The organism is Rhodococcus sp. OS5, assembly GCF_056837585.1.
On record NZ_CM166368.1, the window covers coordinates 5,333,166 to 5,447,905 of the forward strand.

Below are 114,740 nucleotides of genomic sequence, written 5' to 3' on the forward strand. Positions count from 1 at the left end.
GCACTCCATCCACGCGCAGCGATACTGCATCGAAGACTTGACTTACCGACAGCGCTGCGGTGATGTCGGGCGCCGCGGCAACCGTGGGCGTCCCCACTGAGCCGTTGCGCAGTTCGTATGCACCGGTGAGGTAGAAGTTCCGCCAGGTGCCGTTCTCGGCGCCGTACCCGAGTTGCTCGAAGGTATCGGCCTGCAGATTCTTGGCCTCGACGTTGTCCGGTTCAGCGAAGACCACGTAGTTCACCACCTGCGCAACCCAGCGAAAGTCGCCGCGCTCGTACGATTCCCGAGCTTTCCGTAACACTTCTGCTGATCCGCCCATGAACTCCACGTGACGCTTGGCCGATTCGACGGGTGGATGCTCCCACAGATGCGCAGGGTTACCGTCGAACCAACCCATGTATCGCTGGTAGATGGCTTTGACGTTGTGACTGACGGAACCGTAGTACCCGTGCGTGTGCCACGCTTGCGCCAATGCAGTTGGCAGCTCGATCGATTCGGCGATCTCGAGACCGGTCCACCCCTGATTGATTCGACGAAGTGTCTGATCGTGAAGGTACCCGTAGAGGTCGCGCTGCAATGACAGGAACTCGGTGAGCCGTTCGGTCCCCCACGTCGGCCAGTGGTGGGACGCAAACAGAACGTCGGATCGTGAGGCGTAACGATTGATCGATTCCGTCAGGTACGCAGACCAGACGTGAGGATCTCGTACCAGGGCACCGCGAAGCGTGAGCAGGTTGTGGAGAGTATGAGTTGCGTTCTCCGCCATACACAGTGCGCGCAAATCCGGGAAGTAGAAGTTCATCTCGGACGGGGCCTCGGTTCCGGGCGTCATCTGGAATTCGATCCGAACGCCGTCGATCGTCTCCGTGTGACCTGTCTTCGAGATCGACACCGTCGGCGAAATGAGCGTCGGTGTGCCGGTTGAGGTGGTCTGCCCCAACCCGGCTCCGACGCTACCTCGGGGACCTCGGGGTAAGGCCGCTCCGTACATGTAGGCCGCACGTCGAGCCATTGCCGTTCCCGCATAGACGTTTTCCTCGACCGCGTGCTCCACGAGCCCGGTGGGTGCGACGATCACGCATCGCCCGGCGGCGACGTCGTCGTCGGTGGTCACACCTTTGACCCCGCCGAAGTGGTCGATGTGCGAATGCGTGTAGATCACCGCGACTACAGGTCGATCACCACGGTGTTCCCGGTACAGCGCGAGCCCGGCGGCAGCGGTTTCCCGGGAGATCAGTGGATCGATGACGATGATTCCGGTGTCTCCCTCGATCAACGTCATGTTCGACAGATCAAGTCCGCGAATCTGATAGATCGAATCCGTCACCGCAAAGAGTCCCTGCTTGGCGACCAACTTCGACTGACGCCACAAGCTCGGATTGACCGTTGGCGGGCAGTCCTCGTCAAGGAACGCGTAGGAATCGTTGTTCCACAGGACTTTCCCGTCCGAATCGGCAACCAGCCCCGGTTCGAGCGCGGCGACGAAACCCCGCTTCGCCTCGGTGAAGTCGGCGTCGTCGGAGAACGGTAGAGTCTCGGCGACTCGGGCGTTCGCGGCTTCGATTGCGGCCGATGCCGCACGTGGGTCGATCATAAGTCAGCCTTTCACGCCGAATTGCGGCAATGCGCATTGCCGCAATCGAGGAGAACAGCAGGGCTAGCTCAGCAACTGCGCCTTTGCCGCCGCGAACTCGGCATCGGTCAACACGCCGGACTGATGAAGCTGTCCCAACTCCTGCAGCTTGGAGACCAGATCGTCCGCGCCTGAAGGGGGAACGGACTGCACGGGGGCGACCTGCTGCTGCGGCGGCGGCTGTTGCTGCTGGTACTCCTGCTGATATTCCTGCTGCTGCTCGCTGGCCTTTCGTTGACTCCGTCGATCCATGGCGTTGGACGTCGCCTTTGCGGTTCCAGCCACTACCGCCGTGCGCGCCACCGTGCCGAGCAACCCCGGCCGCCCTCTGCGTCCACCTCGAAAAACCATGCCGAACTCCTTGGGTAATTGTCGCTACTGAAATGCTGCTTCGACCGCTGCGACGACTACCTCGCGCGGTATCTGAACGTGAAGGACTACGTCGCCGCCGCCACCGCGAACCGTCGACGCGAGCTCACGCGCCCACGTCTGCTCGTAGACGATGACTGCGGCGGACGTTCCTGGTTCGAGTGACTCACGGACCACGTCCAGGTCCTCGTCACTGATCAATGCCTTGGCTTCGATGGACAGAATCGCCAGTCCGATGTCGGTGAGATCTTCGTCGACGTCGATCTGCGACACCTGTCCGTCCGCGTCCTTGGCGATGTACACGAGGTCGAGCAGAGTGACAAAACCTCGTTCCACCACGTTCTGCAGCGCGGCGACAGCTTCAGGATCCACAGTTGAACCTGGGAATGCCAGCACCACGAGCTCGACCGGTCCGATGTTCATTGCGTCGTTCATCCATCAAGCCTGGTGGCTCGGACGCTTGGGAACCTCACCCGCAGGGGATGAATTACCCGATGCGATCGAGTTATTTGTTGCGACGAATGACTTCGCGAATCGGCCGTACGTGTACGCCTTCTGCTGCGAGGGCTCGCCGGGCTTTGCCTCGGGTGACGAGCACACCGACGATACCGAGAATCCAAACCGGATATTGCACCATCCAGGCGACACGGAATCCGTCGAACGTGTACCCGCCCATGTGTCCGAGGATGACGCCCATCACTTGAATCACGATGAGGGAAGCGAGGAATCCCCCGATGTTGACCATGCCTTGCGCGGTGCCCATCGCCGAACTCGGGTTCGACGTACGCGCGTAGTCGAAGCCGATCACCGAACCCGGTCCACCCACCGAGATGACGACCACCAGGATCGTCAACAACCAAAGCGGAGACGGTTCGCTTCGTGAAAGCACGATCGTCCACATGAGCGCGCTGGCCACCATGATGGTGAGAACCAACCACGATCGACGCATGGGATAGCGACCGGTGAGAATACCGAGGATCGGGCCGGCCACGATTGCCGAGATGACTGACAGCGTCAGCAGCGAGCCGACCGTCGTGGAGTCGAGGCCTTGAGCCGATTTCAGGTACGGCACACCCCACAGCAGCGCGAACGTCGTGATCGAGAACTGAGTCCCCATGTGGCTGAAGAACCCGAGTCGGGTGCCGGGCCGCATCCACACCGTCTTGATCTGTCGCCCGATCTCCTTGGCGCCGGCCGGCACGGCGACCACGTCGGCACCGGGAGGCGCGTCGCGGATGACACTCAACGCCAGCGCAAACGCCAACAGTCCGACAGCGGCAGCGCTGCCGTAGGCAAAAGTCCAGCCCGGTCCGGACAACAGCAACATGAACGGAAGCGCAGACATCACCTGGCCCAGCTGACCGAGGATGCCCGTGAACTGCGAGACCAACGGCACCTGCCGGGGCGGGAACCACTGCGGTACCAACCGCAACACCGAGATGAAGGTGAGTGCATCCCCGGCACCGACGGCAATACGTGCACCGATCGCGACGGGCAGCGATTCGGTGAAGGCGAGAGCCAACTGCGCGGACATCATGATGAACGCACCGACTGCGATCATGATCCGCGAACCGTAGCGGTCGAGGAGGACTCCCGCCGGAATCTGCATGCCGGCGTACACGACGATCTGCAGCACGACGAAGCTCGACAGAACGCTGGGCGAGATCGAGAACCGATCAGCAGCAGACAGACCCGAGACGCCGAACGAAGTGCGGTGAAGCACGGCGATCACGTAGGCAAAAACACCGACACCCCAGACCGACCACACTTTTTTCATCGGGTCTGTATGTTACTCCTGTCTTTCGCAAGGCTCAGGACATGATTATTCGCGGCCCTGAGACACCCAATTCAGATCGGCCGAACGGAAGCCTTCGGTGATCGCGGCGAGGGAGTCGAGGCGAGCGATCTGGTCTTCGCTCAAAACGATGTCCAACGCTCCGGCGTTTTCGGTGACTCGTGCAGCGAACCGAGTGCCGGGAATCGAAACGGAAGGCAACCCGTACTGGCGGCCCTTGGCATCGAGCCATGCCAGGGAAACCTGTGCAGGCGTCGCGCCGAGCTCCTCACCGACGGCGCGGACCACGTCGAGAACCTTCTGATTGGCGGGAAGTGCGGAGTCCGAGAAGCGGGGGAAGCGTCGGCGTAGGTCGTTGTCACTGAGCGTCGCCGCATCGAACGATCCCGCCAAGAAGCCTCGGCCCACAGGTGAAAAGGGCACGAACCCGACTCCGAGTTCCGCCGCGGTGGGTACTACCTTGTTCTCGACGTCACGGCTCCAGATGCTCCATTCCGACTGGATCGCCGCGATCGGATGTACCCCGTACGCACGACGCAGTTCATCGCCGGTCGCCTCGGACAGTCCGATGTTGCGGACCTTGCCCGCCTTCACCTGCTCCGCGATCGCGCCGACGGTGTCTTCGATCGGCACGTTCGGGTCGACCCGGTGCAAGTAGTAGAGGTCGACATGATCGACGCCGAGTCGTCCCAGAGACTCGTCGAGTGCCCGCGGCACGTAAGCCGGGTCTCCGTTGATCCCGCGCTGACCGTTGGCGATGTTGCCGACCAGACCGAACTTGGTCGCCAACTGCACTTCGTCCCGGCGGTCTTTGAGAAGCTCTCCCACCGCACGCTCACTCGAGCCCTCGCCGTACACGTTGGCGGTGTCGATGAACGTGATCCCGATGTCCACCGCATGGTGCAGCGTGGCGAGCGCCTCGGCCGGATCCACCGGGCCGTAGACCGGGGCGACGGACATCGCGCCGTATCCCTGGGCGCTGACAGTGAGACCTTCGGCCAGAGTGACGGTGGGGACGGTCATGAAAACTCCTCGATTCGACTGAGCGACAACCCCGACAGTCTTCACCGAATCGAAGCCTCACGCACCGATTAACGTCACGCTGATCGGGTTACCCTCGAGTGATGGCATTCGATTGGCTCGAACTCGTACTCACCGCCCACCGCGAATTCGGTTCACGACTCGCTGCGGTCGAGGACTGGAACGCACCCACGCCCGACTCCGACTGGCACGTTGAACACCTCGTCCGCCACGTCATCGAGGAGCAGCAGTGGGTACCGCCGCTCCTGGCCGGACTGACGGTCGGCGAGGCGACACCGGACATCGTTCCCGTCGGGGACGACCTGTGGACCGAATGGCAGAAGTACTCCGATGCCGCAATCAAAGCGTGGAAATCGACGGACCTCAGTGCCCACGTTCACCTCTCGTACGGCACGGTGAAGGTGGAACCCTATCTGCGCCAGCAGACCTCGGACGTCACGATCCACACCTGGGACCTCGCGCGAGCGGTCGGAGCAGACGAGCGACTCGATCCAGACCTCGTCGAGGCCGTCTGGTCCGACCTCGACGGGCAGCGCGACATGCTCGCCGAGAGCGGACTCTTCTCCGATCCCGTCGACCTCCCGGACGATGCGTCGTTGCAGGACAAGCTGATTGCCCTGACCGGTCGCGATCCTCGTTAGACGTTCAGCGACACACCCGTCGTGCGGGCGACGCCGTCCCAGCCGCCGGCAGGTGCACCGAGGCCGAGCAGAGCCGCAACCGTCGGCGCGACGTCGATCGTGCGAGCCTGCGTGTCGATCTTCCGTCCACCGTCCAGAGCGGGATGTCCGCCGCTGAGGAAGAACGGAATGGGCAGTGTCACGAAGTGGCCGTGGTTGCCGGGAATCGGGTTGGACAGTGGAGTCGGATCACTGAACCGCCAGCCCTGAGCGCAAAACGCAACGACGTCACCGGCATTGGTGCCGAGATCGAATTCGGCGGGGAGGTGGCTGGATTCGACGCCGTCCACACCATCCACGATCTGCTGAATCCGGCTGACGGCTTCCGCCCGTTCGCCATCGGGTCCGACGAAGTAGATCAGGTCTGCGCCACCGTTCTGGGCGATTCGAATCTTGCCTGCCAGCAACGGGTCCGCGTTCAGCGGTCGATCCAAGCCGATGAGCCGCGCGGGCTCCGACCAGTCCATCGAGTGGTCGGCCAACACGATCAGAATGCTCCGATTCCAGCGACCCGTGTCATGAAGGAAGTCGACGAAACGGCGAACCTGGTTGTCGGTGTTCTGAAGTGCAGCCGTGCGAGCGATCCGGATGGACGGACCGGACAGATCCAGGTGCCCGACCCGATCGACGTCACCGAGGTTGGTGAACGAGAGCCGCGGCGAGTTCCCGCCGACGATACGGATCAAGGCGTCGATCGTGAAGTTGTCCGGCGCATGCTCGGTACCGGGAACGAGCGGCTGCGGATCCCACACCAATGAGGCGCGGTCACCGAACAACCCGTGCAGGTAGTGCTTGGACAGCACACTCGCAGTGGTCAATCCGAGTTCGGTGCGTACCCGATCCAGAACCGTCGATGCCTGCAGGTCGGAAGGCCGATCGAGGTCCCGCTTCTTGTCGATGGCCGGATCGTAGACGGAGTTGGCGGGTACACCCGAACGCGCCGGCAGCACTCCCGTCATCATCGCCGTGTGGTTCGGCAGCGTCTCTGCGATCGTGATGGCACTGGCGTCCGGGTAGTGGATACCGCCGGCCGCAAGCCCGGTCAGCGTCGGGGTGAGCTCCGATCGCAGCTCGTCCGGCCGCATGCCGTCTACGACTATGACATGCACGTCCAGGTCTGGGATTCCGGCGCTGGTGGGAACACTCGCGCGAGCGGGCGTTCCGAGCAATGCCGTTCCGGCGACAACACTTCCACCGATCAGAACGCTACGACGCGAAACTTCGATACTCACTGGTCGACTCCTGGTCGGTACGAGGCCTGATCGAGGGCGGCCGAGGTGGGTGAGACTCTACTGCCCGCGCCTGCCGGCAGACGGTAGCTCACGGCGTAGTGCGCATTGCTCTGCGGATTGGTGAGATCGTCGACGTAGTACCAGTCCATCTGAGTACCTTCGCGGGCAATTTCGAATACGCCGTAGCCGTGCGAATCCAGTTCGACGTACCGCACGTGGCGGTTCACGGCCTTGAATGCTTCTTCTGCCGCAACGGTTACCGTGCGCGGTGGCACTTTCAGCATGTCGTCGATATTGGGCGACGTCACCGACGGGACGACGAACTCGGCGCCGACGGTCGGCCCACCCGGATAGTTGGCGGCGTTGGTCGGTAGGTCGCAGGCCCATGACGTGTGGATGTCACCGGTGATGAAGACGGTGTTGTCCACACCGTTCGAGGTGATCGCGTCGAAAAGCCTGGTGCGGTCGGCGGTGTACCCGTCCCACTGATCCGTGTTGTACGGGACACCGGCCTGCGGCACACCCACCAGTTCGGTCAACGCCGCGGTGGTCGCCGGTTCCAGCGGCGGGAACACGCAGGGCGTAATCATGACCGGATTGCCGACGACCTTCCACTGCGTCGGGGAGGTGACGATTCCGTTGGTCAACCAATCCATCTGTGCGCGTCCGGTAATGGTGCGCGACGGATCGTCGACCTGCTTCATGGTCGGTTGCTCGTCGCGGTAAGTACGCAGATCGAGCATCGAGATCTCGGCCAGATTCCCGAAGCGGAACCGACGATACAGCTGAACGCTCGAACCACTACCCGACGGGCGGACGGGCATCCACTCGAAATATGCCTTGGCCGAGTTGGCCTTTCGATCTGCCCAGTCACCTTCGACACCGGGAGTGTGGTTTTCGGCGCCGTCCCGGTACGCGTTGTCGGCCGATTCGTGATCGTCCCACGTGGTGATGAACGGGAGCTTCAGGTGCAGAGCTGCCAGATCCGGGTCTGTCTTGTACTGCGCGTGCCGAATTCGGTAGTCGGCCAGCGAAATGATCTCGTGGGCCGGCTCGTGAAGGCGAACGGATCCGTTTCTCGCGCCGTACTCCCCCTGCCCGTACTCGTAGATGTAGTCACCGAGGTGGATGATCGCGTCGAGGTCTTCGCGGAATGCGAGGTGACGATAGGCACCGAAATACCCCGCCTCCCAATTGGAGCAGGACACCACGCCGAAGCGGAGACGATCGAGATCTGCCGAGTTCGACGGAGCCGTACGGGTGCGGCCCACCGGAGAAACAGCCGAACCCGCAGTGAATCGGTACCAGTACGTCGTCGACGAATCGAGTCCGGTGACGTCGACCTTCGCGGTGTGATCGGAATCCGCCGAAGCAGCAACACTTCCGGACGCAACGACGCTCGCGAACCCCTCATCGGTCGCGACCTGCCAGTTGAGAGTCACCGCCGGCCCGACGCCGGAACCGGGCGTCGCGTCTGCCGTCGGGGTGATGCGGGTCCAGATGATCACCGCATCCGGCAACGGGTCACCGGATGCCACGCCGTGCGCGAAGCCCGGGCTGCCACCCGGAACCTCGGCACCGGCGTGACTCGCCGAAGCGACACCGAGACCTACTGCGCCGGCGAGGGCCGCCGATCCCTGCAGCAGGCCACGTCTGGATATTCGATCGAAGGCATTCGTGTGCACGCTAGGAGTGAACCCGCACCTGAACGGGCGTTCAAGAGAGCTTCGGGATGTTCACCCAGGCTTCGCCTGCGCTTCTCTGGAAGTTTGATCGAGTCGATCCCGATTACAACCGGTAATCGAGGGCCGAGCCTCGAACCACACCGACCTTGACTCCGATGTAACCGCCGAGTGCACCCCCGGCCGCGATCAGGATCCAGAACGCCGGCGGAAGCAGAGCCTCGGACCCGTCGACCTCGGAGAACGCGGAATAGCCTGCGATCAACGCGCCGAACAGGATGGGCAGTATCAGCAGAGCGGCAAAGAAAGTCACCCACACCGATACGACGAGTCTATTCACGACGGACGGCGTTTGTCGGCAAGTCGAGTCGCTCGTCTGCCGGAAACACACCCCGCTGACGCCTATGCTTGGAAAATGACCGAACCCGACATCAAGCCCAGAAGTCGTGACGTCACCGACGGACTCGAAAAGACCGCAGCGCGCGGCATGTTGCGTGCAGTAGGAATGGGCGACGACGACTGGGTCAAGTCGCAGATCGGCGTCGCCTCGTCCTGGAACGAAATCACGCCATGCAACCTGTCCCTCGATCGCCTGGCCAAGGCCGTCAAGGAGGGCGTACGGGAAGCCGGCGGGTTCCCTCTCGAATTCGGCACTATCTCCGTCTCCGACGGCATTTCGATGGGGCACGAGGGCATGCACTTCTCCCTCGTCTCCCGTGAAGTGATCGCGGACAGCGTCGAGACCGTCATGCAGGCCGAGCGTCTCGACGGATCGGTCCTTCTCGCCGGCTGCGACAAGTCGTTGCCCGGCATGATGATGGCGGCGGCCCGCCTCGACCTCGCCAGCGTGTTCCTCTACGCCGGCTCCACCCTCCCCGGCGTCGCCAAACTTTCCGACGGCAGTGAGCGGGAAGTCACCGTCATCGACGCGTTCGAGGCGGTTGGCGCCTGCTCGCGTGGGCTGATGAGCCGCGCCGACGTCGACACCATCGAACGGGCGATCTGCCCGGGCGAAGGCGCGTGCGGCGGCATGTACACGGCAAACACGATGGCCAGCGCCGCCGAGGCCATGGGAATGTCGCTGCCCGGCAGCGCTTCACCGCCCGCACCGGATCGTCGCCGCGACGGCTTCGCCCGCGAGAGCGGCAAAGCCGTTGTCGAGCTCCTGCGTCGAGGCATCACCGCCAGGGACATCCTCACCAAGGAAGCATTCGAGAACGCCATTGCAGTCGTCATGGCATTCGGCGGATCCACCAATGCGGTGCTCCATCTCCTCGCGATCGCGCACGAAGCGTACGTCCCGCTGACGCTCGACGACTTCGCTCGCGTCGGCGCGAAGGTCCCGCACCTCGCCGACGTCAAGCCTTTCGGAAAGCACGTCATGACGGACGTCGACCGTATCGGCGGCGTCCCCGTGATCATGAAGGCATTGCTCGACGCGGGACTCATGCACGGAGATTGCCTGACCGTCACCGGTAAGACCGTGGCGGAGAATCTCGCGCACATCACCCCGCCCGATCCGGACGGCAAGGTCCTGCGGGCGATGAACAAGCCCATTCACCCCACCGGAGGCATCACGATCTTGAAGGGGTCACTCGCGCCCGGCGGCGCGGTGGTCAAGTCGGCAGGATTCGAGTCTGATGTATTCGTCGGCACTGCACGGGTTTTCGAACGCGAGCGCGCCGCGATGGATGCTCTCGAGGACGGCACCATCACCGGCGGTGACGTTGTCGTCATCCGCTACGAAGGCCCGAAGGGTGGTCCCGGCATGCGCGAGATGCTGGCCATCACGGGCGCGATCAAGGGCGCGGGTCTCGGCAAGGACGTCCTGCTGCTGACGGACGGACGATTCTCGGGCGGCACCACCGGCCTGTGTGTCGGACACGTTGCGCCCGAGGCCGTCGACGGCGGTCCCATCGCGTTCGTTCGCGACGGCGATCAGATCCGGCTCGACGTGGGTACCGGACAACTCGAATTGTTGGTCGACGACTCCGAATTGGAAGCCCGCAAGAAGGGCTGGGAGCCGTTGCCGCCTCGCTACACACGTGGTGTGTTGGCCAAGTACTCCAAGCTCGTGGGATCAGCCTCGGGTGGAGCAGTGTGCGGCTGATCCCAGCCCGCCGCTAGATCGGCCGGTACCCGGCGCCGACACCTCCGTGGGCATTGATCGTGTCCACGATGGAGGTCATGTTGGTGCCGAGTTCCGGCCCCAGGCACGGCACCCAGAGGTAGGCGTTGACCATCGCGACCAGCGTCGTCCCGACCGTGACCGGGGCTCCCGAATCACCGTGGTCGACGCAGATCTGAGTCCAGGTGGATGCGTCGGCGCTCAGGTCTCCCCAGACGACGCCGCAGGTCGTGCCCGTCGTACGGCCTTCCTTGCAGGCTGTAGCCGGGAAGCTGGCTGGAGCGCCGATCGAGGTGATGGTTGCCGCGCCCACCGTTCGAACTGGTGTGACCTTGCCCGGATCGAACTGGATGACCCCGTAGTCCAGGTCCGGGTTCGACTCGACGAACGTGCCGACCACGCCTGCGTCCTCGTTGCTTTCCGGGATCACGAACGATCCAGGACCACCGCAGTGACCTGCGGTGATACCTACGAGTCTGCCGCCGTTGTCGTGACCGATAGTGGTCAACGTACAGACCAGCTGATTGTCGATGATGATGCCCGAACCACCACCCATGGGCGTGGGTGCAGCAACCGCATTGCTGCTGACGATGAACCCGAGTCCGAGTGCCAAGACCAACGCTGCCAGAGCCGAAACAATTCGCTGCAACATCACAATCTCTCCGCCGGTAATCTCCCCGCTGCAAAAAACGCATACCCCGGAAAGTGCGGACCTACGCAGCGTTTCTAGTCGGTAGCTCCGAGCGCTTCGAGCATCTTGCGTGCCTCCTCGAGCTGACGACTCAACTCGTCGACTCGCGCTGCAGCCATGTCCCGTGCAGCGACGATGATGGACTCGACAGCCTCGATTGCGGTGGGCTCACCCAACTCGCGGACAGCTCGCTCGACCGCATCGGGTGCGACCGGAACTGCTTTGCCCGGACGCTTGGCGCCCTGTGTGACCGTCACGCTCCAGTCGTTGTCCGCGCCGGCATGGATGGTGACGCTGATACCGGCCGGCAGTTTCTTCGCACGCTTGACGGCCGGACGAGGTGTCGCGGCAGGGGCAGCAGTGGCAGTCGGTACCGGAGCGGGTGCAGGCTGCGCACGCGGCTTCGGTCGAACAGGCTCTACGAGTGGCTCCATCAGGGGCTCGGACTCCACAACTGGTTTGGGCCGTGGCGCCGGTTTGGCCGGTGCCGCGGAGACGCGGTTTATGCGCAATTCCTCTGCCTCGAAAGGCAATTCGTCGTTGACGCCTTTGGGGCGGATCATCACGGTGTTGCCGTCCACCGACACGACTTTCGCCGAGGTACCGGCTTCGATCCCCAGGCTGGGAGTCGCCTCGCGCAGATAGACGGTGGCGCGCTTGCCTTCGGCGACAGCCGTGGCGAGCGCTGCCAGATTGTCCGCAGTGAGGTGATCCGGCGTTGATGCGGCAGCGCCGGAACGTCTACGGGGTGGCATGCGCAGGTCCTTTCAGAAGTATCTCGTGCATTTCGGTATCGACAGTGCTTTTCTCGGGGCAACTCTTGCACAAGCCACCGACGTGTTGACTCTCACCGCCCGCCTGAGCCCGAGGATCCGTAGACGGTTCGGCCAATTCAGTACTGTTCTCGGGGCACCGCGTGGAAGATGGTGGACAGAAATTCGTTGCGGCAATAAGGAGCACGGTGAGCAGTTCGGAGTCAGAGTGGATCGACGAGGTCACCGAACCCGCCCCTGCTGAATCTCACGTTGCCGAACCTCACACTGCTGATCCGGTCGACGTCGATGCTCATCTGCTCAGCCGGATTCAAGCCGACATCGAGGAGTCCCTCCTCGGCGGACCGCGCTGCTTCACGCAATCGCAGATCGCGGAATTCGCCGGTGTGACACGCGAGCGTGCCGATCGTTTGTGGGTCGCGATGGGCTTTGCCGTCGACGAGGATCCAGACGCCGTCATGTTCACCCAGCAAGACGCCAACGCCCTCAAGACGATCATCGACATGGTCAATCGAGGAGTCATCTCGCAGAGCAGTGAGGTGGCTGCCGCCCGTTCACTGGGGCAGTCGATGTCGAGGTTGGCTGAGTGGCAGGTCTCGCTGATCAGCACACACATCATCGACCAGCTCGCCGACTCGGCAGATCACGAGCCCGAAGCGATCCGGAAGATCGTTCTGCGCCTCGGCGCCGAGATCATTCCCGCTGTCGAATCTCTGCAGACGTACGTATGGAAGCGTCACGTCGCGTCGTCGACGGGCCGCAACGTGGGAAACCCGGGCGAAGAAGTAGCGAGTCGTGTTCTGGTTGTGGGTTTCGCCGACATCGTCGGGTACACCTCGCTGACCCGCGGCCTCGACTCCGCCGAACTCAACGATCTGCTCGAGCGGTTCGAGTCCGCGTCCACCGAAATCATCGGTCGCAACTACGGCTGGGTGGTCAAGACCGTCGGTGACGAGGTCATGTTTGCCGCTGAAAGTCCCCACCACGCCGCCGAGATCGCTTTGCAGATCCAGCAGGCGGTCCTCGCCGATCACGACGATCCGCAGCTTCGGGTGGGTCTGGCCATGGGGCCGACGTTGGTTCGCTTCGGAGATCTCTACGGTTCGGTGGTCAACAAGGCCGCGCGTCTCACCAGCTCTGCTCGTCCCGGCACTGTGCTGATCGACTCCGAGCTGGCCACCCAGCTCGGCTCGGACGCCAATTTCAAACTGCGACACCTTCGTCCGCGACGAGTGCGCGGCATCGACAGGCTCGAGCAGTACGTGCTACGCCGCAATCTGGAGCCGTGAGCTCTCAGCTCGACACTCCGCGTGCAGCCAGAAAGTCGTCCACGATCTGCTCACACGCAGCCTCCCCGAGAGGCGTCAGCGTGGCCAGCTTGGTGAGCACCAAAGGTCCGACCAACTGAGCAAGTGCGACGTCGTAGTCGTACTCCCCCAACGCGTCGATCGCGTCCGGCGAGCGCAGGATCCGATCGAACGCGTGTCGGTACTGCTCGAAAACCGTCTGGCGCAGCGATCGCAATTCGGGCTTGTCCGTGGACAGGGCATCGACGCTCGAATAACCCTTCAGTTCCGGCCCCAAGCCGAGCCAGCACATCGCCGTCACCTGGATCGGTGCGCTTTCGATGGCCTTGGCCTGACTGGTCAACAACTCGAGCAACTGCGCGCGGAGATCGCCTTCACCGGACATCTCCGGCACCGGCGGCAGTAGACGTGCAAATGCCGCGGCGAGTAACTCCGTGCCGCTGTCGAAATGGCGGTACAGCGTCGCACGCGCGACGTTGGCCAACTTGGTGACGGCATCGATCGTCACGGCGTCGACGCCGCCTTCTGCCAGCAGCGTGGTCGCTGCGTCGAGCAACCTGGACCTGGAACGCTGTTTGCGCGGGTCCTCGTCGTTTCCCTGCTGTTCGATTCCCTGCTTGTCGATTCCCACCGTCACAACTTCAGTTATACCCACTTGGGGGTTGTGGAACTGCTGTTCTTGTAACGATACTGATGGTCTTGTTTCTATCGGGAGGTTTCGTGAGTAGCGATACGACGCTCGAACAGTCCACGTGGACCATCCGACAGATCTGGATGCTGACGGTCGCGTGCTGCGCCGTCGCGCTGGTCGTCGCAGCGATGGCCGCTCTCAACACGGCCCTTCCCGACTTGGCCCGCGATACCGGTGCAACACAGAGCCAGCTCACGTGGATCGTGGACGGGTACACGCTCACGCTGGCTTGTCTCTTGTTGCCGGCGGGCGCACTCGGCGATCGATACGGTCGACGAGAACTGCTCATGTTCGGACTACTCGTTTTTGCTGCTGGCTCGTCGATTCCGGTCTTCGCGGACGAACCGTCGTGGGTCATCGTCTCCCGCGTGATATCCGGCGTCGGCGCCGCATTTGTCATGCCGGCGACGCTGTCTCTACTCACTGCAGGTTTCCCGCCGGCGCAGCGTGCCCGCGCCGTCGGAGTCTGGTCCGGCGTCGCAGGGTCCGGTGCAATCGCCGGACTCGTCGTCTCCGGGCTACTCCTCGAAAAATGGTCCTGGCATTCGATTTTCGTCAGCCTGGCCGTCGTCTCGGTCCTCATCCTCGTGGTGTCGTTCACGATCGTGACGTCGAAGGACACGGAGGCAACTCCACTCGATCTACCTGGTACAGCGCTGATCGCCGGCTCGATCGGACTGTTCGTCCTGGGGATGATCGAGGCGCCGGCCCGTGGTTGGCTCGATCCGGTAGTTCTCGCGTTGCTGGTCGGCGGAATTGCCATGACAGCAATCTTCAGCTGGGTCGAATTACGCACTCGCCACCCACTTCTGGACGTCAGACTGTTTGCCAATCGTGCATTCGGCAGCGGCGCAGCGTCACTGACCCTGCAATTCCTGGCGACTTTCGGCTTGTTCTTCCTGATCGTGCAGTATCTGCAACTGGTGCTCGACTACTCCCCCCTGCAATCGGCGCTCGCCCTCATGCCGATCGCCGTGCCGGTGATGGCCCTGTCCGTGGTTGCGCCCCTGCTGATTCCGCGTATCGGTCTACGCGCCCTCACCGCAACCGGTGTCGCCTTCCTCGGAACCGGAATTGCACTCCTGACGCGCTTGGATGCCAGTTCGACCTATGCCGAAGTCTGTGTTCCCTTGGTAGTGGCCGCTATTGGATTGGGTTTGTCGACAACCCCCGCCACTGCTGCCATCGTCTCCAACGCACCGGACTCCAAACAGGGGGTTGCCTCAGCAGTCAACGACGCAACCCGTGAGATCGGCTCCGCCATCGGCGTTGCACTGGCGGGAAGTATCCTCGCCGCCGGCTACGGAAATTACGTCCAGCCCGCGGTCGACTTGCTACCCGAACCGGCCAAGGAGCCGGTATCCGGTTCTCTGGCCGCCGCTCTCCACGTCGCCGAAGCAGCCGGGCCGCAGGGTGCCCAGTTGGCCGAATTCGCCCGTGAAGCCTTCATCAAAGGCATGGATCAAGGAGCACTCACGCTCGCTGCGATCATGTGGGTATCCGCGATCGTTCTGGGATTCTGGGCTCCGGGTCGTCAGCGAGACTGACCGCCTCGTCGGTACGCCGGGGCCTTGGTCGTCTGCTCCGACTGCAGAGTCTGCAGGAGGGGCATCGACCGGAGCGGCACCACAACCGAGAGAACCATGACGCTGGTCGACCGGGTGGCTATCCCCGACCGATTCAGTTCGAGCAGCGTCGCTTGCAAATCCTCGTGCGACGCAGCGGCAATCCGGCACAGCACGTCGCCGGAGCCGGTGGTGGCAAAGGCTTCGAGCACACCGGGGATTGCCTCGAGTTCCGCGGTGACGGTGTCGAGCGCCCCCTGGGCGATCTGCAAAGTCACGAATGCTTGTACTCCGAAACCCGCTGCAGCCAAATTGATGTGCGGCGCGTATCCGGCGATGACGCCCGCATCTTCCATCCTTTTCAATCTCGCCTGCACTGTCGCCCGCGCAACCTTGACCTGACGCGAAAGCTCCAACGCACCGGCTCTCGGGTGCTTGTTCATCGCGTCCAACAGAGCCAGATCCACTGCGTCGAGATTCACGTCCGCTCCACTCGTCGTTCAACTATGCAAATTGCCTACAAAACAGTGCCACCATCTTTGCATTCCGGCGCTGTGTCTACTTTCAACTACCTCCGTTGACTACCCAACCTCTGAAGGACTTATCTGTTTGTACTGGCAGTGCCGAACATAACTCGAGCACCGCGCTGTGTACATCGCACTCAGAGGGGACTCACCATGACCGTCGAACAGACTCTCACCGACGACGAACAGTTGGCCGGCCTGGATCTGGAGCAATTACGCCAGCTGGTCGGACTGGTCGAGTACGACAGCGATCACGATCCCTTCCCGGTGAGTGGTTGGGACGGCCTCGAATGGATCGTCGGAAACGCCACGCAGACTTCACATTTCTTCCAGTCCGCATTCGGCATGGAATTGGTGGCCTATTCAGGCCCGTCGACGGGAAACCGCGACCACCACGCGTTTGTACTCAAGAGCGGTGCCGTGCGCTTTGTCGTCAAAGGTGCTGTGGATCCGACAAGCGAGTTGATCGCGCATCACAGCCGTCATGGCGACGGCATCCGCGACATCGCGCTCAGCGTCCCTGACGTGGACAAGTGCATCGCGCACGCCATCACCCAAGGTGCGACGGTGTTGAGCGAACCGCACGACGTCACCGACGAGCACGGCACCGTTCGCCTGGCCAGCATCGCGACGTACGGCGAGACTCGGCACACCCTCGTCGACCGTTCCCGCTACACCGGCCCTTACCTTCCCGGATACGTCGAACGGACGTCGTCGTACCGCAAGCGTGACGGCGCGCCCGAGCGCATCTTCCAGGCCCTCGACCACGTCGTCGGCAACGTCGAACTCGGCAAGATGGACCAGTGGGTCGACTTCTACAACCGGGTCATGGGATTCACCAACATGGCCGAGTTCGTGGGCGGCGACATAGCCACCGACTACTCCGCGCTGATGAGCAAGGTCGTCTCGAGCGGCAATCACCGAGTCAAGTTCCCACTCAACGAACCTGCCATCGCGAAGAAGCGGTCACAGATCGACGAGTACCTCGAGTTCTACCAAGGTCCCGGCGCTCAGCATCTCGCACTTGCGACCAACGACATCCTCGGAGCAGTCGATGCTCTGGTCGACGAAGGAATCGAGTTTCTCTCTACTCCGGCTTCGTATTACGAGGATCCCGAATTGCGCGCGCGTATCGGAGAGGTTCGAGTTCCGATCGAGGAATTGCAGAAGCGAGGCATCCTCGTCGACCGCGACGAGGACGGCTATCTTCTTCAGATCTTCACCAAGCCGATCGGAGATCGTCCCACCGTGTTCTTCGAGATCATCGAACGCCACGGCTCACTGGGATTCGGACTGGGAAACTTCAAAGCCCTGTTCGAAGCGATCGAGCGTGAGCAGGCCGCGCGGGGCAACTTCTGAGGTAGGTCAGCTGTTTTCGGTCCACGCCCAGACCACCGCGGGTCGCCCGGTGGCACTGACCCGGACTCGTTCGTCCGTACGTTCCAGCCCTGGCAACGCTTTGAGCGTCCGGTTCAAATTGCCCGGGTCCGGACGCACACCGGAAAGCTCCTCCGCCACGGCCAGCGCGTACGACGCCGGAAACGACGGACCCAGTAGTGCCCGCGTGAATGCCTGATCTCGCCACAACAGGGTGTCAGCAAGGATCGGGCGGGTATCGGCGACTATCCGATTGTGGTCGAACGCAAGGTCCCCCGGGTTGTCCCAGCTCACCCATTCGGCCGAACCCGGCACCTCGTCCGACGAGATCACTGCCCACATCGTCACCGAGAGCGTCGGACCGCGGGGGTCGCGATTGGGTTCGTCGAACACGGTCAATTGACCGCTGACGAGGATCTTCTCGTCGGGAATTCCGAGCTTGGTGGTCACGGCTCGCCTGGCGGCGTCCTGCAACCGCTCACCGGCGCCCAGCAGTACACCGGGCAGCGCCAACTGCCCGGTGTACGGCTCCGCTTGCCGCGGAGTGACGGCAAATCGCAACATCCCGGGTTCCGGATTGCCGAACCGGAGCGCGATGACATCGATCGAGACAAGTGACTGGTCCACACCGTCCATCATGCAGGCACTGGGCATCGCATCTGACGATCGACCCGGTCGGCACCGTTCGCGGTCAGCACTACCGGCGCACCCATTTCCTCGCTCAGATACCGGGCGAAATCCTCCGGGTCGGCCGGAAGTTCCTTCGGCACGATCCCTACGGCTTTCAGGGAATCTGTCAGCGCCTGCTGGTGATCGAGATCCTTCCACTCTCCGACGGGAACGAACGGCAATCCTTCGTACGCGTGCACCCCGTGGATCGGGATGCCTGCAGCCCGCGCGCGATCCATCGCATCGAGATGAGTAAGCGCCAAACCGTCGACGCCACCGCTCACCTCGATTGCGTAGTGCAACAACAACTCGTCGAAGTGGCCCGTCCGGAATCCGCCTTGATACTCACCCGTCCCGTTGTGCAACTCGGGCAACACCTTCGCCAACTCCGGATCCTCCGTCGGGAAGGGCCCAGCTCCGTGTCGTGTCATGTAGGTGCGGGTGACGCCGAGTACGTAACTGTCCCGGCCCAACTCGTCGATCATTGCTCGCGCGTTGGACGGCTCGACCGTCGACCACGTGGTGTGTGGGTGAAACCCCCGCCACTCGTCGAGAAGGACACCTTGTGCCCCCTCGAATACCAGACGACCACCGGCACCCAACGCGCCCAGCGCATCCGGGTCGGCGATGTCCACGACGGCACCGAATTCCGCGTACATGTCGACCATGTCGTCGATCGGCGGAAAACCGTGGCGACTCTCCGCGATCAACGGTCCGTAGAATGTGACCAACGCCGACAACTTACGACGCAAGGAGTCAGGTCGCCGGCAGTCTCCCACCGTAGGCGCATTCGCAACTTCGAGCGCGTACGCCGCGGTCTCACCGATCCCCTTGCCACACGAGCCGTGTCGGTTACCGCCGCGAGCATCCTCACGGGCCCTGTTGGCGGCCACGTGAATCGGCGTCGTCAACAATGCGCGCGCGTCGATCCGTATCAAATCGAACGGATTTCGAACTCCGAGCGCTTCCAGAGCACGCGCCTCCCGGGCGAGCGCGATGGGCTCGACCAACACGAATCTCGAGAGAAACGTCGGGACGCCGGACAGCGTTCCCGAACCGAACTGCGAAAACGTGTGGTGGCGCTCGCCGACCGTCACGTTGTGCGCTGCCTGTGCCCCACCGTTGAAGCGGACCACTGCGGCCACACCCAAATCGGCTTGGTCGGAGCAAAGCCAATCGACGGTTGCTCCCTTCCCCGCATCTCCGAACCCGAGGTCTACGACGACGATATCGCGGTCTTCGAACGGCTCCATCATGCTCTCCTTCTATGCGAAATCAACATCGTCCGTATCGGTTCCGAGATCGTGGGGCAACCCGGCCACCGTCGCGGTGCTGCGCCCTGGAATTAGAGCGAGAGCCTTGCCGACGGTCTCGGCTTCAGCTTTTGAACCGATGTCGCAGAGATCCGCCAGTCCGTCACGCAGGTCGATGCGGTCCTCGCCGATTCCGACCGTCAGCGCGATCAGTTCGCACACCGCAGCGGGGTCGTCGAGTTTGACGAAGCGTTCACCGAGCAACTTCTTCCAGTGATCCGCGATTTCCGGATCGTTGAAGTACGACGACTGATCTGGCAGAACGAAGTAAACATTCCATCTTTCTTCGAGTTCACGGTAGATCGACGAGACCGATACGTCCTGACGTACCTTGTCGCCGATCACCGAACGGATGTGACGAGCCGAGAGCCGCGGCTTGTTCAGCTCGTCGCCGATGATGAAGAGGTAGCCTTTCCTTCCGCGCTTCTCCCAGGCATCCGTACTGCTGTGGCGCGCCATGAAATATGCTGCCAATTCATAGCTTTCCGACTTCTGTCCACCACCGTTGCCCTCGAGGAAGATCGTCCGAAGCTGCTCGTCCATCGCGTTACCCGACTCGAACTGGCCGACTTGTAGTGGCACCTGATCGGAATCGGCGTCGCCGATACCACCGAACAGAATCTGCGGATCATCCGCGTATCCCTTGCGTTGCAGCAGCCCGTGCAGCTTTCCGAGCTTGTCCTGCATGATTCGAGGAACAGCGCCCATCGAGCCGGTGACATCGAAAAGCACTGCTATCGGGAGAGAATCGGGGTGCCCGGCCGAGTCTCGGCATTCACGCTTGTCGACGCCGAAGGGGTCGAGGGTCGGGTCCGCTTTCCAACTGCTTCGCGGACGCGACCGAAGCGAATCGGTGTAACCGAAATCGTCGACACCGCGTGCGGCACGAAAAGTCTTGCCCGCCAAATAGGTGTTGTCGTCCCAGTTTCCGTAGCCCATGACAATCACTGTCCTTTCGTGGATGGAACGGCGAACGGACGAAATGTCCGCTGGCCATAGAGAAGATCGAGGAGTTCGTCGAACTCACCCAGTAGGTCGACCGCGTCGGGACGCAATCTCGGGTTGTCCTGCATGCAGCCGTCGGCGAACACCTTCATCCGTTCGTGGGTCTGCTCGCCCAGCATTCGGAGCATCAAATGATGAGCCATGTAGACGTCCCAGGCCGGAGACGCTCCTTCGCCGAGTTCCGGTGGGTACGAATCACGATCGGAACCGATCGTCGCCACCGGGCGGCTGCCCGTACGGGTGCCAAAGGACCAGCCGACCAGCACCACCCCGTGCCGATCAGGCTCGATCAGCACGTTCTCCGCGGTAATCGCGGTGTGCACCCAACCAGTCGCATGCGCTGCTGCCAGAGCCCGAAGTAGCCGTCGGTGCATCCACGCCCAGTCCCGTGGATCGAGGCCACCCGGATACGCCTCACGGACGTCGGCGAGACTCACAAAACCTTCGGTCAGATCGTCCAGCACATCGATCTGACGTCTCGTGCCGCTGCCCACATGGGTGATTCGATCGATCAATCGCGGGAAGTACGAGACTGCCCAACCGGCTTCGCACGAATTCTCGATGTCCGTCAGCACATTCCCTTCGGCCTCGATCATCGAGTTCGCCCGAGGGTTTCGCGGAATCTTCAGTACGACACCGGCATCGGACCGGTACAGGTTAGCGACCGAGCCGCGCGCTACCAGTCCACTCAACATGTACTCGCCCCGCTCGCCGACATAAACGGGTCGAGAATCTGCCGGCTCGAACTCCGCTGTCCAACTGCGGTAAAGCTCGTTCAATCGAGATGTTGCGGCCGAGTATCGCACCCGATCTTCGGGCTTCGCCCGGTCCGGATGAATGGCTGAGGCGAGCCGATGAAAACGACGCTTTGCAGCGCGGCGGGAGTCGAGATCACTGGGGACTCCCCCGAACACATCAGCCGAAACCTTGGCCGTCTCGACCGTTTCGAGTGCAGTGTGCGTCGTTTTCATGGTTTTAGTCTAAGCGACTAAAACGAAAGCGGCAAGAATGCGTATTCATCCGAGTACATGCGCATCACATCAGGACACAGCAATCACCTGTCGGCACCGAGGGCTGAAACAGCTTTGCGTAGCTCGATCACTGCCGGACTGCTGTCGCCCTCACGGGTACACAGATCGATCGAACATTGCTCGATATCGGAAATGCGCACGAAACTGATATCCGAGCGGGTGTAGTACTCGGCAATGGTTGCTGCCGTTATCACCACCGCCCGACCGTTGGCGACAACCTCGAGCGCTTCGTCCATCGTGCGGACAGAGGGACCGTACCGGACGGGTACACCACTGGGGCGCGGGTCCACCGACCACCATTTCACCCATTCGGGTGGCGCACCGTCACTCGAAACCTGCACAGTCCCATCTATTTCAGAAATCTCGATGCTCGTACGGCCCGCCAGTTGGTGTCCTCGAGGCAGGGCCACCACCCGCGGTTCGACGCCGATCCGTTCGAGCACCACACCGTCGAGCACCGGCAGTGGAGGGCGCACGAAGGCGGCATCGACGGTCGCGCTCGCCACCGCGGAAACCTGTTGGGACCAGTCCAATTGGACCAGCTCCACCTCCGCATGCAACGAATCGATCACCGCACGTCCCAAACTTCCGGCCGCCCCGTTGATGAATCCGATCCGCAACCGCCTGGCCCGCCGACGCTCGAGTGCGTCGAGTCCGTTCATCGCGCGGACGGCGAACTCGAGAGCGGGCCGTGCATCCGCGACGAACACCTCACCCGCGGCGGTGAGCACCACCGGGTGCGAACTGCGATCGATCAACTCGACTCCCACCTGCTCCTCGAGTCGACGAATCTGCTGACTGAGAGCAGGCGCCGTGACGAACAACCGGTCTGCCGCTCGTCCGAAGTGCCCTTCCGCCACGACGACGAGCAACGAGGACACCAACCGCAGATTCAGATCTTCACCTCTTCTCGCCTTTTTCATTACCGTCCATTCGGTTGTCTTAGGCCGCCGTTCGCCAGCAAAGTGATGACCATCACGGTATCTGAACAGCGGAGTTAAGCAAACCGGCAATTGTCGAACGAAGTTCTACATGTACAGCGAATGCCACGTCAGGTCACAGTTGTCGCAGATCCGGACAGCCCGCCGAATCCGCGAAACCAGGAGATGTGATGAGCAAGTACGAGCACGAATTCGTCCACATGATGGATGGCGTCGAAAAGCAATTGGAAACCATCGACAATCCGCGGCACCAGAAGATCCTCCGAAACTACCGGCGCCACGCATTGCTCGAGGTCTCCGGTCGTTACAAGGAAATCCTCTCGCCCGACATGACCGTCGAAGAACCCGTCTACCGGTTGTTCGAAGACGGGCAGTCGATTGTCCTCGACGGCATGGACGCCGTCACCAACTTCTACCAGTCACTCGCCGAGACGGACACCCTTGTCATGTGGACCGGACAGTCCGACTTCGCGGTCTCCGACAGCGGATTCTCGGGTGAGACTCTCTTCAGTCAATTCGTCCCAGGATCGATTCTGGGAGACGGGGTGTTCGGCGCGGTGCACGAATCGGGTGGATCCACCCCCGCAGCCCCCGAACAGTCGTCGGACATCGACCCCGACGGTTGGTATCTCGTGCGTCGGACCTTGGCATTTGTCTGGCCGTACGACGAGCAGGGGCGACTCATCGGTGAGCATGTCTACGAAGATTCTGCTTCGAAAGTCGTGACCAAGGTGGACCCGAGCGAGGTCATCACTGCGGCGCGCGCAGCCGAACTGCTTGCCCCACTGCTCGAAACGCACCTGCCGTGAGCGCGCCCGTAGCCATTGTCACCGGCGCAGCTGCCGGGTTGGGCGCCGCTATTGCCGAGCGCCTTGCGGAGGACTTCGGCACCCTGCTTCTCCTCGACATCGAAGAGGCCGCACTCGCCGACACCGCAGCACGCCTGGAAAGCCTTGGCGTAGCAGTCCACACGGCACGATGCGATGTTCGACGTGAAGGTGACGTCAAGAACGCCTTCGACGTGGCTGCATCGGCCGGAAGCCCGACTGCACTCGTCAACGGCGCCGGAATCGGCGTCTTCACTCCGTTCCTCGAGATCACCGAAGACCAGTGGGACAACACCTTTGCGGTGAACACCAAGGGCAGCTTCCTGATGTGCCGCGAATTCGTGAGCAGAACCGAGGGTCCGGCAGCGATCGTCAACATCGCGTCGATCGGTGCCCGCTTGGGCGGTGACATGCTCGCGCACTACGGACCATCGAAGGCCGCCGTGATCGAGATGAGTCACAGCGTCGCCCGGATCGGTGCGACTCGAGGACTTCGCTCGAATACGGTCATGCCCGGCCTGATCCTCACCGACATGTGGCTTCGAACCATCAAGGAACTGCGTCGACGCGATCCCTCGCTCACAGATGTTTCCGATGCTGACGTCTTCGATTCTTTTGTCGCACAGATGGTTCCGATGGGTCGAGCTCAGACGCCCGGAGACATCGCCGAGATGGTCGCCTTCTTGCTCAGTGACAAGGCTCGCAACGTCACCGGCCAGACGATTGCCGTCGACGGCGGCGCCGTGATGACCTGATCGGGTCGATGGCGGTCAGCCCCAGCGCGACTGGCCGCCGTCGAGCGGGATCGTGGCACCCGTGAGGTACCCGGCGTCTTCGCTGACGAGGAAGACGACGGCACGACCGATGTCGGTCTCGGGGTCTCCGACGCGTCCCAGCGGAATACCTGCGACAAATGCCGCTGCCTCTTCGGGATTCTTTTCCATCCACCACTGCAACGCGGGAGTCTTGGCGTGCGGGGCAACATTGAGAACGCGAATGTTGTCCTTGCCCCATTCGCAGGCGGCAGCGCGGGTCAACGAGCGCATGCCTTCTTTGATGGAACCGTAAGCGCCGTAGTTACTGGCATCCCAGCGCACCGCCGCCGAGGTGACCATGTTGATGATGACGCCACCGCCACGACTGTTCATGTGGGGGTACGACGCCTGCATCATGCGCAGGGTGGCGAGCGGCCCCGTCGCGAAGGAACGCTCGAAGTCTTCGTCGAGCACGCTCAAGAGCGGGCCGGGCTTGCAGTCGTTGGCGTTGTTGACCAGGATGTCGATTCCGCCGAACAGTTCGACGGTACGGTCCACGGCGTCGGTGATGTCGTCCTTCTTGCTGACGTCGCAGACCACCGCCTCACCGCGCGCACCGATGTCAGCCAGTAGTCCGCACGTGGTGTGCAACTTGGATTCGGTGCGGCCGGCAACGGCGATCACGGCGCCCTCTTTGGCCAAGGCCAGGGCAATCCCCTGCCCGATTCCCTGACCCGCACCGGTGATGAGTGCAACTTTGCCTTCGAGCTTGCCCATGTGACTACTCCAATGTCCGTCGACGCAGAGGTCCCTTTTGCGGGAGGGACCGGTCGATTCTGGTGACTGCCGCTGTTTGTCGTCTACACTCGACCTACAAAACAACCAAGCACTTGCTTGACCCTAAGTTGTGCGACCACGTCGCGTCAATCACATTGGGCGGCAATTCAGCTCGGCACCGCACCAGGAAGGCTCCACCGTGACACTGCCCAACCCCGTCGATTTCAGCGGACGCTCGGTGATCGTCACCGGCGGCACCAAAGGCATCGGCTACGTCATCGCCGAAACCTTTCTCGCCGCGGGTGCGAACGTGCTGGTCTGTGGCCGTAACGAGCCCGAAAACCTACCCACCGCCGACGGTCGTAGCGCAGCCTTTCGCGCCACGGACGTCCGCGATCCCGCCGACGCCGCAGCCCTCGTCCAGGATGCCGTCGAGCGCTTCGGCCGTCTGGACGTCCTGGTCAACAACGCCGGCGGCTCCCCCGACGCCGACGCTGCGACGGTGTCACCCCGCTTCGTCGAGAAGATCGTGGCCCTGAACCTGTTGGCACCCTTCAACGTTGCCCAGGCCGCAAATGCAGTAATGCAGACTCAGGACGACGGCGGCGCCATCATCAACATCGGCAGTGTCTCGGCGATCGACCCGCAGCCCGGAACCGCGGCGTACAGCGCAGCCAAGGCAGGCCTCCTCGTTCTGACCAAGGCATTGGCCCTCGAATGGGCGCCGAAGGTCCGGATCAACCACATCACCACCGGCCTGATCCGTACCGAGGCTGCCGCCGAGGTCTACGGCGCCGACGGCGGCGCTGCGGTCACCAGGACCATTCCGATGGAGCGCATGGCCGTGCCGGCCGATATCGCCAACTCCTGCCTGTTCCTGGCGAGCCCGCTCTCCTCGTACGTGAACGGCGCCGACATCGCCGTTCACGGCGGCGGTGAGTACCCGGCTCGCTACATGGCGACCCACCAGGATTGAAACAAATACGAAGCAGCCCCTGAGCGGATTCGCTCGGGGGCTGCTTCTTCGTGTGAACAACTGCGGGGCGCGACGAGGGGTCAAGCACCCCGCAGTTGAGTCTGGAGGGACTAGCGAGCGGAGAAGCTCACTCGTGCACCGGAAATCGCTACCTGATCACCCTTGGTGACCTGGAAGGCCAGGTCGTCGGGAGTTCCCCACGCAACGATGGACGGCGCTTCACCCGGATGGATTGCCGCAGCGAATCGACCCTCGAGGCTCACAAGGTCCGCCGGATGCACTCCGGCGACCCGGGCAAGCTCGAGCGTGCTCGCGGCCAACGTGCACAGGCCGTGCATGATCGGACGCGGCTGGTTGATCCGCGCCGCAGCCTCGGGATCGATGTGGATGTGGTGCTTGTCGCCCAGGAGCCGGTACATCGCCGTCTGGTTCTCCGCTGTGGTCAACACACCGGTCAACAAAGGCTCGCCGGTCGGCTCCGCCGGACGTGAGGGTCCACGTTCTCCGCCGAATCCACCGGCACCGGGGGCAAAAAGTGACCAGGTCGCGACGAAGTATTCGCACTCCACCTTCACTTCGAACACGGCCGCTGCGCCCTTGTCCCACACCTCGCCGACCGAAGCCTTCAAGGTCACGTCACCGCTACGCGGAAGCGGAGCAAGCACTTTCAGCTCTTGCGAGCCGTGCAGTGCCGTCGAGGTGTCGAAGGCGCCCGCCGAACCCAGAGCGTCGGGAGCCCACTGCGCCAGCGTCAGAGCAAAGGTCGGCAGTACCCGAAGCTGATCCTCGAAGACGAGGTCCAGCTCGGTCGCCTTGGCGCCCACGGCAAGTGCGTACAGGATCGCGTCGCGCTCGGTGTACGACACGGTGCGGGTCCCGAGATCGGCTCCACGCCAATCGCCGGCGGTCTTCGCAGCTTCCGAAGTTGTCACTGTCTTTTCCTCTCTCAAACAGCGCCGAGAACGAGACCGCTGGTGGGTACTGCTGTTCCGGCTGTGACCAATACGTTTTCGACGCCCTCGGGCTGGTTGGTCGACGTGCCTCGCACCAGTCGCACACCTTCGGCAATTCCGTTGACACCGTGCAGGTACGCCTCGCCGACCTGACCACCGTGAGTGTTGGACGGCAGGCGTCCACCGATCTCGAGGTTGCCTTCGCGGATGAAGTCCTTTGCTTCGCCTGGCTTGCAGAAGCCCAGTTCTTCGAGCTGGGGAAGCACCAACGGAGTGAAGTGGTCGTACAGGATCGCGGCGTTGATGTCGTCCGGTGTCAGGCCGCTCTGGCCGTACAGCTGACGAGCAACCAGGCCCATCTCCGGGATACCGGAGATGTCGGGCCGGTAGTAGCTGGTCATCATGTGCTGATCCTTGCTACTGCCCTGAGCGGCGCCCTTGATGACGACGGGCTTGTTGGCCAGATCCTTTGCGCGCTCGGCAGAGACGATGACCAATGCCTGGCCGCCGTCGGTTTCCTGGCAGCAGTCGAGCAGGTGCAGCGGCTCGGCGATCCAGCGCGAGTTCTGATGGTCCTCGAGCGTGATCGGACGCTCGTAGAACCAAGCAGCCGGGTTGTTGGCGGCATGCTTGCGCGCCACCACTGCAACTCGTCCGAAGTCCTCACTCGTCGCACCGTACTGGTGCATGTAGCGGCGGGCGAACATGGCGACCCACTGAGCGGGAGTCGACAATCCCTGAGGAGTCATCCACGCATACGCGGCGCGGTCAGCCGTGCTGTCCATCGGTCGATCGTGTTGGCCCAGGCCGTAGCGCACACCGGAGCGCTCGTTGAAGGCGCGGTAGCAGACCACGACGTCGGCAACACCCGTCGCAACTGCCATGGCTGCCTGCTGCACGGTGGCACACGCAGCGCCGCCGCCGTAGTGAATGCGCGAGAAGAACTTCAGCTCGCCGAGACCACAGTTGCGAGCCACGATCGCTTCGCCGTTCGTCTCCGACGTGTAGGTGGACAGACCGTCGACCTCGGACGGATCGATACCGGCGTCAGCGAGTGCCGCGACGATGGCCTCACACGCCAACTGCAGTTCGGTGCGGCCGGAGTTCTTGGAGAACTCGGTGGATCCGATGCCGACGATGGCGGCGGCTCCCGAGAGTGGGCTGATCGCCATCAGGGCCTCTCCTCTTCCTTGAAAGCGACTGCGACGGTGCCGGATGCATGGTTGCCGAGGCTGTTTGCACCCTGCACCTTGACCACGACCACTCCGTCTTCCTTGGACACGACCTCACCGGTCATCGTCATGGTGTCACCCGGGTAGTTGGGCGCCCCGAGACGAATGGCGATGCGGCGCAGGGTCGATGCAGATCCGGCCCAGTCCGTGACGTATCGACCGACAAGACCGTTGCTCGTGAGGATGTTCATGAAGACATCCTTCGAGCCACGCTCCTGGGCCAGGCTCGGATCGTGGTGCACGTCCTGAAAATCGCGAGTGGCGATTGCCGTGGCGACGATCAACGTGCGGGTCAGCGGGATCGCCAACTCGGGCAATGCCTCTCCGACAACGACGTCTGCGTAACTGCGACCGGCAAGTACGGTCATGCGAGCACCTCCACACCGGATGCGAGCTGCGCACCCAGACGCGCCAGATCGGAGCTGGAACCACCGAGGGTGGCAGCAATCTGCTTGCCCCACAACAGGTGACGGTGAACCGGGTAGTCGGTGTCGACGCCCATGCCGCCGTGAACATGCGTGGTGCGATGCACGACGCGCTGTCCGCCGTCGGTAGCCCACCACTTGGCGACCAGTACCGAGGTGCCGAGATCCAGTCCCTCGGAGATGCGCCAGGCGGCCTGCCACAGTGTCACGCGCATCGCTTCGAGATCGATGTAGCAGTCAGCGAGTTGATGATTGACGGCCTGGAAGGTCGCCAGCGGACGGCCGAACTGCTTGCGGCCGTTCAGGTACGTGACGGCCTGCGCGACTGCACCCGAGCCGACGCCCCATTGGATTGCGGCCAATGCCAGCTGAACGCGGTCGATCAGCCACGGAACCGTGGTGCCGTCAGCCGCACCGATCAGCTGCGCGGGGGCACAGGCAAAGGTGACGTTGGCACAGATCTCCCAACTGGTGGACTGCGTCTGTTCGAGCGTCACTCCCTCGGCACTCAGGTCGACCAGCAGCAGTGCCGTACCAGTGGAAGCGGTTGCCGAAACGAGAGCAAGGTTCGCGACGTGAGTCATCGGCACTACTGCCTTCTCACCCGTCACGGTCCAGTTGCCGTCGGCGTCCTGCTCAGCCGTGGTCAGTGGGTCGCCGCCCGTGTACGGACCGAACTCTTCGAGACCGACGGTCAGGAATCGACTGCCGTCGGCAACTCCCGGAAGGAGTTCGGCGCGAAGGGAATCAGAGCCGAATTTGTTGACAGCCAATGCTGCAAGGGTCGTTTCCCAGATCGGCACGGCCGCAACGTGACGTCCCTGCTGTTCGAGCAGTGCGTACAGCTCGGACAAGCCGAGGCCACCGCCGCCGAACTCCTCCGGCAGGGCGATACCGAGCAACCCGGTGCTCGCGAGCTCACGCCACAGTTCACGGTCGACGCGCTCGGCGGAGAGTTCGATCTCCTTGGTGCGCTCGATCGTTGCCTTGCTGGTGAAGACCTCGTCGGCCAGTGCGCGAATTGCTTCCTGCTCTTCGCTGAAATTGAAGTCCATCAGTGCTCCTCGCGTACGGCCGGCCGGAACGCGGGAAGCGTCAGATCCGGGTCGGCGTCGATCCAGTCAAGTTCCACGGGCATGTCGACCACGACATCTTCGGGCGCGATACCCACCATGTTGGCGATCAATCGGGTTCCCTCTTCGAGTTCGATTACCGCAACGATGAGCGGGTAGTCGAACGCGTCGATCTTGGGGTGATGATTGACCACGAAGCTGTACACCGTGCCACGCCCCGACGCGTTGATCGTGTCCCACTCGAGCGACTGGCACTCGCCGCACATCGGGCCGGTGGGATGACGCAACGTCTTGCAGGACGTGCAGCGCTGGATCACCAGACGGTGCTCCTTGGCCGCTTCGAACCAGAAAGCGTTGTCCGCGTTGAGAGCCGGACGCGGACGCAGTGCACGAGGAGCTTCGGGCGCAGCAGATTCCTGAGGTTTGAACCGCAGCGTCCGCCACCGCTGGGTGCCGACAACCTGATCGTCACCGTTGCGGTAGGTCTTGAGCGTCGTGACGAAGTGTCCGACACCGAGGCCGGTCTTCTTCTCCGGCGAAATCGACTCGATGACCTCGGTGTAGTTAACGCGATCGCCTGGGCGCAGTTCGGCGAAGAACTCCTGATCGGAATCGGTGGCCACGACAGAGCTGTAGCCGGCTGCGTCGAGGGTGGCGATCAGACCGGTCCACACCTGCGACGGGTCGTTGCCCGCCATCTTGTCGGTAAAGGTCCGCATGATCCAGACCTGAAGCATCTGAGCGGGAGCGACGACGCCGTCACGACCGGTGGCGCGGGCAGCGTCGTCGTCGAGGTAGACGGGGTTGGTATCGCCCATGGTCTCGGCCCAATGCCGGATCATGGGGATGTTGACCTCGTCTGGCCCCCAGGTGGTGGGAACAAGCGTCTGGCCTACAAAAGCGTCGAGTTGCGCCGAAATGTCGCTCACTTGACCCTCTTTTCGCGAACGAGTCCCAAGCCGATGGTGCCGACCATGTCCCGCAGAACTTCGTTGACGCCGCCGCCGAAGGTGTTCACGACACCCTGACGCGAGATCTGCTCGATCTGACCGGCAAGCAGAGCGCCCGGAGACTCGGGGCGGATGCGACCGGCGGAGCCGAGAATTCCGAGCAGGGTGCGGTAGACGTCGACGTGAGTCTCGGTCCCGTACGTCTTGGTGGCACCGGCGTCGGCTCCGGAGAGCGTGTCCTGTGCGACGGCTGCCGTCATCTTCCAATTCAGCAGTCGCATGGCCTCGAGCTTGGCGTGTGTGCGAGCGAAGTCCTGTTGCACCCACGGGATGTCGATGGCGCCGTTTTCCTTGGCCCAGTCCAGGACCAGGTTCCACAGACCGTACGTGCGACCACCGATGGCCGCCAGGCCGATTCGCTCGTGGTTGAGCTGAGCCGTGATGAGCTGCCAGCCGCCGTTGACCTCGCCCACAACGTCCTTCGACGGAACTCGAATGCCGGAGTAGTACGTGGACGTCACCATCAAACCGCCGACGGTGTTGATCGGTGACCACTCGAAGCCTGCATCCTCGGTGGGGACGATCAGGATCGAGATTCCCTTGTGCTTGGGGGCATCCGCGTCGGTGCGGCAGGCCAGCCACACGTAGTCGGCAGTGTTGGCGCCACTGGTGAAGATCTTGTTGCCGTCGACGATCCACTCGTCACCGTCGAGAACCGCACGAGTCTTGAGTGACGCAAGGTCGGTGCCGGCCTCGGGCTCGGTGTACCCGATTGCGAAGACGATGTCGCCGGCCAGGATGCCGGGCAGGAAACGTTCCTTCTGTTCTTCGGTGCCGTACTTCATCAACGTCGGTCCGACGGTATTGACCGTCACGAAGGGAAACGGCAGACCTGCGCGCTGAACCTCGTCGAAGAACACGAACTGCTCTTCGATGGAGCGTCCCTGTCCACCGAATTCCTTGGGCCAGCCGATACCGAGCCAACCGTCCTTGCCCAGCAACTTCACGATCTCGCGGAAGTACTCGCCACCCACACCTTGCTCGCCGGCCGCGCGACGCTTCTCTTCCGGCAGCAGCGCCGCGAAGTACGCGCGCAACTCCTTGCGGAGCTCCTGCTGCTCGGGCGATTCCCTCAGATCCATCGCTGTTTCTCCTATGGCATTCATGGCTGGCAACTCTTGGCCTGGACGCTAACCAGATGCCCAGGTGGGCGCTGTGAGTGTCTCGATGAGCGGGAAGCCGAAACATGAGCGGCGTCACATAGGGTGAGATATGCGCATGGACTCCTCGGATCGCGTCGCTCTCACCGACTTGGCCGCCAGGTACGCACAGGCCGTCGACCGCCGAAACACCACTGCACTTGCGGCTCTCTTCACTGACGACGTGGCATTCGTCTTGCCGCCGGCACTGAACGGAACGGGTGCGCCGACGGAGATACGTGGGAACTCCGTCGTCAGCAGTTCGGTGGTCGATGCCGTCTCACATCTGCACTCGACCCGGCACATCGTCGAGCAGCAGATCCTCGACCTCGACGGCCCCACCACCGCACACGGTGAGGCTTACTGCTCCGCTCACCACATCTATCCGCGGGGCGAGGGCCACCGGGACAACCGGATCGAGATCCGTTACCAGGACAGCTTCCAAAAGGTCGACGGCACCTGGCTGTTCTCGCGTCGTGAATTGGTCGTCGATTTCGCCGAGGACGTTCCGGTCATCCTGCTCGGACAATAGGTACATGAAAAAATCGCGGTGATTCTGTATCTCCTCACGGGAGGTTTACCGGGCTAGCGTTCAGCAACTGTCACGCCATCTCGGCGTGCGTTCGGCTATGTCTTGGAGATTCACATGTCACGCTCGCGCACCAGAAGATTCCTCGCTGCCTTCGCAGTGGCCGCCGTCGCAGTCGGAACCGTAGCCGCGTGCTCGAGCGACAACTCCTCCGACGAGAACGCACCTCTTCGCATCGTCGCTTCTTCGGTTCCGCACGCCGAGATCCTGAAGTTCGTCGAAGAAAAGGGCCTGCTCGGTGACACCAAGATCGAGGTCAGCGAGATCACCGGCGATCTCGACGCCAACGAGGTGCTCGAAGCCGGAGACACCGATGCCAACTTCTTCCAGCACGTGCCGTACCAGGAATCGTGGTCGAAGGAAAAGGGTGTCGACGACCTGGTCGCCGTGGCGAAGGTCCACGTCGAGCCCCTCGGTGCATATTCCAAGAAGGTCACCAACGTGGCCGACCTGCGCCAGGGCGCAACGGTCGCTTTGTCCAACAACGTGACGAACTTCGCCCGTGGGCTGTACCTGCTGCAGCAGGCCGGTTTGATCAAGCTCGATCAGCAGTTGGGCGCCCCCGGCACCGACATCACGCAGATCAGCGAGAAGAACATCATCGACAACCCCAAGGGACTCACGTTCACCCAGGTCGATCCCCCGCAGCTGCCGCGCACGCTCGACGACGGAAATGTCGATCTCGCAATCATCAACGGCAACTACGCAATCGAAGGTGGCCTCAACCCGGCCAAGGACGCCCTGGTGCTCGAGAAGGCCGAGGGCAACCCGTACGCCAATGTCCTGACCGTACGCACCTCGCTCGAAAACGATGCGCGAGTACAGAAGTTGGCCGAGGCATTGACGTCCGCCGACGTCGCGACGTTCATCGAGCAGACCTATCAGGGCTCGGTCATTCCGGCCAGCGCTACCTGATCGAGACCCGTCATGGTCTTCTCGATCGAATCGGTCTCCAAGGAATACCGCAGCGGCACACAAGTTCTGCATGCACTCGATTCCGTATCCCTGAAAATCGAAGACGGCGAAATCTTCGGCATCATCGGCAAGAGCGGCGCCGGCAAGTCGACTTTGCTGCGCTGCCTCAATCTGCTCGAACGCCCGACTAGTGGCCGAATTCTGTTGGGCGACACCGATCTGACCGCGCTGAGTCCAGCGCAACTGCGCGACACACGCAAGCGGATCGGGGTCGTGTTCCAGCATTTCAACCTGCTGCATTCCCGTTCGGTCGCCGCCAACATCGCCTTCCCCCTCGAAGTGGCGGGATACTCGCGGGCAGATCGACGTGCCCGCGTCGACGAGCTGATCGAGTTGGTGGGCTTGGAAGACCGACGTGACGCCTTCCCCTCGCAACTGTCCGGCGGCCAGAAACAACGCGTCGGCATCGCGAGAGCCTTGGCGGCTTCACCCGACGTCCTCCTGTGCGACGAGGCCACGAGCGCCCTCGACTCGGACACAACCGATTCGATCCTCGACCTGCTCGCCGATCTCAATCGACGACTCGGTGTGACCATTGTTCTGATCACCCACGAACTCAACGTGGTTCGACGGATCTGCCATCGCGCTGCGCTGATCGATCAGGGCCGCATCGTCGACGAGGGAACGCTCACCGAACTGGTCGCAGACCCGGACTCACCCCTCGGAGAGGCGCTACTGCCGACCGGAACGGTACGAACGTCCACGACCGGAATTCCGGCGCTCCTCACCTTTGTCGATTCACTGTCCACCTCACCCGTGATTTCCCAACTCTCACGAGATCTCGACGTCGACGTCACCGTGATCTCCGGCGGTATCGAGGACATCGGATCCCATCAGGTCGGTCGCCTTCGCGTGGAGTTCGCTTCACACACGGGACTCGTCAGCAACGAAGAGACAAGAAAGTCTGTCGAAGAACATCTTTCGCAGCGCGGAGTGAAGGTGACGTTCTCATGAACAAGACGTCCTGGCAGGATTCCCTGGGCGAAGCATGGGAAGCCCTACTCGACACGCTCTACATGGTCGGTGTCTCGTTCGTGCTCACCGTGATCATCGGTATCGCTCTCGGTGTTCTGTTGCACGCGAGCGCCCCCGACGGAATCCGTCCCAACCGCGTCCTCAATTCGGTTCTGGGCACCGTGGTGAACATCGGCCGTTCGCTGCCGTTCGTCATCTTGTTGGTGCTCCTCATCCCGGCAACGAGGGCGATCGTCGGAACAGCGCTCGGCGCCACGGCAGCGATCGTCCCGCTGACCATCGGTTCGGTGCCCTTCTTTGCGCGCGTCGTCGAGAACGCCTTGCGTGAAGTCGATTCCGGACGCGTCGAGGCAGCGCGGTCCATGGGCGCCACCGACAAAGACATCATCACCAAGGTGCTACTGCCCGAATCCGTACCGGGATTGGTAGCAGGAGCAACCCTGACGGCGGTGATGCTGATCGGCTTCTCGGCCATGGCAGGTGCCATCGGCGCCGGTGGACTCGGCGACTTCGCAATCAAGTACGGCTACCAACGATTCAACACACCGGTGCTGTTCGTCGCAGTCGTGATCTTGATCGTGCTGGTGCAGGCAATCCAGTCGACCGGCGATCTCGTGGTTCGTTCAATGGCGCACAAGCGGTAACTGATCAGCTCGAGACCATCGCGATCGCTGTTCGCAGTCCGCGCCGCTTACCCGTCTGCGGATCGACGCCGAACACTTCCTTGATTCCGCCTCGGATGCGGAACTTCAACTCCGAGTGCGTCTCCGGAGCGTCGTCCTGGGAAGCCGAGAGAAACCTGTTGGGCAGCGACAACTTCCAGATGGTGCGCAGAGTCAATCCGTACTGCTTCCACAGCGGCCCGGTCGTGTACGGGAGGTCGTACTTGTCACACAGGTCGCGCAACGGCACCGCGATTTCCGAGTACCGATTGCTCGGCAGATCCGGGAAGCAGTGATGCTCGATCTGGTAGCAGAGGTTGCCGCTCATGAAGGCCATGACGGGACCGGCATGAAAGTTGGCAGAGCCCAGCATCTGTCGTAGGTACCACTGAGCGCGCGATTCGTTCTCGAATTCCTCGAGCGTGAACTTCTCGGCACCGTCGGGAAAGTGCCCGCAGAAGATGACGGCGTAACTCCAGTAGTTTCGGATGAGGTTCGCAACGACGTTCGCCGTCAACGTGGTCTTCCACGCGGGGCCGGTCAGGGCGGGGAACAGGATGTAATCCTTCGCCACCTGACGCGCGATCTTCTTACCGACGTCCTTGGCCATCTCCGATTTCTCGGACCACTTCACCTCACCCTTGCGGAGTTTGTCCGTTTCGAGGTGATGCAGTGCCACTCCCCACTCGAAGAGGGTCGCGAGCACAAAATTCGTGATCGGTTGAAAGAGGTAGTCGGCGTGCCACTTTTGATCGCGCGTGACGCGCATGATTCCGTAGCCCACGTCGTTGTCCAGTCCGACGATGTTGGTGAACTTGTGATGGGTGAAGTTGTGCGAGTGCTTCCATCCCGAGGACGGGCAGGTGTTGTCCCACTCCCAGTTGCTCGAGTGAATCTCGGGATCGTTCATCCAGTCCCACTGGCCGTGGATGATGTTGTGGCCGAGTTCCATGTTCTCGATGATCTTGCCGACCCCCAGGAGCGCAGTCCCCAGAATCCAGGCAGGCTTCTTCTTGCTGGCGAACAAGACGATGCGGCCGGCCACCATCAGAGAGCGCTGAAACGCGATCGTCCGCTGGATGTATCGAGCGTCGTGCGCGCCGCGCTTCTCCTCGATGTCGAGCCGAATGGCATCCAGCTCGCGCCCGAGTGCCTCGACGTCTTCCTCGGTCAGATGGGCATATTCCTTGATGTCGGTGATCGCCACAGTGTTTCTCCGTATCGGTTTTCTCCGTGCCGCAGGACTGGTCCGTCGGGCGGTACCCCTGGGAGCCGGTGCGGAAACGTCAGCCCCGATATTCATGTGCGTCTTCACGCAATCTATGCCAAAGTCGATATACGTGAGCCCCGAAAACAAGATCACCATCCGCACCGCTACCGAGAGCGACTGGCCGGCTCTCCAACTACTCGACTCGGTGGGGTTCGGTTTTCACCCGTCTCCCGCGGTCAGCGAACTGACGAAGGCGCTCTACAAGCCCGAGGACATCATCCTCGCCGTCGACGGTGACCTACCCGTCGGCGTGGCCATCGAAATCGACATGGAATTCACCGTGCCCGGCGGACGCCAACTCCCCACGCGCGGAATCACCTGGGTATCCGTCGCCCCGACTCACCGTCGACGTGGTGTCCTACGCTCGATGTTCACTGCACTTCACGCCCACATCGAGTCGACCGGAGCACCACTTGCGGCCCTGACGGCCAGCGAGGCCGGCATCTACAACCGCTTCGGATACGGCCCGGCCACCTTCAGCGAAGGCATCACCCTCGATCGCCGCTTCGCGCGATTCCGCCCCGAGGTGCCCGACAACGGTGGCGTGTCCATCGTCGACATCAAAGCTGCCTCGACGCTTCTTCCCGAGATCTACGACCGCTGGCGGCTGCAGACACCCGGCGCTCAGGTCCGTCCGCAACCACTCTGGGACCACATGTTCGCCGACCCGTCGGAGGATCGTGACGGCGCCTCCGGACTGTTCTTTCTGACACACGCGGACGGATACATCGCTTACCGGCACACGAGCGAGGGCCGCGACAGCATCGCCCGGATCGACGAGTTCGTGACGATCACCGAAGATGCGCACGCGGCGCTGTGGCGCACGATCTGCGGCCTCGACCTCGTCACCCGGATCGAGACACGCCAGCATCCTGCCGATCCTCTCCGGCTGATGCTGACGGACTACCGTCTTGCCCGGACGACGACGCGCTCCGATCGACTGTGGCTGCGCATCATGGACGTTCCCGCGGCTCTCGAGGCTCGTGAATATGCTGCTGACCTGGACACAGTCGTCAAGGTCGAAGATCCGTTCCTGAAGGCCGGCGGAACCTTCGCACTTCAGGTCAAGGGCGGCAAGGCCACCTGTACGGCCACTGACGCGGTGCCTGCGATCACGATGCCCTCTGATGTCCTGAGCAGCTTGTACCTGGGCGAGCACCAGGCCAAGACCTTCGCGGCGGCGCACCGACTCCACGCGTCCGATCCGCAGGAGATCCTGAATTTCGACTTCGCTTTCAACGCGCAGAAGCCCGCAATTCTCGGGTACGGATTCTGATGATCTTGCCGACACGGGCATCGACGATTTGTGCCCTCGGTCGTATTCAGGGTTAGCCTCGAACAATGGCGTTTGTCGAAAAGATGGTCAATAGGCTTCCTGAGCGGGTTCTCGTGCGCGTCCTGCCGCACGCAGAAATGCTCAAGTTCCTGGTGGTCGGCGGCATCGCCTTCATCGTCACCACGGTGCTGTTCTTCGGCATCAAGTGGACGGTTCTGCCTCAGCACCCGGTGACGGCCAACATCCTTGCGGTCCTGATCGCGACGGTTCTGTCCTACGTCCTCAACCGCGAATGGTCGTTTGCGCAGCGCGGTGGTCGACAGCGCCATCACGAGGCCGCTCTGTTCTTCATCGTCGCGGGTATCGGTTTGGCCATCAACCAGGTACCACTCTGGACCTCCCGGTACGTGTTCCATCTGCGTCAACCCGAGGTGTCGGTGTTGATGGAAAACTTCGCGGACTTCATCAGCGGATCGATCATCGGGACCCTGCTGGCGACGGCCTTCCGCTGGTGGGCCATGCGTCGGTACGTCTTCCCCGAAGAAGCCACCGACAGCCAGGTCGTTCTCGACATCGAAGCGACTCCCGGCACCAAGACGCCGACAACCGACGCCACCGCCCTCGACTGACTCCCGGATCGACGCACCCGATCGCTCGCGCTTCGATCAGAGTTCGTCGATTGCGATCAACCCGTCCTGCAGCGCCCGCGCAAGCAGTGCCATCTTTGTCGGCGCGATGCTCCTGAACGGGCTGGCCCATCCCTGATCATCATCGGCGACAAGCACTCCAGCCTGCAGTTTTCCCGCTCTGCACAACACGGTCACGACACAGTGATCACTGGTGCGTAGCCTCCGATTTCCAATTGGATTCGGAGGACCCATGGCTACTTGCAAAACTCGAGTTCTTGCGCTGTCGGCGGCAGGACTCATGCTCGTACTCGGCGCATGCAGCAAGGCCGAGTCGGCGAAAACGCCGACCGACCTCGACGTGACATCAGCGTCCGCCGGACACTACTCACTGGTCTGGGAACACGGCGGCTCGGAAAAGGTGCGTGTATTCGCCGCCACCGACCCGAAAAACCCAGCCGCAGAAGGAAAGGAAATTGGCACGGTCGACGGCTTCTCCACTGAGGTCGACGGCCTCGACCCACTGTCACGCTGGTACTTCGAGGTCATAGACGAGGACGGCACTTCCACCATCGCGTCAACCCGCCACGTGACGCTGCAGGGCGCAGCCAACGTGCGTGATGTCGGCGGATACGAGACAGCCGACGGCCGATCAGTCAAGTGGGGCCTGGTTTTTCGTGGCGACCGCTTGAGCGATCTGACTGCTGACGATCAACAAACGATCGAGAACGCAGGCATCCGGACCGTTGTCGATTTCCGAGGTGACAGCGAGATCGCCAAGGACGGAGCAGACAAGGTTCCCGCGAACGTGAAAGTGGTCAACACGGCAGTCCTGGATGCCGGCACTCAGGCTCTTGCCACAGCGATTACGAGTGCCCTGAAATCTGGTGACCCTGCAATCGTGGAGCAGGTGCTCGGGGGCGGTGAAGCCGTCCGGATCAGCGACACCGGCGCCGTCGACCAACTGTCCAAGCCTGACGGAATGGCTGGGTATTCCCAAGCCCTACGGACCATCGCCGATTCCGAGTCCGCAGTCGCGTACCACTGCACGGCAGGCAAAGACCGCACTGGACTGATGACAGCTCTACTTCTCGGCATTCTGGGTGTTCCTGACAAGACCATCGTCGACGACTTCGTCCTGTCGAACACCTACAACAAAGCCAAGAACGAACAGACCTACACGTTTCTGTCTTCGAAAGGAATCGATGTCGATCTGTTGAAACCGTTGATGGAGCAGCGTCCCAGCCAGATTCAGCCAGTACTCGACAAGATTCGCGACCAGTTCGGTGGGTGGGAGAAGTTTTCGCAGGACGTGCTGAAACTTGACGCCGACACTATCGCAAAGCTCCGGAGCAAATTGCTGACCAAGCAATAACTGATCGACGTTCCGACAGCAATGACCGGCAGCCGCTCCGATGGCTGCCGGTCACGCCCGCACTCCTAGTTACTCAGCCCCAGCCGCTTCGAGCATTCGGCCATTTCGTCGATGATCAGTTCCAGCGACGTGCCACGACGACTGGCGGACAGCACGATTCGATCGGCTCCCAACCCGCGTGCCCACTCGAGTTTCGCTTCGTCGAGCCTGGGCAGTGTCGCACCGAGTACCAGCGAGACGTCGGCAGGATCTCGATCTGCCTTCACCGCAGCAGCTTTCATCGCTGCTACGGCCTTGTCGAGATCTTCACCGGCCAGTCCCAGCGGCTGGAAACCGTCACCCAATCGGCCTGCTCGCCGAGCAGCAGCGAGACTGTGTCCACCGATGTAGAGCGGAACTCCGGATTCGCGGTGCGGCTTCGGCCAGCTGTATGCACCCTTGAACGAGAAGTAATCGCCGTCGAAATCGACCGCTTCCTTGCCCGCCCAGAGTGAACGCATCACCGCGATGGCCTCATCGGCTACCTTGCCGCGGCGCTCGAAGTCACCGCCGCACGCCTCGATCTCTTCCTTCATCCACCCCAGGCCGAGGCAGATGCGCAATCGCCCACCGGAAAGGCGATCGAGCGTCGCCAATCGTTTGGCGAGCACTACCGGATTGTGATTGGGCAGTACCAGAACTCCAGTGGACAAGCCCAAAGTGGTTGTGGCACCCGCCACGAACGAAAGCAGTTCGAGCGGATCCGGGATGTCGCAGTCATCGGGAAGATGCGATTTTCCGGTCGGAGAATAGGGGTACTCGCTCTCGGTGTCGGCGATGACCACCGAGTGCTCCACTGCCGAGATCTCGTCGAAACCCAGCGACTCGGCCGCACGGGCGAATTGCAGAATCCAATCAGGGTCTCCGCTTCGACCCAGTTCGACCGGAACGACCACGCCGAGCTTCATACCGTTTCCTCCAGTGTCGCCATCAATTTCGGACCATCCACGACGCGACCGAGGTACCGGTCCGCATCGGGATCTGTTGCAAGCCACACCGCCGCTGCAGCGGGTACGGATGCCGGTGTGGCCGCAAATCCGGCGTCCACGATTGCGTCCGCGCCACCACGGGCTTTCCCTGATTCCGTGATGACAAATCCCGGACTCAGGTTGAACGCTTTGATTCCGGCGTCTCGGTACTCGGAGTTGATCGCTCCGGCAATACGTCCGAACGACGCCTTCGACGCGGCGTACGACAGACCCCAACCACCCTCGCCGGGAGGCGCAGGCGGATCCATGGTCGCCGAGCCCGATGCCAGATTGACCACTACGCCGTTGCCGCTCTTGATCATCGACGGGAGTATCACCTGGACCAGAGCGAGTTGGTGCAGATAATTCCCGATCGCCATCGCCTGAGCGTCGTCGATCTCGATGTCGAGCACCCGGTCCATGTTTCCGACCGTCTGCGCATAGGCGTTGTTCACCAGCACGTCGACGCGTCCCCACTCGGCCAGCACCCGTTCACCGGCGCCGCGGACGGATGCCAGATCGAGCAGGTTCATCGGAACGGCCAATGCGCGCACACCGAAGGACTCGATCTCGGCAACCGTCGTCTCCAGGCTGCCGGGCACCGGAATCACTTGCTCGCCTTGCCTCGTTCGCGGGGCTGCCCGCCCCTCTCCTTCACCAACGGTGCGAGCAGTGATTGCAACGTCGAATCCGGCGCGCGCGAATGCCAGCGCGCACTCTCGGCCGATCCCCCGGGAAGCGCCGGTCACCAGCGCAACTTCACTCACAGGAACCGCGTGCGGCCGTGCGTCTCGAACTCCTTCTCCAGGTTCACCACGTCAGCTTCGGTCATCAACGTGTATTCGGGAGTGCCTCGGCCCACCCAGTGGAACACTGGTTCGTCGGTCCGCCAGCGATCGGCTTGAAGTTCACGTTTGAGTACCTTGTTGGAGCCCGTGACGGGCAGGTCGGTCGAAACGCGAACAAATCGTGGCGCTGCCTTGGTACCCAGATCCGCCTGCGCGGCAAGGTAGTCGGCGAACTCGACCGGATCGAAATCGGCGAGATCGGCGACCTCGATCGCAGCCATGACCTGATCACCCGAACGCGGATCCGGTACCGCGAAGACACCCGTGGCAATCACTTTGGGGTGCCGACGCAGGATGTGCTCGATCATCAAAGCCGAGGTGTTCTCACCGTCGACGCGGATCCAGTCGCCCTTGCGTCCCGCGAAATAGATGAAGCCGGCCTCGTCGACGTAGCCGAGATCGCCTGTCCAGTACCAACCGTGGCGAATCTTCTCGGCGATCGCGTCTTCGTTCTTGTAGTACCCCTCGAACTTCTTCGATCCGGCCTTGTCGACCATCTCGCCGATGGATTCGTCGGGGTTCAGCACGTGACCGTGCTCGTCGAGAATTGCGCGGGGTCGCTCTTCGCGCGTATCGGGATCGACGATGACGATGTTCTCGCTCGCGGGACGGCCCAGCGCTCCGGCAGGTTGGTTCGGATCGAGCACTACTGAACCGGCACCTTCACTCGAACCGTATCCCTCGAAAAGTTGTGCACCGAAACGACGGATGAACTCTGCCTTGTCCCCCGGCGACGCCTCGGTCCCGAAGCCGTGGGTGAGGGTGTTCTCGATGTCGTCGGGCAGTTCCGGCGTCGCCATGAGATACCCCAAGGCCTTACCGACGTAGGTGAAATACGTTGCGCCGTAGAACCGAATGTCCGGCATGAATCCCGAGGCCGTGAACTTACGAACGAGGCAGACCGTAGCTCCCTGCGAAAGGGCCGGCGCCCACAGAGCCATCAACGCGTTGCCGTGGAAGAGCGGCATGCAGCAGTAGCAGACGTCGTCGCGGTCGATGTCGTACTTGGCGCAGTTCGCGTAGGCCAACCGCGTCAGACGCCCCTGGCTGCACCGCACTGCCTTGGACATTCCGGTGGTGCCCGAGGTGAAGAGAAGCAAGAACAGCGTCGACGCGTCGACACCGAGGTCGATCTGAGGCGACTCGACGTGATGTGCTGCAATCCTGTCCGGGTACGACGCGTCGTCGACCAGGACGAAACGATCTTCGGTCAGCCCGAGGTCCAGGCCGGCAAGCTTCTCGTAGCCTGCTTTGTCGGTGACGATCAGCTGGCAGTCGACGTACCGGACCTCAGCCTCGAGTTCAGCTCCACGCCTGGTCGGATTGATGCCGACGATCGTGGCCCCGGTCAGGGCCGCGCCGCCGAGCCAGAACAGGAACTCCGGATCGTTCTCGAGAAGAACTCCGATGTGAAACGGTCCGGGCGCGCGAAGCGACTTCGCCAGCGAGCCGCGCGCTGCGCTCTCGCGCACCACCTCGTCCCAGCTCCAGTCCTGCGTCCGCGTCCGCAGACCCAGGTGCTGATCACCGAGACGGTCGATCAACATCTGCGCGACGTCCTCGCGCTGAGGAGCTGCAAGAGCTGCATTCGAAGATGCTTCGGTGGCGGTGTTCGTCATCGTGTCCTGTGTCCTAGTCGATATCGGAATGTCGATTACTCCAACTGCGATACGACTCGAACGTATCGACGCCTCAGAGCCGGAACCGTCCCAGTCTCGCTCAGTGGTAACCGCCGCCACAGATATGATTTTCTCGTGAGATTTTGTGACGTGAAAAGCGCCACAATACGAAAGGCCATTCCATGACTGCCCCCGCAGATCCGCAGTTGCTTCTGGACCAGGCGGTCTCACGCCTCACCGGTCCAGGTGGGCCATTCGAGATCGTCGAAGAAGAGGTTCTCGGCACCGTCATGCCTGTGATGAAGAACCGCGGTCACGCCATCGGTGAACTCATCTCGGCATCTCGCGCCTGGGGCGACGGCGACTATCTCGTCACCAGCGATCGTCGAATCTCGTTCACCGAGCATGCCGATTCCGTTGCCGCGCTGGCAACTGCTCTGCGGGACAAGTACGGAGTCCGCAAGGGCGACCGTGTGGGCATCCTCGCTGCCAACACTCCCGAATGGGTCATGACGTTCTTCGCGACGCAGGCGCTCGGCGCGATCGCTGTCGGACTCAACGGTTGGTGGGTTCCACGCGAGGTCACCCACGGGATCGAGCTCTCACGTCCGAAGGTTCTGGTCGTGGATGCCAAGCGCGGCGCCGCCCTCCCCGAACTGCCGGCAGACATCACGGTCCTCACCATGGAAGAGGATCTGCCCGCGCTCATCGCGGAGTATGCAGGCTCCGACGTGCCGAGCACCGACATCGACGAGGACGACCCCGCCGTCATCCTGTTCACCAGTGGTACCAGCGGCCGCCCCAAGGGCGCACTCCATTCGCACCGCAACGTGATGGCCGTCGTCGACTACCACAAGTACAGCGACGCGATCGGCGCCGCATTCACCGGCCGTGAGTACGACGCTTCCAAGCCGAGCCCACTGCGTTATCTACTCACCTCCCCGCTCTTCCACATCGCCAGCCTTCACAATCTGGTGGTTCCCCGTCTCGCGACGGGCAGTGCCGTCATCCTGACCGAGGGCGGATTCGACGTCGACAAGGTGCTCGGGTTGGTCGAACGCGAGCGTGTCACCAACTGGGGTGCTGTCCCCACGATGGCATCGCGGCTACTCGAGCACGGCAACATCGCCAAGTACGACGTCTCTTCGCTGACTGCATTCTCGCTGGCATCCGCGCCGTCGTCGCCCGCGTTCAAAGAACGCCTCAAGGAGCAGGTGCCGTTCGCACGCAATGCTCTGGTCGACAGCTACGGCCTCACCGAATGCAGCACCGCCATTGCGGTCGCCGTCGGCGCCGAACTCGAAGAGTTCCCAGGCACTCTCGGGCGTCCGATCATCACCGTCTCGATGGAGATTCGCGATCCCTTCGGCGAATGGCTGCCGGACGGCATCGAAGGTGAAGTGTGCGTACGCAGCCCCTTCGTCATGCTCGGATACTGGGAGAACGACGAGGCGACCGAGTCGGCAATTGCCCCCGGACGCTGGCTCCGCACCGGCGATTTCGGCGTCATCGAGAACGGGCGTCTCCGTCTCACCGGTCGCCGTTCCGACCTGATCCTGCGCGGCGGCGAGAACGTCTACCCCACCGAGATCGAGCAGACGCTCGACGAACACCCCGACGTGATCGAGTGCGCTGTCATCGGCATGCCGCACCCCGACCTCGGCCAGGAAGTGTCCGCCGTGGTCGTCCTGCGTCCCGGAGCCGCCACAACGGAGGCGGAGCTGCGTGATTACGCCGCCGAGCGACTGTCCTACTTCAAGGTGCCGTCGAAGTGGCGCATCACCAGCGATCTGTTGCCTCGCAATGCAACCGGCAAGATGGTTCGGCGCGAGATCACCGTATGACTACGGAGCTGTCACGGATCGTCGCCGAGTCGGCGATCCGTGACCTGCTCTGCGAGTACACGCATCTGATCGATCAGGGCCGATTGCGTGAAGTCGCTGCATTGTTCGCCTCGTCCGACTACGGGCAGTGCGGGCCGGACGGGGTTGCCATCACGCTCATTTCGTCCGACGCCGACGCAGTGTTCGCAGCCTGCAGCGGCTTTATTCGAATGTACGGTGATCCGCCGGTTCCACGAACCAAACATCTGCTGACCAACACGCGAATCGCAGTCGACGGTGAATCAGCGACGGCACTCTCGTACGTCACGGTCATCCAAGGTACCGAAGATCTTGCCCTGCAACCTATTCTGGCGGGGCGCTACTTCGATCGCTTCACCTGCGTCGACGGGTCGTGGCAGTTCAGCTCGAGACTCTTCTGTCTGGACAACATGGGCGAGATGTCCGCGCATGCCAAGCGGGCACTGTAGAGGAACGACGACTGTGGAAATCGGCGTCAACATCTTGGGCCTCGAGGCCCTGTTCGACGGCAAGATTCGCCCGGTTCTGGACTTCGCCGCGCGTGCTGACCGTGCCGGGATCGATCTGATCTGCACCGGCGATCATCTCGGGTTCAATGCCGAAGCACACGCTCAGCGGGTAGCCGAACACAACTTCTTGTTCCCGTTGGATCACCCTTGGTACGAACCGATTTCACTTCTTTCCTCGATCGCCGCAGTGACCGAACGCGCTCGCCTCGGAGTATCGGTTCTGATCGCCACTGTTCGCCCAGCCGCCCTGCTTGCCAAACAGGTTGCAACTCTCGACTCATTGTCCGAAGGTCGAGCCGTCATGGGTTTCGGCGTCGGTTGGCAAGAAGCCGAATACACCGCTACCAACATGCCTTTCGACGCGCGATTCGGGCGCATGGAGGAGGCTGTCGCAGCGTGTCGCGAACTGTGGACCAATGCTCCGGCCACCTTCAAGGGACGCGACTTCGCCTTCGAGAACTACCACAGCCTCCCGCTGTCGATCCAAAATCGCGTACCGGTGCTCTTCGGTTTCGGACCAAGCCGGCGGAACTTCGACCGCATAGCACGCGTCGCCGACGGTTGGACCGTGAACCCGACCGACCTGGGAACGTTCACCGACAGTGTCACATTGCTGCGCAACACGTTCGAAGCCCACGACCGCGAGCCGGATACCGCACGTGTGCAAGTGTCTGCGGCGCCGGTTCGGCGCGACAATCGGTCCGTCGACCTCTCGGCAACCGCTGACAAGGTCCTGGACTGGTCCGACCGCGGCGCGTCTGCCGTGGTGCTTCGGCCTGCCGTATTCGATTGCGCTGCCGAAGAACTACCGGAATTACTCGACTGGATGACCAGCATCAAGGAGGCATGACATGGACCGGGCACTGCAGGATCTCATCGACAAGCAGGCAATTCGTGAGGTGGTTCTGACGTACTGCCGCGGCATCGATCGCCTCGACTTCGATCTCGTCCGCAGCGCCTACCACCCGGACGCGATCGACCATCACACCGGATTCGACGGCACCATCGACGAGTACATCGCCTGGGCCACAACAAAACTCTCCGCGATCGGCGGCACGATGCACCACATCGGCAACCACCTGGTCGAACTGCACGGCGACCACGCGATCAGCGAGGCGTATTCGATGTCCACACACTGGGGCGGGCCCGAAGACATCGGAATGATCAACTTCACCAGTGGTGCGCGGTTCATCGACCACATGGAGCGGCGCGACGGCCGTTGGGCGATCAAGGAGAGATGGGCCGTACGCGAGTGGACTCGCTCGGACGAGGGCCGCTTCGTCAACCCCGAAGGGCCTGGTCCGCGTGGGCGTCGAGATGCCTCGGATCCGCTCACCGCACTACGACTAACCCTTGAGATGCACTGAAATTCAGGAAACCGACTATTCCGACTGATTCAAGAATTCGACGCCATTCGAACGCATATTCGAATAAGATCGATGCATGGTCAACCCCACGATAGAGCTCTTCGGTATCTCAGCACAGCTGACCGGTACCGAAACTGATTGTGCGCTGGTTGATCTCATGACCGATCTGCATGCATGCGAGGCGATGCTGGTCGAACGCAAGCTCGCTGTGATTGCCGAGTTCTTTTCGCGGCGAAGCTCGGAGCATGTCGCCAGTGGTGCGTGGTCGTCGACCGCACACGAGTTGGCGGAGTCGGAAGTCGGTGCGTCACTGACGATGGGTCGCGCGGCTGCCGGCAAGCTGATCGGGTTGGGGTTCTCGTTAAGGACTCGTCTGCATCGCACTCGAGCGGCGATGGCGCGTGGCGAGTTGGATCTGTACCGAGTTGGTTTGATCGATTCCGCGACCGCGAACGTGAAAGACGAATTGATCGACGAGGTGGAACGACTACTGCTCGAGCAGGTTCTCGCCCCACCAGCAGCAGGCGGAACGGGCTTGACGGGAAGACGACTGACAGCGGCGATCGATCGGATCGTGGCGATGGTGGACCCGGAAGGTATGCGAGAACGCCGACGCCGTGCTCTCACCGATCGCTTCGTCGGGGTCAGCGCTGCCGAGGACGGGATGGCAAAGATCTTGGGAAGCGTTCCGGCAGAGCAGGCTCGGGCATTCAACGGCCGACTACGCGAGTTGGCAGTGTCGGTATGCCGAAACGACTCTCGAACGTACGAGCAGCGACGAGCCGACGCGCTCTTCGAGTTGACCAACGGATCACAATTCTTGCCGTGCAACTGTGGCCGAGCTGATTGCCCGCAGGATCGTAGCGGTGGTGTTGTCGTTCGTCGGCCCGTGGTTCACGTCGTGATGACTGATTCCACTCTGCACGGTGGCGGCGAGCCCGCCCACCTCGACGGGTACGGGGTGATCAGCGCTGAGCATGCTCGCGATATCGCCCGTGACGCCGTAATTCGAAACGTCCGAGCACCTGCTGATGACGTCGCAGAGCCGGTGCCTGCTTCGGCGCGCGTCTACCGACCGGGCGCCGTTCTCGATACCTGGTTACGGATCATCGCGGGCAGCTGCCAATGGCTGCATTGTGATGTCCCGGCCTGGAATTCCGATCTGGACCACAATGAACCGTTCCATCACGGCGACCCCGAATGCGGCGGTAAAACGATCGCGTCGAATATGAGTGCGTTCTGCCGCAACCATCATCGCCTCAAGCATTCCGACCGGTGGCGGTTCGCGTCGAACGAGGATCGGACCATGTCGCTGACGTCGCCGACCGGGCATTGTTACCGAACGCGACCCGCAGGACTGATGGCTGGATCGCACGAACCGACACCGCCCCAGGGCGGTCGAAATCGGCGGACCCAGGCGGAGAACAAAGCTGCCCGTATCCAGAGTGAACGCAATCGCCAGCGCCGACGGATACAGAAACGAGCAGAGGAGCACGTTCAATACAAGCGGCGGAAATCACCGCGAGCCCGCCGAGAACCCATCGACTACGGGGACGACCCGCCACCGTTCTGAGATACCGAGCGGTGTCGAGGCGCGCCGACGGGTCGCTGGGTCAGTCTGACGTCGGCTTGGTGCCGTCTTCTGGTGCCGGATCGTCGTCGGCAAGCGGATCTATGGTGTCGACACCTTCGAGGACGGTCAGCTCTTCTTCCGCCTCGGCGAGGAGCCCTTTGGCTTCAGCTTCGACCTTCTTCACCCAATCGGACATCCCGAGCCTTTTCTCTTCCGAAGCGAGTTCCCGCTGTAACTGAACTCAGACTACGTCGCCGGCGACGAATTTCGCCGTCCCCTCGGGTCAGTACTCATGACCGAGTAATCATGATTCACGACGGACGGAGCACGCATGCCCGGACAGTTGGAAGGCAAAACCGCACTGATCACCGGGGCCGCCCGAGGTCAGGGCAGGAGCCACGCCGTGCGATTGGCGCAGGAGGGCGCGAACATCATTGCGCTCGACATCTGCCGTCAGATCGAATCGGTGGCCTACCCGATGGGAACCGCCGACGATTTGCGGCAGACAACAGCAGCGGTCGAGAACCTGGGACGAAGTATCGTCGCGCGAGAAGTGGATGTTCGCGATCTGTCCGCACTGCGAACTGCGGTATCCGAAGGAATTGCGGAGCTGGGCAGCGTCGACATCGTCCTGGCCAACGCCGGTATCGGCATGATGTCCCCGGATATCGACGATGCTCGCGCCTTCCGCGACCAGATGGAGGTCAACCTATTCGGCGTCTGGAATACCGTCCAGGCCGCAGTGCCCGCGATGATCGAACAAGGTACAGGTGGCGCAATAGTCCTTACCGGATCAACTCTGGGACTTGTCGGTCGTGGAGGTGACGGCACCGGCGGATCCGACGGCTACTGCGCGAGTAAACACGCCATCGTGGGGCTTGGGCGCACGTGGTCGCACTGGCTTGCTCCCCACAATATTCGTGTCAACTCCGTGCACCCGACTGGCGCGAATACACCGATGGTCGTCAACGATGCGGTCGCGAAGCTGTTTGCGGACTCCCCGACATCGAGCGGAGCCGACGTGGGCAACCTCTTGAATGTCGAGTTGATCGAAGCTGCCGACGTCAGCAACGCGATAGCCTGGCTGGTTTCGGATCAGGCTCGATACGTCACAGGTATCGCGTTGCCGGTCGACGCCGGGTTCACGGCCAAATAGATGCCGGATACACCGGCCGAGTCGCCGTCGATCAGTCGACGGTCGGCGCCCACTGCACGCCGTTGATGTGCCCACCACCGTCGACGAAGAGGGTGTTGCCGGTGACGTAACGGCTGTCGTCACTTGCCAGGAAGGCCGCAACGGGGCCGATGTCGTCGAGGGGATCGCCGATCCGCCCCATCGGGTTCTGTGCGGCCATCACTGCCACGTTCTCCGGATTGGCTTCGGCGACACGCTTATACGCCGCACTCTGCGCACCGGGACAGATGACGTTGCAGTTCACCTGCTTGGGAGCCCACTCGCGGGCAGCAGTGCGAGTCAGGGTTCGCAATGCTTCCTTCGCCGCGTTGTACTGCACCGAGTACATGTGAGCATTCACGCCGTTGAGGCTGCACATGTTGATCACGCGGCCCGTGCCGTGTCGCTCCAGTTCCGGCAGGGCAGCCTGCATCGCCCAGAATGCCGCCATCACTGCCATGTCGAAACCGCCGCGCAATTGCTCGTCGGTCATCTTCTCGAGCCGAGCGAAACCGAAAGTCCGCCAAGCATTGTTGACCAGGATGTCGAGGCGTCCGAACCGCTCGACGGACTTGTCGACCATGGCAACAACCTGAGCTTTGTCAGTGACGTCGGTCCGGACGAATTCCGCCTCCGCGCCCCATTCGTCCCGCAACCACTGGGTGGTTTCGAGGCCCGCTGCCTCGTCGATCTCGGCAACCAACACCGACGCGCCTTCACGCGCGAACGCGCCCGCCACTCCGCGCCCGATGCCCATACCGGCACCGGTGACCACTGCTACACGTCCGTCGAGCTTGCCCACTGGGCCCTCCTTCGTCAGAACCCCTGTGCGCCTTTTTGGTAGTTCCCACTACCAAAAAGGCGCACGGGGGCGAAGCCCCTACCTGGGGCGCGGCACGGTCTTGTCGATGAACAGTCCCTCTACCGACACACACAATTCGCCGTCCGCAGTTTTGATCTCACCGACGGTGTGAATCTTGCGGCCGTCCTTGGACAGGAATTTGCCGCTGATCGTGAGGGGCTCGAACAGCGGAGTCGGGCGATGGTACCGAGTGCTCAATTGTGCTGTCATGCCGGAAGTTCCACCCCAGGCGTTCGCGACGCCGAGAACGTGATCGAGCAGCAGCGCCGAAACACCGCCGTGCACATGGCCGGGAGGGCCCTGGTACGGCAGCGTCAACGTGACCACTCCCTGCACCGACCCGTCAGCGAGCCCTTCCAGTACGAGCGGCGGCGCAATGGCGTTCTCGGGGCCGGTCACGGGGTCGTGACGAGTCACGCCCTCACCGTTCCACATGTCGATCAACCGCTCGGCCACCTCGGGTGAGTGCTGTTCGAGATGCTCTGCAATGCTGTTGAGCTCCTCCGCAACCCGGTCCAAATTGGCGTTTCCGCGGTCGGTGCGCAGCATCGCGTCGACAACGCGACGCGCTGCTGCCGTGGCCCGGTCGACCGGGGCGTCCTGCGGCGGCGACGTCAGAATCGTGCCGCCCGGATGTGTCGCTGCTGTGGGGTGCGAACCGAGGTCCATCAGTTGATCTCCATTGTTGCGTGCGTGAGAACCGGGGAGTTCTCGCGTTCGGGGCACGTCGCCGCCAACGTCAGTGTGTTGCCGTCCTGCCATACCGAGGTGGTGATGGATTCGCCGGGGAAGAGCGAACCGGCAAACCGCACCGAGTAGTTCTTCACCCGCGTCGGATCTCCGTCGAGAATCCCGTCTACCACGGCCTTGCAGACGATGCCGTACGACGCGAGGCCGTGCAGAATCGGTGCATCGAAGCCCGCCATCTTCGCGAAGGAGGGATCAGCGTGCAGCGGGTTCATGTCTCCACTGAGTCGGTACACCAGCGCCTGTGAGGGACTCGTGCTCGACGTCAGTACCTTGTCGGGCGCTCGATCAGGCACCCCGGCAACAACTTCGGGTCCGGCGTTGCCGCCGAATCCACCTTCGCCGCGCGCCCAGATCTGCATTCCGGTGGTCCATAACGGATTCCCGTCCAGGTCCTCGGCCGCCGTCTCGAGAACGATCACAGCTGCCTTACCCTTGTCCCAGACATCGGCGACCCGAGAGGAAATACGGGCAGCACCCGTCGACGGGATGGGCGCGTGAAGTGCCAGCGACTGCCCACCGTGCAGGATCTTTCGCAGATCGATGTCGATTCCCGGCATACTCATCGACGGTGCGGGCAGTACACCCGCCGAAACTCCCTGGCCTGCAACCATTGCAAACGTCGGGAGTACCTTCAGCCCCTTTTCGTACACCCAGGTCAGTTCGGCGGGATCGAGAGCATTCACCCCTCCCCCGAGTCCCAATTGGTAGAGCATGACGTCGCGATCGGTCCACGACGCCTCGCGCACAGTCGGTTCGGCGGCCAACGCCACCTCGAGATCGATAGCCATCAGTTCTCCAAAGTTCCGGCTCGGTAGACCGTCACGACGCACGCGCCGCCCAGTCCGAGGTTGTGTTGCAAGCCAATACGAGCGCCTTCGACCTGCCGCGCATCCGCGGTCCCCCGGAGCTGCCACGTGAGTTCGGCGCACTGCGCCAAGCCCGTCGCGCCCAGCGGGTGTCCCTTCGAGATCAAACCACCCGACGGGTTGACGACCCACTGGCCGCCGTACGTGGTCGCGCCGGATTCGACGAGCTTTCCGCCTTCTCCGACCGCGCACATCCCCAGGCCCTCGTAGGTGATGATCTCGTTGATCGCGAAGCAGTCGTGCAGTTCGATGACGTCGACGTCATCGATGGTGATCCCGGCCTGCGCGAAGACCTGCTCTGCCGCAGCTGCCGTCATCGGCGCGCCGACCACGTCGATCATCGACTTCTCGGCGAACGCTGCCTCGGTGTCAGTGGTCAACGCCTGTGCGACGATTTCGATCGCCCGGTCTTCGAGGCCGTGCTCACGCACGAACTTCTCGCTCACGACGATCGCGGCTCCGGCGCCGTCCGAGGTCGGCGAGCACTGCGAACGTGTCAGCGGCTCGTGAATCATCTTGTCGCCGAGTACCTGTTCGAGGGTGTACTCGTCACGGAACTGTGCGTACGGATTGTTCACCGAATGCTTGTGATTCTTGACCGCCACCGCTGCGATCTGCTCGACCGTGGTGCCGTACTTCTTCATGTGCTCGACGGCAGCGTTACCGAACAGCTGAGCTGTCATCGGCGATCGGGCGAACCCGTAATCCTCGACCATGATCTTCAGCTGAGAGTCCAAGGTCGTGACCTTGGGCATCTCACCGTTACCGGTCAACGCCGTTTTGGTCATCTTCTCGAAGCCGACGGCCAAGGCGCACTCGGCTTGTCCGGCCTGGACCCACTCGCGCGCCATCATCAGCGCCGTCGAGCCGGTCGCGCAGTTGTTGTTGACGTTGAAGATCGGAATGCCGGTCAGACCGGTCTCGTAGAGAGCTCGCTGTCCTGCTGTCGACGCGTTGAACACGTAACCGACCGCAGCACGCTGAATCTGGCCGTAGCCGATCCCGGCATCGGTCAGGGCATTCGAGACGGCTTCGGTCACCATGTCCGGGTATTCCCAGTCGCGGGTCTCGATCTTCTCGAACTTGGTCATGCCGACGCCGATGACGAAGGTGCGATTGCTCATGTGCAGGTCACTTTCCCGGTTCAGGGTCGCGAGGCAGACCCAGGATTCGCTCACCGATGATGTTGAGCTGAACATTGGTTGTACCACCCGCGATGGACATGCACTGCGAGTTCAAGAACATCTGGGTTGCAGACATCCGATGCTGTTCGCCCAGAAGTGAACTCGGTCCGGCCCACTCCATTGCCACGTCCCAGACCTGCTGGATGTGCTCGACACCGATCAGCTTCGCCACCGAGGATTCGGCACCCGGCTGCGCGCCGGTGAGCGAGCGCAGCGTGGTGCGCAGACCGAGCAGACCACCGGATTGCGCGTCGCACAGCACCTTTCCGAGCACGGTCAGCTGCTCGTCGTCGATGCCACCGGGCAGTCCGTCGACCAGGCTCAGAAGAGCCTCGCCACCCGATCCGAGCGACGAGTCGTTGGACAGCGAGACACGCTCGTTGGCCAGCGTGGTGCGAGCGAGCTTCCAGCCGTCGCCTGGCTCGCCGACCAGGCACTCGTCGGGAACGAAGACGTCGTCGAAGAAGACTTCGTTGAACAGTGCTTCACCGGTGATCTCGCGCAGCGGACGAATGTCGAGACCACTGTTCTTGATGTCGATGAGGAAGTAGGACAGGCCCTTGTGCTTGGGTGCGTCGGCGTCGGTGCGCGCGAGGCAGATTCCCCAGTGCGCGTCGCGTGCCATCGACGTCCACACCTTCTGGCCCTGCAACTTCCAGCCACCGTCGACCTTGGTGGCCTTTGTACTCAGCGCGGCGAGGTCGGAACCTGCGCCGGGCTCGGAGAAGAGCTGACACCAGACGATGTCCCCGCGCAGTGACGGCGGGACGAACTTGGCGAGCTGCTCTTCGTTGCCGTGCGCGATGAGCGTCGGGATGACCCAGTTGCCGATGATCATGTCGTGCGGCTTGATCTTCGCAGCGCGCAGTTCTTCGGCGATGACCAGCTGGCTGACGGCGTCGGCGGACTTGCCCCACGGAGCCGTGAAGTGCGGTGCGGTGTAGCCCTTTTCCGCGAGGTACGTCTTCTGCGCGGCACCTTCGAGTTCGAGCGCAGGACCGAGCTCGGCGCGAACGTCGGCGCGGACCGCCTCGGCCTCGGGCGGCAACTCGATGCTGAGCACGCGACGGGTGCCGGCAATGGTCAGCTCGGCAACGCGACGACACCAGGATGCCGTGGAACCCAGCAGAATTCGCAGGGACTGCGCGCGGCGCAGGTACAGGTGCGCGTCGTGCTCCCACGTGTAGCCGATTCCGCCGAGCACCTGGATGCAGTCACGCGTGACGGAGAAGCCAGCCTCGAGGGCCGTGGCTCCGGCGACGGCTGCTGCGAGAGAAGCCTCTTCGGCACCGACGCCGTTGGCGGGAGTCAGCGCACGCGCAGCGTCCCAAGCGCAGACGCGTGCCTGTTCGGCAAGCGCGAGCATACGTGCAGCCTTGTGCTTGACACCCTGGAACTGGCCGATCGGGCGACCGAACTGCTGACGCACCTTCGCGTAGTCGGCCGACGTCGTGACTGCCCAGTCGGCCAAGCCTGATGCCTCGGCCGCGAACAGTGTTGCGGCAATGTCCAGTACACGCTGGGTATCGATGGCGAGGATCTCGGAATCGGTGAGCACCAAACCGTCGACGGTGACCTCGGAGTTACGACGCACGACGTCGTAGCTGGCCAAGTCCGTGACCTCGAGGCGGTCACGTCCGAGCAGAACGAATCCGCTGTCCGTCGCGAGGAGGAACAGGTCAGCGACATGGCCGCCGAGAATAAGGCTGGACGTTCCGCTGAGGGTGGTGTTGTCGCCGTCGCGGGTGATCTTCAGCGAACCCGGCTGTAGTGCAACAGCTCCGAGCGTGCTGCCATCCACGAGCGTCGGCAGTCTGTCCGTTTCTCCGGCATCGCTGAGAACAGCGCTGACCACTACCGTCGGCAGGAACGGTCCGGGAACCATCGAGCGTCCAAGTTCCTCGACGACGATGGCGAGTTCGACCAATCCGTATCCTGCGCCGCCGAATTCCTCGGCTACGTGTAGTCCGAGAAGCCCCTGCTCGGCAAGCCCGTTCCAGAGTTGGGGGCGAGTTTCGACCTTCGCCTCGACGGCTTCACGGACGACGGTGGGTGTTGCGTGACGCGCCGCCCAGCCCCGTACGGAGTCGCGGAGGTCACGATCTTCTTCACTCAATCCAATAGTCATGTCTACCTCGTCAATTCGACAGTGTCAGTACGGGTCAGATGCGTTCGATAATGGTGGCGGTCGAGAGAGCGCCACCGGCGCACATCGTGACCAGAGCCGTCGACTTGTTCGAGCGCTCGAGTTCGTGCAGCGCAGTGGTGATCAGACGAGCGCCCGTGGAACCGACGGGATGCCCGAGCGCGATCGCACCACCGTTGACGTTGACCTTGGACAAGTCTGCGCCGTGAACCTGCGCCCAGGAGAGCACGACCGAGGCAAAGGCTTCGTTGATTTCGACGAGATCGATGTCGTCCAAGGTCATTTTGGCCTTGTCGAGCACCATCTGGGTGGACTCGATCGGCCCGTCCAGGTGATAGAAGGGATCGGATCCGACCATGCCGGACGCGACGATCCGCGCGCGGGGCTTCAATCCCAGTTCCTGTGCGCGCTCTTCGCTCATCAGCAGTACCGCAGCCGCGCCATCACTGATCTGCGACGAGTTGCCGGCGGTGTGGATATGGCCTTCGATGACCGGCTTGAGCCCAGCCAGCGCTTCTGCCGTCGTCTCACGCAGTCCCCCGTCGCGAGTGACAGTGGCGATCTCACCGGTAGGCACGCCTTCCTTGTCCACCACGGGAGCCTTGACGGGCACGATCTCGCGGTCGAAGCGTCCTTCTGCCCAAGCCTGAGCTGCGCGGCGCTGCGATTCCAGACCGAACGCGTCGACGTCGGCGCGCGTGATCCCACGCTTCTCGGCAATTCGCTGCGCGGAGGTGAACTGGTCACCCATGTCGATGGTCCAGTCGTCCGGGTACGGGTTTCCCGTTCCCGGTGCGTTTGCCTGACCCAGGAACACACGGCTCATAGCCTCGACGCCGCAGCCGATACCGGCCGAGATCTGACCAGACGAAATCAGGCCGGAAATCAAATGCACTGCCTGCTGGGCGGATCCACAGGCGCAGTCGATAGTGGTTGCCGCGGTGCTGTACGGCAATCCGGCGTGCAGCCACGCCTGCCGCGTGACGTTGTTGGACTGCTCACCTGCCTGGGTGACACAGCCGCCGACGATCTGTCCGATGTCTTCCGGTGCGACGCCTGCCCGTTCGAGAACGCCGAGCTGCGCTGCTCCCAGAATCTCGGCGGGGTGCAGTCCCGCCAGGGCGCCGCGACGACGGCCGATCGGTGTCCGAGCGGCCTCGACGATGACTGCATGACCCATGATGTTCGCTCCTTCGTGGAGTTTTCGGTCGGTGAGCTGGCTCACCGTCTAATTTTCTGTAATTTATTCTATTAACGATGTCAGGGCAATGTCCGGATTGACATCAACTCTCAACTGATGCGGATTCAAAAATAGAATTGATTTCAATTTTGCGAACATGACGAACCCTCCCCAGAGAGGGGCGAAGTCACGTCAGTGCCGTGAGAGATTCACCAGAAGCAGGTCGCATCCCTTGCGGATGTCGTACTCCGCATCGGGGATGGAGATTCGACCGTTGAGGCACGATTGGATGACCCCGAACCACAGCTGCATCAGCAGACGCAACCCGGTGTTGTCTTCCTCGGTGGGGTTCTCGATCCCGGCCGCATCGAGAATGATCTGCCGGAAGCCGCGATCGATCTTTCCCACGTCCGGCACCGTCGCGACGTTGGCGGTACTGGACGACTGCAGCATCGCAGTCGAGAGAGCCGGCCGACGCAGTAACCCGCGAGTCGCGCGAACCAATACCTCGTACACCGCATCCTGCGGATTGTCCGACTGAACCTGATGCCTGACAAAGCTGGCACCGATCTGGTCGATCTGCTCGACCATCACAGCGACGAAGAGGTGCGTCTTCGAGGGGAAATAGCGATAAAGAGTGCCGATGGCCACGCCCGCCCGCTTGGCGACCTCGTGCATCTGTACCCGTGAGAGTTCCTTCTCGGTCCCCAATTCGGCCGCCGCTTCCAGCATCCGCACATGGCGCGCCCGCTGCTCGTCCGAACTGGGCTCTGCAGCGTCCCTGACCTCGGCAATTCTCGGCAACGTCGCCCCCATCATCGATTCTGTGTCCCGGTCGCGAACGATTTCGCCAATTCTCTCATCTCGACCACCCATCTCGGCATATTGCCCGCTCAGTGGGACCTGGCATGGCCTTCTCTCCCCGTGCGGTATTCCGTGGACACCCCACCCTCTTGGAGTTAGGACGCAATGATGCAGGACTGGACCACCGAGTGCGACGTGTTGGTAGTCGGCTCCGGCGGCGGCGCGCTGACCGGCGCATACACCGCGGCAGCTCGAGGATTGACGACGATCGTCCTCGAGAAAACCGATCGCTTCGGCGGAACTTCCGCGTACTCGGGCGCATCCATCTGGCTGCCGGGAACCCAAGTACAGGAACGTGCGGGACTCCCCGACTCAACGGAGAACGCACGCACCTATCTGCGCGCATTGCTCGGCGACGCCGAGTCCGAGCGCCAGGATGCCTATGTCGAGACCGCTCCCGATGTCGTCGCACTACTCGAGCAGAACCCGCACATCGAATTCGAGTTCCGTGCGTTCCCCGACTACTACAAGGCCGAAGGCCGGATGGACACGGGACGCTCCATCAACCCTCTCGATCTCGATCCCGCCGACATCGGTGACCTCGCCGGCAAGGTGCGTCCGGAACTCGACCAAGACCGCACCGGTCAGGATCATGCTCCCGGCCCGATGATCGGTGGGCGCGCACTGATCGGCCGACTGCTGGCCGCAGTCCAGAGCACCGGTAACGCAGAACTTCGTACCGAATCCATCCTCACCTCCCTGATCGTGGAAGACGGTCGGGTTGTCGGCGCCGAGGTCGAATCCGGCGGCGAAACCCAGCGAATCAAGGCGAACCGCGGTGTGCTGATGGCAGCGGGCGGCATCGAAGGCAACGCCGAGATGCGTGAGCAGGCCGGCACCCCCGGCAAAGCGATCTGGAGTATGGGTCCCTTCGGCGCCAACACCGGTGACGCGATCTCCGCCGGAATTGCTGTCGGTGGCGCAACCGCTTTGCTCGATCAGGCGTGGTTCTGCCCCGGCGTCGAGCAGCCGGACGGCAGCGCCGCATTCATGGTCGGCGTTCGCGGCGGACTCGTCGTCGACAACGCGGGCGAGCGTTACCTCAACGAGTCTCTCCCGTACGACCAGTTCGGCCGGGCCATGGATGCGCACGACGACAACGGTTCTGCAGTGCCGTCGTTCATGATCTTCGACTCGCGCGAGGGTGGCGGACTACCTGCCATCTGCATCCCGAACACGGCGCCCGCCAAGCACCTCGAGGCCGGAACCTGGGTCGCCGCCGACACTCTCGAAGAACTCGCCGCCAAGACCGGACTGCCGGCCGACGCATTGCGCAGCACTGTCGAAAAGTTCAACGATGCCGCAAAGCTGGGAGTCGACGAAGAGTTCCATCGCGGCGAAGACCCGTACGACGCATTCTTCTGCCCACCCAACGGCGGCGCGAATGCGGCACTGACGGCGATCGAGAACGGTCCGTTCTACGCGGCCCGCATCGTCCTCAGTGACCTCGGCACCAAGGGCGGATTGGTCACCGACGTCAACGGTCGAGTCCTGCGTGCCGACGGCAGCGCCATCGACGGCCTGTACGCCGCCGGCAATACGAGCGCGTCACTGAGCGGCCGCTTCTACCCCGGTCCTGGCGTTCCGCTCGGCACGGCCATGGTCTTCTCGTACCGAGCAGCCCAGGACATGGCGAAGTAACCAGCACAACGAGGACGTGGGGCAGGCAATGTCAGAATCACCTGCCCCACACTCTTTCGCACGGCGACGCGATTTTGTATCACTCCAGGTCGATACCGGGCAACCCGTCCACACTCTTCGCGTTCTTCTCGGCGCGATAGGCGATGAGCCGCTCCGGCCCCCTCTTCTCCGCTACGCGGTCGAGCACGTCACGATCGGATTGGTAGTCCATCAGCGGTACTGCGTATCCGCACGAATCCGAAATGCGCGTCAGATCGACCACGACGATCGACCGCAGCCCCGGGTGCTCAGGGAACCTACCGACAAGCTCGTTGAACGGTTCCGACCCTGCAAGCAGAACGTGTCCGTGACCGTGCAGTCGTACGATCTTCGGTGGTCCGTCAAACGCCATGAACATCAGTGTTATTCGGGAGTTCTCGCGCACGTGCGCGATGGTTTCCACACCGCTGCCGGTGAGGTCGAGGTACGCCACCCGGTTGGATGTCAGCACCACAAACGATCCGACTCCCCCTTTGGGTGAGCAATTGACCAACCCGTCAGCAGACAACGGTGCGGTGGCAACGACGAACAGCGGTTGAGCCTGCAACCACGTGGTGAGCTTTTCATCGATGCCTTCGTAGACGCGCCCCATGTCGAGAGTGTAGTTCGCGCCGACTGGACGTCACGGGGCAGACGCTGCGGCGGCTCGAATCTCCTCACACATCGCTGCGAAGACGCGGTCGTCGGCGGGATTCGCCGGCACCGCCAGTGCAATGCCGTCGCAGAGACTCGCGTATTTCGAACTCAGCACCTCGGGGAGTTCGGCGTAGGTGCATTGCGTGACCAGCCTGTCGAGAACATCGTCGGTGAGGACGGCAGGTAGTCGAGCCCAATCACCTGCCCGCGCCATCACTGTCAGTTCTTCCCCGACCTCGGATAATCCGAGGACCTCCAGCGCGACTCGGTACGCCGGAGTGGAGTAGAGAAAGGCAAGTTCACTGCGCACCGCTTCTCGTTGAGCAAGTATCGCGGCAGGATCTTTGCCGGTGATCATCTTCGGAACGGCAATCAGTCGCGGCTTCCTTCCTCCTGCCGTCAACGATGGAATGATCCTCTCCGCGAGCACCTTCGGATGGGAGCTGGTGGGGTGAGAAACAAAACCGTCGGCGACGGCTCCCGCCAGTGAGCACATGCGCAAGTTCACTCCCCCGGTCCAGATCTCCGGAGCCGGAACATCGAGCGGCCCCGGATTGAAGTAGGGCTGCAGCCGGTCGAAGGTGTAGTGCGTTCCGGCATGGTCGAGTTCACCGCCCTCCTGAAAAACTCGGAAGATCTCGCGTACAGCGCTGACGTAATCACGCAGTTGCGCAACAGGATCCGTCCACGGCATCGAGTACCGCCCGACGATGTTCCCACGCACCTGCGTCGCAAGCCCCAGTTGAAATCGCCCACCCGAGAAACCCGCAAGATCCCAGGCAGCCAAAGCCGTCACCATGGGACTGCGCGCAAACGCGACAACCATCGACGTCCGGACAGTGAGAGTACTGCTGTGCTCGACGGCCAAGGCCGCCACCGCAAACGGATCACGAATGGTTTCGGAGATGTGCACCGTGTCGAAACCAAGGTTCTCGATGCGTCGGACGTGCTCAGCTACCTGCCGCAGCGGAGTGTCGGCAGGTAGCGAGGTCACCAATTCCATATCAGCTCAAAGGCTCCAGGCGAATCGACAGCAGCTTTCCTTCGGTAGCCACCTTGCGAGCGTGTTCATTGAAATCCGGGGCGGCACAAACGAACAGGGTACGACCGTCGGAACCGCCGAGTCCGCAAGCGAAGACACCGCTGTCGAAGGCAATTTCGTCGACTATCTCCCCGCTGGCGCCCACATGAAGAACACGGCTTCCGAGGGCATCGGCCACCCACATCGAATCGTCTCCGTCGATACAACACCCGTCCGCCGCAACGACGATCTGAGCGAGGGTGGTCTCCATCTCGGGTCCACCAGGCACCGGCCCGAACGACGCCCAGTCGCGGCGTTCACCCAGAGAGCCGTCGGCCTGGACGGCAAACGCACTGATTCGATTTCCCAGCGTTTCGTCCACGAGCAGATCTCCGGTCGACGTCAGAGCCATTCCGTTGGGGAAGTGGAGATCTCGCGCGACGACGTGCACCGATCCGTCGGGGTCGACGCGGAGGAGATCTGCCGTCTCGACGGGGGCCAGGTTCATCAGATCGAACCCGAAGTTGCCCACGTACGCTCGTCCCTGTGCGTCGACCAGCATGTCGTTGACGTTGGCACTGACGTACCCGGACAAGTCTGCGTGCACCACCAACTCGCCATCGGATTCTCGCCGCAGAATCTTCTGGTCCCGCATGGAGACGACCAGTAATCTGCCGTCCGGAAGCCACCCCAGCCCGGACGGCTGCCCTGGAACCTCCGCCTCGACGCGTATGTCGGTCCCGTCCTCGCGGGCCGAAATCACCTGGTAGGTGTAGAAGTCGGATACCCAGATCCGGTTCTCGTGCCAGCGCGGGCATTCGAAGTAGGTGTATCCCTCGAGAACTACCGCAACTTCTGGTGCCATCGGGCTCTCCTGAGTCGGTGATGAATGAAGTATCAGTCTCATTCAATCACCGGCACCGCTGTCGCGGTGTCCGATTCCCGACTAGTCGCCGGCGCGAACTTCGTCCAACACGTCGAAAGCGGATTCCCATCCGTCGTACACATTCCCGTCACCCTTGAATCCCGGAATTCCTACCAGGTGGAAGGTCATCTCGGTTTTGTCACCCCGTTCTGCGAGCGTGACCGTTATCCGAGGTGCGGCATCCACCGGATCACTCGGATTTCCCCAGGTGAAGACCAGCCTCTTCGGCTCGTCGACCTCGAGATAGGTTCCGCCGGTGGGGTACTCGGCTCCGTTCTCGTCGTTGATCATCAGGTAGCGGTACGTTCCGCCAACTCTGGGATCGATCGTGACATGCTCACGGGGACTGCTGACACCCTTCGGATGCCACCAGCGCGCCGCCTCGTCGGGGTCGGTCCACGCCTGCCAGACAAGGTCGCGCGGCGCGTCGAAGATCCGGGTGATGGTGAATTCTGCAGTGGCATCGGCATTCCGGTCACTCATTGTCCTTCTCCTTCTTCGGTCGACGTTGTTTCAGCTCACGTAGACGCTCGTCGAGGAGGTCGAAGCGTTCGTTCCAGCCTCGCCGGTGTTCGTCGACCCAGGCGCTGGCGTCGTCGAGACCCTCTGCGCGAAGGGTGCACGTGCGCCATTGCGCGGTGGCGGTTCGTTCGATGAGACCGGCTCGCTCGAGCACCTTCAGATGCTGAGAGATGGCAGGTCGACTCATGTCGAACGGCTCGGCCAACTCACCGACGGTCATCGAACCATCAGTGAGGCGAGAGAGCATTTCACGCCTCGTCGGGTCGGCCAATGCGCTGAACACTGCATCGAGTCGGCCACTTCGCTCGTCCATGTAAGCAACTCCTTAATTAAGGAATAGCTTAAACATAGGACTCGACATCTTGCGCGTCAACCCTTTCAGCTCCAGGTATATCGAAGCCGCTCGACGGTTGTCGCCTCGTCCATCTGGGAGAAAGTCTCGCGCTCAACTCCCTTCACTGACACCATCGCTTCGATGATCGACTCCCCGAAGATTTCCTTCGCCACCGAGGAGGAGTTGAACTTCTGCACTATCTCGCGCAGATCGGTGGGGACTCGGGTCACCCCGCGCTCATCACGTTCCGCCTCCGTGAGAGTCGACGGGTTCACCACAATTTCCGGCGGCAATGGCGAGGCATTGCCGATACCGATATGCGAAAGGCCAAGTATCGCAGCGGTCGCCAGATACGGGTTGGCCGATGGATCGACGATTTTCACTTCGGCGTTGGCGCCGTGTGGATTCGACGGTGACTCTGCGCAGAACCTCAGTGCCGCTTCCCGGTTCTCGAGCCCCCAACAGACGTAGGCCCCCGACCAATTGTCCGGTCGCAGCCTGACCCCGGAGAGCGGTGAGGACGCAAAGATGGCCGTGAATTCCGTGAGGTGAGAGAGGATTCCACCCAAAGCTGACGATCCTTTGTCGGTCATCCCGTACTCCTGCCCGCCACCGGAGAAGACGGGCCGCCCACCTGAGTTCAATGAAAAGTGCTGGTGTGCACCGTTCCCTGCACCTCCGACCGTAGGTATCGGTGAAAACGAGGCCGCCAATCCATGGGCTCTGGCAGTGCGGCTGATCAAGATCCGGGCCAGTATCACCAGGTCGGCAGCCTGAACAGGAGTTGCCGGAGCGATGGAGATCTCGAATTGATCCGGTCCGTACTCTGCATGCACTTGCTCGATATGAAGTTGTGCGCGTTCGGCATTGCGCAGAAGGTCCTTGAGGAAGTCCTCGCGGCGCAGGACTGCACCTAACCCGTACGCCGACCACGCTCCGTCACACGCATCACCGAAAAGAGTGAACTCGATCTCGTGACCCACCCGAGCTTCCAGTCCGTCGGCGGCAAGCCGCGCCACGACGGCAGTGAGTGCGGACCGAGTACACACGGCAGCCGTCGCACCGTCTTGATCGTGCAACGTCGCCGGCGCCCACGACACGCCCCCTCCGAGATCACGGAGGTCGGAGCGGTCGATACGCAACCGGAGATCACCCACGACGGAAAAGGAATCGGTGAAGGCAATCCGATCGTCGCTACAGAAGACGTTCCAGCTCGGTGAGACTCCCGCACCGGCTTTCTCGAAGACACCGGTTCGGCCGGCCGGCATCACCTTCGCGCGCGCGACACCCGCCATGTCGACGATCGAGCCGATGGTCAGAGCCGGTACTTCCCTCATCCAAAGGCAAATACCCCACCCGGTGACGCGCCAACCCGTCAGATCAGGTTGTCCTCCACCGGCAGTCCGAACGCCGCCCGGCCGTAGAGCGCCAACGCGCGCTCGGGTTCGTTGGCAACGTGAACGCTGCCCGCATGAACGTCACGCCACGCACGCTCGATCGGGTTTCCGCGAGAGAGGGAGTTCCCGCCTGCCGTCTTGAAAAGCATGTCGATCGCTTCCACCGAGCGTTCCGTCGCACGAACCTGATCACGACGCGCACGCAGCCTCATCGAGAGTGGGAGCTCCTGACCGGCCACAGCAAGTTCGTACATCTCCCGGATATTGCGATCCATCTGCAAAATCGCAGCATCGATCTCCGACGACGCACGTGCGACGGCGACCTGAGCGAACTGATCCTCACTGAACCGTCCACCACCCAAACTCAGACGGACGCGCTCACGCATCACGTCCAGGTACCCCTCGTAACAACCGGCGACGATGCCCACACACGGAGCGGCAACCGTCGAGGTGAAGATGCTCCCGAACGGAAGTTTGTACAGCGGGCCAGGATTGACCGCTTGGCCAGGACCACGCAGTTGTGCGGTCTCGTAGTTGCGCTTCAATCGGTGCTCGGGAACGAAGGCCTTGTCGACCACGATCTCGTTGCTCGCGGTGCCCCGCATACCCACGACATCCCACACGTCACGGATTTCGTAATCGGTGCGCGGCACCAACACCGTCATGAAATCGACGGGACGACCATCCATGCCGACCACCATCGCTCCCAGCAACGCCCAACTCGCGTGGTCGCAACCGGAGGAGAAACCCCACTGGCCCGATAGCTCGTAGCCTCCGTCCACCGCCGTCAGTCGACCGACCGGCGCATAGGCGGACGAAATGAGCGTCGTCTGATCCTCTCCCCACACGTCGGCCTGCGCTCGGTCGTCGAAAAGTGCAAGATGCCACGGGTGCACCCCCACCACCGACGCGACCCAACCGGTCGAGCCGCAGGCAGCCGAGATGGCCCTGACCACTTCGTAGAACTGAACCGGGTCGCTCTCGGCACCTCCGTATCTTTTCGGCGCCAGCATGGAGAAGACGCCGGCTTCGGACAGCTCCCGGATGGTCCGTTCGGAGATCTTGCGCGAATCGTCGACCTTCTGAGCGCGGGCCGCGATCTTCGGAAGCAGATCACGGACTGAACTCAGAACCTTGTTGACCATGGGAGACACTCCTCGCACCGAACCGTGAGGGAGCGGATCGGCAGATAGACATAACGGCTGCCCCGTCACGATATGTCGGTCACGCGTTCCGGTGATCGGAAGTCCCGGAGGCCGGGATCAGCCGCCGGATCCTCGCGCTCGCCGCTGGTCCCGGCCAGTGAGACGAGACCCCAGAGGCAATTCACGCTCCCCTAGCGTCGGGCGTCGACACTGCCCCTGGAAAGGACGGGACTCATCGTGACGATCACTCAGTCCGACAACGACGAGGTTCGCGAGATCCAAGCTGGAACCGCGCCTACACGCTTTGCGCGTGGATGGCACTGCATTGGACTCACGGAGTCCTTCAAGGACGGCCAGCCGCACTCCATCGAGGCGTTCGGCACCAAACTGGTCGTCTTCGCCGACAGTGAAGGCAACGTCAAGATCCTCGACGCGTACTGCCGTCACATGGGTGGCGACTTGAGCCAGGGCACCATCAAGGGCGACGCCATTGCCTGTCCGTTCCACGATTGGCGCTGGGGCGGCAACGGCAAGTGCCAGAAGATTCCGTACGCACGCCGCGTCCCCCCGCTGGCCAAGACGCGCGCCTGGCAGACCCTCGACCAGGACGGCATGCTCTTCGTCTGGCATGACCCCGAGGGCAACCCGCCGACCGACGACGTGGCTATCCCCCGCATCGAAGGCGCGCTCAGCGACGAGTGGAGCGACTGGGTCTGGTACACCACGACCGTCGACACCAACTGCCGCGAAATCGTCGACAACATCGTCGACATGGCGCACTTCTTCTACGTGCACTACTCCTTCCCGACGTACTTCAAGAACGTCTTCGAAGGCCACGCCGCAACGCAGTACATGCGCGGCGTCGCTCGCTCGGACATGCGTCCCCACGCAGCAGGCACCCCGAAGATGGTCGGCAGCAACTCGGTTGCGACGTACTTCGGCCCCTCCTTCATGGTCGACGACCTGACCTACGAGTACGAGGACTACAACGTCGACTCTGTGCTCATCAACTGCCACTACCCGGTCAGTGCGGACAAGTTCGTGCTCCAGTACGGCATCATCGTCAAGAAGTCGGATCGCTTCCAGGGTGAAGCCGCCGACGCGATGGCCGCGAACTTCGGCACGTTCATCGCCAAGGGCTTCGAGCAGGACGTCGAGATCTGGAAGAACAAGACTCGCATCGAGAACCCGCTCCTGTGCGAAGAAGACGGCCCGGTCTACCAGCTCCGTCGCTGGTACGAACAGTTCTACGTCGATGTCGCGGACATCGCTCCCGAGATGACCGAGCGCTTCGAATTCGAACTCGACACCGCGCGACCCGTCGCAGCCTGGCAGAAGGAAGTCGAAGACAACCTCGCTGCAAAGAAGGCAGACGAAGATGCAGCCTCTTCAGTGCGCTGAGTGCAAGGCTCAGGTCCTGGTCCAGAAGAACAGTTGGGAACACACCACCGTTCAGTGGAGTGACCAGGCCCGCGCCCAGTGCCTCGAAATCGCCGACGACCGTGAATTCGGGCAGCGAGAGGGACGACCCGGTGCCCCTCGCAAGCAGTGCGGCGCCTTGATCGCGTCCATCGTGAACGCTGCAACAGCGGGCGAACTCGAGATCCTCAACGACGAGCCGGTGCCTCAGCCGATCGTCGACGACAGCGAACCCGTACCGACTCCGTTTCACTAGTCAAGCCAACATCTTTCGAAGAAGGTAGTAATGATCGATCCTCAGTACTACGGCCCGTGGGCAGTCATCGCCGGCGGTTCAGAAGGTGTCGGCGCAGGGTTCGCCGACGAGCTCAGCAAGATCGGCATCAACCTCGTTCTCATCGCCCGCAAGCCGGGCCCGCTCGAGGAGACCGCGGCCAAGGCACGCGCCAACGGCGTCGAAGTACGCACTCTCGCATTGGATCTGCTCGTTCCGGACGCGCTCGATCAGATCAAGGCTGTCACCGACGACGTCGAGGTTGGTCTCCTCATTTTCAACGCCGGCGCCAACAGCTACGGCCACGAGTTCGTCACCGGAGATCTGACGGGATTTGCCGGAGTCATCGAGCTGAACATCAACAAGCAGCTCGAACTCTCGCACCACTTCGGCGGATTGATGAAGGATCGCGGACGCGGCGGCATCATGCTGCTCGGTTCGCTGGCCGGATTCATGGGCTCCGAGCACCAGAGCATCTACGCGGCGTCCAAGGCATTCGGGCGCATCTTCGCCGAAAGCCTGTGGCTCGAACTCCAGCCGTACGGCGTTCACGTCGTCGAGTTCATTCTCGGTGTCACTCGCACACCCGCTATGATTCGCGCGGGACTGAACTTCGACATCCCGGGCATGAACGTCGCAGAGCCCGAAGATGTTGCACGTGAAGGTCTCGAACACCTTGCCGACGGCCCGATCTGGGTGGCTGCAGGAAACTACGAAGGCGCCAAGAAGCGCAGTGGCTTCCCCCGAGACAAGATGGTCAAGGGCGCTGCCGAAGCGATGCGCAAGCTGCTCAACCGCTGACATCTGCTGTGCGCCTTTATTAACCCCCCGACGTTAAGAAAGGCGCACAGCATGAGCATCGACATCACCACTCTTCTCGACGAACGCGAGATCACCCGCTCCATCTTCGAGTTCGCCCGAGCTATGGATGCGCGAGAGTGGGATGAACTCCACCGGATCATGACGCCGGACGCTACGGCAGAATTGGGCACCGGAACTCTGCGCGGACCCGCCGAGGTAGTGGCGTCCATCCGCTCGTTCCTCGACGAGTGCGGTCCCACCCAACATCTGATCGGTAACGTGCTGGTCGAGGTGGTCGGCGATCTCGCCACCAGCCGCTCCTATGTCAGCGACATGCATGTGGGCACCGGGAGCAAGGCTCACCTGAACTTCTTCACCCTCGGCGACTACCACGACTCATGGGCGCGGATCGACGGAAAGTGGCGAATGACGCACCGCACCAAGCATTCACACGCCAGTCAGGGATCCATCGAGGTTCTGGGCGCCGGCCCCAGCGGTTGGCGGAGCTGATTCAGCTCAACATCGACGAACGGCCGGTCGCGAGCGGACTCTTGCTGGTGAGTCCGCCGTCGACCACCAGGGTCTGCCCCGTCATGTAGCGAGATTCGTCCGAAGCCAGGTAGACCATGGCATGCGCGATGTCTTCGGGTTCGCCGAGGTAAGGCAGGGCGTTTGCCTGCTTCATGCCGTCGATGACATCAGCGGGGATGTTGTCCACGAGAGCGGGTGTCAGGATCGCGCCCGGCGCTACGGCATTGCACCGAACACCGTTTGCTCCGTACTGGACTGCGATGTACTGCGTCAGACGAATGACTGCCGCTTTGGCGGATCCGTAGGCAGACTGCAGGGAATCCCCGATCAATCCACCTACCGAGGCCGTGTTGACGATCGATCCTCCACCGGCACTGTTCATGTGCGGAATGGCAAGTCGTGAAGCGACGACAGTGCTGCGGACGTTGAGCGACATCACGCGATCCCACTCGTCCAAGTCCATCCGGAGCAGGTCGAGATCCTTGCGCGGGTTACTACCGCCCACGTGATTACACAGGACGTTGATGCCGCCGAATTCGGTGACCGCCTTTTCGATCATCGCTGCCAGAGAGTCCTCGTTCATGACATCGACGCCGAAACCCACTGCATTGCCACCCGTCTCGCGAATCGCCACCGCCGCTTCCTCTGCACGCGCAGGATCGAGGTCGGCGACCAGCACCTTGGCGCCCTCTGCCGCCATGAGTTGTGCTGCTGCACGCCCGATTCCACTTGCGGCGCCTGTAATCACTACATTCTTGCCTTCGAGCCTGTTCATATCTGTTCCTTTCGCGGAGAATCGCCGTACCCGGATCTCACGTGCCCGGAGTTGACAGCTCGGCGATTGCCCGATCACTACCAGTCAACGCAGGATCGACAGCCTCGTCCAACTTTCTTGAATGAACTCACAAGTACGTGACCACGGCCCGCGCACCTGCTACACCGCCGAAATCGAGTGGCGACGGAAGACCTCACTGTGCTGAAGTGGCACTATGCAGAATTCTGTTCGACCGCTGTCCATCGACGACCTCGACCGTGCCGCCGAGGTTCTCGGCGAGGCGTTTGCCGACTACCCCTGGACGAACTGGTGCGTCGCCGAAGACTCCCACGTGGAACGCGTCGCGACTCTGCAACGGATCTACCTCGAACACCTGGCACTACCGTTCGGGCGTTCCTACATAGACGATTCCGGCAACGGCGTCATCGCAGTCCTGCCGCCGGACACTCCAGAGCCTGATGAAGCGACCGTCGAGAAGATCGTCGAACTGCACGGAGATCGGTTCGAGCGCGTTCTTCAGGCTGACGAACAACTGTCTGCGCTTCCCGTCCCCGACAACGCGTGGTCGTTGGCAACGATCGGTACGACGCCGCGCTCACGCGGAACCGGATTGGGTTCTGCGCTACTGAAACATGCTTTGGCGGAACTGGATCGAACCGAACAGAATTGCTGGATCGATACGTCGACCGAACGAAATCTACCGCTGTACCAACGGTTCGGTTTCACGATCGTCGGCCAGACCTCGCTCCCCGACGGACCGGACGTATGGCGGATGCATCGACTTCAGGGCTGATTGTTCGACTTCAGCACTCGCCGAATCATTTTCGACAACGACGCGTATTGGGTGATCGTGTTGACGGCGATCCACCTCGAGACCGGCCACGTCCGGGTCCACGAGAAAACCCCGACCGACAGCAGTTGATCATCGTCAAGGGCCTCGATGTAGTTGCGCAATATCGCAACAGCAGCTCCCAAGCGGTCACGAAGCTCCTGAGCCGGAATGTCGATGCTCGCGTCGACAACCGACTGGTTCAGTGCGGGTGTTTGCGTCCACTTGTAACCCGCCGCCGGCGTCTGCGGAGCCTCGTCTCGCAGCCCGGCACCTATCCACTCTGCGACGGCCTCTGCCCACCAGACACGCACAGCGAGTACGTCGTGCACCGTCCACGCGTCGACGGCAACGGCGTCGAACGCATCGGCCTCGGCGACGCCGTCGAGTAACGCTTCGAGTTTCGAATACGCCGAGTCCAGCTCGCTCACCAGTTCTTCGCGTGACCAGGTCTGCGCCACAATGCCTCCGAACGATCAGTGGAGAAGAAAGAAGCGGGACCATCTCGACTCGATGGCCCCGCCTCCAACTTTAACGTCCTCCCGGATTCAGTTCAGCTCACCCAAGAACCTTCCGAGGTTCTCGGCGATTTCCTTCGACCTGGTGTGGTGCAGGTAGTGGTCTCCGTCCAGCAAGATCACCTCTCCGTGATCGACGGAGGCTGCCTGCCCCTCGTGCAGCTCTGTCCAGCCCTGAACTTCTGAATTGTTCACGGCGAACAACAGAATCGGAAGATCGGCTGGGAACGTCTTGCCGATTGCTTCAGCGAAGTTACTGGAAAGATGATCCATCTCGTTGAGATAGGTATCGCTGAAGTTGTTCTTCGCAGTCAACTGTCGCATCTCGTCCTTTGCGGCGGGATCGAGGTACTCGTCCGAGGCTTCACCACCGACGACCTTGGACAGCAATTCCGCCAAGCCCAATTGCCTTCCAACTCGGAGTGCGTCGATCGGGAATTTGGTATCCATGTTCGGCTGCCCTGGAACACTGCTGTCGATACCCACGAATGCGGTGACCTCGTCACGGTACTTCGCGGTGTAGTCCAGCGCATAGAGACCAGTGATCGAGTGCCCCATGAGGATGTATTCGTCAATTCCCAGCGACTGTACTGCCGTATGAATCTCTTCGACGATGTTCGCAGTCGTGCGGTCCTTGTCCGTTCCGTCACTGTAGCCGTAACCGAAGGGCTCGATCGTGACGACGCGGTAGTCGGGTGCGAGCTCGTTGACAAGCGGTGTGAAGTCGAGAATCGGTGCGGACGTTCCGAACCCGGGTAACAGCACTATGGTCTGATCGCCGTTGCCGCGGATCGAGTAGCTCATGTTCTTTCCGTCGACGGACACGAACTGGTTGCCCGTCTCCCCGGCCGGAACGCTCGCTTTGCTGGAGCCGACATTGAATACGAGCGCTATCGATACCAGCACAACCAGAACTACGGACACCGAAGCAACCAGCTTCAGTGCAACGGTACGAATCTTCTTCATTCTCATCCTCATCTTCTCGGGCGTCGATACGGCTAGGAAAGGCTCGACATCGAGGCCGCACTGGTCTCGTCGAGCACACGCAACACGTTGTTGCCCATCAGCTTTGCCAAGTCCTCCGCGGACCAACCGCGTTCCGCCAGACGGTCTATCAACACCGCGAAACCGGATACGTCCTGCATACCGTCCGGAAAGTCGTCGAACCCATCGTAGTCACTGCCCAAACCGATGTGGTCGATGCCCGCGACGTCTCGGGCATGCTCGACGTGGTCGGCGAGATGGTCCACTGTCATCGCCGGTCGTGGGCCGACTCGCCCGCCTTTGAACCACTCGTTGTACTCGGCAGAAAGGAACATGGGTACAAAGGCGATCATGATGACCCCGCCGTTGTCCGCGAGCAGTCGCATGACGTCGTCGGGAACATTACGGGGGTGACCGCATAGCTGAGAGCACGACGAATGGCTGAAAATCACCGGCGCCGACGACGTCTCGATGGCATCTCTCATCGTTTCCACCGAGACGTGCGACAGGTCGACGAGTACGCCGAGCCGATTCATTTCGCGCACGATCTCGCGACCGAAGTCGGTCAGCCCGCCGTGTACTCGAGTGTCCGTCGCGGAGTCCGCCCACCCGGTGTTGTCGTTGTGCGTCAGCGTCATGTACCGAAGACCAAGGCGCGCCATCATTCTCAGGACACCGAGCGAGCTGCCGATGCTGTGACCGCCCTCCGCGCCCAACAAGGACGCGACCTTGCCCTCGCTCCAGATGCGACGCACGTCGTCACCTGTACGCGCGAATTCGAAAGTATCCGGATATCGCTCGATCATCCGGTACACGTAGTCGATCTGTTCGAGTGTGTACTGAACCGCCTCTGGCTCCGTCCTGTCACACGGGGTGTAAACCGACCAGAACTGCGCACCGACGCCGCCGCGACCGAGTTTGTCGATGTCGGTTTGGAAGATGGAATCCTTCTCGAGATTCTCCACCGAGTATGCGGCAGTTTCGCGAGCCGTCCAGGCCAGATCGTTGTGACCGTCGATGACCGGCGCAAGGCCGTAAGCATCCAGTGCCGCGGGGTGATTCACGTCCGGAAAAGGAGCGAGAGGTTTCATCATGAGTTTTCCTCGAAAAGTAGTGCGGGCAGGTCGAGGGCCCTCATCGCCTTCGACCTGCCCGAGATTTCATTCAGCGGAGAGAATCATCTCGCCGCGACTAGTCGGAAATCTTCTTGAAAAGCCTTGTCATGTAGAGATATTGCTCGCCATCGATCGTGAGATGAGCCATCTCACCCGAAGCGCTCTCGTTACTGATCAAGAACCTGGAGGCGGACAGAGGTACGACCTTGGTGGGCGGAGCCGGCGGCTCGCCGTCGATCTCGACCTTGGCGAAGTTCTGCACCTGGAATCCGCCGTCCTCGCCGCGCGTGAGTTCGATTCGCACGGTTGTCGATTCATAGGTTCCGAGAATGTGCGACAGGTCGATGTCTTCCGCATTCGGCTCGGACTTCGGTTCCGGCAGAACGAGATCGAGCTCCTGGGCGATCTCCTTCTCGATGTCGTGGGCCAGGGCGCCGCCGCCACGCGAGTTGGTCACCACGGCCATGGCGAGACCGAGCTCGGGGAAGGTGTGAAAACGAGTGATCTGGCCGATCGTCGCACCACCGTGCTGCGCGGACGTCACGCCGCCCCAGTCGGACAGGATCCAGCCGAGGCCCCAGGCCTGATCGACGCTCGAGACCGCGGTCAGGTCGAATTGCGGAGTGCGCATCAGGCGCGCGGATTCTTCGGACAGAATGCGTTCACCCGTCAATGCGAGTCCGTCACGCATGTGTGCAGCACCGAAGGTCAGGAGCGAGCTGACCGATCCGGTGATGATCCCGGCCGGACCGATACCGCGCGGAAGCAGCCACTGCTTGGTCGGAATCACCTTGTCCGGCGACGTCCGATCCGGGTTGGCCACGTGGCCGACGGCCGTGCGGAACAGCGGCGCGTCCTTGGCCTTGGTGATGATGTGCGTCAATCCGAGTGGCTTCCAGAGATATTCGACCAACGCCTCGTCCCACGTCATCTCACGAAGGACCTCGACGATGCGGCCGGCAACGGCAAAACCCGCGTTGCTGTAACTCAGATGCCCGCCGGGCTCGGTGACGCTGATCGCGGTCGCGAGTTCGTCGACGTACTTCTCGACGCAGTCGTCACCGTCACCGGTGTCGTTGAACAGGTCTCCGTCGATACCGCTTGTGTGCGTGAGCAACTGGCGGATCGTGATTTCCTTCGTGTTGGAAGGATCCGCGATCGTGAACTCCGGAAGCACCTCCACCACCAGGGTGTCCAGCGTCAGCTTGCCCTCGTCGACGAGCTGCATGATCAGCGTCGTCGTCCAGATCTTGCTCGCGGATCCGTACTGGAACAGGGTGTCTGCGTCGACGTCAACGCGCGTGTTCAGGCTCGTCACTCCGGTGGTGATGACACGGATGTCCGCTGCGCCGTCTTCGCCCAGCGCGATCACACCGACCTGCGCGCCCGGTACCGAATGCTTGGCTGCCAGTTCGTCGAGGCGTTCCTGCCACTTCGGGGCGACAAGTAGGTCCTTGGGCAAGTCGGTCACAGGTCGAACTCCTTCGATCATGGAAGCGAGCGGCGTAGACGGCGTTGCTGGGATCCGCTCAGGTCTCACTCGTCGGGAAGTGAGGTTGCGGAAGCAATAACCGTCCACCCATGATCTCAGTGTGCTCGCAGTCACGTCCTGGTCGATTGCACCGAAGTCGGCCCCGAAAATGGTGCAATCCGACGAGCGAGTGTTCAGGATTCGCCATTCGAAACGATCAACGCTCGAAGGTTCCTTCCAAGCGATTGCGTGAACCCGGATGGATCAAGCGCGCCGCGCTGACCAATCCGTTAGCCGACCACGTGCGGCGGCGAATCAGCAGGCACGGTTCCCCGCGATCGATGCGTAACAGCTCGCATTCGTCCGGGCTACCCAACACCGCTTCCACGACATGCTCGCCGCGAACCAGAGGCGCAACGTCACTCAAGTAGTTGTTGGGGGTGATCGCGGTGAAGTCCTGGCGCAGATAGTCTGGCGCCTCGTTCGGATTCACGAATCGGTCTTCCACCTGAATCGGAGTTTCGTCCTCGAAGTGCACCATCAGCGAATGGAACACCCGTTTGCCCACCGATTCACGAAGGAACGTCTGCCCGTGGTCGGTTTCTTCCTCACGAACGAAGACGACCTCGGTTCGATGACGGTGGCCGCGGCGCTGAATCTCGTCGGCGATGTTCTTGACTTCGAACAGCGGGGACGCGGTCTTCGTGGCGGCGACAAAAGTACCGACCCCCATCATCCGCACGATCAGACCGTCGCTGGTGAGTTCGCGAAGCGCTCGATTGATCGTCATTCGTGACAACCCCAGCGCACTGACCAGTTGATTCTCCGAAGGCAGCTGATCGCCTTCGGTCCACCGACCCGAGTTGATCTGCGAGACCACGAGGTTCTTGACCCGTTCGTAGGCAGGGGCCGACTCGCCGCCTGCCTCGTTGAACAGCACGGCGAGTTCTGCGTCCACTTCGGCAATCGCCATCGCCACCACCCGTTCGTCGAAAACCACCGAGTCGGTTCTCCCGTTCGGCCTCCGAAGTCTATCCGCCTCGTGCACCTTTCCGATCCATCCGCGAGCGTCCGCGCCGGACCTAACCCACCATGCGCCGCAATTGGCTCGTCGCAACCGAAAGCGCAGCAAGATCGTGTTGCCCGGACGCCTCGATCTCTGCGAGCGCGAGAGTGGACCTCTCGATTCTCGACGCATTCCTTTCTTCCCACCTCGAGAGTTTTTCCGCCGTCGTGTCACCCGCTTCCGCGTCGGCCAAGACGTCGAGGGTCAGGGCCCGCACCGTCGAGTACAACTCGTCCCGCAACGACAACCTCGCCAACGCGTTCCATTTTCCGTCCTTGCTCAATGCCGACACTCGATTGAGCATCGGGACGAGCCCAACATGCTCACCGAGCCGGAAATAGAGTTCGCCGGTCTCCGAGATCGTCCGATCGGCAAGGTCCGCGATCTCCACCACGTCGAGCAGTCCGAACTGATCGAGCAATATCTCCACTCGCCTGACCAGGTTCTCCGGCGCGCCCTTGTCCGTGATGAGGACCGTTCGCGCAGCCAGGTTCCGCTGATCTGCGCCTACCAGCCAGTCATCGAGCTCTGCCGACGCCTCCGCGATGCGATCACCGAATCTGCTGATCTCGGCCCCGACGGCCAGCGGTTGCGGACGACGTGTCAGCATCCACCGTGACGCCCGGTCGAGCAGTCGCCTGGTGAGCAGGATCAACTCGTCGGACACTGCGGTCGAGAGCGAGGCTTCGCTGATGTCGTGCCACAACTTCCACAGTCCGAACACCTCGGAGACCACAGTGAAGGCACGTACTGCGTCTTCCGGATCAGCGCCGACTTCTTCACCGAGCCGATACGCATAGGTGATGCCGCCTCGATCGATGACGTTGTTCGTCAGCACTGTCGCGACGATCTCGCGACGAAGTGGGTGCCGGTCGAGGGCGTCACCCCCTGCAACTCGAACGCCCTCCGGAAAATAGTTCGCCAGCACCTGGCGGTAGATCTGGTTGTCGATCGAGCTTCCCGCCAACAGCGTGGATTTCAGATCGAGCTTGACGTGGGCCATCAGTGTGGCGAGTTCCGGCGACGTCAGCCCCGTTCCCGACTTCTCGGCCGCGGCGAACTGCTTCTTGGTCGGAAACCCTTCGATGACACGGTCGACGATCCCGCGCGATTCGAGGTTGGAAATCACTCTGCCGTGCACACCGATCATCGCCCCCGCATCCGCCCGCGTGGTACCCATCAGTTCGTTCTGCGAACGGTTGTCTGCGAGAACGAGTTCTGCGACCTGGTCGGTCAGCGATTCGAGTAGTGCGTCACGACGTGAGTCCGTGACGACGCCTGAGCTGATCAGGGAGTCGAGAAGGATTTTGATGTTCACCTCGTGGTCGGAACAATCGACTCCGGCCGAATTGTCGAGGGCGTCTGTGTTGATCCGTCCACCGCCGCGTGCGTATTCGATCCGTCCGGCCTGGGTGAGGCCGAGATTGCCTCCTTCACCGATCACTCGGGCACGCACTTCGTTGCCGTTCACCCGAACGGCGTCGTTGCTCTTGTCGCCGACTTCGAGGTCGGACTCACCGGAGGCCTTGACGTACGTTCCGATGCCGCCGTTCCACAACAGATCTGCCGGGGACCGCAAAATCGCCCGAACCAGTTGCGGTGGAGTCAGGTCGGTGACGTCGTCCTCGAGGCCCAGTGCCTCTCGTATCTCGTCACTGATCGGAACGCGCTTCGCCGAGCGTTCCCACACTCCGCCGCCGGCACTGATCAAGGTCGGGTCGTAGTCGGCCCACGAGGATCGGGGGAGCGCAAAGAGACGTGATCGCTCGTCGTACGAGCGCTCAGGCGACGGGTCCGGATCGACGAACACGTGCCGATGATCGAACGCCGCGATCAGGCGAATGTGCTTGCTGCACAACATACCGTTGCCGAAGACGTCGCCACTCATGTCTCCGATCCCCACCGCGGTGAAGTCATCGTGCTGGGTATCGACGCCGAGCTCACGGAAGTGCCGCTTGACACTTTCCCAGGCGCCCTTCGCCGTGATACCCATGGCTTTGTGGTCGTAGCCGACCGACCCGCCGGACGCGAAGGCGTCGCCGAGCCAGAATCCGTACTCCGCGGCAACCTCGTTCGCGATGTCGGAGAACTTCGCAGTTCCCTTGTCCGCGGCGACAACAAGATACGTGTCGTCTCCGTCGTGGCGAACGACCCGCCGCGCCGCGACAACGGCCCCGCTCTGCTTGTCGACGTTGTCGGTCAGATCGAGTAGTCCGCGAATGAAGGATCGGTAGCAATCGATCCCGGCCGCCAACGCGGCTTCTCGGTCTGCGTCTGCGCCCAGCCCTGGAACCGGTGGGCGTTTGACGACAAATCCGCCCTTCGCTCCGACAGGCACGATGACTGCGTTCTTGACTGCCTGCGCCTTCACCAATCCCAGTACCTCGGTGCGAAAGTCCTCTTTCCGATCCGACCAGCGCAAGCCGCCGCGAGCCACCGTACCGAAACGAAGGTGCACACCTGCTACATCGGGTGAGTACACGAATATCTCGAACTTCGGTCGAGGGAAAGGCAATACGGACAGCTTCTCCGAATCGAACTTCAACGAGAGCGCGCCGAGCGATTGAGTGGGATACACGAAATAGTTGGTACGCAACGTGTTACGGACCAGTTCGGACAATGCGCGCAGGATCCGATCGGCGTCGAGTCCTTGCACCTGCGCCACGGCCGTTTCCACGTCCGCTGCTGCACGTGCACCTCGATCTCCGTCGACGACGCCAGGATCGAAACGGCTCTCGAACAATTCGCACAATCTGCCGGCGATCTCGGGATGATCGGCAAGTACCTCGGCGACGCGACCGGTGCTGTAAGGAAATCCCGCTTGCTGCAAGAACTCCGCGTATGCCCGCAGCACCACTACCTGTTTCCAGCCGAGTCCCGCGATCGCGACCAATTCGTTGAACGAGTCCGGCTCGGCGTCACCGTTTCGAACCGCGGCAAACGTCGCCGCGAATCGCGCGGCAAAGTTGTCGAAGCCTTCGACCGGAGCACTCGGATAGTCGAGCGTGAACTCGTAGATCCTGGACTGTTCGGTTCCCACCGGTGCGATCTCGTACGGACGTTCGTCGACCACTTCGACGCCCAGGCTCTGCAATACGGGCAGCACCTCGCCCAGCGAGAGCGGATCACCCGAGACGTACAGCCCGAGACGGTGAGTACCCGGTCCGTCGACAGATCGGGCCAACCGTGGACTTACTTCTCCGGGCGCGAGGCCCTCGAACACCGCCATGTCCTCGGCGGCTCGGACAGCGTCGAAATCCTGCTTGTATGCCGCCGGAACTCGCTCGGCGAACCGAGCACGCCTGCGCCGCTCGTCGTAGTGCGAAGCATCCAGAACGAATCGTTCGTCCCACGTCAGGCACGCGTCGACGACGAGGTCCCGAATCTCCCGTGCTTGTCGCGCCGACGCGAAGTTCGCGCCGCCGCCGACTGTGGCCGTGAAATGTACGACGGCCAAGGGGGATTCCGAGACTCGACTGGAGAACTCGATATTGTGGGCACCGAGTGCGTCGGCGAGTACCGACTCGGCCGTTGTTCTGATCGTCGTACTGAATTTCTCGCGCGGAACGAAGAGCAAAGCCGACAACTCTTGATCTCGCCCTGTCGCCGGGGAACTTCCCACCGGTTGCAAGAACAGATGGATCGATGTGCGGCCGTCCACGGAAGTGAGTTCGTCCAGCGCGTCCGCGATTCGGGCCGGCTCGGCCGCCAGGAGCACTGTGACCGGAATCGACTGAATCACTGCCAGCATCGATTGTCCGACAAACGAATCGACGGTGGATCCTGAGGCCTCGAAGATGTCTGCGACGCGTCCTCGCACGAGCGGGGTTAGCCTGACGTCGGCGACGATACCGGTCGCGGTGAAGAACCCGACGAATCGGTACGCACGGTCGCCGACGGACACGTCGATCTCGGTGGCGTATTCGGATCCACCGAACCCTTGCCGGAGGTACACCACTGCAATCGCGAGGGGCGCCGCTTTCGAATCCGAAGAGCCGGTTGGATCGGGGAGCACGCCGATGGCGTACGGCTCGTCACTGTCGACAGTTCGCGCACCACCGATGACACTGAAGTTTCCGGCGCTGCACCACCGGAGAAAGTCAGCTTCTTCGGCGTAGCCGTTCGAGTCCAGTTGCTCGCGCGCCTCGTCGACGAGGTCCCGCAGGGGCACGGAATCGCGGAAGGCACGCGCGATACGGTCGAGGATTCCGGCGACGTCGTCCGCGATCACCTGCGCCTGCGCGTCCGAACAGTGTGCGGGTAGTCCTATGTGGATCCATGATTCGGTGCGCTCCCCGGCCCGGGCGTCTTCGGTGCTGTGCGCCGGTTGTACGGCTGTGCGAAGCACGGGGTGCACCACGAATTCAGGTTCCACGCGGGCACGGGCAAGTGTCGCCAAGACCGCTTCGACGAGCTGCGGCATGTCGTCGCCGACGTATTGAATCGCGGGGCCATCCCCTAACTCCCCGGCCGGCGCGAGTCGCGAGATCGACGAGTTGTGTCCTCGTCGACGCGAAAGGTCCATGTGCGCGGCGACAATCGCCAGCTTGCGGTCTTCGGCGAGCGCAGCGTATCGATCCGCCGACAAGCCCTCGAAATACGTACTGGACACCCTCCTCACATTCTCGGAGTCCGGTGTCGTGTCGACTGAAACGAGGCTCATGTCAGCACCTTCCGTCGAAAGCCACGCTGCTTCCGACTTGTAGTGGGTTCGATCCGCAATCAACTTGTCTATACAGGCTTAGACAAGTTGATCATTGCAGAACGTGAGCCGCGACACAACAAATTCACCCCTGGACAAATTCGCCACCCTCGGCCATAGTCAGTCCATGCCAACTAGTGGCAATTAGATTTCATTAGATGAAATTCGTAACTATTCCGCCTCGAAGGAGCCCCCGTGACTACCCAGACCGCGCCCGACACCGACAGCGTCGATCTCGCAGAGTTCCGCAGCACTGTCCGAGCCTTCGCCAACGCCGAGATCCACCCAGGAGCAGCCGCACGCGACGAGTCCAAGGAGTTCCCGGCGCAGCTGGTCAAGCGCCTCGGGCAGCAGGACCTCATGGGCATTTCCGTGCCCGAGGAATTCGGCGGCCTGGGTCTGTCGACACGAACCCAACTGGTCGCCATCGAAGAAGTTGCACGCACCGACGCCGCGCTGGCATCGATCTACACCGCCCACTACCTGGGCCTCGAGCCGATTCTCGTCGGCGGCTCCGAAGAGCAGAAGCATCGCTGGTTGCCCCAGCTCGCGTCGGGCGAACTACTGGCCGGCTTTGCACTCACAGAACCCGATGCCGGCTCCGACATCGCCTCGATGCGTACCGTCGCCCGACGCGAGGACGACGGCTGGCATCTCTCCGGATCGAAGACGTACATCTCCAACGCCAAGGAAGCCGACCTGGTCGTGCTCTTCGCCAAGACGGACCCGAGCGCAGGATTCCGAGGCATCACCGCCTTCGTAGTCCCCAAGGGAACTCCGGGAATCAGCTACTCGGAGCCGCAGGACAAGATGGGAATTCGTTCGGCCCCGACGTACACCGTCTACCTCGACGACGTCGTTCTGCCGCTCGACTCCGTGATCGGCACCGAAGGTCGCGGCGGCAACATTGCCTTGACCGCCCTGAACCGAGCACGCATCGACGTAGCGGCAATGGCAAACGGCATCGCTCTGCGCGCTTGGGAACTGGGACGCGAGTACGCAACGGAGCGAAAGCAGTTCGGCACGCCGATCTTCGACTTCCAGGCAATCCAGCTACTCCTCGGTGGCTGCGACGCGCAACTTGTCGCATCACGCGTCACCGCAGACTGGGCCGCCGACGTCAAGGACGCCGGTCAGGACATCCGCCGCGCCGCATCGATTTCGAAGTACGTCGCCACCGAAGCCTGCTTCTCGATCGTCGATCAAACCGTACAGATCCACGGTGGCGCAGGTTTCATGCGCGAATCGGAAATCGAACGCCTGTACCGCGATTGCCGCATTCTCCGCATCTTCGAGGGCACCTCGCAGATCCAGTTGCTCACCATTGCCGGCAATGCTCCGTCGCCGCGTTCCACCGAGTTCTGAAAGGCGCGGACATGACTGCACTTCCCCCACTCGACGGCATCCGGGTCATCGACCTCTCGCGCGTCCTTGCCGGACCCTACTGCACCGCACTGCTTTCCGACGCCGGTGCGGACGTCGTCAAGATCGAATCCGAACACGGTGAAGACTCTCGGCACCTCGGCCCGTTCCGCGACGGCGAGAGCATCTACTTCAACGTGCTCAATCGTGGCAAGCGTTCGGTGGCACTCAACCTCAAGAACGACGAGGACCGTGAGGCGCTGCTGACGCTCATCGAGACCGCCGACGTCGTCGTCGAAAACTTTCGCCCCGGCGTCACCAAGCGCCTGGGAATCGACTACGAGGCTGCGCGGGCTCGCAATCCGCGGATCGTGTACGCGTCCATCTCCGGTTTCGGACAGGACGGGCCCATGTCCGGAGCCGCCGCCTACGACCTTGTAGTCCAGGCTCTTTCGGGAATCATGAGCATCACCGGTTCGGAGGAATCCGGGCCGACACGGTTGGGTGAGTCGTTCGGAGACCTGGTCGCCGGGCTGTTCGCCGCCTGGGGAATCAGTACCGCCCTGCTGAGTGCACGGGCGAGCGGACTCGGGCAGCACCTTGACGTCGCGATGTTCGACAGCATGCTCGCCATGCTGCCGACAGCACACAGCCAACTGCAATCCACCGGGCTCACTCCCCCACGCGTCGGCAACCGTCATCCGGTGTCAACACCGTTCGACACCTACAAGGCCGACGACGGACTCTTCGTCCTCGCGGTTGCGAGCCAGTCGGGTTTCGAGAAGCTGGCGCAGACGATGAATCGCGTCGACCTGATCGCAGATCCCCGATTTGCCGACGACACCGCCCGGACCGAGAACGAACCGGCACTGCGCAAGGAGATCGAAAACTGGGCTGCCGGAAAGACCGTCGCCGACGTGGTCGGTATTCTCGGCGACGCGGGCCTCGCCGGCTCGGAAATCTGGGACGTCCAGCAGGCACTCACCTCCGCGCAGGCCGAGTATCGCGGAGTCGTCGAATCGTTCGAGCACCCGGTAGCAGGAAAAATCTCCTACGTACGACAACCCGTCGTGTTCGGTGATAGCCGACGCCCCGATGTCCGCCGCAGTCCCCTGCTGGACGAGCACCACGGTGAGGTACTGCCGGGCTCGCGATAGATTCAGCGCAGACATCCCTCGGCACTTGGAGTAGGACATGGCCCCCGGCGACGTGACCCGCAGCGCGAATCGCACGTTCGAACTTCTCGGTGCGATCGTCGAGCACGGCGGGTTGACGCTCGGCGACGCCGCCAAGGCAACCGATCTGGCAACCAGTACCGCGCTTCGCCTGATCAGAAGCCTCGAACAAACCGAGTTCGTCGTCCGCGGCGAGGACAACGTCTATCGCGTCGGCCCGCGGCTACTACAGATCGGGGCTCGCGCTCTCGGTGACAATCAACTGTTGCCGAGAGCGCGGCCCGCGATGAAGGCCATCGCCGAAACCACCAGAGAGTCGACCTACCTGTCGACGAAGGGACCGAAAGACACTGCGCTGTATCTCGATCAGATCGAGGGCACGCACGCGATCCGCCACATGGGGTGGGTGGGCCAGAGCGTTCCCCTGGACGGCACCGCCGTCGGCGCAGCGTTGAGCGGCAAGGTAGGCGAGAGCGGGTACGCCATTGCGCACGACACCATCGAGGATCACTCGACCGGAGTTGCCGCGCCGATCTACAACGCGGTCGGTCAGATAGCCGGAGCGCTCAGCGTCGTGGGCCCGACCTTCCGTCTGACGGACGAGGTCTGCGCCAGCCACGGCCGCGTCTTGGTGGAGCACTGCGCCCGGTTGTCCGCGGAACTCGGCAACCAGACTCCCTGACCACCCCGAGCACTTGGCGATTCAGTCTCGTATCCGAGCACTTGGCGATTCAGTCTCGTATCCGAGACAATGTGGTTCCCCGCTCCCACCTCAGCCCTACCCGTAAGGACACACCCCATATGACGACGAGCCGCGTGAAATCTGCTGAGCGCGTGCTCGACGTGCTCGATCTCCTGGCCCGCCGGGGTGTGCCGCTGGCGACGGCAGAAATCTCCAGCGCCCTCGAGCTGCCGAAGAGTACGACGCATCACCTCCTCAATGTCATGCGGGATCGACGGTTCGTCTCGTACTGGGCTGATCAACGCGCCTGGACCCTGGGTGTCTCGGCGTTCGAAGTCGGTGCGTCGTACATGCGGTCCGGCCCACTTCACCGTGAGGGCCAACGATTCATGCTGGCACTCACTCAGTCGACCGACGAGACCTCCCATCTGGCGGTACTTCAGGGTTCTGACGTCATCTACCTCGACAAACGTGAACCTCTGAAGCCCGGCGTTCGGTTGGTGACCGAGATCGGGACCCGCCTTCCGGCGCATCTCACCGCAGTCGGGCGGGCGATTCTGAGCCGTCTGGATGCGGAACAGATCAGCGCGCTCTACGAGGGGTACACCTGGCCGACGCGGACCGGAACGGGTCCGTCGACGCTCGCCGAACTGCGAGAACTGCTCGCCGCAGCACGTGAGAGCGGATATGCGGTCGAAGAGAATGCGACGACATCCGGGATCAACTGCATCGCCAGCCCCGTGATCACACGGGACGGTCGTCCGGTCGCAGCTCTCGGCGTCACCTTCCTCTCCGGCTCCAAATCGGCCGAGGAGAGTGCCCTGATCGCCGACCGAGTGCGCGCCGTCAGCGCCGAGTTCTCCGCCGATCTCGGAGATCGAATGGTGGAGACCCCGACCGCAGACATGTAGCCAACTTCTCCGTTCCGTACTTTGCGGGCCTTGTTTTCGTCTCATATTCAAGACTAGAGTCTCGTATACAAGACTTTGTTAGATAGCCACGAATCATCATTGGAGTCCCATGAACGCCACCCCTGCCACCCAGACAGCCACCCGAACCATCGAGGTCGGAATCGGCGCTGTCACCATCGCCGACGTCGTCGACGTCGCGCGCAACGGATACGGCGTTGCATTGACCGCGGAATCACTGGCCGCGATCGCCGAAAGTCGTGCACGCATCGAAGCGCTGGCCGCAGACCCCACACCGGTCTACGGAGTTTCCACCGGATTCGGCGCACTTGCCACCCGGCACATTCCAGCGCATCTGCGGACACAGTTGCAGCGCAGCCTGATCCGCTCACATGCGGCAGGTTCGGGACCGGAAGTCGAACGCGAAGTGATCCGGGCCTTGATGCTTCTGCGTCTGTCGACGCTCGCCACCGGGCGAACCGGAGTGCGCCCCGTGGTCGCACAGGCGTACGCCGACCTACTCACCGCAGGCATCACCCCGGTGGTGCACGAATACGGCAGCCTCGGATGCTCGGGAGATCTGGCACCACTGGCGCATGTGGCGATGGCAATCATCGGTGAAGGTTCCGTCCGCACCGCCGACGGTGAACTCACCGATGCGGCAACGGCATTGGCTGCCCATGGTCTCGAACCGGTGGTTCTGGCCGAGAAGGAAGGCCTCGCACTGATCAACGGTACCGACGGGATGCTCGGTCAACTGGCCCTTGCGATCACCGATCTCGATCATCTGCTCAAGTTGGCCGACATCGCTGCCGCTATGAGCGTCGAGGGCTTGCTCGGCACCGATCAAGTGTTCGCCGCCGATCTTCAGGCGCTTCGCCCCCACCCCGGACAGGGCGCGGCCGCCTCGAACATGGTGCGCTTGCTTGCCGACTCCCCGATCGTCGCCAGCCATGCGGGCCCTGACTGCACCAGGGTTCAAGACGCGTACTCACTGCGGTGCGCACCGCAGGTCGCCGGCGGCGCACGCGACACCGTCGATCACGCCCGACTGGTTGCCGGGCGCGAATTGGCCAGTGCTGTCGACAATCCCGTTGTCACCCTCGACGGACGGGTTCGATCCAACGGTAACTTCCACGGAGCTCCCGTCGCTTACGTCTTGGACTTCCTCGCCATCGTGACCGCGGATGTCGCGGGTATCAGCGAACGCCGCACCGATCGCTTCCTCGACGTAGCACGCAATCACGGTCTGACCCCCTTCCTCGCCGACGACCCCGGTGTCGACAGCGGACTGATGATCGCGCAGTACACACAAGCTGCCATCGTGTCCGAACTCAAGCGACTCGCGAGCCCGGCCAGTGTCGATTCGATTCCCTCCTCGGCCATGCAGGAAGATCACGTCTCCATGGGATGGTCGGGTGCACGCAAGCTCCGCCGGTCCATCGACGGTCTCACCCGAGTTCTCGCGATCGAGATACTGACTGCAGCACGAGGAATCGATTTGCGCTCCCCACTCGAGCCCTCCCCCGCCACCGGAGCCGTCCTTCGGACCCTGCGCGAGAAGGTGCAGGGGCCGGGTACCGATCGCTTCCTGTCCCCCGAGATCGAGGCCGCGGTGGACTTGGCGGCATCGGGTGCACTTGTTGCGGCCGCGGAGAACGCGATCGGCGCCCTGGCATGACCGCGCCCGGTGCGCTGAGGCCTCGCCCCCGACCCGAAATCGAAGCACTCCCTCGATACTCCAAAGCCGCCGGCCTCGAGCAGGTTCGGTGGCGGGCGTCGAGCAACGAGTCGACGGTTGCACCCTCGGCGGCCATTCTCGAGGCCGTCAATCTCGCGGCCTCACACTCGCACTTGTATCCGTCGCTGTTCGGCGACACGCTGATCGCTCGGTTGAGCGACCGTCTGGGCGTGGGCGACGACCAGGTATTGGTCGGCGCCGGGTCGTTGGCACTGCTCCAGCAGGTATTGACTGCGTACACGGGTCCGGGCACCGAGGTCGTCTACCCGTGGCGCAGCTACGAGGCGTACCCGATACTGATCGGAATCGCCGGGGCGAGCGGTGTACCCGTCGCACTCGATTCCGAACATCGGCACGATCTGAGTGCAATGGCGGCGGCGGTGACGCCGCAGACCCGCGCGGTACTCGTCTGCAACCCCAACAATCCGACCGGTAGCGAGTTCTCGACCGCCGAGTTCGTCTCGTTCGCCCGTGCAATCCCGGGTGACGTCCTCATCCTTCTGGACGAGGCTTACCGGGAGTTCGCGACCAGCGACGTCGACGGCGTCGACCTGCTTCGAGCCTTTCCCAACATCGTCGTCTTCCGAACCTTCTCCAAGGCTTACGGATTGGCCGGACTTCGTGCCGGCTATGCCGTCACCAACTCGGCGATCGCAGCGGATCTTCGCAGCGCTGCACCGCCCTTCGGGCTCAGCGCCGTTGCCGAGGCCGCAGCCTGCGCGGCCCTGACCGATCCGGCACACACCGATTCGATAGTCGAAACGGTGACCGCGGGTCGTTCTCACCTACGTGAGCAATTGGCTCTGCGCGGCGTCGAGACGGTCCCGAGCGGTGCCAACTTCGTGTGGATTCCTCTCGGCAAGAGAGCTTCTGCACTCGAAGCGGCCTGCGTCGCGCAGGGTGTCTCGGTCCGGATGTTCCCCGGCGAGGGAGTGCGGGTGACCGTAGGTGAGCGGGCAGCAGAAGACGCCGTGATCTCCGCTGTGGATGCACTCGCACACAACCTTTGACCGACTGGAGAAAAGAATGTCCGTCCACGAACTTGCTCGGTCGATCGGTTCGAGTCGCCTGATCACCGACCCTGCGGTAATGGACTCGTACCGCCGTGACGAGGCCCATCTCGCCGAACCCGGCCATCCGGCGGCCGTCATGCTCGCCGAAACTGCGGCCGACATTTCCGAGGCGCTGAAATGGGCTACTGCTCACCGTGTCCCGGTGGTAACCCGCGGTGCGGGAACCGGTTTGGCGGGCGGCGGGGCAGCCGTCGAGGGCTGCCTGGTCATCTCGACCACTCGCATGCGCTCGATTCTCGAGGTCAATCCGGACGATCAGCTCGCTGTCGTGGAAGCCGGGGTGATCAACGCCGACATCAGTCGAGCAGCAGACGAGTACGGGCTGATGTACGCCCCTGATCCGAGCAGTTTCGAGATCTCCACGATCGGCGGAAACATCGCCACCAACGCCGGTGGACTGCGTTGCGTGAAGTACGGCGTCACCCGCGATTCAGTCCTGGGTCTCGAGGTTGTGCTCGCCGACGGTCGGATCGTGCGGACAGGCCGAAGGACCGTCAAAGGTGTTGCGGGATACGACTTGACCAGTCTTCTCGTCGGTTCGGAGGGAACACTCGGAGTCGTCACGAGTGCCACGCTGAAGTTGCAGCCCAAGCCCAAGAGAGCACCGGTCACCGTCGTCGGCAGTTTCGATTCTCTCCGCTCCGCAGCGGACGCAGTTGCCGCGGTCGTTCGCGACGGGATCGGACCGAGCGTGCTGGAGCTGATCGATCGAGCAACGCTGCGCGCAGTCGACGACTGGAAACGAATCGGGTTGGAAGACAACACCGCCGCGATGCTGATCGCACAGGCCGACGGGGTCGATGCCGACGCAGCAGCCGCGGCGATGCAGAAACACTTCGAGAGGGCGGGCGCAGATTTTGTCGCCGTCTCGCAGGACGCGGCAGAAGCCGCACAGCTACTCGAGATTCGCCGACTCGCCTATCCGGCTTCCGAACGACTCGGGCAATGTCTCGTGGAAGACGTCGGGGTCCCGCGGTCGAAACTGCCCGACATGCTCGAGAGTATCGACCGAGCCGCCGCCGAGCACATGGTCAAGATCATGACCGTCGCGCATGCTGGTGACGGCAACGTCCATCCGACCTTCGTCTTCGACCGCACTGCCGACGGCTCGGTCCCCGAAGCCGTGTGGACCGCCGCGGACGAGGTCTTCCGGCGTGCTCTCGAACTCGGAGGAACTCTGACCGGAGAGCACGGCGTCGGCGTTCTGAAGCGTCGCTGGCTCTCTCTCGAGCTCGGCGAGGACAGCATGCAACTGCACCGATCGATCAAGGCTGCCTTCGACCCGCTCGGAATCCTCAACCCGGGTAAGGGTTTCTGATTTCTCGCGTGGTGTTACACAGCATTTACGCGAAAACGGGTCCCGGGTATTGACGCCTGTATATACAGGCATATACATTTATCCGCAGTGACAGTGACCCAGCGCACAAAGCACAAGGCGCAAAGCACCAAGCACGAAGAAGGTGGGCAATACCCCGACGTCGATTCCGTCGCTCGACGGGCTCGCAGCAGAAAGACAGGCCTATGACTCACGATGGACCGGCCGAGGTCATCCTCACTCCGGAACGACGCACTATCGACGTCGTCCCGGATGCAGAACGACACGGCACCCCGCGCAGCCAGTTCACTCTCTGGTTCGGCGCCAACATGCAGATCACTGCAATCGTCGACGGCGCTCTCGCCGTCGTATTCGGCGCGGACGCCATCTGGGCGATCGTCGGACTTCTGATCGGCAACATCTTCGGTGGCGCTGTCATGGCGCTTCACTCCGCACAGGGCCCGCGTATGGGTCTCCCCCAGATGATCTCGAGTCGCGCCCAGTTCGGCGTCAAGGGAGCAGTCGTACCGCTTGTTCTCGTCATCCTGATGTACCTCGGCTTCGCTGCCACCGGCACCGTGTTGGCCGGACAGGCCGTCAACAAGATCCTGCACATCGACAGCCCCACCGTCGGCATCGTCGTCTTCGGTCTCCTCACCGCATTCGTCGCGGTCACCGGCTACAAGCTGATCCACATCGTCGGCAGGATCGCCACCGTCGTGGGCATCGTCGGTTTCTCCTACCTGGCCGTTCGACTGTTCCTCGAGTACGACGTCGCCTCGTACGTCGGCATCAAGGGCTTCGACATAGTCACCTTCCTGCTCGCGATCTCGCTGGGTGCCGGTTGGCAGCTCACCTTCGGCCCGTACGTCGCCGACTACTCGCGTTACCTGCCGCGCAGCACTTCCGAGAGCACCACGTTCTGGTCGACGTTCCTCGGTAGTGTCATCGGGTCGCAGTGGTCCATGACCTTCGGCGCTCTCGTCGCGGCCTGCGCCGGCGACGCGTTCCTGGGTAACCAGGTCGGCTTCATGGGAGATCTGGCCGGACCCGCTGCCATCGCCTTCCTGATCTACTTCGTCATCCTGGTCGGCAAGCTGACGGTGAACGTGCTCAACGCCTACGGCGGATTCATGTCGATCCTGACCACCGTCACCGCCTTCAACGGACAGTCGCGAATCTCGAGCACCGCGCGCACCCTCTACATCCTCGGTTTCACTGCGGTCTCGGTCTTGATCGCCATCGCCGCCAGCGCCGACTTCCTGGACAACTTCAAGAACTTCGTCCTGGTGTTGCTGATGGTGTTCACGCCGTGGAGTGCGATCAATCTGATCGACTACTACCTGATCTCCAAGGAACGCATCGACATTCCGGCGCTGTACGACGTCAACGGTCGATACGGAGCATGGAACTTCACCGCATTGGCTTGCTACGCCGCCGGCGTTCTCGCCCAGATCCCGTTCCTCGCCCAGAAGATGTACACCGGCCCCGTCACGGACATGCTCGGCGGCGCCGACATCTCGTGGCTGGTCGGCATCGTGTTCACCGGGCTGATCTATTACCCACTCGCCAAGCGCACGAGCAATCCCCCTTCGTCGATGATCTACCCCGATCACACCGCGATGACCGACTCTCGCGTCTGATCCCCCAACGTCTTTCGAACTTCAGCAAGCTAGGAGAACACAATGGAAATCAGCACCCCCGGCCACGAGCCGCGCCCCGTCCGTGCTCCCCGCGGCCCCGAGCTCACGACGCTCGGTTGGCAGCAGGAGGGTGCCCTGCGCATGCTCATGAACAACCTCGACCCCGATGTTGCCGAGCACCCGGACAGCCTCGTCGTCTACGGCGGAACCGGTCGCGCAGCGCGTAGTTGGGCTGCCTTCGACGCCATGGTCGCCACGCTGAAGACGCTGAAGAACGACGAGACCATGCTGGTGCAGTCCGGCAAGCCGGTCGGTGTCTTCCGCACCAACGAGTGGGCACCGCGAGTGCTGATCGCCAACTCCAACCTGGTCGGTGACTGGGCGAACTGGGAAGAGTTCCGCCGTCTCGAAGACCTCGGCCTGACCATGTACGGCCAGATGACCGCAGGCTCCTGGATTTACATCGGCACCCAGGGAATCCTGCAGGGTACTTACGAGACCTTCGGCGCCATCGCGAAGAAGCGCTACAACGGCTCACTCGCCGGAACGATCACCCTCACTGCGGGTCTCGGCGGCATGGGCGGCGCTCAGCCTCTCGCCGTCACTATGAACGACGGCGTCGCGATCTGCGTCGACTGCGACATCACCCGCATCGACCGTCGTATCGCCCACAAGTACCTCGACACCAAGGCAGACAGCATCGAGCACGCGCTCGAACTGGCGACCGCGGCACGCGATGCCAAGAAGCCGCTCTCCATCGGCCTCGAAGGCAATGCGGCAGAGATCTTCCCGGCGCTGCTGGAGATGAAGGCCCCCATCGACATCGTGACCGACCAGACCTCGGCGCACGATCCCCTCGCCTACCTGCCGATCGGCATCGACTTCGGCGACATGAAGACCATGTCGGAGAAGGATCCGCAGAAGTTCACCGAAGATTCCCGCAACGCGATGGCCGCACACGTCAAGGCCATGGTCGGATTCATGGACGCCGGCGCCGAGGTATTCGACTACGGCAACTCCATCCGCGACGAGGCCCGCAAGGCCGGCTACGACCGTGCATTCGACTTCCCCGGATTCGTTCCCGCCTACATCCGTCCGCTCTTCGAAGAAGGCCTCGGCCCCTTCCGCTGGGCGGCGCTCTCGGGTGATCCCAAGGACATCGAGGCCACCGACAAGGCCATCCTCGAACTCTTCCCCGAGAACGAGCACCTGCGCCGCTGGATCACCATGGCCGGCGAAAAGGTTGCCTTCGAAGGCCTTCCGGCTCGCATCTGCTGGCTCGGATACGGTGAGCGCCACCTCGCCGGCCTCAAGTTCAACGAGATGGTGGCCTCGGGCGAGCTCTCCGCACCGATCGCCATCGGCCGCGATCACCTCGACTCCGGATCGGTCGCCTCGCCGTACCGCGAAACCGAATCGATGATCGACGGGTCCGACGCGATCGCCGACTGGCCGCTGCTCAACGCCCTGGTCAACACCGCGTCCGGCGCTTCGTGGGTTTCACTCCACCAAGGCGGCGGCGTCGGGATGGGGCGCTCCATCCACGCGGGACAGGTGTGCATCGCCGACGGCACCGAACTCGCAGCCAAGAAGCTCGAAGCAGTTCTCACCAACGATCCCGGGATGGGCGTCATCCGGCATGCGGATGCAGGATACGACCACGCCATCGACACGGCAGCCACCCGCGGCGTCCGCATCCCGATGACCGAGAACTGAAACAGCTCCACCACCTCACCCTGAGTTAGGAATTACATTGACCACGAATGGTTCTCGAACCACCGTTCTGACCAACATCGGAACCCTCGTCACCAATGACCCGACTCTGGGTGAGGGCAAGCTCGGCGTACGACACGACGCGGCAATCGTTTTCGACGACGGCGTTGTTGCTTGGGTCGGTGATTCCGCCGACGCCCCGGCTGCCGATATCGGTCAGGATATCGGCGGTCGGGCCCTGCTCCCCGGTTTCGTGGAGAGTCACTCGCACCTGGTGTTCGGTGGCGAGCGGGCCGAGGAATTCGCAGCTCGCATGGCGGGCGAGAAGTACGCCGCCGGCGGCATTCGCAACACCATCGAAGCGACGCGCTCGGCCACCGACGAACAATTGCAGGCCAATGTTCGACGCCTACTCGACGAATCCCTGCGCTCGGGCAGCACAACCGTCGAATGCAAGACCGGATACGGGCAGAACACCGAGAGCGAACTACGCAGCGCACTGATCGCCGGACAGTTCACCGACGAGGTCACACTGCTGGCCGCCCACGTTCCACCACCCGAATATGCCGGTCGCGTCGATGACTACGTCGCCATGGCGTGCGACGAGATGATCCCTGCCTGTGCGCCACACGCGAAGTGGATCGATGTCTTCTGCGAGCGAGGCGCGTTCAACCGCGAACAGGCACATGCAGTCCTGAGCGCAGGCGTCGCCGCTGGACTGATCCCCCGCGTCCACGGCAATCAACTCGGCGAAGGGCCAGGAGTTCAACTCGCCGTCGAGATGGGAGCCGCATCCGTCGATCACGTCACCTACGTCACCGCCGAGGACATCGACGCCCTGGCTCAGAGTTCCACCGTCGCAACACTGTTGCCGGGTGCCGACTTCTCCACCCGCAACAAGTACCCCGACGCCCGCGCACTGCTGGACGCCGGCGTCACCGTAGCTCTCGGCGCCGACTGCAATCCCGGCACCTGCTACACCACCAGCCTCCCGTTCTGCATAGCAATTGCGGTGCGAGACATGCACATGACACCCGCCGAGGCAGTCTGGGCAGCCACTGCAGGAGGCGCCCGGGCGCTGCAGCGCACCGACGTCGGAACCCTTTCTCTCGGAACACGTGCCGACGCCATCGCGCTCGATGCACCGTCGTACCTCCACCTCGCCTACCGCCCGGGCGTCCCTCTGGTGCGCGAGGTCTGGAAAAACGGCGCACTCGCCACAAGCTACTGAAATACACTCACCGGGAGGCCGTCGTGGCACATCAGATCGCAGTCGACATCGAACCCAAGCCGTGGACCGGGCGCTCCGACGGCACCACTGCCGAGCATCTGCGGTGGCATCATGCCGTGCAACCGTATTCAGCCGAAACAGCTCCCGGCGACTGTGTTCTGATCGGATTCTCCAGCGACGAAGGAGTCCGCCGCAACAAGGGCCGCCGCGGTGCCGCGGATGGCCCCGACGCTTTGCGAGCCGGGTTGGCTTCCATGGCGCTGGCCGAACCACTGCAGATTCAGGACGCGGGAACCGTTGCCGTGTCGGGTGAAGAACTCGAGGCCGGTCAGGCCGCACTCGGGAACGCCGTCAGCGCTGCGCTTGATTCGGGACACTTCCCCGTGGTTCTCGGGGGAGGACACGAAATCGCCTACGGTACATACCTCGGCGTCGCGGGCTCCGAGTTGCGAACCGCCGGAGCCAAACTCGGAATCCTCAACTTGGATGCGCACTTCGACCTGCGGGGCGATCCGATACCCAGCTCCGGCACACCCTTTCGTCAGATCGCCGAGGACGAAGCCGCGGCAGGCACCTCGCATCAGTACAGCGTGATCGGAATCAGCCAACCGAGCAACACCACGGCACTGTTCGACACGGCTCACCGCCTCGGTGTTCGCTATCTGCTCGACGAAGAATGCGGAGCGATCGGCCGAGGCGTCGTGGATCAGTTCCTCGCAGACTTCCTCGATGACGTCGATCTGGTCTACCTGACCATCGACCTCGACGTCCTGCCTGCAGCGGTGGCGCCGGGCGTCAGCGCACCTGCGGCCTACGGAGTCAGCCTCGAAACCATCCAATACGTATGTGACCGAGTCACGTCCAGCGGAAAACTCGCGGTTCTCGATGTCGCCGAACTGAACCCGAGCCTCGACGTCGACAATCGCACTGCCCGAACGGCTGCTCGTCTGATCCACCGGATAGTCACGAAGCACGTGCCGGTTCAGCGCTAGCCTCGGCGCGCCTCGAGCGCATCGAGGATGAGATCGAGACCGTAGGCGAACTCATTCGTGTGGTCGTAATCAGGACTCAGACCGTGATCGACGATCATCTCGTGAAGGAAGGGCAACTCTTCAGCCGGAAGGCGCTCGAGGATGTCACTCGCAACTTCTTCGACGTCGCCGGGTGCGCTCATCGGTAGATTCGCCTCCTGGAGAACATATCCGCCGATATAGCTGTCGATCAGCGAGGCTCCGTGCGCGGCCATCGGGAGTGTGAACCCGGCCTTCCGGAGGACTCCGAGCACAGCGTCGAGATGACGCAGGGTCGCCGAGCCAGGGCTGCGTCGCGAATCCAGCAGACCGAGAGCCCAACGGTGCTGCGACAGGACTCTGCGAGCGGAATAGGCGCGTCCACGAATTGCGTCTCGCCAATCCACACACTCACTGTCGGGCAGGTCGATCGCCTCGAAGACCGCATCGACGACGCCGTCGAGAATCGCATCTTTGTTGGGCACGTGGTGGTAGAGCGACATCGCCTCGATGCCCAGCTCCTGAGCCACCCGTCGCATCGTGACGGCCTCGACACCACCCGCGTCGGCAACGCGGATCGCACCCTCGATTACGCGAGTCCTGTTCAGCAACTGTCGCGGCTGCCGTGACACACAGACTCCCCTCCGAGGAACGAATACGTTGACAACCTTACATCCGTAAGTCACCCTTACAGGTGTAAGTCAGCCTTACGCTCGTAAGGCGCTCGCGAAGGGAGATCACAATGCCGATGCCGAGATGGTGGGGACATGTCAACAAACGAGTGTTCAACCCGCGTGCAATTTCGAGCGGTAAATGGCCGGTACTGACTCACGTCGGACGCACATCCGGCACGACCTACCGGACACCTCTCGACGCCTATCCGGTCGAGGGTGGCTACGTCTTCATTCTGGTGTACGGATCAGGCTCGGACTGGGTGCAGAACGTCTTGAAAGCGGGAAGTGCTCGACTGTCGGTCGACGAGACGGAGGTGCGCCTTGGCGCCCCGCGCCTCGTCGCGAAAGACGAAGCATTTCAAGCACTTTCCTCAGACGTCTCCCAACCCCCGAGGCTGCTCCGCATCACCGAGTACCTTCGGATGGATCTGATTACGGCCTGAGGCTGCCATTCACGCGAGGACCTCACGCACGGCGGACCTGACTTCGTCCATGCTGCAACCGGATTCGATCAGTTCAGTACCCGTATGCACCAGCGAGTTGATCAACTTGGCGGTGAGCTTCGGGTCCGACACGCCACGGAGACGGAGGGCCTCGACCAGAGGAAGCACAAGACTGTCGTGCATTTCCATGATCCGCGAATCTCGAAACATTTGCGGGGTCAGCGTCGCCAGCGCTCCGACTATCGCATGCTCCCCGTCGGCAACCAGTTGGAGGTTTGCCTCGACGTACGCCCATACCGGATCGTCTGCGCCTGCCATCGCCTCGACGATCTTGTCGTTCCAGCGCGGGAACATGTCTTCGACGACGGCACTGAGGAGATCTTCCCGGGACCGGAAGTAGTGGTAGGCACTCGACCTGGCGAGCCCTGCCTTCGCTGCCACCTCACCGAGCCCCGGCGGCCGGTCCGGGGCCTCGGACAGAAGAGCGTGTGCAGCGTCGAGGAGGGCACGGCGCTGAGCAGCACGATGCTCGACCACAGTGGGCGCATCGATCCTCGGCACCGAATCTCCTCCAGTCCCCTCGCGGGCTTACTCGCTCTGACGCAACCGACCGTCAACCATTTCGAGGATGCGGTCGCAGTGCCCGAGCACGTCGTGATCGTGGGTCACCATGATCGTAGCGACGCCTGCCTCGTGAGTTTCGCGCGAGAGCAGTTCGACCACCTCATGGCTGCGTTTGCGGTCGAGAGCAGCCGTCGGCTCGTCGACGAGCAGTAGCGAGGGATTGCTCATCAATGCCCGAGCGATACCGACGCGCTGGCGTTCACCGCCGGAGAGTTGACCGGGTCGACGATCTGCACGGTGACTCATACCGACCGAGTCGAGCAACTCCTCGGGATCGCGACCCGGCCGCCCCGTGAGCTTGGGAATCAGCCGAAGCTGATCGCGCGCCGTCAGCGCTGGAATCAGGTTGCCGGACTGAAAGACGAAGCCGACCTTGTCTCGTCGAAGTTTGGCGAGAGCACGGGCCGGCATCGCCGACACGTCCACGCCGTCGATGACAATCGTTCCACTCGACGGCCGACCGAGTCCGCCGGCCACAGCGAGCAAGCTCGACTTTCCAGCGCCTGACGGTCCGACGATCGCGACAAGTTCGCCGCACGAGACCTCCAGGTTCACGTTGTCGAGGGCGAGCACGGTGGAGTCACCGTCACCGAATCGAAGACTGACAGCGGTCAATACCAATCCGGTTGTGGTCTTTTCGACTGTGGTCATCGGTTTTCTCCCAATGCGGTGAGCGGGTTGACACGGGTAACACGGACGATGGCAACGGCTGCGCCGACCAGCCCGAGTACCGCCAAGAGCACTGCGCCGTTGACGACTGGGCCGGACTCGAGGGCGAACGGCATCCCCCCGCCTTCGAGCCCCGAACCGAGCCCCAAGCCCAGCAACACACCGAGGCCGATGGAACCAAGCAGCACTACCAGTGCCTGCGCCATGCCGTCACGAAGCAGGAAGCCGGTAGAGGCTCCCATCGCGCGCAGCACTGCGAGTTCACGACCGCGCTGAACCGTCCAGATACTGAAGAATGCACCGACCACCAGGGCCGAAATCGCGTACAGAAACGCCTTGATCATCGACATAGTCATCATTTCCGCGGAGAACCCTGGTGAGGAGTCGAAAGATTCCTCGAGCGTCTTTGCGGACGTTCCCGCCGCCGCATCACCCGACACGAGATCCGGTAACGCGCCACCAATGCCCCGAATCGCAACAACACTTGCTTCGGAATAGGCACTGGCATTGGCGGTTTCGCCGATCTTGGCACCGGCGTGAACCTCCTGCCAAGTACGCAGGGGCAGGTAGGCGACGTCGACGTGACCGAAAGTGCGCTTGTCTTCGGTGAATCCGACAACTGTCAGCTCCGTACCGAGTCGATCGAGTATCACGGTGTCACCGATCGCAACACCGTCGTCACGGAAGGTAGAGCTGACGATGATTTCCGTGTCGGCATGCAGTCCCCTCCCGTCGGCGGTGACGGGCTCGAGGAAGGAGCCAGGTTCGATGCCGAAGAGCGTGAGATCGACAGGCGTGCCACTGCGAGTTTTTGCATTGACGATCATGTTGCCGAAGAGCTCGGCGTCTTGGACATCGGGTTGCATGCGCCATGCCTGCGCCTGCTCCTCGGTGACGACCGAGCGCGAAAACGCTGAGTCGGCTTTGGTGTCCGGCGCGAAGGCAAACGCCTGAATCGGCGTCCGCTGCAAAGCGGAGACACCGTCGTTTACCAGGCCGGACGAGAGGCCGGACAGAATCACCATCAGGATCGAGATGAGGGCAACCACGGCACCCATCAAGAGGAATCGATTTCGCGCAAACCACAGTTCACGCAGGGCGAGGAACATTCGGGAAGCTCCAAAGTCGTCGGTGCGAGTCACGCCGATTTTTATCGACGCCTTGTCGAAATCATATCGACAAGGCGTCGAAAAACTATGTGAGGTGCGTTACTACTTCCCGTAGTAGACACTCGAGGCGCTGAGCGTCGTATCAGCCCCCGACGCCCACCGGTCGATCCCCGACAATCGAGATTCGATCCATCACACGACGAGCCGGGAAGTAGTCACTGGCCGCGTAGTGCTGGCAGGTCCGATTGTCCCAGAAGGCAACAGTATTCGGCTCCCACTTCAAACGGACCTGAAATTCCGGACGATTGACGTGGCGATACAGCATCGTGAGAAGTTCGTTCGATTCTTCTTCTGACACACCCAAGATCCGTTGCGTGAAGGTCATGTTGACGAACAACACCCGCCTGCCACTTTCCGGAATGATCCGAACCACCGGATGCTGCACAGCGGGGAACTTCGGACGCAACATCTCGACCGCATCCACCGGCATCGACCTGCCGAACGAGTTGATCCAATCGTGTTCTGCAACAAGCGGGTCGATACGCTTCTTGATGTCTTCAGGAAGCAGATCGTAGGCAGCTGCAGTATCGGCCCACAAAGTGTCACCACCCACCTCCGGCACCTCGACCGCACGAAGAACTGCTGCGAACGAAGGAAACTCGTGCCACGTAACGTCGTTGTGCCAGTTGTTCTCGACTCCGCCGACCATCGCATCCTTCGCCAGTGTCGTGACGTCGACGTCCGTCTGCCCGGGCTGCGTGTACTTGAAGAACGGATGCTGTTCGAGATCGCCCCAACGCTCGGCAAAAGCTCGATGTTCCGCTCGGTCGAGGTCCTGATCGCGGAAGAAGAGGACTTTCCATTCGAGGAGAGCTCGGCGGAGTTCCGCAATCACGGCATCAGACAGGCCCCCGCCGAGTCGAATACCGGAGATTTCCGCTCCGATCGTCGGCGCGACCGCCTTGACCGCAAAGTGTTCGTACGGTGCCGGAACTACCGACTCGGGATTCCGGCGAGCAACGAGTGGACCGTACGCAGCAAGCGGGTCGGTGGGGATCGGAAAGATTGTTGCCGCAGGAAAAAGGGTAGCCATCAGGGCACTTCCTCGAAATCGACGATGTCGTAAAGGACAAAAGTCAGATTAAGTTCACCGCCTTAAAGTGTCAACGGTCACGTTCTCCGGCGCGAATCTTGACCCTGACGCCGCGTCAAGGTTGGAGAATGGTTTTCACAGACGGAATCCGATTCGATCACGGGAGGGCAGGGCGATGATGACCATCGGCGAGCTGGCCAAATTGGCCGGCACCACCGTCAGATCCGTGCGCTACTACCACTCGAACGGCCTTCTCGAAGAACCACAACGCCAACCCAACGGCTACCGCATGTACCGGGCGGTGGACCTGGCACGACTGAGTCGCATCCGCCGCCTGCGCGATCTGGGGATTCCTGTTGCCAAGATCGCCGAACTACTCGACGGCGACGCTCACGACACTCGGTCCGCACTCGATGCCCTCGACAAGGAATTGGCGACGAAGGCCGAACAGATCGCTGTTCAGCGTGCGCACATCGAGTCGCTACGCCGCAATGCCGATCCTGAACTACCCGACGCGTTTTCGGAAGTGCTCGCACAGTACGTCGTTGCCGGTGCGCCGACAGCGTGGATCGACAACGAGCGTGAACTTCTGATCCTCGCACTCACGGTCTCCGGGGGCGATCCCGAGGTCTGCGATTCACTCCTGTCCGCCCATCGCCGGGTATTGGCCGAGCCGAACCGCGAGCAGGCCATCGAATTGATAACTCGTATGTATGCCCTCGCCGACGCACCGGCTGACGCGGACACGATTGCGGCCCTTGCCATTCAGTTCTGCGACTTCACCGAGCGCGTGCTACCCGAACAGGCTGCACCGGAGGACGCTTCCCCCACCCGGCTGGTAGCGGTACTGCGCGAACACCAAGCGGATCGACGAACCGTCACCCAGGAAAGATTCGCGAAGGCTGTGGCCGCGGAGTTCGCCGCCCGTCAATCCCGCCTCTGAAAAACCCTGATTAGCCCCCACATTCGAAGTGGGGTGACCAACACTGCCCGAAAATGGGCTCAACGCAAGGACACGACAATGACTGGATTCACCATGCCCAGATCACGCATGCCTCGATCACGAAGGTGGCTGGCTACCACAATCGCCGCTGCCGCACTCGCCGTACCTGCATTGGCGGCGTGCTCGGATCCTGCTACTCCGCAGGAAGATCCACAATCGAATCTCAGCGCGTTCTACGAACAGGATCTCGAGTGGGGGCCATGCGCCACAGACACCGGAACGTCGACCGCAAGTGAATGCGCCATGGTCACAGTACCTTTGGACTATTCCGCCCCCGACGGCAAGACGATCGAAGTGGCGATCTCGCGGGTCGCATCCACCGACCCCGCACAGCGACGCGGGATCCTGCTCACCAACCCCGGCGGCCCGGGCGGCCGAGGACTGGGATTGCCCGAGATTCTGAATGCGGGCATGACACCGGAAGTCGCAGCGGCATACGACGTCATCGGCACGGACACCCGAGGACTCGGCAAGAGCACACCGATCGACTGCGGCGTCGAACAGATGACATGGATGCGGTCGCCGGGCACCACGGACGAGGGATGGAACGAGAGTGTTGCGCTCGCACGCGAGGCCGCTGACACATGCTGGGACAAGTACCCGGACTATCTGCCGCACATCAATACTCAAAACATCGCCCGCGACCTCGACGTGATTCGTGGCGCCCTCGACCAGGAGAAGGCGTCGTACTTCGGGTGGTCGTACGGCACATACCTCGGTGCAACCTATGCTCAAATGTTCCCGGACAGGATCGACCGTGTGGTTCTCGACAGTGCACCGGATCCGAAGAAATACGGATACGAGATGTTCCAGGACATGGGCCCGGCCAACGAGAAAGCGATCGACGGATTCTCGCAGTGGGCAGCAGAACACAACTCCACCTATGCACTCGGATCGACGCCCGCCGAAGTTCGCGCCCTCATCGAGAAGCTGATCTCGGACGCGGCCACCACTCCGATACAGATCGGTGATCATGCCGTCGACGATCACGTCCTTCCATTCCTGATGTACGTCAACGGAACCGGCGACACCGAGAAGGAAAGTGAGGCATTCGCACAGGTATTGGTTCAGTTGCGCGATCTCGCCGCAGGCAAGACCGTCGAGAACATCCATCCCCAGCTGACGAGATTGATGCAGGCATGGTTCCAGACCGAACTGGGAACCGGTCCTGACTATGCCGGGACAATCGCCATCGTCTGCGGAGACGTATCGATGCCGAGCGATCCCCAGTGGTACCGCAACAAGTTGGAGGAGCACCGTGATGATCAGCCGATCTTTGCCGGCACACACAACACGATCATGCCGTGCGCGTTCTGGCGCAGTGAGGCCCCTACGCGGATCGACATCGACAACAACGTTCCGGCATTGCAGATCCAGGCAACCGGTGACACCCGCACGACGTACGACGAAGGCCTCGGCATGCATGAAGCGATGAAAGGCTCACGGCTCGTGACAGTTCCAGGCCGCACTCATGCGGTGTTCCCCGGCTACGCGAATACTTGCGCGAACGCCGCCGTCAACTCGTACCTGCTCGACGGCTCACTACCGGCCGAAGACGTGGTGTGCGAGTCGTGACGATTTCCGGCGATCCCATCACCGGAAGACCTGCGTGATCTGATGCGCGATTGCCCCTCGACAATCTCGCATCAGGCAGACAGAATAGTTCGGTGAGTCCCATTCATCGGGCCGATGGCGAGGTTTCCGCAATTGGTCGTTCCACCGAGATACTGAAGACTTTTCGTGACAGCTCAGGCGTTCTCAGCGCAGCAGCGCTTGTTCGACGGACAGGCATGGCCAAAACAACGGTGTATCGAATGGTCGACGATCTCGTCCGAGTCGGGTTGCTCGAACGGCAAGGAACCAACTACCGCTTGGGTCTCCTCCTGTTCGAGATCGGCGAATCTGTTCCACGGCAGCGAAACCTCCGCGAAGCAGCGCGGCGCCACCTTTCGGCCTTGCGTGAAGCAACGGGACACAACGTGGGACTCGCTGTATTGGACGGTTTCGACGTGGTTTACCTTGATGTCTTCCGTGGCGACGACGGACCACGCCTTCCGCAGCAAATTGGTGGTCGGTGGCCTGCACACGCAAGTTGTTCCGGTAAAGCAGTATTGGCGTTCACCAACTCTGGGGATTTCACGATGCCCACTGTCCTCGAAGCACACACCGAGAACACCATCACCGATCCCGAACTCTTCCACCGAGAACTGGATCGTGTTCGCAAGCGTGGTGTCGCCTTCGACCGCCAGGAAGCATTTCCCCGGATCGTCGGCGCCGCAGCACCAATATTCGGCCCGGACGAAGGCGTCCTCGGCGCAATCTCCATTTCCGGTATGGCAGGCCGAATAAATCTGACCCGTATCGACGCGGCGGTGCGGACGACGGCAATCGCCATCTCACGTGATCTCTCGAGTGCCCAGTCCGTCGTCCGCCCTGTCCTACAACGACGCTGATGCCGTCAACCGCGCCCGACGTACGGCATCCGGTTTGCCATGATCGTCAGAGTCGGGACATTCACGTCGAGTGGTAGATCTATCAGTTGCACAACGGTGTTCGCGACATGACGAGGATCGAATGTCGGCTCGGGCCTGGTGGTGCCGTCAGCTTGTCTTGCCGAGTGGCCGATTCCGGCTGTCATGTCAGTTGCCGCATTGCCGATGTCGATTTGACTGCAACAGATGTCGAACTCTCGGCCGTCGAGAGAGATCGACTTCGTCAAACCTGACACACCGTGTTTGGTCGCCGTGTAGGCGGCACTGTCGGGCCGGGGCGTGTGAGCGGAGAGCGACCCGTTGTTGATGATCCGGCCTCCTCTCGGATCCTGTGTTTTCATGATACGAATCGCTTCACGCGCACAAAGGAATACGCCGGTGAGATTGGCTGCAACTGTCGCGTTCCACGCTTCAGGATCGATCTCGTCCACACTCCCCGACGGCCCGAATGTCCCTGCGTTGTTGACAAGCACATCGAGTCTGCCGAAACGCTCAGTCACGGATGTGAACAACCGGTGAACCGATTCGGGCGAGGACACATCAGCGGGAATTACCACTGCGCGCTCGTGACCCCCACCTGTCGCTTCCAAGCTCACGCTGTTTCGACCAGCCAATACAACGTGGTGTCCTGCATCGAGTAGACCTCTGGCCATTGCGCGGCCGAGTCCCGACCCTGCACCGGTCACGACCACGACTCGGCCGACACGCTCAGTGATTGTCACCGTGTACCTCCGTTCCACGCCTGCCCACCAGGAAATCGAAATCGACTCCGCGGTCGGCCTGCATCACATGATCCACGAACAGTCGTTGATACCCACTCGTACTCTTTTGTACGCGTGGCGGCAACGCCTCGAGACGCCTGGCCAGCTCGTCGTCGTCGACGAGTACACGCAAGACCCCACGAGCAACATCCAACTCGATCAAATCACCATCCCTGACCGCGCCGAGAGGCCCACCGGCATCCGCTTCGGGCGCAACGTGCAAAACGACTGTGCCGAAGGCTGTTCCGCTCATTCGCGCATCAGAGATCCTGACCATGTCTCGTACACCCCGCTCGAGCAGCCTTCGAGGGAGTGGCAGATTACCTACTTCTGGCATACCCGGAAACCCCTTCGGTCCAGCGCCGGTGAGGACGATGACGTCGTCGGCCTCGATGTCGAGATCCGGCGAGTCGACGCGCGCCGTGAAGTCGTCCATTCCGTGAAACACGACCGCACGGCCCACGTGGCTGAGCAACTCCGGCGACGCCGCAGATGGCTTGATCACTGCACCGTTCGGCGCGAGATTGCCGGTCAATACCGCTATGCCGGCTTGCTCCAGCAACGGTGCCGCCGTGCTACGAATTACGTCGTCGTCCCAAATTGGTTCGCCGGAGTTGTTCTCACCGAGAGTCTTTCCGGTAACCGTGGCGGCATCCAGATGGAGGATGTCTCCGAGCTCGGCGATCACCGCAGGCAGTCCGCCTGCGTAGAAGAAATCCTCCATCAAATAGGTACCCGAAGGCATGAGGTTGACCAGCAGGGGAACGTCACGACTCTGCTCCCCGAAATCGCTGAGCTCGAGGGGAATTTCCAGCCTCCCGGCGATGGCAAGCAAGTGCACCACAGCGTTGGTCGACCCACCGATAGCCGTGTTCACCTTGATCGCATTCTCGAATGAATTTCGGTCGACGACCGAAGACATCGTCAGGTTCTCGGCCACCATCTCCACGATTCTCACGCCGCTGTCGCGTGCAAGTACACGTCGCCGTGAATCCACTGCCGGGATCGCAGCGTTACCGGGGAGCGTGAGGCCCAAAGTCTCGACAAGCGACGCCATCGTCGACGCGGTGCCCATAGTGTTGCAGTGACCGGGCGATCGAGACATAGCCGATTCCGCTGCTCTGAACTCACATTCACTCATGCATCCGGCTCGCACTGCTTCACTCATCTCGAACACCGAGGTTCCAGATCCGACAGTCTTACCTTGATGGCGGCCGTTCAACATGGGCCCACCGGATACGACAATGGTGGGAAGGTCACAACTGGCTGCGCCCATCACCAGCGCCGGGGTGGTTTTGTCGCAGCCGCAGAGCAGTACGACGCCGTCGATCGGATTGGCTCGAATCGACTCCTCCACATCCATGCTGACGAGGTTCCGATAGAGCATCGTGGTGGGGCGGATGATCGTCTCACCCAATGACATCACCGGAAACTCAACTGGAAATCCGCCTGCTTCGATGACTCCCAGTCGCACCTGCTCGGCCAGATCTCTGAAGTGAGCGTTGCACGGCGCGAGCTCGGAATACGTGTTACAGATACCGATAACCGGTCGGCCGTCGAACATCCGATCAGGGATACCCTGGTTCTTCATCCACGAGCGGTGGATGAGTGCATTGAGATCATTGCCTCCGAACCAATCCTGCGAGCGAAGTGTTCTACTCGTCGGTGTTCTACTCATCCGAACCCTCCAAACCAAGGATTGCCCTTGCCTCCCCAGGTGTTGCAGGCTGCATTCCGAGTCGCTGGACGATGTCGATGATGTTCTCCACCAAACGAACGTTCTCGGCCGGCTCTCCATTCGCGAGAAACGGATAGTCTTCGATTCCCACACGCACGTGCCCTCCGAGCAGGAGTGCATGAGTCAGACCACGCAGTTGATCTGGCCCGCTGATGCTCACGGAGAAGACCGATTTCTCCGGTAGGTGTTCCACCATCTGCTGCAAGATCTGCGGGGAGTACGGCATCGCATTCTGAAAAGTTCGATCAAGTCCCAGTACAAGATTGACGAGGTGCGGGCCAGGCTGCCCTTCGGTCAACGTACGTATCTCCTGGAGCAGATGTGACGGGCTGAAGGCCTCCCACTCAGGTTTGATTCCTAGTTTGCGCATTGACGCTGCCAGTTCGGCGGCACGACTGGGCGGCGTGTCCATCAGTACCTCACCGACCGGTGAGGTCACATAGGCCGTGATGGCATCGAGCGTGCATGTGTCTGCGCCGCCATGCAGGCCCTGGAGCCTCGCGTCCCAGTCCACGATGCGCGCACCGTCACTGCGAACACTCACCATGTCACCGTTGACTCCGCCGCCGGTCGAGTTGTTGATCACGATGTCGCAGCTTTGGCGTACAAGCGTATTCATCTGCCGATAGATTGCGGCATCACAGGTCGCTTGATCGTCCGGTCGTCGAGCATGAAGTGCTGCCACGCTGGCTCCAGCGCTGTGGCAGCGTGCCACATCCGCCGCAATCTGCTCAGGCTGAGTCGGAATGAACGGATTGTCGGCAACAGTGAGGAAGCCACCCGTCGGGGCAACTGTGACGATGACCTTGTCTCGCAGATCGCTCATGCCGGAACGCTCCTGTAGCTGGATGCGGCGAAGAACATGGCAATCGCCGATGCCCCCGGGTCCTCGACGCCCCTGGCGTGTTCTCCCACGTAGGTCGCGCGTCCGCGGCGGGCGAGCATCGCGCGAGTCGATTCGGCGCCGAGCCTCGCAGCCGTGGCCGCAGAGTTCAAGGCAGCGGACAAGGTTGCCCCGCTGACTGCCGCCTCGGTCAATGCGCTGGTTGCGGGGACCATGGCGTCGACCATGGTCTTGTGACCCACCTGGGCATTGCCGAGACGCTGCACCGCAGCTGTCGCCGTACCCAAGGCAGAAGCCAAGTCTGTTGCGGTCACTTCAACTCCAGAGACTGCTCCGATCCGGCCGAACCATAGACCGAGAAGTGGTCCGCTTGTCCCACCGATGTCGAGAAACGCATCCGACGTACGGGCGAACACTTCACCAGGACTGGTCGGCGGGTCGGAACGAAGTCGTTGCACCGCACTTCGCAGGCCCGTCCGCAGATTCATTCCGAAATCGCCGTCTCCGACAAGCCGGTCCAAATCTGTGAGGGAATCGAATTGATCTTCGGCGGCATCGGCAAATCGATCGATCCACGCCCGAGTGTCCCCGACGCTCAACATTGTCATCATGAAACTCTTTTCAGTAGTGCATATTCGAGTTACCAAGCGAGTGCGGGAGTGCGTACCGTTGCATCCCAGAGATCCAGAAACTCCTCGGTCGAACGGAGAAGGGTGATAGAGAGCCCGTGCATATCCAATGCAGTGACGAAAGAACCTGCAATCACACGATCCAAACCGATACCGGCATCCTCGAGGAAAGACTTTAATTCTGCAGTGGCAATGGATAATTCGAGTCCATGGGTTGCCCCTAGCCCATTCACTATCGCTATCACACCGTCCCCGCGCTCAACCCCGACAGCATCGAGGATCGGCTCCGACAACTGCGCCACGAGTTCGGCGGCAGGAACCGTCGGACGCGTCTCACGTCCACGCTCGCCATGGATTCCGATGCCGAACTCCATCTCCCCCGGCGCCAGTTCGAAGGACGGACGATCCTGTCCGGGAGCCGTGCACGAGCGGAAAGCTGCACCCAACGTCGCCGACGCCGCCACCACCCGGCGCCCCAGGTCAGCGATCTCGGAAAGCGCCCAGTGCCGTTCCGCGGCCGCCCCACAAATCTTCTCCACGGCAATTACCGCAGCGGTACCACGACGTCCAGGTCCACCCTCGTCTGCAGTCGTCGTCGCGAGGTCGTCGTCGACCATCACGATCTCCACTTGCCGCTCAGTTCCGAGTAACTCGGCCGCGATCGAGAAATTCAGTTTGTCTCCGGTGTAGTTCTTCACGATGAGAAGTGCACCCCGTCCGGTCTCGACAGCATTGACCGCAGCGCGGATCTGAAAGGCTGTGGGACTGGCGAAGACCGACCCAGGAACTGCGGCGTCCAACATGCCGGATCCGACGAACTCCGCGTGTAACGGCTCATGCCCGGCCCCGCCACCTGAGACCAACACAACTTTGTCTCGGGCGACACCCGCGCGAGTCACAAACAACGGATCTCGGTGGTAGGAGAGCATTTCCGGGTGCAGGATCTGAAGTCCTTCGAGCGCTTCGCGGACTACATCCTCGGGCCGGTTGACCACATGGCCGATCATAACGAACTCTCGGACGCCGACATTGGGCCGACAGGGAAGCGAACCGCAAACGCACTCACACACGTGCGAACGTTGTCACCGACCCGTATCCCAGCCTCCGCTGCAGGCTCGTTGACATACGAAACAGTTCCGTTGTGCCACATATCCATTCCATTGCTGATCTCGGCAGAGTCGTGACTGACCGCTACGCCGGCAAGTCCCGAATCTCCCATGCGGACGATTCCGATGATCCCCGCGTTGTCCTTGCCGATTCCGGCATCGTTCAGCACCGCCAACGCACAGCCCGTCGCAATCGCCATCCGCCCTGACTCTTGACCGCCGTTGGATGCCGCAACGACGATGCGGTCGCGGTCCGACCGTTCGATCTGCGACATACTGTCCATGACGACAATCTGTCTACCGTTCTCCACACCGACAATGTTCCGAAACATCAGTCGACGCTCCTCTCTATCAGTGCCAGCACTTCTTCGGAAACGCGGCTGCCCACACGCACACCCGCTGCGACTGCAGTCGGATTGGCATACGTCACGATGCCGCACTCCCACACGTCGTTGCCATCTCCAATACGCGAACTCTCGTGTCCGACTGCAATGCCGACGATCTTCTGGGCGTCGATCGCAGCCAAACCTGCGATTCCGGCCTTGTTCTTCCCTATGCCGGCGTCATTGCACACCACAACACGAACCCCGAACCCGACGGCGTACTCTCCAGCACTCGTCCCTCCGTGTGATCCGGTCACGATCACATCACCGGCCTGAGCCGAGGAAGCAAACGCAATCGAATCCATGATCCACACTCTCGTTCCGTTAGAGGAATGAACCAAAGTAGGTTCGGCACCTTCGGTTTCAACTACTCGCATGGACATCCACCCCTAGAATTCGACGTGCCTGATCAGGAGTTGCGGGTTCACGCCCGTACCGCCGAGCGATCGAAACAACTTCGGCGACCAGATCAGGTGTGGAGGGGTATCCCAGTTCTTCGTAGTGGTAGTCACCGGCACCGATTGCTACATGGCCCCCGCGCTTGATCGACTCCTCCGCTGCTGCAAGAACATTGCCTCGGTAGGCCGAGACGATCCACTCCACTGAAAGATCAGCCGGCAGGAGGTCCAGTTGCGCACGTAGCCCTGCTGCTGTCGCCGGATGTGCAGCCGGAAACTCGTCACCACCGAGAATGAAAGCGATCACCAATGGTGACGACGGATTCCGCACCCTTGCGTGGGCGAAGATCGCGCGCGTCCAACTCACGTTGAATGACGTCTGATACGGCACCAGACCCAATTCACTAGCGCGCGAGAGTAATTCGATCTGTGTTCGAGTGTCGTTGACGAAGACCCTGGAATCGGTTGCGAACAAGCCTGTCGTCGCATCGATCAAGTCCATCGCCGCACAGCCCATGTCGACGACCAAGAAGTCCGAACGTCGTTTCGGATCACTTTGGTTCGGGGCAAGATTCGACAGCCGCTCGTCTATCGTGTAGCCGGGAACATTGGCCATCGACGGCGCAAGCAGCAGATTCGATACCGCCCGAACCCGCTCGACGATCTCTCCGTAGGTCGCCGCCGAGTGATCCACGCCGCCGTCCACGGCTCGACCGTGAAAATGCATCAACGACGCCCCCGCACCCTCACAAGCGAGGGCAGTGTCGGCTATTTCGCTGGGCGTCCACGGAATGTGGGGATTGGGTGCGCGCATGGTGTTCTCGTTGACGTGCACTCCGATGATTACCGGTTTCTCCGTTGTACTGGACGTTGCCTCAAGAGTCATGTCGCTCCTTCGGAAGATTCCAACCGGCTGTCATCGACTGACCTCCGTCGACTGTCCACGTCTGACCCGTCACGAAACCGGCGCCGGGACCAGCGACAAAGGTCACGACTTCGGCAATCTCAGCCGGCTCCGCGTAACGGCTCAACGGGATCGATTGCAAGATGGCGCTCTGCATTTCAGGGCTCTGGGCCCGACTTGCAAGCGGTGTCCGCGTCGAACCCGGTGCAACACAATTGACTCGGATCCCCTCGCCGGCGAGCTCGATCGCGAGTTGTGTGGTCAACGCGACCACGCCACCTTTCGATGCGGAATACGCAGCACGGTCTACGCTGCCGCGTAGGCCGGAAACCGAGGCAATTGTCACCACGGATCCGCCGCCATCCGCGGCGAGCAGATCCACGAACTCCCTGACCACCGCAAACGTGGAAACGAGGTTCAGCTCGAGGGTTCGCCTGAATCGATCGGGTGTGGTGTGCCGGATCGGCGCGTTGTCCGCGGTTCCCGCCGAGGTCACAACCGTGTCGACACGACCGAACAGCTCTTCGGCGACGTCGCGAAGCCGTCGGATGTCTCCCTCATCGGTGACATCCACTCGAACGCCGACCGTCCGTGTATCTGGTTCTGGCGCAGTGTCTCCGGATGTATGCGACAGGTCGGCAGAGATGACATGCCAACCCAAGTCGGCGAATCGTTTGCACGTTGCCAGGCCGATCCCGGATGCGCCACCAGTGACGATCGCTACCTTCCTACTCACGACTACAGCACCTTCCTCATGTCGCGAATGGGATTCGACCCGTCCCACTCCTTCGATGCAGCCTCGACTGCGCGAAACAGATTGCCCTTCCTTCCGCTGACCTCCGAGACTTCGATGACTGTTCCCGGATACGGGCCGTCCTCGTAGTAAACGAATCGCTCGTCCGGTGCGCCACTACCGGATCTACCACTCTGCAATTCGACGAGCCCTCGGTTCTTGGATTCCTCCACATATCGATCGAAATCCGTTGTCCAGTAGGCAACATGTTGAAGTCCTTCGAGCCCTCGATCGGCGAACTCGCGAAATGCCGACGGCTCATCGTTGTGTTGTTGAATCAGCTCGATCTGCGCGCTTCCGCTGTGCGCGAGCGCCACACTGAATCGAGGCGCACTCGACTTGCCACGGAAGACGAAGTCGTTCAACGGTTGGTCCTCCACGAAGAAGAAGGGGCCAACGCCGACAACGTCGATCCAATGCTTCAGCGCGCTGTCGATGTCGTTGACCACAAAACCCAATTGGCGCAAAGGCCCGAAGTATCTACTCACGAAGTCCTCGTTTGTTCGTTGCCGACGAAACCACGGTCGACGACTGTGATCCTGATAAGTGATGATGTCCTGCGCATGCTCGCCTGAAGAATGAAGAATTCCCGTTGATCGGGAATCTTCCGGGGCCGAGACTCGGCTCAAGCCTGTTCAGGTGCAACCAAGGTTCCGGCGTCGCGCTCCGCCCGGTAATCCAGTGTCAGTTGGTCGTTGGCCTTGTCGGCCTTTCTGGTGATCACCTTGAGCAGCAGCACGATCAATGCTGCCGTCGCCAGCACCGCGGAGTACACCCCGATTGCTGGTGTGAAACTGTTGGTCGCGTCCTTGATCCAGCCGGTGACCTGTGGACCGAAATAGCCTCCGAGGTTACCCATTCCGTTGATGACACCGAAACCTGCCGCCAAGGCAGCGCCGGTAAGGAAGCTCGAAGGCATGGTGATGAAGATGCTCATCGAACTGTAGAGACCGATCCCGGCGATGCAGAATCCGAAGATAGCGACAACCGGTGTGGTGAAGAACAGCGCAGCAATAGCAAATCCGAGTGCTGCGACCGATGCGGCGATGGCGAAGTGCACGGGGCGCTCTCCGGCGCGGTCCGAATGGCGCGTCCACCAGATCATCGGTCCGATCGCAATCAGTGCAGGTAGTGCGGCAACCCATCCGATCTGATTGGTGCTCATCCCGAATTGCGCGTAAATCTGCGGCATCCAAATCTGGAAACCGTTGAGGCTGAAGGTGAAACAAATGAACACGGAGATCAACACCAGTACTCGTGGGTGCACGAGTCCCTGGAGGAAGCTGTGCTTACCGACGACCGCTTCGCGCTCTTGCGCCTCGGACTCGAGCGTATCGGTGAGCCAACCGCGTTCTTCCTCGGAGAGGAACTCCGCCTCCGAAGGCTTGTCCCGCAGAACCTTGTAGATCACAAACGCCATGACCACAGCGGGGACGCCGGTGAGAATGAAAACCCATCGCCATCCGGAAAGCCCGAGAAAGCCGTCGATAGCCATCAGGTGTGTGGTGATCGGAGTACCCAGGCCGGAGATACAGATGAAGGTCACGATCCACGCCATTGCTTTGCCTCGATCCCGATTCGGGAACCACTTCGAGACGAAGAACAGCATGCCGGGCGAAAAGCCGGCTTCGGCAATACCCAACAGGAATCGTGCTGCCACCAATCCGCTGGCACCCTGAACGAACGCGGTTCCGATGGTGACCACGCCCCACGTGATCATGATTCGTGTGATCCAGCGCCGCGCACCGACCTTTGTGAGGATGTAGTTGCTCGGGGGTTCGCAGATCGTGTAACTCCAGAAATAGATTCCGGCCGCAAACCCGAACATCGAGGCCGATATTCCGAGTTCTTTGTTCATCGTCAATGCTGCAACGCCGATGTTCAATCGGTCGAGATACAGGACGATGTATGCCAATCCGATGACCGGCATGAAGCGGAGCATGACCTTCCGGACGGTCCTGGCCGGAAGGGGAAGTTGCTCGGTGACTGTTCTTTCGTGACGCATGATTCACCTCGTACTCATTCGAACACATCATTGTGATGGCTGACACAGAGACGATGCGGGTCGCGATTCGAACTTCACAGACACGATTCCCGATGATCGGTACTCGATTCGTGAGCAATCGACCAGCCGGGGTGACAAGAAAGCGGAGTGCCTGTCGGTTTCGACAGGCACTCCGTGCGGTGAAACATAGGCGTCCCGAGGGTATTCAGCCAGTCAGCTCGCTCTTGATCTCGTTCTTGAGAACTTTGCCGACCTTGGAGCGAGGTAGATCGTCCCAGACGATCACTTGCTTCGGAGTCTTCACACTTCCGATGCGAGCCTTCACGAAAGCCATCACCTCGGCGCCGTCGATGTCGGCGCCGAGGTGCGGTTGCACCACTGCCACAACGCGTTCGCCCCACTTGTCGTCCGGCAACCCGATCACTCCGCAGTCCTGAATCCCCGGATACGCCATGAGTGCCTGCTCCACCTCGACCGAATAGACGTTGAAACCGCCGGTGATGATCATGTCCTTCGCACGGTCGACGATGAACAGGAAATTGTCCTCGTCCAGGTACCCGATATCGCCGGTGTGATGCCAGCCGTGGGCTGACGCTTCCGCGGTTGCGTCGGGGTTCTTGTAATAACCCGCCATCACCAACGAACTGCGAATCACCACCTCACCACGCTCGCCATGTCCGAGCAGCGCGCCTTTGTCGTCCATGATCCCCACTGTCACCAACGGCGACGGTCGACCCGCCGACGAAAGTCGTGACGTTGCGACAGTGCCGTCCGAGCCGAAGTGCTCCTTCGGTGACATCGTCGAGATCATCATGGGGGCTTCACTCTGCCCGAACAGCTGAGCCATGACCGGGCCGATCTTGTCGATCGCCTCCGCGAGTCTGGTCGGGGAGATCGGCGCCGCTCCGTACCAGAAGCATTGCAGCGAGCTGAGATCCGTGGCCGACAGGGCCTCGTGCTCGAGCAGCATGTAGATGAGCGTCGGCGGCAGGAAGGTGTGAGTCACCTTGTGCTTCTGAACGTTCGCGAGGAAGTACCCGAGATCGGGCTTCGGCATGATCACCACTTCGCCGCCGAGGGCCATGATCGGGAAGCACAGAACACCGGCGGCGTGAGTCAACGGTGCCAGCGCCAGATACACCGGGCACCCCTCGAACGGATAACTCATCAAAGTGATTGCGGTCATCGTCTCGATGTTGTGCCCGGTCAACATCACTCCCTTTGGCCGTCCAGTTGTACCACCGGTGCCGACCAGCATGGTGACGTCGTCGGGCGCCGCGACGTCGAGTTCGTCTTCCCCGAGCCAGCTTTCGAGAGATTGTGCCGATTCCGATTCGCCGTCGATGCAGACGAGCGTCACCAACTGGGGAAGCGCATCCTTGATCTGGTCGACTAGCGGCGCATAGGACTTCTGGAAGAACAGAGCGCGACAATCGAACAAATCCAACAGGTCTCGGTTTTCCGCAGCTTCGTTGCGAGGGTTGATCGGGCACCAGACTGCACCAGCCCTACTGATACCGAATACGCAGGAGAACGAGATCGGGTCGTTGCCGGACAGAATCGCGACCTTTTCGCCCGGCGCGATGCCCGAAGCCGCGAGCGAAGCTGCGAAGCGTCGGCTGAACTGTTGCACCTCGCCGTAGGAGAGAGTGCGCTCCCCCATCGTCAAACACGGTGCGGTGGAACCAAGAGAGGCTCCCTTGTCGAGATAGTCGGTCAAACGCATGGGGAGCCTCCAGGGCGGGGCTCCCGGCGCGCTACACGCCGGGAGCCGTGAACATGATGACGAGGGCGACGAGTTAGGCGTTGATGGTTACTTCCGGCTCCAGAGCCAGCCCGAAACTACGTAGCGCGCCGAGCAGTTCGCGATGGCCGAACGCCTGGCAAGCCGAGGCAAGCCCGGTCCGCTTCGGCGCCTGCTGGAGCAGAGAATGCGCTGCATAGGCGTGCAGGAGGCCCGTCTGCTTGTAGTTACAGTTTCCGTGGATCACGACGTGCGAGCGACCCAGCGGGCCCGACGCGTAGACGGAGTCGAGTGAGGTGTTGATGCGCGGATTTTCACGAGGGGGCATACCGGCCTGAACCGATCCGGCGATCTCGGCCAAGGCGGCTTCCTGCTCGTCGGCGGGCAGGGTCTTGATCTGCTCCTCCACGATCTTCTGCGTCGCGACAACGCCTTCCATCACGGTGCGGTCGAACACTCCGCCCGCAGCCTTGACGTTGGAAACTCGCGGATCGTTCTTGAACCACACCGGGTGGCATGTTCCGCCCCACGGCAATGCAAGCGCAGTTTCGTGCTGGCCCGGAACGACGACGTCGAAAGTCTGGCCGGGCGCCCACTGCACGTACTTGTTCTGCTCGAGGTAGTACCAGTTTGCCTTGAGGATGGTGAAGATCGTCTGAGTGGACGCGTAGGTGGGAAATCCCTTCCACAGCACGAGGATGTCGAGCGTATCGAGGCCCGGCGTTTCCAGTGCGATATTGGCCGCGATCTCACCGGTGGTGTACATCTGCGCGATACCGGGCGAGAGGAGCAGGCCCTTCTCCTGGTACTTGTCGCTGAACTTCTCCTGGACGTCGAGTACCCAGTCCTGCTCACCGGTTGTGTCCATGTAGTGGCAACCGGCATTCAACGCGGCCTCGACGACGGTCCCGCCGAGCTTGATGAACGGCCCGACCATGTTGCTGACAACCTGTGCACCGGTGAACAATTCGGTGAGAGCCTCGACCGTGTGCTCGACCTCGACGACTTCGTGATCGACGGTGTCCAAACCGGGGATCTTGTCGAGGACCTCTTGGATGCGAGCGGCGTCGCGGCCGGCTGCGATGAACGGGATGTTGAACTCGCGCAGGTATTCACACACCAGACGGCCGGTGTACCCGGAGACGCCGTAGACGATGACGGGCTTCTTTTCGGACATGTTCGTGGAACCTTTCGAAGACGTGAGAAGGGTGTACGTACGAATGAAGGGCGAGTTACATGCCCATGCCACCGTCGACCGGTAGGCCGATTCCGGTGATGAATCGCGCGGCGTCGGAGGACAAGAACACAACGGCGTCAGCCATGTCGTTCACTTCACCGAGGCGGCCGAGCGGGGTGAGGCCGATGACGTCTCCGACTGCTGCTTCGGCGCTGGGCCAGAGACCGAGCTTCTCCATGTCCGCCGCGAGTCCGAGACCCATCTCCGTGGCGACAAGACCCGGGTAGATGCAGTTGACGCGGACTCCGTAGCCGAGCTTGCCCGACTCGGCGGCGGCAACTCTGGTGAAGCGATCGACCGCGGACTTGGTCGCGGAGTATCCACTGATCCCGGGAAACGGAATGGTTGCGGCCACTGAAGAGATGTTGATGACGGAACCGCCGGTTCCGGCTACGCCACCCGGACGCATGCTGCGCAGTCCGTGTTTGGTTCCGAGCGCTGTTCCGAGGATGTTGACCTCACACATACGGCGGATGTCGTTCGGATCGAGGTCGACCACCAGCGAGGAAATCTCGATGCCTGCGTTGTTGACGAGGATGTCGAAGCCGCCGAGAGTCTCCGCGGTGGCGGCGACTGCCTCTTCCCAGTTGGCGTCGTCGGTGACGTCCAGCTTTACGAAGCCGGTTTTGACTCCGCCCGAACCAACAGCCTCTGCGGTGGCACGACCCTCGTCTTCGAGAACGTCGCCGATCATCACTGACGCCCCCGCCTTCGCCAACGCCTCAGCCATTCCGGCTCCGAGCCCCTTGGCACCACCTGTGACCAGTGCTTTTCGTCCCTCGAGATCAAACACGCTCATTTTCGACTGCCTCCATGACTGAAACGACTCTCGCGATGCCACCGTTCACAGCGACGCTGCCAAGTGGTATGAGTCACAGAGTATTCAACTTTGGACGAGTGTCAAGAGAAATCTTGAC

At 62.0% G+C, this 114,740-nt stretch carries 112 protein-coding genes (1 of these 112 only partly in view); 42 read left to right on the forward strand and 70 right to left on the reverse strand.

The genetic code is table 11. The annotated features are described in order from the left end of the window. The 5 genes from ACVZUB_RS24850 to ACVZUB_RS24870 all read right to left on the reverse strand — a co-directional run. Window positions 1–1,597 carry the 5' portion of an alkyl/aryl-sulfatase gene (locus tag ACVZUB_RS24850; protein ID WP_063315790.1) on the reverse strand. It extends 311 nt beyond the left edge of the window, so 1,597 of the gene's 1,908 nt are visible here — the first part of the coding sequence; it begins with the start codon at window positions 1,595–1,597; its stop codon lies beyond the left edge, outside the window. A gap of 63 nt (window positions 1,598–1,660) precedes the next feature. Then, complete coding sequence (locus tag ACVZUB_RS24855) at window positions 1,661–1,987, reverse strand: SHOCT domain-containing protein (RefSeq protein ID WP_003939954.1); 327 nt, start codon at window positions 1,985–1,987, stop codon at window positions 1,661–1,663. A gap of 24 nt (window positions 1,988–2,011) precedes the next feature. Further along, window positions 2,012–2,440, reverse strand: a complete 429-nt coding sequence (locus ACVZUB_RS24860; RefSeq protein WP_007732604.1) for a DUF6325 family protein — start codon at window positions 2,438–2,440, stop codon at window positions 2,012–2,014. Between the two features lie 70 nt (window positions 2,441–2,510). Continuing rightward, a complete protein-coding gene (locus ACVZUB_RS24865) occupies window positions 2,511–3,782 on the reverse strand; it encodes an MFS transporter (protein WP_482627852.1) in 1,272 nt (423 codons plus the stop codon). 45 nt (window positions 3,783–3,827) lie between these two features. Beyond that, window positions 3,828–4,823: an aldo/keto reductase gene (locus ACVZUB_RS24870; protein WP_042924858.1), complete on the reverse strand. Its 996-nt coding sequence runs from the start codon at window positions 4,821–4,823 to the stop codon at window positions 3,828–3,830. Window positions 4,824–4,924: 101 nt separating this feature from the next. Here ACVZUB_RS24870 and ACVZUB_RS24875 point away from each other — a divergent pair, with 101 nt between their 5' ends. Then, complete coding sequence (locus ACVZUB_RS24875) at window positions 4,925–5,482, forward strand: TIGR03086 family metal-binding protein (RefSeq protein WP_007732609.1); 558 nt, start codon at window positions 4,925–4,927, stop codon at window positions 5,480–5,482. Here ACVZUB_RS24875 and ACVZUB_RS24880 read toward each other — a convergent pair. The 3 genes from ACVZUB_RS24880 to ACVZUB_RS24890 all read right to left on the reverse strand — a co-directional run bounded on the left by ACVZUB_RS24880 (window position 5,479) and on the right by ACVZUB_RS24890 (window position 8,775). Next, a complete protein-coding gene (locus ACVZUB_RS24880) occupies window positions 5,479–6,753 on the reverse strand; it encodes an alkaline phosphatase family protein (protein ID WP_482627853.1) in 1,275 nt (424 codons plus the stop codon). The two genes, ACVZUB_RS24875 and ACVZUB_RS24880, sit on opposite strands and share 4 nt — an antisense overlap. Then, window positions 6,750–8,438, reverse strand: a complete 1,689-nt coding sequence (locus ACVZUB_RS24885) for an alkaline phosphatase D family protein (RefSeq protein ID WP_003939836.1) — start codon at window positions 8,436–8,438, stop codon at window positions 6,750–6,752. The genes ACVZUB_RS24880 and ACVZUB_RS24885 overlap by 4 nt, the downstream gene beginning before the upstream one ends. Before the next feature lie 103 nt (window positions 8,439–8,541). Further along, window positions 8,542–8,775, reverse strand: a complete 234-nt coding sequence (locus ACVZUB_RS24890) for a hypothetical protein (RefSeq protein WP_225320137.1) — start codon at window positions 8,773–8,775, stop codon at window positions 8,542–8,544. Window positions 8,776–8,850: 75 nt separating this feature from the next. Here ACVZUB_RS24890 and ilvD point away from each other — a divergent pair, with 75 nt between their 5' ends. Continuing rightward, window positions 8,851–10,545 carry a dihydroxy-acid dehydratase gene (gene ilvD / locus ACVZUB_RS24895; protein WP_003940201.1) on the forward strand — a complete coding sequence of 565 codons (1,695 nt, stop codon included), beginning with the start codon at window positions 8,851–8,853 and terminating at the stop codon, window positions 10,543–10,545. 13 nt (window positions 10,546–10,558) lie between these two features. On the opposite strand, the gene ACVZUB_RS24900 is transcribed toward ilvD, so the two are convergent. Then, window positions 10,559–11,215 carry a S1 family peptidase gene (locus tag ACVZUB_RS24900; protein ID WP_007732621.1) on the reverse strand — a complete coding sequence of 219 codons (657 nt, stop codon included), beginning with the start codon at window positions 11,213–11,215 and terminating at the stop codon, window positions 10,559–10,561. 74 nt (window positions 11,216–11,289) lie between these two features. Continuing rightward, complete coding sequence (locus ACVZUB_RS24905; RefSeq protein ID WP_030537011.1) at window positions 11,290–12,009, reverse strand: DUF6319 family protein; 720 nt, start codon at window positions 12,007–12,009, stop codon at window positions 11,290–11,292. Between the two features lie 206 nt (window positions 12,010–12,215). Here ACVZUB_RS24905 and ACVZUB_RS24910 point away from each other — a divergent pair, with 206 nt between their 5' ends. Continuing rightward, window positions 12,216–13,316 (forward strand): adenylate/guanylate cyclase domain-containing protein, encoded by a 1,101-nt coding sequence (locus tag ACVZUB_RS24910; RefSeq protein WP_007732623.1) that lies wholly within the window; start codon window positions 12,216–12,218, stop codon window positions 13,314–13,316. A gap of 4 nt (window positions 13,317–13,320) precedes the next feature. On the opposite strand, the gene ACVZUB_RS24915 is transcribed toward ACVZUB_RS24910, so the two are convergent. Continuing rightward, entirely contained in the window at window positions 13,321–13,971 is a 651-nt protein-coding gene (locus ACVZUB_RS24915) for a TetR/AcrR family transcriptional regulator (RefSeq protein ID WP_030537009.1), read from the reverse strand. A 56-nt stretch (window positions 13,972–14,027) separates the two neighbouring features. On the opposite strand from ACVZUB_RS24915, the gene ACVZUB_RS24920 reads away from it, so the two are divergent. Further along, window positions 14,028–15,572 carry an MFS transporter gene (locus tag ACVZUB_RS24920; protein WP_482627854.1) on the forward strand — a complete coding sequence of 515 codons (1,545 nt, stop codon included), beginning with the start codon at window positions 14,028–14,030 and terminating at the stop codon, window positions 15,570–15,572. Here ACVZUB_RS24920 and ACVZUB_RS24925 read toward each other — a convergent pair. Further along, window positions 15,560–16,072 carry an Lrp/AsnC family transcriptional regulator gene (locus ACVZUB_RS24925; protein WP_003939810.1) on the reverse strand — a complete coding sequence of 171 codons (513 nt, stop codon included), beginning with the start codon at window positions 16,070–16,072 and terminating at the stop codon, window positions 15,560–15,562. The genes ACVZUB_RS24920 and ACVZUB_RS24925 overlap by 13 nt on opposite strands. Window positions 16,073–16,267: 195 nt before the next feature. Between ACVZUB_RS24925 and hppD the strand changes: the two genes are divergently transcribed. Continuing rightward, window positions 16,268–17,473, forward strand: coding sequence for a 4-hydroxyphenylpyruvate dioxygenase (hppD, locus tag ACVZUB_RS24930; RefSeq protein WP_058037677.1), 1,206 nt, complete (start codon window positions 16,268–16,270; stop codon window positions 17,471–17,473). Between the two features lie 6 nt (window positions 17,474–17,479). Here the strand turns inward: hppD and ACVZUB_RS24935 are convergent, their stop codons facing one another. The 5 genes from ACVZUB_RS24935 to ACVZUB_RS24955 form a co-directional block, all read right to left on the reverse strand. Beyond that, window positions 17,480–18,130: an NUDIX hydrolase gene (locus tag ACVZUB_RS24935; protein WP_020909123.1), complete on the reverse strand. Its 651-nt coding sequence runs from the start codon at window positions 18,128–18,130 to the stop codon at window positions 17,480–17,482. Continuing rightward, window positions 18,127–19,416 (reverse strand): adenylosuccinate synthetase, encoded by a 1,290-nt coding sequence (locus ACVZUB_RS24940; protein WP_390890689.1) that lies wholly within the window; start codon window positions 19,414–19,416, stop codon window positions 18,127–18,129. Before ACVZUB_RS24940 ends, ACVZUB_RS24935 begins: the two co-directional genes overlap by 4 nt. Window positions 19,417–19,425: 9 nt before the next feature. Then, window positions 19,426–20,412, reverse strand: a complete 987-nt coding sequence (locus tag ACVZUB_RS24945; RefSeq protein WP_312638346.1) for a hypothetical protein — start codon at window positions 20,410–20,412, stop codon at window positions 19,426–19,428. Between the two features lie 5 nt (window positions 20,413–20,417). Beyond that, window positions 20,418–21,449, reverse strand: a complete 1,032-nt coding sequence (locus ACVZUB_RS24950) for a hypothetical protein (RefSeq protein ID WP_312638347.1) — start codon at window positions 21,447–21,449, stop codon at window positions 20,418–20,420. An 83-nt stretch (window positions 21,450–21,532) separates the two neighbouring features. Beyond that, window positions 21,533–22,432 carry a LysR family transcriptional regulator gene (locus ACVZUB_RS24955; protein WP_312638348.1) on the reverse strand — a complete coding sequence of 300 codons (900 nt, stop codon included), beginning with the start codon at window positions 22,430–22,432 and terminating at the stop codon, window positions 21,533–21,535. A gap of 188 nt (window positions 22,433–22,620) precedes the next feature. On the opposite strand from ACVZUB_RS24955, the gene ACVZUB_RS24960 reads away from it, so the two are divergent. Together ACVZUB_RS24960 and ACVZUB_RS24965 are read left to right on the forward strand one after the other, a co-directional pair. Continuing rightward, window positions 22,621–23,259 (forward strand): hypothetical protein, encoded by a 639-nt coding sequence (locus tag ACVZUB_RS24960; protein ID WP_007732640.1) that lies wholly within the window; start codon window positions 22,621–22,623, stop codon window positions 23,257–23,259. Continuing rightward, window positions 23,256–24,032 (forward strand): SDR family NAD(P)-dependent oxidoreductase, encoded by a 777-nt coding sequence (locus ACVZUB_RS24965; protein ID WP_007732641.1) that lies wholly within the window; start codon window positions 23,256–23,258, stop codon window positions 24,030–24,032. The genes ACVZUB_RS24960 and ACVZUB_RS24965 overlap by 4 nt, the downstream gene beginning before the upstream one ends. A 15-nt stretch (window positions 24,033–24,047) precedes the next feature. Here ACVZUB_RS24965 and ACVZUB_RS24970 read toward each other — a convergent pair whose 3' ends face one another. Then, the gene (locus ACVZUB_RS24970; protein WP_081558427.1) at window positions 24,048–24,809 is read right to left on the reverse strand and encodes an SDR family NAD(P)-dependent oxidoreductase; all 762 of its coding nucleotides are present in this window, start codon (window positions 24,807–24,809) and stop codon (window positions 24,048–24,050) included. Between the two features lie 199 nt (window positions 24,810–25,008). Here ACVZUB_RS24970 and ACVZUB_RS24975 point away from each other — a divergent pair, with 199 nt between their 5' ends. Continuing rightward, on the forward strand, window positions 25,009–25,785 hold the full coding sequence (locus ACVZUB_RS24975; protein WP_003940546.1) for an SDR family oxidoreductase: 777 nt from the start codon (window positions 25,009–25,011) through the stop codon (window positions 25,783–25,785). Between the two features lie 110 nt (window positions 25,786–25,895). Here ACVZUB_RS24975 and ACVZUB_RS24980 read toward each other — a convergent pair whose 3' ends face one another. The 6 genes from ACVZUB_RS24980 to ACVZUB_RS25005 are packed head-to-tail and all read right to left on the reverse strand — an operon-like array spanning window position 25,896 to window position 31,560. Then, the gene (locus ACVZUB_RS24980; protein ID WP_058226567.1) at window positions 25,896–26,717 is read right to left on the reverse strand and encodes a MaoC/PaaZ C-terminal domain-containing protein; all 822 of its coding nucleotides are present in this window, start codon (window positions 26,715–26,717) and stop codon (window positions 25,896–25,898) included. A gap of 14 nt (window positions 26,718–26,731) precedes the next feature. Beyond that, entirely contained in the window at window positions 26,732–27,910 is a 1,179-nt protein-coding gene (locus tag ACVZUB_RS24985; protein ID WP_003940050.1) for a lipid-transfer protein, read from the reverse strand. Continuing rightward, window positions 27,910–28,338, reverse strand: coding sequence for a MaoC family dehydratase (locus ACVZUB_RS24990; RefSeq protein ID WP_003940399.1), 429 nt, complete (start codon window positions 28,336–28,338; stop codon window positions 27,910–27,912). The genes ACVZUB_RS24985 and ACVZUB_RS24990 overlap by 1 nt, the downstream gene beginning before the upstream one ends. Further along, window positions 28,335–29,450: an acyl-CoA dehydrogenase family protein gene (locus tag ACVZUB_RS24995; RefSeq protein ID WP_064074300.1), complete on the reverse strand. Its 1,116-nt coding sequence runs from the start codon at window positions 29,448–29,450 to the stop codon at window positions 28,335–28,337. The genes ACVZUB_RS24990 and ACVZUB_RS24995 overlap by 4 nt, the downstream gene beginning before the upstream one ends. After that, on the reverse strand, window positions 29,450–30,397 hold the full coding sequence (locus tag ACVZUB_RS25000) for a bifunctional MaoC family dehydratase N-terminal/OB-fold nucleic acid binding domain-containing protein (RefSeq protein WP_482627855.1): 948 nt from the start codon (window positions 30,395–30,397) through the stop codon (window positions 29,450–29,452). Before ACVZUB_RS25000 ends, ACVZUB_RS24995 begins: the two co-directional genes overlap by 1 nt. Further along, window positions 30,394–31,560, reverse strand: a complete 1,167-nt coding sequence (locus ACVZUB_RS25005) for an acyl-CoA dehydrogenase family protein (protein ID WP_003940442.1) — start codon at window positions 31,558–31,560, stop codon at window positions 30,394–30,396. Before ACVZUB_RS25005 ends, ACVZUB_RS25000 begins: the two co-directional genes overlap by 4 nt. A gap of 130 nt (window positions 31,561–31,690) precedes the next feature. Here ACVZUB_RS25005 and ACVZUB_RS25010 point away from each other — a divergent pair, with 130 nt between their 5' ends. From ACVZUB_RS25010 to ACVZUB_RS25025, 4 genes are all read left to right on the forward strand, one after another. Then, window positions 31,691–32,149, forward strand: a complete 459-nt coding sequence (locus tag ACVZUB_RS25010; protein ID WP_037128648.1) for a nuclear transport factor 2 family protein — start codon at window positions 31,691–31,693, stop codon at window positions 32,147–32,149. Window positions 32,150–32,263: 114 nt separating this feature from the next. Then, entirely contained in the window at window positions 32,264–33,121 is an 858-nt protein-coding gene (locus tag ACVZUB_RS25015; RefSeq protein ID WP_003940478.1) for a MetQ/NlpA family ABC transporter substrate-binding protein, read from the forward strand. 12 nt (window positions 33,122–33,133) lie between these two features. After that, complete coding sequence (locus ACVZUB_RS25020; protein WP_007732648.1) at window positions 33,134–34,135, forward strand: methionine ABC transporter ATP-binding protein; 1,002 nt, start codon at window positions 33,134–33,136, stop codon at window positions 34,133–34,135. Continuing rightward, entirely contained in the window at window positions 34,132–34,800 is a 669-nt protein-coding gene (locus tag ACVZUB_RS25025) for a methionine ABC transporter permease (protein WP_007732650.1), read from the forward strand. The genes ACVZUB_RS25020 and ACVZUB_RS25025 overlap by 4 nt, the downstream gene beginning before the upstream one ends. Window positions 34,801–34,804: 4 nt before the next feature. Here the strand turns inward: ACVZUB_RS25025 and ACVZUB_RS25030 are convergent, their stop codons facing one another. Then, a complete protein-coding gene (locus tag ACVZUB_RS25030) occupies window positions 34,805–36,025 on the reverse strand; it encodes a fatty acid desaturase family protein (RefSeq protein ID WP_007732653.1) in 1,221 nt (406 codons plus the stop codon). A 133-nt stretch (window positions 36,026–36,158) separates the two neighbouring features. Between ACVZUB_RS25030 and ACVZUB_RS25035 the strand changes: the two genes are divergently transcribed. Both ACVZUB_RS25035 and ACVZUB_RS25040 read left to right on the forward strand, forming a co-directional pair. After that, complete coding sequence (locus ACVZUB_RS25035) at window positions 36,159–37,364, forward strand: enhanced intracellular survival protein Eis (RefSeq protein ID WP_030536997.1); 1,206 nt, start codon at window positions 36,159–36,161, stop codon at window positions 37,362–37,364. A gap of 65 nt (window positions 37,365–37,429) precedes the next feature. Continuing rightward, window positions 37,430–37,993 carry a GtrA family protein gene (locus ACVZUB_RS25040; protein WP_003939753.1) on the forward strand — a complete coding sequence of 188 codons (564 nt, stop codon included), beginning with the start codon at window positions 37,430–37,432 and terminating at the stop codon, window positions 37,991–37,993. A 36-nt stretch (window positions 37,994–38,029) separates the two neighbouring features. On the opposite strand, the gene ACVZUB_RS25045 is transcribed toward ACVZUB_RS25040, so the two are convergent. Then, window positions 38,030–38,188, reverse strand: a complete 159-nt coding sequence (locus ACVZUB_RS25045) for a hypothetical protein (protein ID WP_223304510.1) — start codon at window positions 38,186–38,188, stop codon at window positions 38,030–38,032. Window positions 38,189–38,243: 55 nt separating this feature from the next. Here ACVZUB_RS25045 and ACVZUB_RS25050 point away from each other — a divergent pair, with 55 nt between their 5' ends. Beyond that, window positions 38,244–39,365, forward strand: coding sequence for a tyrosine-protein phosphatase (locus tag ACVZUB_RS25050; RefSeq protein WP_082239179.1), 1,122 nt, complete (start codon window positions 38,244–38,246; stop codon window positions 39,363–39,365). A gap of 65 nt (window positions 39,366–39,430) precedes the next feature. Here ACVZUB_RS25050 and ACVZUB_RS25055 read toward each other — a convergent pair whose 3' ends face one another. The 3 genes from ACVZUB_RS25055 to casI are packed head-to-tail and all read right to left on the reverse strand — an operon-like array spanning window position 39,431 to window position 42,767. Further along, window positions 39,431–40,312 (reverse strand): LLM class F420-dependent oxidoreductase, encoded by an 882-nt coding sequence (locus tag ACVZUB_RS25055; RefSeq protein WP_030536995.1) that lies wholly within the window; start codon window positions 40,310–40,312, stop codon window positions 39,431–39,433. Beyond that, window positions 40,309–41,139: an SDR family NAD(P)-dependent oxidoreductase gene (locus tag ACVZUB_RS25060; RefSeq protein WP_482627856.1), complete on the reverse strand. Its 831-nt coding sequence runs from the start codon at window positions 41,137–41,139 to the stop codon at window positions 40,309–40,311. Before ACVZUB_RS25060 ends, ACVZUB_RS25055 begins: the two co-directional genes overlap by 4 nt. After that, window positions 41,136–42,767, reverse strand: coding sequence for a steroid-22-oyl-CoA synthetase (gene casI, locus ACVZUB_RS25065; protein WP_482628551.1), 1,632 nt, complete (start codon window positions 42,765–42,767; stop codon window positions 41,136–41,138). The genes ACVZUB_RS25060 and casI overlap by 4 nt, the downstream gene beginning before the upstream one ends. A gap of 254 nt (window positions 42,768–43,021) precedes the next feature. On the opposite strand from casI, the gene casG reads away from it, so the two are divergent. From casG to ACVZUB_RS25090, 5 genes are all read left to right on the forward strand, one after another. After that, window positions 43,022–44,683 (forward strand): steroid-24-oyl-CoA synthetase, encoded by a 1,662-nt coding sequence (gene casG / locus ACVZUB_RS25070; protein ID WP_007732670.1) that lies wholly within the window; start codon window positions 43,022–43,024, stop codon window positions 44,681–44,683. Then, window positions 44,680–45,150: a nuclear transport factor 2 family protein gene (locus tag ACVZUB_RS25075; protein WP_054827056.1), complete on the forward strand. Its 471-nt coding sequence runs from the start codon at window positions 44,680–44,682 to the stop codon at window positions 45,148–45,150. The genes casG and ACVZUB_RS25075 overlap by 4 nt, the downstream gene beginning before the upstream one ends. Window positions 45,151–45,163: 13 nt before the next feature. Next, window positions 45,164–46,060 carry a TIGR03619 family F420-dependent LLM class oxidoreductase gene (locus ACVZUB_RS25080; protein WP_482627857.1) on the forward strand — a complete coding sequence of 299 codons (897 nt, stop codon included), beginning with the start codon at window positions 45,164–45,166 and terminating at the stop codon, window positions 46,058–46,060. Between the two features lies 1 nt (window position 46,061). After that, entirely contained in the window at window positions 46,062–46,577 is a 516-nt protein-coding gene (locus ACVZUB_RS25085) for a nuclear transport factor 2 family protein (protein ID WP_050656595.1), read from the forward strand. 76 nt (window positions 46,578–46,653) lie between these two features. Next, window positions 46,654–48,150 carry a DUF222 domain-containing protein gene (locus tag ACVZUB_RS25090; RefSeq protein WP_482627858.1) on the forward strand — a complete coding sequence of 499 codons (1,497 nt, stop codon included), beginning with the start codon at window positions 46,654–46,656 and terminating at the stop codon, window positions 48,148–48,150. A 40-nt stretch (window positions 48,151–48,190) separates the two neighbouring features. Here the strand turns inward: ACVZUB_RS25090 and ACVZUB_RS25095 are convergent, their stop codons facing one another. Next, window positions 48,191–48,346, reverse strand: a complete 156-nt coding sequence (locus tag ACVZUB_RS25095) for a hypothetical protein (protein ID WP_003940615.1) — start codon at window positions 48,344–48,346, stop codon at window positions 48,191–48,193. A 135-nt stretch (window positions 48,347–48,481) separates the two neighbouring features. On the opposite strand from ACVZUB_RS25095, the gene ACVZUB_RS25100 reads away from it, so the two are divergent. Further along, window positions 48,482–49,306 (forward strand): mycofactocin-coupled SDR family oxidoreductase, encoded by an 825-nt coding sequence (locus ACVZUB_RS25100; RefSeq protein ID WP_312637648.1) that lies wholly within the window; start codon window positions 48,482–48,484, stop codon window positions 49,304–49,306. A gap of 31 nt (window positions 49,307–49,337) precedes the next feature. Here the strand turns inward: ACVZUB_RS25100 and ACVZUB_RS25105 are convergent, their stop codons facing one another. From ACVZUB_RS25105 to ACVZUB_RS25135, 7 genes are all read right to left on the reverse strand, one after another. Then, window positions 49,338–50,126: an SDR family NAD(P)-dependent oxidoreductase gene (locus ACVZUB_RS25105; RefSeq protein ID WP_007732675.1), complete on the reverse strand. Its 789-nt coding sequence runs from the start codon at window positions 50,124–50,126 to the stop codon at window positions 49,338–49,340. Window positions 50,127–50,204: 78 nt separating this feature from the next. Continuing rightward, on the reverse strand, window positions 50,205–50,855 hold the full coding sequence (locus ACVZUB_RS25110; protein WP_003940283.1) for a PaaI family thioesterase: 651 nt from the start codon (window positions 50,853–50,855) through the stop codon (window positions 50,205–50,207). Further along, entirely contained in the window at window positions 50,855–51,724 is an 870-nt protein-coding gene (locus tag ACVZUB_RS25115) for a MaoC/PaaZ C-terminal domain-containing protein (protein WP_482627859.1), read from the reverse strand. The genes ACVZUB_RS25110 and ACVZUB_RS25115 overlap by 1 nt, the downstream gene beginning before the upstream one ends. After that, window positions 51,724–52,926: a lipid-transfer protein gene (locus ACVZUB_RS25120; RefSeq protein WP_003940027.1), complete on the reverse strand. Its 1,203-nt coding sequence runs from the start codon at window positions 52,924–52,926 to the stop codon at window positions 51,724–51,726. The genes ACVZUB_RS25115 and ACVZUB_RS25120 overlap by 1 nt, the downstream gene beginning before the upstream one ends. 7 nt (window positions 52,927–52,933) lie before the next feature. Then, entirely contained in the window at window positions 52,934–55,114 is a 2,181-nt protein-coding gene (locus tag ACVZUB_RS25125; protein ID WP_482627860.1) for an acyl-CoA dehydrogenase family protein, read from the reverse strand. A gap of 34 nt (window positions 55,115–55,148) precedes the next feature. Then, the gene (locus ACVZUB_RS25130; protein WP_083057065.1) at window positions 55,149–56,312 is read right to left on the reverse strand and encodes a steroid 3-ketoacyl-CoA thiolase; all 1,164 of its coding nucleotides are present in this window, start codon (window positions 56,310–56,312) and stop codon (window positions 55,149–55,151) included. Between the two features lie 192 nt (window positions 56,313–56,504). After that, on the reverse strand, window positions 56,505–57,131 hold the full coding sequence (locus tag ACVZUB_RS25135; RefSeq protein ID WP_030536987.1) for a TetR/AcrR family transcriptional regulator: 627 nt from the start codon (window positions 57,129–57,131) through the stop codon (window positions 56,505–56,507). Window positions 57,132–57,284: 153 nt separating this feature from the next. Between ACVZUB_RS25135 and ACVZUB_RS25140 the strand changes: the two genes are divergently transcribed. After that, entirely contained in the window at window positions 57,285–58,817 is a 1,533-nt protein-coding gene (locus ACVZUB_RS25140; RefSeq protein WP_037128865.1) for an FAD-dependent oxidoreductase, read from the forward strand. Between the two features lie 79 nt (window positions 58,818–58,896). Here the strand turns inward: ACVZUB_RS25140 and ACVZUB_RS25145 are convergent, their stop codons facing one another. From ACVZUB_RS25145 to hsaA, 7 genes are all read right to left on the reverse strand, one after another. Then, window positions 58,897–59,448 (reverse strand): pyridoxamine 5'-phosphate oxidase family protein, encoded by a 552-nt coding sequence (locus tag ACVZUB_RS25145; RefSeq protein WP_007732686.1) that lies wholly within the window; start codon window positions 59,446–59,448, stop codon window positions 58,897–58,899. Between the two features lie 30 nt (window positions 59,449–59,478). Then, complete coding sequence (locus tag ACVZUB_RS25150; protein WP_058037665.1) at window positions 59,479–60,495, reverse strand: TIGR03617 family F420-dependent LLM class oxidoreductase; 1,017 nt, start codon at window positions 60,493–60,495, stop codon at window positions 59,479–59,481. A gap of 1 nt (window position 60,496) precedes the next feature. Then, entirely contained in the window at window positions 60,497–61,378 is an 882-nt protein-coding gene (locus tag ACVZUB_RS25155; protein WP_058037664.1) for an SMP-30/gluconolactonase/LRE family protein, read from the reverse strand. 81 nt (window positions 61,379–61,459) lie between these two features. Continuing rightward, on the reverse strand, window positions 61,460–61,921 hold the full coding sequence (locus ACVZUB_RS25160) for an SRPBCC family protein (RefSeq protein ID WP_030536982.1): 462 nt from the start codon (window positions 61,919–61,921) through the stop codon (window positions 61,460–61,462). Then, window positions 61,914–62,273: an ArsR/SmtB family transcription factor gene (locus ACVZUB_RS25165; protein ID WP_058037663.1), complete on the reverse strand. Its 360-nt coding sequence runs from the start codon at window positions 62,271–62,273 to the stop codon at window positions 61,914–61,916. The genes ACVZUB_RS25160 and ACVZUB_RS25165 overlap by 8 nt, the downstream gene beginning before the upstream one ends. A gap of 65 nt (window positions 62,274–62,338) precedes the next feature. Continuing rightward, on the reverse strand, window positions 62,339–63,631 hold the full coding sequence (locus ACVZUB_RS25170) for a type I glutamate--ammonia ligase (RefSeq protein ID WP_083056673.1): 1,293 nt from the start codon (window positions 63,629–63,631) through the stop codon (window positions 62,339–62,341). 38 nt (window positions 63,632–63,669) lie between these two features. Continuing rightward, on the reverse strand, window positions 63,670–64,836 hold the full coding sequence (gene hsaA / locus ACVZUB_RS25175) for a 3-hydroxy-9,10-secoandrosta-1,3,5(10)-triene-9,17-dione monooxygenase oxygenase subunit (protein ID WP_042448427.1): 1,167 nt from the start codon (window positions 64,834–64,836) through the stop codon (window positions 63,670–63,672). A gap of 237 nt (window positions 64,837–65,073) precedes the next feature. Between hsaA and ACVZUB_RS25180 the strand changes: the two genes are divergently transcribed. From ACVZUB_RS25180 to ACVZUB_RS25195, 4 genes are read left to right on the forward strand one after another with little or no spacing between them, the layout of a single operon-like run. Beyond that, on the forward strand, window positions 65,074–66,237 hold the full coding sequence (locus tag ACVZUB_RS25180) for a 3-ketosteroid-9-alpha-monooxygenase, oxygenase component (protein ID WP_003940257.1): 1,164 nt from the start codon (window positions 65,074–65,076) through the stop codon (window positions 66,235–66,237). Continuing rightward, the gene (locus ACVZUB_RS25185; RefSeq protein ID WP_003940353.1) at window positions 66,215–66,511 is read left to right on the forward strand and encodes a hypothetical protein; all 297 of its coding nucleotides are present in this window, start codon (window positions 66,215–66,217) and stop codon (window positions 66,509–66,511) included. Before ACVZUB_RS25180 ends, ACVZUB_RS25185 begins: the two co-directional genes overlap by 23 nt. 30 nt (window positions 66,512–66,541) lie before the next feature. Beyond that, window positions 66,542–67,330 carry an SDR family NAD(P)-dependent oxidoreductase gene (locus ACVZUB_RS25190; RefSeq protein ID WP_020909164.1) on the forward strand — a complete coding sequence of 263 codons (789 nt, stop codon included), beginning with the start codon at window positions 66,542–66,544 and terminating at the stop codon, window positions 67,328–67,330. A 51-nt stretch (window positions 67,331–67,381) separates the two neighbouring features. Beyond that, a complete protein-coding gene (locus ACVZUB_RS25195) occupies window positions 67,382–67,840 on the forward strand; it encodes a nuclear transport factor 2 family protein (RefSeq protein ID WP_003940631.1) in 459 nt (152 codons plus the stop codon). Window position 67,841: 1 nt separating this feature from the next. On the opposite strand, the gene ACVZUB_RS25200 is transcribed toward ACVZUB_RS25195, so the two are convergent. Then, window positions 67,842–68,636 carry an SDR family NAD(P)-dependent oxidoreductase gene (locus ACVZUB_RS25200; RefSeq protein ID WP_058037660.1) on the reverse strand — a complete coding sequence of 265 codons (795 nt, stop codon included), beginning with the start codon at window positions 68,634–68,636 and terminating at the stop codon, window positions 67,842–67,844. Window positions 68,637–68,850: 214 nt separating this feature from the next. On the opposite strand from ACVZUB_RS25200, the gene ACVZUB_RS25205 reads away from it, so the two are divergent. Continuing rightward, window positions 68,851–69,429: a GNAT family N-acetyltransferase gene (locus ACVZUB_RS25205; RefSeq protein WP_482627861.1), complete on the forward strand. Its 579-nt coding sequence runs from the start codon at window positions 68,851–68,853 to the stop codon at window positions 69,427–69,429. Here ACVZUB_RS25205 and ACVZUB_RS25210 read toward each other — a convergent pair. The 6 genes from ACVZUB_RS25210 to ACVZUB_RS25235 form a co-directional block, all read right to left on the reverse strand. Then, window positions 69,420–69,926: a ClbS/DfsB family four-helix bundle protein gene (locus tag ACVZUB_RS25210; RefSeq protein ID WP_482627862.1), complete on the reverse strand. Its 507-nt coding sequence runs from the start codon at window positions 69,924–69,926 to the stop codon at window positions 69,420–69,422. The two genes, ACVZUB_RS25205 and ACVZUB_RS25210, sit on opposite strands and share 10 nt — an antisense overlap. 87 nt (window positions 69,927–70,013) lie before the next feature. Then, window positions 70,014–70,949 (reverse strand): alpha/beta fold hydrolase, encoded by a 936-nt coding sequence (locus ACVZUB_RS25215; protein ID WP_007732711.1) that lies wholly within the window; start codon window positions 70,947–70,949, stop codon window positions 70,014–70,016. 32 nt (window positions 70,950–70,981) lie between these two features. Then, window positions 70,982–72,061, reverse strand: coding sequence for a dipeptidase (locus ACVZUB_RS25220; RefSeq protein ID WP_007732718.1), 1,080 nt, complete (start codon window positions 72,059–72,061; stop codon window positions 70,982–70,984). Between the two features lie 97 nt (window positions 72,062–72,158). Next, window positions 72,159–73,553 (reverse strand): serine hydrolase domain-containing protein, encoded by a 1,395-nt coding sequence (locus tag ACVZUB_RS25225; RefSeq protein ID WP_003940270.1) that lies wholly within the window; start codon window positions 73,551–73,553, stop codon window positions 72,159–72,161. 217 nt (window positions 73,554–73,770) lie between these two features. Then, a complete protein-coding gene (gene hutC / locus ACVZUB_RS25230) occupies window positions 73,771–74,526 on the reverse strand; it encodes a histidine utilization repressor (RefSeq protein WP_024487384.1) in 756 nt (251 codons plus the stop codon). A gap of 109 nt (window positions 74,527–74,635) precedes the next feature. Then, complete coding sequence (locus ACVZUB_RS25235) at window positions 74,636–79,282, reverse strand: NAD-glutamate dehydrogenase (protein WP_482627863.1); 4,647 nt, start codon at window positions 79,280–79,282, stop codon at window positions 74,636–74,638. Window positions 79,283–79,516: 234 nt separating this feature from the next. Between ACVZUB_RS25235 and ACVZUB_RS25240 the strand changes: the two genes are divergently transcribed. The 11 genes from ACVZUB_RS25240 to hutG all read left to right on the forward strand — a co-directional run bounded on the left by ACVZUB_RS25240 (window position 79,517) and on the right by hutG (window position 93,156). Beyond that, window positions 79,517–80,686 carry an acyl-CoA dehydrogenase family protein gene (locus tag ACVZUB_RS25240; RefSeq protein ID WP_007732726.1) on the forward strand — a complete coding sequence of 390 codons (1,170 nt, stop codon included), beginning with the start codon at window positions 79,517–79,519 and terminating at the stop codon, window positions 80,684–80,686. A gap of 11 nt (window positions 80,687–80,697) precedes the next feature. Then, window positions 80,698–81,840, forward strand: a complete 1,143-nt coding sequence (locus ACVZUB_RS25245; protein ID WP_003940060.1) for a CaiB/BaiF CoA transferase family protein — start codon at window positions 80,698–80,700, stop codon at window positions 81,838–81,840. A 37-nt stretch (window positions 81,841–81,877) separates the two neighbouring features. Beyond that, window positions 81,878–82,540, forward strand: coding sequence for an IclR family transcriptional regulator (locus ACVZUB_RS25250; RefSeq protein ID WP_030536970.1), 663 nt, complete (start codon window positions 81,878–81,880; stop codon window positions 82,538–82,540). 119 nt (window positions 82,541–82,659) lie between these two features. Continuing rightward, a complete protein-coding gene (locus ACVZUB_RS25255; RefSeq protein ID WP_007732728.1) occupies window positions 82,660–83,451 on the forward strand; it encodes an IclR family transcriptional regulator in 792 nt (263 codons plus the stop codon). Between the two features lie 109 nt (window positions 83,452–83,560). Further along, on the forward strand, window positions 83,561–85,129 hold the full coding sequence (hutH, locus tag ACVZUB_RS25260) for a histidine ammonia-lyase (RefSeq protein ID WP_007732730.1): 1,569 nt from the start codon (window positions 83,561–83,563) through the stop codon (window positions 85,127–85,129). Continuing rightward, a complete protein-coding gene (locus ACVZUB_RS25265) occupies window positions 85,126–86,199 on the forward strand; it encodes a histidinol-phosphate transaminase (protein ID WP_482627864.1) in 1,074 nt (357 codons plus the stop codon). The genes hutH and ACVZUB_RS25265 overlap by 4 nt, the downstream gene beginning before the upstream one ends. Before the next feature lie 16 nt (window positions 86,200–86,215). Beyond that, complete coding sequence (locus ACVZUB_RS25270; protein WP_482627865.1) at window positions 86,216–87,580, forward strand: FAD-binding oxidoreductase; 1,365 nt, start codon at window positions 86,216–86,218, stop codon at window positions 87,578–87,580. A 203-nt stretch (window positions 87,581–87,783) separates the two neighbouring features. Then, complete coding sequence (locus tag ACVZUB_RS25275) at window positions 87,784–89,220, forward strand: purine-cytosine permease family protein (protein ID WP_003940251.1); 1,437 nt, start codon at window positions 87,784–87,786, stop codon at window positions 89,218–89,220. Between the two features lie 42 nt (window positions 89,221–89,262). Continuing rightward, a complete protein-coding gene (gene hutU / locus ACVZUB_RS25280) occupies window positions 89,263–90,936 on the forward strand; it encodes a urocanate hydratase (RefSeq protein WP_007732742.1) in 1,674 nt (557 codons plus the stop codon). A 37-nt stretch (window positions 90,937–90,973) separates the two neighbouring features. Beyond that, window positions 90,974–92,164, forward strand: a complete 1,191-nt coding sequence (gene hutI / locus ACVZUB_RS25285; RefSeq protein WP_054187472.1) for an imidazolonepropionase — start codon at window positions 90,974–90,976, stop codon at window positions 92,162–92,164. A 23-nt stretch (window positions 92,165–92,187) separates the two neighbouring features. Then, on the forward strand, window positions 92,188–93,156 hold the full coding sequence (gene hutG / locus ACVZUB_RS25290) for a formimidoylglutamase (protein WP_042926100.1): 969 nt from the start codon (window positions 92,188–92,190) through the stop codon (window positions 93,154–93,156). Here hutG and ACVZUB_RS25295 read toward each other — a convergent pair. Beyond that, complete coding sequence (locus tag ACVZUB_RS25295) at window positions 93,153–93,806, reverse strand: TetR/AcrR family transcriptional regulator (RefSeq protein WP_054801486.1); 654 nt, start codon at window positions 93,804–93,806, stop codon at window positions 93,153–93,155. The two genes, hutG and ACVZUB_RS25295, sit on opposite strands and share 4 nt — an antisense overlap. Before the next feature lie 110 nt (window positions 93,807–93,916). On the opposite strand from ACVZUB_RS25295, the gene ACVZUB_RS25300 reads away from it, so the two are divergent. Then, window positions 93,917–94,291 (forward strand): nitroreductase family deazaflavin-dependent oxidoreductase, encoded by a 375-nt coding sequence (locus ACVZUB_RS25300; protein ID WP_064074271.1) that lies wholly within the window; start codon window positions 93,917–93,919, stop codon window positions 94,289–94,291. 9 nt (window positions 94,292–94,300) lie between these two features. Here the strand turns inward: ACVZUB_RS25300 and ACVZUB_RS25305 are convergent, their stop codons facing one another. The 4 genes from ACVZUB_RS25305 to ACVZUB_RS25320 form a co-directional block, all read right to left on the reverse strand. Continuing rightward, window positions 94,301–94,852 carry a TetR/AcrR family transcriptional regulator gene (locus tag ACVZUB_RS25305; protein WP_064074270.1) on the reverse strand — a complete coding sequence of 184 codons (552 nt, stop codon included), beginning with the start codon at window positions 94,850–94,852 and terminating at the stop codon, window positions 94,301–94,303. 27 nt (window positions 94,853–94,879) lie between these two features. Then, window positions 94,880–95,566, reverse strand: coding sequence for an ABC transporter ATP-binding protein (locus ACVZUB_RS25310; RefSeq protein ID WP_003939803.1), 687 nt, complete (start codon window positions 95,564–95,566; stop codon window positions 94,880–94,882). Next, window positions 95,563–96,693 carry an ABC transporter permease gene (locus tag ACVZUB_RS25315; protein ID WP_482628552.1) on the reverse strand — a complete coding sequence of 377 codons (1,131 nt, stop codon included), beginning with the start codon at window positions 96,691–96,693 and terminating at the stop codon, window positions 95,563–95,565. Before ACVZUB_RS25315 ends, ACVZUB_RS25310 begins: the two co-directional genes overlap by 4 nt. 142 nt (window positions 96,694–96,835) lie before the next feature. Beyond that, window positions 96,836–97,786: a TauD/TfdA dioxygenase family protein gene (locus ACVZUB_RS25320; protein ID WP_054187475.1), complete on the reverse strand. Its 951-nt coding sequence runs from the start codon at window positions 97,784–97,786 to the stop codon at window positions 96,836–96,838. Window positions 97,787–97,961: 175 nt separating this feature from the next. Here ACVZUB_RS25320 and ACVZUB_RS25325 point away from each other — a divergent pair, with 175 nt between their 5' ends. From ACVZUB_RS25325 to ACVZUB_RS25335, 3 genes are all read left to right on the forward strand, one after another. Then, entirely contained in the window at window positions 97,962–98,729 is a 768-nt protein-coding gene (locus ACVZUB_RS25325) for a MerR family transcriptional regulator (RefSeq protein ID WP_064074269.1), read from the forward strand. 78 nt (window positions 98,730–98,807) lie between these two features. Next, on the forward strand, window positions 98,808–100,364 hold the full coding sequence (locus ACVZUB_RS25330) for an alpha/beta fold hydrolase (protein WP_083057061.1): 1,557 nt from the start codon (window positions 98,808–98,810) through the stop codon (window positions 100,362–100,364). A 92-nt stretch (window positions 100,365–100,456) separates the two neighbouring features. Further along, on the forward strand, window positions 100,457–101,242 hold the full coding sequence (locus ACVZUB_RS25335) for an IclR family transcriptional regulator (RefSeq protein WP_007732760.1): 786 nt from the start codon (window positions 100,457–100,459) through the stop codon (window positions 101,240–101,242). 5 nt (window positions 101,243–101,247) lie between these two features. Here ACVZUB_RS25335 and ACVZUB_RS25340 read toward each other — a convergent pair whose 3' ends face one another. From ACVZUB_RS25340 to ACVZUB_RS25405, 14 genes are all read right to left on the reverse strand, one after another. Further along, on the reverse strand, window positions 101,248–102,003 hold the full coding sequence (locus tag ACVZUB_RS25340) for an SDR family oxidoreductase (RefSeq protein ID WP_007732761.1): 756 nt from the start codon (window positions 102,001–102,003) through the stop codon (window positions 101,248–101,250). Then, the gene (locus ACVZUB_RS25345) at window positions 101,990–103,720 is read right to left on the reverse strand and encodes a dihydroxy-acid dehydratase (RefSeq protein WP_312638839.1); all 1,731 of its coding nucleotides are present in this window, start codon (window positions 103,718–103,720) and stop codon (window positions 101,990–101,992) included. Before ACVZUB_RS25345 ends, ACVZUB_RS25340 begins: the two co-directional genes overlap by 14 nt. Then, window positions 103,713–104,606 (reverse strand): beta-keto acid cleavage family enzyme, encoded by an 894-nt coding sequence (locus ACVZUB_RS25350; protein ID WP_007732764.1) that lies wholly within the window; start codon window positions 104,604–104,606, stop codon window positions 103,713–103,715. The genes ACVZUB_RS25345 and ACVZUB_RS25350 overlap by 8 nt, the downstream gene beginning before the upstream one ends. After that, complete coding sequence (gene dhaL, locus ACVZUB_RS25355) at window positions 104,603–105,235, reverse strand: dihydroxyacetone kinase subunit DhaL (protein WP_197523627.1); 633 nt, start codon at window positions 105,233–105,235, stop codon at window positions 104,603–104,605. Before dhaL ends, ACVZUB_RS25350 begins: the two co-directional genes overlap by 4 nt. A gap of 29 nt (window positions 105,236–105,264) precedes the next feature. Continuing rightward, entirely contained in the window at window positions 105,265–106,248 is a 984-nt protein-coding gene (locus ACVZUB_RS25360) for a dihydroxyacetone kinase subunit DhaK (protein WP_482627866.1), read from the reverse strand. Between the two features lie 8 nt (window positions 106,249–106,256). Beyond that, window positions 106,257–106,643: a hypothetical protein gene (locus ACVZUB_RS25365; RefSeq protein ID WP_482627867.1), complete on the reverse strand. Its 387-nt coding sequence runs from the start codon at window positions 106,641–106,643 to the stop codon at window positions 106,257–106,259. Window positions 106,644–106,690: 47 nt separating this feature from the next. Further along, window positions 106,691–107,047 carry a hypothetical protein gene (locus ACVZUB_RS25370; protein WP_007732768.1) on the reverse strand — a complete coding sequence of 119 codons (357 nt, stop codon included), beginning with the start codon at window positions 107,045–107,047 and terminating at the stop codon, window positions 106,691–106,693. A gap of 58 nt (window positions 107,048–107,105) precedes the next feature. Beyond that, window positions 107,106–108,026 (reverse strand): beta-keto acid cleavage family enzyme, encoded by a 921-nt coding sequence (locus ACVZUB_RS25375; RefSeq protein ID WP_042448488.1) that lies wholly within the window; start codon window positions 108,024–108,026, stop codon window positions 107,106–107,108. Then, the gene (locus ACVZUB_RS25380) at window positions 108,016–108,780 is read right to left on the reverse strand and encodes an SDR family NAD(P)-dependent oxidoreductase (protein WP_042448491.1); all 765 of its coding nucleotides are present in this window, start codon (window positions 108,778–108,780) and stop codon (window positions 108,016–108,018) included. The genes ACVZUB_RS25375 and ACVZUB_RS25380 overlap by 11 nt, the downstream gene beginning before the upstream one ends. A gap of 2 nt (window positions 108,781–108,782) precedes the next feature. Continuing rightward, entirely contained in the window at window positions 108,783–109,325 is a 543-nt protein-coding gene (locus ACVZUB_RS25385; RefSeq protein WP_482627868.1) for a VOC family protein, read from the reverse strand. Window positions 109,326–109,462: 137 nt separating this feature from the next. Next, window positions 109,463–110,842 carry an MFS transporter gene (locus ACVZUB_RS25390; protein ID WP_007732774.1) on the reverse strand — a complete coding sequence of 460 codons (1,380 nt, stop codon included), beginning with the start codon at window positions 110,840–110,842 and terminating at the stop codon, window positions 109,463–109,465. 205 nt (window positions 110,843–111,047) lie between these two features. After that, complete coding sequence (locus ACVZUB_RS25395) at window positions 111,048–112,568, reverse strand: AMP-binding protein (RefSeq protein WP_165638939.1); 1,521 nt, start codon at window positions 112,566–112,568, stop codon at window positions 111,048–111,050. 73 nt (window positions 112,569–112,641) lie between these two features. After that, on the reverse strand, window positions 112,642–113,763 hold the full coding sequence (locus ACVZUB_RS25400; protein ID WP_003940189.1) for a DUF5938 domain-containing protein: 1,122 nt from the start codon (window positions 113,761–113,763) through the stop codon (window positions 112,642–112,644). A gap of 55 nt (window positions 113,764–113,818) precedes the next feature. Further along, the gene (locus tag ACVZUB_RS25405) at window positions 113,819–114,622 is read right to left on the reverse strand and encodes an SDR family NAD(P)-dependent oxidoreductase (protein ID WP_007732778.1); all 804 of its coding nucleotides are present in this window, start codon (window positions 114,620–114,622) and stop codon (window positions 113,819–113,821) included. Between the last annotated feature and the right edge of the window lie 118 nt (window positions 114,623–114,740).

Bases quoted from the DNA above. Each gene is read 5' to 3' on its own strand.
- ACVZUB_RS24855 (WP_003939954.1), bottom strand. From the start codon at position 1,987: ATGGTTTTTCGAGGTGGACGCAGAGGGCGGCCGGGGTTGCTCGGCACG.
- ACVZUB_RS24860 (WP_007732604.1), bottom strand. From the start codon at position 2,440: ATGAACGACGCAATGAACATCGGACCGGTCGAGCTCGTGGTGCTGGCA.
- ACVZUB_RS24865 (WP_482627852.1), bottom strand. From the start codon at position 3,782: ATGAAAAAAGTGTGGTCGGTCTGGGGTGTCGGTGTTTTTGCCTACGTG.
- ACVZUB_RS24870 (WP_042924858.1), bottom strand. From the start codon at position 4,823: ATGACCGTCCCCACCGTCACTCTGGCCGAAGGTCTCACTGTCAGCGCC.
- ACVZUB_RS24875 (WP_007732609.1), top strand. From the start codon at position 4,925: ATGGCATTCGATTGGCTCGAACTCGTACTCACCGCCCACCGCGAATTC.
- ilvD (WP_003940201.1), top strand. From the start codon at position 8,851: ATGACCGAACCCGACATCAAGCCCAGAAGTCGTGACGTCACCGACGGA.
- ACVZUB_RS24900 (WP_007732621.1), bottom strand. From the start codon at position 11,215: ATGTTGCAGCGAATTGTTTCGGCTCTGGCAGCGTTGGTCTTGGCACTC.
- ACVZUB_RS24905 (WP_030537011.1), bottom strand. From the start codon at position 12,009: ATGCCACCCCGTAGACGTTCCGGCGCTGCCGCATCAACGCCGGATCAC.
- ACVZUB_RS24920 (WP_482627854.1), top strand. From the start codon at position 14,028: ATGGTCTTGTTTCTATCGGGAGGTTTCGTGAGTAGCGATACGACGCTC.
- hppD (WP_058037677.1), top strand. From the start codon at position 16,268: ATGACCGTCGAACAGACTCTCACCGACGACGAACAGTTGGCCGGCCTG.
- ACVZUB_RS24935 (WP_020909123.1), bottom strand. From the start codon at position 18,130: ATGATGGACGGTGTGGACCAGTCACTTGTCTCGATCGATGTCATCGCG.
- ACVZUB_RS24940 (WP_390890689.1), bottom strand. From the start codon at position 19,416: ATGATGGAGCCGTTCGAAGACCGCGATATCGTCGTCGTAGACCTCGGG.
- ACVZUB_RS24945 (WP_312638346.1), bottom strand. From the start codon at position 20,412: ATGGGCTACGGAAACTGGGACGACAACACCTATTTGGCGGGCAAGACT.
- ACVZUB_RS24950 (WP_312638347.1), bottom strand. From the start codon at position 21,449: ATGAAAACGACGCACACTGCACTCGAAACGGTCGAGACGGCCAAGGTT.
- ACVZUB_RS24955 (WP_312638348.1), bottom strand. From the start codon at position 22,432: ATGAAAAAGGCGAGAAGAGGTGAAGATCTGAATCTGCGGTTGGTGTCC.
- ACVZUB_RS24960 (WP_007732640.1), top strand. From the start codon at position 22,621: ATGAGCAAGTACGAGCACGAATTCGTCCACATGATGGATGGCGTCGAA.
- ACVZUB_RS24970 (WP_081558427.1), bottom strand. From the start codon at position 24,809: ATGGGCAAGCTCGAAGGCAAAGTTGCACTCATCACCGGTGCGGGTCAG.
- ACVZUB_RS24985 (WP_003940050.1), bottom strand. From the start codon at position 27,910: ATGGCGATCAGCCCACTCTCGGGAGCCGCCGCCATCGTCGGCATCGGA.
- ACVZUB_RS24990 (WP_003940399.1), bottom strand. From the start codon at position 28,338: ATGACCGTACTTGCCGGTCGCAGTTACGCAGACGTCGTTGTCGGAGAG.
- ACVZUB_RS24995 (WP_064074300.1), bottom strand. From the start codon at position 29,450: ATGGACTTCAATTTCAGCGAAGAGCAGGAAGCAATTCGCGCACTGGCC.
- ACVZUB_RS25005 (WP_003940442.1), bottom strand. From the start codon at position 31,560: ATGGATCTGAGGGAATCGCCCGAGCAGCAGGAGCTCCGCAAGGAGTTG.
- ACVZUB_RS25010 (WP_037128648.1), top strand. From the start codon at position 31,691: ATGCGCATGGACTCCTCGGATCGCGTCGCTCTCACCGACTTGGCCGCC.
- ACVZUB_RS25015 (WP_003940478.1), top strand. From the start codon at position 32,264: ATGTCACGCTCGCGCACCAGAAGATTCCTCGCTGCCTTCGCAGTGGCC.
- ACVZUB_RS25020 (WP_007732648.1), top strand. From the start codon at position 33,134: ATGGTCTTCTCGATCGAATCGGTCTCCAAGGAATACCGCAGCGGCACA.
- ACVZUB_RS25025 (WP_007732650.1), top strand. From the start codon at position 34,132: ATGAACAAGACGTCCTGGCAGGATTCCCTGGGCGAAGCATGGGAAGCC.
- ACVZUB_RS25040 (WP_003939753.1), top strand. From the start codon at position 37,430: ATGGCGTTTGTCGAAAAGATGGTCAATAGGCTTCCTGAGCGGGTTCTC.
- ACVZUB_RS25050 (WP_082239179.1), top strand. From the start codon at position 38,244: ATGGCTACTTGCAAAACTCGAGTTCTTGCGCTGTCGGCGGCAGGACTC.
- ACVZUB_RS25055 (WP_030536995.1), bottom strand. From the start codon at position 40,312: ATGAAGCTCGGCGTGGTCGTTCCGGTCGAACTGGGTCGAAGCGGAGAC.
- casI (WP_482628551.1), bottom strand. From the start codon at position 42,767: ATGTTGATCGACCGTCTCGGTGATCAGCACCTGGGTCTGCGGACGCGG.
- casG (WP_007732670.1), top strand. From the start codon at position 43,022: ATGACTGCCCCCGCAGATCCGCAGTTGCTTCTGGACCAGGCGGTCTCA.
- ACVZUB_RS25075 (WP_054827056.1), top strand. From the start codon at position 44,680: ATGACTACGGAGCTGTCACGGATCGTCGCCGAGTCGGCGATCCGTGAC.
- ACVZUB_RS25085 (WP_050656595.1), top strand. From the start codon at position 46,062: ATGGACCGGGCACTGCAGGATCTCATCGACAAGCAGGCAATTCGTGAG.
- ACVZUB_RS25090 (WP_482627858.1), top strand. From the start codon at position 46,654: ATGGTCAACCCCACGATAGAGCTCTTCGGTATCTCAGCACAGCTGACC.
- ACVZUB_RS25095 (WP_003940615.1), bottom strand. From the start codon at position 48,346: ATGTCCGATTGGGTGAAGAAGGTCGAAGCTGAAGCCAAAGGGCTCCTC.
- ACVZUB_RS25100 (WP_312637648.1), top strand. From the start codon at position 48,482: ATGCCCGGACAGTTGGAAGGCAAAACCGCACTGATCACCGGGGCCGCC.
- ACVZUB_RS25110 (WP_003940283.1), bottom strand. From the start codon at position 50,855: ATGGACCTCGGTTCGCACCCCACAGCAGCGACACATCCGGGCGGCACG.
- ACVZUB_RS25115 (WP_482627859.1), bottom strand. From the start codon at position 51,724: ATGGCTATCGATCTCGAGGTGGCGTTGGCCGCCGAACCGACTGTGCGC.
- ACVZUB_RS25120 (WP_003940027.1), bottom strand. From the start codon at position 52,926: ATGAGCAATCGCACCTTCGTCATCGGCGTCGGCATGACCAAGTTCGAG.
- ACVZUB_RS25125 (WP_482627860.1), bottom strand. From the start codon at position 55,114: ATGACTATTGGATTGAGTGAAGAAGATCGTGACCTCCGCGACTCCGTA.
- ACVZUB_RS25130 (WP_083057065.1), bottom strand. From the start codon at position 56,312: ATGGGTCATGCAGTCATCGTCGAGGCCGCTCGGACACCGATCGGCCGT.
- ACVZUB_RS25135 (WP_030536987.1), bottom strand. From the start codon at position 57,131: ATGATGGGGGCGACGTTGCCGAGAATTGCCGAGGTCAGGGACGCTGCA.
- ACVZUB_RS25140 (WP_037128865.1), top strand. From the start codon at position 57,285: ATGCAGGACTGGACCACCGAGTGCGACGTGTTGGTAGTCGGCTCCGGC.
- ACVZUB_RS25145 (WP_007732686.1), bottom strand. From the start codon at position 59,448: ATGGGGCGCGTCTACGAAGGCATCGATGAAAAGCTCACCACGTGGTTG.
- ACVZUB_RS25150 (WP_058037665.1), bottom strand. From the start codon at position 60,495: ATGGAATTGGTGACCTCGCTACCTGCCGACACTCCGCTGCGGCAGGTA.
- ACVZUB_RS25155 (WP_058037664.1), bottom strand. From the start codon at position 61,378: ATGGCACCAGAAGTTGCGGTAGTTCTCGAGGGATACACCTACTTCGAA.
- ACVZUB_RS25160 (WP_030536982.1), bottom strand. From the start codon at position 61,921: ATGAGTGACCGGAATGCCGATGCCACTGCAGAATTCACCATCACCCGG.
- ACVZUB_RS25165 (WP_058037663.1), bottom strand. From the start codon at position 62,273: ATGGACGAGCGAAGTGGCCGACTCGATGCAGTGTTCAGCGCATTGGCC.
- ACVZUB_RS25170 (WP_083056673.1), bottom strand. From the start codon at position 63,631: ATGAGGGAAGTACCGGCTCTGACCATCGGCTCGATCGTCGACATGGCG.
- hsaA (WP_042448427.1), bottom strand. From the start codon at position 64,836: ATGGTCAACAAGGTTCTGAGTTCAGTCCGTGATCTGCTTCCGAAGATC.
- ACVZUB_RS25185 (WP_003940353.1), top strand. From the start codon at position 66,215: ATGCAGCCTCTTCAGTGCGCTGAGTGCAAGGCTCAGGTCCTGGTCCAG.
- ACVZUB_RS25190 (WP_020909164.1), top strand. From the start codon at position 66,542: ATGATCGATCCTCAGTACTACGGCCCGTGGGCAGTCATCGCCGGCGGT.
- ACVZUB_RS25195 (WP_003940631.1), top strand. From the start codon at position 67,382: ATGAGCATCGACATCACCACTCTTCTCGACGAACGCGAGATCACCCGC.
- ACVZUB_RS25200 (WP_058037660.1), bottom strand. From the start codon at position 68,636: ATGAACAGGCTCGAAGGCAAGAATGTAGTGATTACAGGCGCCGCAAGT.
- ACVZUB_RS25205 (WP_482627861.1), top strand. From the start codon at position 68,851: ATGCAGAATTCTGTTCGACCGCTGTCCATCGACGACCTCGACCGTGCC.
- ACVZUB_RS25215 (WP_007732711.1), bottom strand. From the start codon at position 70,949: ATGAAGAAGATTCGTACCGTTGCACTGAAGCTGGTTGCTTCGGTGTCC.
- ACVZUB_RS25220 (WP_007732718.1), bottom strand. From the start codon at position 72,061: ATGATGAAACCTCTCGCTCCTTTTCCGGACGTGAATCACCCCGCGGCA.
- hutC (WP_024487384.1), bottom strand. From the start codon at position 74,526: ATGGCGATTGCCGAAGTGGACGCAGAACTCGCCGTGCTGTTCAACGAG.
- ACVZUB_RS25235 (WP_482627863.1), bottom strand. From the start codon at position 79,282: ATGAGCCTCGTTTCAGTCGACACGACACCGGACTCCGAGAATGTGAGG.
- ACVZUB_RS25245 (WP_003940060.1), top strand. From the start codon at position 80,698: ATGACTGCACTTCCCCCACTCGACGGCATCCGGGTCATCGACCTCTCG.
- ACVZUB_RS25250 (WP_030536970.1), top strand. From the start codon at position 81,878: ATGGCCCCCGGCGACGTGACCCGCAGCGCGAATCGCACGTTCGAACTT.
- ACVZUB_RS25255 (WP_007732728.1), top strand. From the start codon at position 82,660: ATGACGACGAGCCGCGTGAAATCTGCTGAGCGCGTGCTCGACGTGCTC.
- hutH (WP_007732730.1), top strand. From the start codon at position 83,561: ATGAACGCCACCCCTGCCACCCAGACAGCCACCCGAACCATCGAGGTC.
- ACVZUB_RS25265 (WP_482627864.1), top strand. From the start codon at position 85,126: ATGACCGCGCCCGGTGCGCTGAGGCCTCGCCCCCGACCCGAAATCGAA.
- ACVZUB_RS25270 (WP_482627865.1), top strand. From the start codon at position 86,216: ATGTCCGTCCACGAACTTGCTCGGTCGATCGGTTCGAGTCGCCTGATC.
- ACVZUB_RS25275 (WP_003940251.1), top strand. From the start codon at position 87,784: ATGACTCACGATGGACCGGCCGAGGTCATCCTCACTCCGGAACGACGC.
- hutU (WP_007732742.1), top strand. From the start codon at position 89,263: ATGGAAATCAGCACCCCCGGCCACGAGCCGCGCCCCGTCCGTGCTCCC.
- ACVZUB_RS25300 (WP_064074271.1), top strand. From the start codon at position 93,917: ATGCCGATGCCGAGATGGTGGGGACATGTCAACAAACGAGTGTTCAAC.
- ACVZUB_RS25310 (WP_003939803.1), bottom strand. From the start codon at position 95,566: ATGACCACAGTCGAAAAGACCACAACCGGATTGGTATTGACCGCTGTC.
- ACVZUB_RS25315 (WP_482628552.1), bottom strand. From the start codon at position 96,693: ATGTTCCTCGCCCTGCGTGAACTGTGGTTTGCGCGAAATCGATTCCTC.
- ACVZUB_RS25320 (WP_054187475.1), bottom strand. From the start codon at position 97,786: ATGGCTACCCTTTTTCCTGCGGCAACAATCTTTCCGATCCCCACCGAC.
- ACVZUB_RS25325 (WP_064074269.1), top strand. From the start codon at position 97,962: ATGATGACCATCGGCGAGCTGGCCAAATTGGCCGGCACCACCGTCAGA.
- ACVZUB_RS25330 (WP_083057061.1), top strand. From the start codon at position 98,808: ATGACTGGATTCACCATGCCCAGATCACGCATGCCTCGATCACGAAGG.
- ACVZUB_RS25345 (WP_312638839.1), bottom strand. From the start codon at position 103,720: ATGAGTAGAACACCGACGAGTAGAACACTTCGCTCGCAGGATTGGTTC.
- ACVZUB_RS25350 (WP_007732764.1), bottom strand. From the start codon at position 104,606: ATGAGCGATCTGCGAGACAAGGTCATCGTCACAGTTGCCCCGACGGGT.
- dhaL (WP_197523627.1), bottom strand. From the start codon at position 105,235: ATGATGACAATGTTGAGCGTCGGGGACACTCGGGCGTGGATCGATCGA.
- ACVZUB_RS25365 (WP_482627867.1), bottom strand. From the start codon at position 106,643: ATGGACAGTATGTCGCAGATCGAACGGTCGGACCGCGACCGCATCGTC.
- ACVZUB_RS25370 (WP_007732768.1), bottom strand. From the start codon at position 107,047: ATGGATTCGATTGCGTTTGCTTCCTCGGCTCAGGCCGGTGATGTGATC.
- ACVZUB_RS25375 (WP_042448488.1), bottom strand. From the start codon at position 108,026: ATGACTCTTGAGGCAACGTCCAGTACAACGGAGAAACCGGTAATCATC.
- ACVZUB_RS25390 (WP_007732774.1), bottom strand. From the start codon at position 110,842: ATGCGTCACGAAAGAACAGTCACCGAGCAACTTCCCCTTCCGGCCAGG.
- ACVZUB_RS25395 (WP_165638939.1), bottom strand. From the start codon at position 112,568: ATGCGTTTGACCGACTATCTCGACAAGGGAGCCTCTCTTGGTTCCACC.
- ACVZUB_RS25400 (WP_003940189.1), bottom strand. From the start codon at position 113,763: ATGTCCGAAAAGAAGCCCGTCATCGTCTACGGCGTCTCCGGGTACACC.
- ACVZUB_RS25405 (WP_007732778.1), bottom strand. From the start codon at position 114,622: ATGAGCGTGTTTGATCTCGAGGGACGAAAAGCACTGGTCACAGGTGGT.